Raw genomic sequence first — 114589 nt, 5'->3', positions numbered from 1 at the left:
GTGTTCATGCCCACCGCCGCAATCGAACCGAACAACAGGCACAAAATTCCGCCCATCACCGGCACGGGAATGCTCTGCAACAGCGCGCCGAACTTGCCGACGAACGCCAGGCTGATGGCGAAGATCGCCGCCCAGGTCATGATTTTCGGGTTGTAGTTCTTGGTCAGCATCACCGCGCCCGTGACTTCGGCGTAGGTGGTGTTGGGCGGGCCGCCCAGTAGGCCGGCCGCCGTGGTGGCGATGCCATCGCCGAACAGGGTGCGGTGCAGGCCAGGCTTTTTCAGATAGTCGCGGCCGGTCACGCTACCGACGGCGATCACACCACCGATGTGTTCGATGGCCGGGGCCAGCGCCACGGGGACGATGAACAGGATGGCCTGCCAGTTGAACTCCGGTGCGGTGAATTGCGGCAGCGCAAACCAAGGCGCGGCGGCGATTTTCGCGGTATCGACCACGCCGAAGAAAAACGCCATGGCAAACCCCACCAACACCCCGGAAATGATCGGCACGAGGCGGAAAATGCCCTTGCCGAACACGGCCACGATCAAGGTGGTGAGCAGCGCCGGCATGGAGATCATCATGGCGGTCTGGTAGTGGATCAGCTCCGTGCCGTCACCAGCTTTGCCCATCGCCATGTTGGCGGCGATCGGCGCCATGGCCAGGCCGATGGAAATAATCACCGGGCCGATCACCACCGGCGGCAGCAAGCGGTCGATGAAACCGGTGCCCTTGATCTTCACTGCCAGGCCCAGGAAGGTGTAGACAAAACCCGCCGCCATCACGCCGCCCATGGTCGCCGCGAGGCCGAACTGGCCCTTGGCGAGAATGATCGGGGTGATGAAGGCAAAGCTTGAGGCCAGGAACACCGGCACCTGGCGCCCGGTGACCATTTGGAACAGCAGAGTCCCCAGGCCCGCCGTGAACAGCGCGACGTTGGGGTCGAGGCCGGTAATCAGCGGCATCAACACCAGCGCGCCGAACGCTACGAAAAGCATCTGGGCGCCGGACAGCACCGTGCGCCACAGCGGGTCGTTGAACTCGTCCTGCATGCTCACGCGTCCTTCTGCTTGGTGCCGAAGATTTTGTCGCCGGCATCGCCCAGGCCGGGAATGATGTAGCCGTGCTCATTCAGGCGTTCATCGATGGAGGCGGTGTAGATGGTCACGTCCGGGTGCGCCAGTTCCACGGCGGCGATGCCTTCGGGCGCGGCCACCAGGACCATGGCGCGGATGTCGCGGCAACCGGCCTTTTTCAGCAGGTCGATGGTGGCGACCATGGAACTGCCGGTGGCGAGCATCGGGTCGATAATCATCGCCAGGCGTTCGTCGATTTCCGGTACCAGTTTTTCCAGGTAGGTGTGCGCCTGCAGGGTTTCCTCGTTGCGGGCCACGCCCACGGCGCTGACCTTGGCGCCCGGGATCAGGCTGAGCACGCCTTCGAGCATGCCGATGCCGGCACGCAGGATCGGCACGACGGTAATTTTCTTACCGGCGATTTTTTCCACGGATACGGTGCCGCACCAGCCGTCGATGTCGTAGCTTTCGAGCGGCAGGTCTTTGGTCGCCTCATAGGTCAGCAGCGCACCGACTTCCTGAGCAAGCTCGCGAAAGTTCTTCGTGCTAATGTCTGCGCGGCGCATAAGGCCAAGTTTGTGTCGGATCAGCGGGTGGCGGATCTCACGGATGGGCATGGGGAAAGGCTCCGGCGGCGGGCAAAAAAACCGGCCTAGAATAATCTATCCGAGGGTGATGTCCTATAGACATCCTGTACGTTAGTCCATAAAGGCTTGATCTGGCCTCGTTGCAGGCGTACCTTCCCCCGCTTTTCCGAATCCGCCACCTTCTGGAGAGCGCCATGTCCGCTGATCTCGACCATATCCGTCAAATCAAGCGCGAGGCAGACTGCCTGTACACGCAAGCGCAAGTCGAGGCGGCCATCGCTCGCGTCGGTGCACAAATCAATGAACAACTGGCCGATCGCAACCCGGTGGTGTTCTGCGTGATGAACGGTGGTTTGATCTTTTCCGGCAAGCTGCTGACCCACCTGGACTTCCCCCTCGAAGCCTCCTACCTGCACGCGACCCGCTACCGCAATGAAACCAGCGGCGGCGAGCTGTTCTGGAAATCCAAGCCGGAAGTCTCGTTCATCGACCGCGACGTGCTCATCATCGACGACATCCTCGACGAGGGTCACACCCTGGGCGCGATCATCGACTTCTGCAAACACGCCGGCGCCCGCGCCGTGCACACCGCCGTGCTGATCGACAAAGAGCACGACCGCAAGGCCCGCCCGGACCTGAAAGCCGATTTCGTCGGCCTGCCGTGTATCGATCGCTACATTTTCGGCTATGGCATGGACTACAAAGGCTACTGGCGCAACGCCAACGGGATCTTCGCCGTCAAAGGCATGTAAGCCCTGCCTTCTGTGGGGGCAGGCAACCCTGTATACGCGGGCTCATAGGATGGCGGTGCTCAAAGATCCACATGCTAGAGTGGCCGGCCCCGACCTTGGAGCCTGCCATGAGCTGCTTGACCCGCTGCTGCGCCGCCCTGTTGCTGACCTTGAGCCTGCCCCTGGCCGCCGCGCCGGCCACGCCCCTGCATGGGCAGTTCCTGCCGCCCGATGACCTGACACTGCGCGCCGCCGCCCCCGAACAGCAGCAACTGTTGCAGGTGACCGAGTACGCGGTGGTCGTCGGCAGCCAGCGCCAGTCGAGCCAGCAGCCAATCCCCATCACCTCGCCGCTGATGATCCGCCTCAAGGGCAAGCCGCTGAACAAAGGTGCGGTCATCAGCCAGGTGCTGGTCAATTTCGATGGTGAGAGCAAAAGCCTGAAAAAGCCGCAGTTCGATGCCAAGACCAAGACCCTCACCCTCTCTTACCCTGTGGCGCAGTACCGCGTGGTGATGGACCTGCTGCGCAACGAGACGGTCTATTGCCAGTTCCTCAGCTACGCCAACGGCCACGTCTGGGCCGACCTGCATACCGGGGCGGTGCGCAAGCGCTGAGCGTTGTTCGTTGAGGCCCGGGGGGCGCGGGGGGTAAACTGCCCGCCCCGTGAAATGTCTGCGAGCTGGAGTCGGCAATGCGTAAAGATAAAAAACAGTTGATTGGTGACGAGATTGGTGATGCGCAGATCAAGCTGTTCCTCGATTTTGAGCCAGCCGATGGCACTTCGCCGTCGCTGCACAAACTCATCAAGGCCTACCGCGGCCTGCGCATCGACGACTTCGAGCGCTTTCTGGTGTTCTTCGTCGAGGCCGGCTACGACCTGAGCGGCAAGGATGAGCAGGGCCACGACTTCATCGCCCTGATAAAAGACCAGCGCAATGCCGAGGACTACATCGCCCTCATTGAGAAAGCGCGCGGTTAAAGCGATCACCCACAAAAAAGCCCCTGAACGCTCATTCAGGGGCTTTTTTGTGGCAGCGGAGTTTAAGCGTAGCTTTGGGTTTCGCTGCTGGCTGGGACCAGTTCCAGGCTCAGGTTGTTTTGTGTGTTGATCGTGCGATACAGCTCGGCGTCGGTTTCCAGGACCTTTTCACGGGCCGGGAAGATTTCTGCCAATTTCGCAGCCCACTCACCGTGAGTTTGGCTCGGGAAGCATTTTTCGATCAGTTCCAACATGATCGAAACGGTCACCGACGCGCCTGGCGAGGCACCGAGCAGGGCGGCGAGGGAGCCGTCCTTGGCCGCCACCAGTTCGGTGCCAAATTGCAGCACGCCACCTTTTTTCGGGTCTTTCTTGATGATCTGCACCCGTTGCCCGGCGACTTCCAGGCGCCAGTCTTCGGCCTTGGCCTGAGGGTAGAAGCGGCGCAGCGATTCCAGGCGTTGCTCCATCGACTGCATCACTTCGCTGACCAGGTACTTGGTCAGGTCCATGTTGTCGCGGGCCACCGCCAGCATCGGGCCGATGTTGCCGGCGCGCACCGACAGCGGCAGGTCGAGGAACGAGCCGTGCTTGAGGAACTTGGTGGTGAACCCGGCGTATGGCCCGAACAACAGGGATTTCTTGCCATCGACCACGCGGGTGTCCAGGTGCGGCACGGACATTGGCGGCGAGCCCACGGCGGCTTGGCTGTAGACCTTGGCCTGGTGCTGCTTGACCACTTCTGGGTTGTCGCAACGCAGCCACTGGCCGCTGACCGGGAAGCCGCCAAAACCTTTGCTTTCTTCGATGCCCGAGGCTTGCAGCAGCGGCAGCGCCGCGCCGCCCGCGCCGAGGAACACGAACTTGGCATCGACGTTACGGCTGTTGCCGCTGTTCACGTCCTTGATGCTGACGGTCCAGCCCGTGCCGTTGCGCTTGAGGCCGGTGACACGCTTGCAGTACTTGACCTGGGCATCGGGTGCGCTGGTCAGGTGCTTGAGCAATTGGTTGGTCAGCGCGCCGAAGTTGACGTCGGTGCCATTGAGCACGCGGGTCGCGGCGATGGTTTCGTCCGCTGGGCGGCCGGGCATCATCAGCGGCATCCACTGCGCCATGGTGGCCTTGTCTTCGGTGTATTCCATGTCGGCGAAAGCGTGGTGCTGGCTCAACACGTCGAAGCGTTTCTTGAGGAACGAAACGCCCTTGTCGCCTTGCACGAAGCTTAAGTGCGGCACCGGGCTGATAAAGGACTTCGAGGAGCCGAAGGTGCCTTTTTTGGTCAAGTACGCCCAGAACTGCTTCGACACCTCGAACTGGGTGTTGATGTGCACGGCTTTTTTGATGTCGATGCTGCCATCGGCGGCCTGTGGCGTGTAGTTGAGCTCACACAGCCCGGCGTGGCCGGTGCCGGCGTTGTTCCACGGGTTGGAACTCTCCGCGGCACCGGAATCCATCAGCTCGACGACTTCCAGCTTGATCGCGGGGTCGAGCTCTTTGAGCAGTACGGCGAGGGTGGCGCTCATGATGCCCGCCCCGACCAATACCACATCAACTGCTTCGTTATGCGCCATTTAACGCGTCTCCAAAATCTGCAGCACCAAATTGACGGCATAGCTGCCAGGAGTTACGGGGCGTGTTGAGTTATGCCCCAGGTCACCCATGGCCAGGATCGCCATGTCCGAATCTTCGCAATTTTTCGCAACTTCGACGGACGCTACCAACCGGGCCTAAGGTTCCTATGAACTCATTTCGGCGAGCGGGAGGCAATTCGACTTATGGTCAAGACGTCCGTTTGTGCAACCAAATCCGTAGCGGACAGGCGTCAGGCTCCCGTTCTCGAGGAGCACTCGGTCGTGTGTAGTTGGGCTGTTGTCGACGCTAACAGTGCATTTTCAGACGCAAAACTATTCATTTGCTCGCCACACTCTTGTGAAGTTGTGAAAACCCGTTTTTTTCACGCTCTTTTGAAGACGTGAACCTCAAAAAAGGGCTGCCTGTGCCTGAAAACGGGCGCAAGGGCAGCTCTGGCAGATTCGCGAGAGGTGGTGGTTTGCAGGTTCAACAGCAAGCTCGCCACTTCACTCGATCTGTGTGGGCGGCTCTCTGTGGGCGGTGCGGAGGTGCCAATACGTGGGTATTGACGATGCTGCGAGGCCCGATCAGGAGACGTCCTTATAATCGGGGGGAGATTGTAGCGAAGAAATGTGGCGAGATGGTTGTGTTAAATGACTTTAATTAGCCGTTTGGTCAGGAGGCCAACGCCTGAGTGCGCCATGAATCACAAGTACGCGCGCTGACACGGGCGCTGGCGGGGAGGGGGCCTTGCAACCAGTTAAGGCGGATTTCGCGGATTTCCACCCAATTGTCGCCAGCGGGCGGCAGGCTGCATTGCTTGAAGGCCTGGCAGTGGCCGCGACGGTCAAGGCGGGCGAAGCAACGTTGGGGGCGGCGCGCGTTGAACCAGGACGATAGAAAACCCATGGCGATGTACCGGTTTGAGTGTGTAGGCCTCAGTATCCGGCGCCGCGATGACGCCATCATGAAGCCCAGGTGACAGCGCCGTGACAGGAACCCTGGGCAGCGATGGGCTGTCTGAGATTGGCGTGGGGAGTGCGCAACGCTAGTTACCGACACTGGCCCACCGCTATACTGCCGGCCTGTTAGTGCCTGATTCTGGAGAGAAGCGCATGTTGCAACGCCTGTTGTTCGGTTTGATGACTGTGACCAGTTTGACCTTGGTTGGCTGCGCCCACAGCCCGCAACAATTGAGCCCGCAACCGAAGCTGACGACCCAGCTCGCTGCCGTGGGCCAGGGCCAGCCTGTTGTGGTACGCGTGGTGGATGGCCGCCCGTCGCCCACCCTGGGCACCCGCGGTGGCCTGTACCCCGAGACCAGCGCCATTACCGTGGCCAGCGCCGACATCGTGCCCAAACTGCAAGCCCAGGCCGAAGCCGCCGTGCGCCTGCTGGGCTTCACCCCCAGCGCCAACGCGATGAGCGCCCCGCAATTGACCGTGACCCTCACCGAGCTCAAGTACCAGTCGCCCAAAGAAGGCATGTACGTGACCGAGGCGACCATCGGCGCAACCTTCAAGTCCGACGTGTCCAGCGGCAACCGTCGCTACAGCGGCCGCTACGGCGCATCCCTGGACCAGCGCTTCGGCATGGCGCCGAACCAGGAAACCAACACCAAACTGGTGAGCGACGTGCTCAGCGACGCGCTGACCCGTCTGTTCAAGGACCCGACGGTCGGTCAGATCCTGGCCCAGTAAGCGGGCAACCAAAAGCCCCTGGCACCGTGTGTGGCAGGGGCTTTTTTGTGCGTGTTCAGGCCGCTTCGCTGTAGAAGTCCAGCATGCTCACGCCGGTGAGCAGGTCGGTTTCCGGTAGGTCGGCGTGCTGATGGCCGCCCAGGGCGCAATACACCAGCCAATGGCGGTCCTGCACATTGAACGCCAGGGCGCCCACCAGGGCGGACTGTTCGTCGCTGGGGGAGATCAAATACAGGCGATCCTGGTTTTCGGCGTGCAGCATGACAAGCTCCGTGTCGGTATCGAGGGGCGACAGACTGGCCTGTTTAGATGACGAAACGGTGACGCGGCGATTTAGCCGCCGGTGCGCTTGTTATTTGTCGCAAAGCCCACCTGGGGCGACGGGCTTTGGGTAGAATCCGCGCCGCGATGCCGGTTCGACGGCTCGCCTCGCGTGTATTCCTTGAGGTTCATGATGTCGCTGCAAGTGATCTGGTCTTTGTTCAACGCCCACCCCGCCAAACTCATCAACGTCCTCGCCCTGCTGTTCGCCTGCCCCGGCGGCTGGCTGCTGCATGCGACCCGCCGCCGCGAACAGCGCGCCATGGCCAACCTGCAGGCGCAAAGCCGCAACCGTTCGGTCGATCAGCCGCTGTTGCTGCTGGACGTCGCGACCCTGCGCATGAACCGGTTTTTCTATCGTTTCGGCTTCGCCTGCCTGGCGTTGGCGTTGCTGGTGTCGTGGGTCAGTACCTGGGTTTGAACAACCGCAGTGAGAGCGAGCCTGCTCGCTCTCACTGCGAGGGGCCAGGCAGGTGCTACAGCGCCAGCCCAGCCTTGACGCGGTACTGGTTGCGCACCGGCGTGGCGTATTGCAGCACCAGGTAGGGGCGGTGCTCGGCCGGGCAGGCGTCCAGGCGCGATTGCCATTGCGCCTGGGCCTTGGCCAGTTCATCGGCCGGGAACAGCTCACTGGCGGGCGGCACCTGCAACTGCGGGTCGGCGTCGCTCCACTGCGCGTACGCCAGGTAATGCACCGGGAACAACCGATAGCCGCCGAGAATCTGCCGGTCCATTTCCTGCGCCAGTTGTTTGGTGTCGTCGAACAACTGCGTGATCGGCGCGGCGAAGTTCACGTGGACCCGGCCCTTGTAGCCGGTAATGCCCTTGGCGATGCTCACGTCGTCTTCACCGGGCACCTTGCTATAGGTGCCGGTGGTGGCGCGGATGTACAGCTCACGGGCCTTGGCCTGGTCGCAGGGGTCGTATTCGTAGCTGATCGACACCGGGGTCAGGTTCAGCGAGCGGATGACTTCGCCGAACGGCTCGTCCTTGCGGCTCATGTGGAACATCTTGAGGATCGCCGACTCGGTGCGGTCATCGCCGTCCTTGGCGCGGCCTTCGGCCTGGGCGATCCAGATCGAGGCGCAGTCGTTGCGGATCGAGTGGTTGATATAGGCCGACAGCAACTGGTATGCGGCCATTTTCTCGCGGCGCCCACTGATGGAGCGGTGCACGATAAAGCTCTTGTTCAGGCGCATCAGGTCGCTGACGAAGGGCTTTTGCAGCAGGTTGTCGCCGATGGCGATGCGCGGTGTCGGCAGGCCGGCGTGGTAGATCGCGTAATTGACGAAGGTCGGGTCCATCACGATGTCGCGGTGGTTGGCCAAAAACAGATAGGCGCTGCCGGACTTGAACTGCTCGACGCCGGTGTAGGTCACGCCGTCGGTGGCGCGCTCGATGGTGTGATCGACGTAGAACTCGACTTTGTCCTGCAGGGTCGCCACCGACGTGATGCCGGCGAACTCACGGCGCAGGCGATAGGCGATCAGAGGCTTGAGCAACCAGCCCAAGGCCCCGGCAAAGCGCGGGAAGCGAAAGTGGGTGAGGATATCTAGAAACGCCTGGTCGCCGAGTAGCCGTGCCAGCACCGCTGGGACTTCATGGTCGTCGTAAGGTCGGATGGCATCGAATTCGCCCATCATGCTCTCTTGTTGGAAACGGCTAGGGTAAGTAGGTGTTTGGATCGAAATACGGCAGGGGAGGGTCTGAAAATAGGCTCGCACCGCAATAGCCCTGCAAATAGACCGGCGATTATACGCACAAGTCACCCTGGAGACCGCGATGCTGGAAACTGACCGATATCAATGCCCTTACTGTGGCGAAACCGCCGAAGCGGTGCTGGACCTGTCTGCGGGCGACCAACAGTACATCGAGGATTGCCCAGTGTGCTGCCGCCCCATTGAGTTCAGGCTACAAACCGATGGTCAGGAATGGATGCTCGACGTTCACAGTGAAAACGAGTGAAGGGTGGCTGCGATGCAACGAGTCTACGAACCGGAAAACCTGCTGGAAGGCCAGTTGCTGCAAAACATGCTCGCCAGTGAAGGCATCGAGGCCCACCTCAGTGGTGGCGATTTGCTGGGCGCTGCGGGGGAGTTGCCGATCTTCGGCGTGTTGGGCTTGCTGGTGGACAACGATCAGGCGCAGTACGCACGCGAGCTCATCGCTGCGTACAATGCCGCCCAGCCGCTTGCGGGGGATGGCCCGGAAAGCTTTCCGGCCGTCCTGCTTTGTTAGGTTGGCGCCCGTTTTATCCCGGAGTCTTGTAGCCCCATGTGTGGACGTTATGCCTTGTTTCGCTGGAACCCCGCCTTCGCGGCCCTGCCAGGATTTCCCGCGGATCAGCAGGCGCAGTGGAATATTTCGCCCAACGATTCGGTGCTGATCCTGCGCAGCACCGAGGGCCAGCGCAACCTGGCCCGGGCCCGCTGGGGGCTGACGCCGCCGTGGTTGACCGATATGTCGCGCACCCCGGCCCACGCTCGGGCCGAAACCCTGGCCGAGCAACCGATGTTTCGCCAGGCCTTTGGCCAGCGCCGCTGCCTGCTGCCGGCCAATGGCTTCTATGAATGGCGCGGCACAGCGCGCAAACGCCCTTACTGGCTGACGCCGGGGGAAGGTTCGGCGCTGTTTTTCGCGGCGATCTGGGAGGCGTACCCGGTGCAGGAACAGGTGTGGCTCAGTACCGCAGTGGTTACCCAATCCGCTGCCAGCCAGCGCCGGCCGTTGATTCTCGATGAGGCCGGGCAGCAAGCCTGGCTTGACCCCGAAACCCCGTTGCACCAGTTGCAGGCACTGCTGGCCAGCGAACCGATGGCCCTGCGCGAGCGGGTACTGGCCAACCTGGTGAACGATCCCAAGCTCAATGCGCCGGAATGTTTGACACCTGGCTGACAAAACCCGGTTTTTTGCGGTCTTTTCTTATGGTGATGCGCAGGTGTTTGCAATCCTGCGCGCTACACGTCCGCTGTATCTGGCGCCGCCACGCGGCAGCGCCTAGGATACGCGCCATGTTTTCCTGGAGCAGGTTGATGAATAAGTCATTGGTTTTGTGTGCACTGAGCGCCAGTTTGCTGCTCAGCGGTTGCCAGTCGGTCAACACCACCAGCGGCGGCGCGGTGGGGGTGGAGCGCAAGCAATATATGTTCAGCATGCTGTCCACCGCCGAGGTCAACCAGATGTACGCCCAGTCCTACCAGCAGACGGTGGGCGAGGCGAGCAGCAAAGGTGTGCTGGACAAGACCAGCGCCGATGCCAAGCGTATCCGTGCGATTGCCGACCGCTTGATCGCCCAGGCGCCGGTTTTCCGCCCGGATTCGTCTCAGTGGCAGTGGGAGGTCAACCTGATTAAGAGCGACGAACTCAACGCCAACTGCGGCCCTGGCGGCAAGATCATCTTTTACACCGGGTTGATCGACAGCCTGAAACTGACCGACGACGAGATCGCCGCCGTGATGGGCCATGAAATCGCCCACGCCCTGCGCGAACATGGCCGCGAAGCCATGTCCAAGGCTTATGGCATCGAGATGGCCAAGCAGGGCGCCGGCGCCTTGTTCGGCCTGGGCCAGGACAGCCTGGCGCTGGCCGACACCGTGGCCAACTACGGCATGACGCTGCCCAACAGCCGCAGCAATGAAAACGAAGCGGACCTGATCGGCCTGGAACTGGCGGCCCGCGCCGGCTATAACCCGAACGCGGCGATCACCCTGTGGAACAAGATGAGCAAGGCTTCCGAAGGTTCGCCGCCGGAATTCATGAGCACCCACCCGGCCTCCACCAGCCGGATCGCCTCGCTGCAAGCGGCGATTCCCAAAGTGATGCCGTTGTATCAGCAGGCTAAAAAGTCCTGATTGCACCTTGCCCGCGGTGACGGTTTTTTCAGCCAGCCTCTGCTGTGTCTGAAGCGCCGCCATCGCGAGCAGGTTCGCTCCCACAGGGGAGCGTTCTCGCTACACCCAGCCGCTGCTTTGCATGGCCTTGTACACCGCGACAATCGCCAGGATCAGGAAAGCCGAGGCGGCGAGGCGGCGGATCAGGGTCAGCGGCAGCTTCTCGGCGGCGAAATTGCCCGCCAATACTACCGGCACGTTGGCGATCAACATGCCCACCGTGGTACCGATAATCACCAGCCACAAGTCCGGGTATTGCGCGGCCAGCATCACCGTGGCGATTTGCGTCTTGTCGCCGATTTCGGCGAGGAAGAACGCGATCAACGTGGTCAGGAACGGGCCGAATTTGCGCGCGGTGCTGGCTTCGTCGTCGTCCATTTTGTCTGGCACCAGGGTCCAGGCAGCGGTGGCCGCGAAGCTGGCGGCGAGGATCCAGTGCAGGGTCGAGTCGGAGAAGAAACTGCCCACCCAGGCGCCCACGGCACCGGCGGCGGCGTGGTTGGCCAGGGTCGCGGCGATGATGCCGGCGATGATCGGCCAGGGTTTGCGAAAGCGTGCGGCGAGAATCAGGGCAAGCAGTTGCGTCTTGTCGCCGATTTCGGCCAAGGCAACGATTGCGGTAGGAACGAGCAAGGAGTCCAACATCATCAGGTATTTCCCAAGGGGCGGGTCGACACGGCTATGACACGTACAGCCTTCCCGCCCCGGGTAAGGTGTGCGTGTCATAGGTCTTGTCAAACCCTGCGGTCCGTCTGTGCGGACGCTTGGGTCGCATACGCCATGGTCTGCTGACCAAGTATGTTGACGTATGCCGGACGAGCGTGGCGCTCGTGGGAGACTACTCCCCTAGGACGGAGCGGATTCTGCCTAGGCAAAACCCTTTGGGCAAGCCTTCTTTTTCAGAACGCCATCAGCCGCGTTTGGCCCGGTAGATGCGAAAACCCTGGCCTTCGGCCTTGATCGAGCAGGTGCCCAAATGCTCTTCGATCAACGGTTGGTAGCGCAGGAAACTGTTGGCGACCAAGCGAAGTTCGCCACCGTTTTTCAGATGTTTGGCCGCTTTTCGCAGCAGGTTCTCCGTGGCCTGGTAATCGGTATGCACCCCGACATGGAAGGGCGGGTTGCTCAGGATCGCACTCAAACCCATGGGCGCGGCGTCGATGCCATCGCCCGTCAGCACCTCGGCTTCCAAACCGTTAGCGGCCAGGGTCATGCGGCTGCTGGCGGCGGCGAAGGCATCGACGTCCAGCAGGGTGACGGTGTTGTGCGGGTAGCGCCGCTTGACCGCCGCACCGAGCACGCCGGCCCCGCAACCGAAGTCCAGCAGGTGACCGCTGGGCAGTTTGTCCAGGTGTTCCAGCAGCAGGGCGCTGCCGCGGTCGAGCCGGCCATGGCTGAACACGCCGGGCAGGCTGATGACTTTGAGCGGGCCTTCGGCCAGGGGCAGTTCGTATGTCTGGGCCAGGCTTTCCAGGGGTTTGGCTTGCGGCGCGTTGGCCACGGTGACCTGCCAGAGTTGGCAATGGCGGGCGCTGTCGAGCTTGCGCGGCTTGCCCAAGGGGTTCAGTTGCTTGGCCGCGCCTTCGATGCCGCTGCGTTTTTCCCCCACCAGGAACAGCTCGCGGCCCGCCAGGCGCGAGGCCACGGCATTGAGGATGTAATCGGCGAGGTCCTTGGACTTGGGCAAAAACACCACCGCGGCTTCGAAGCTTTGCTGCGGCGCCTCGACGCCGAAATGGCTGCGCCCGGCGAAGCGGGCCTCGAGGGCGGCTTGATCGCCAGCGTGCCAGCACCAGCCGTGGGCCTGGGGCAATTTGCCCAGCAGGTCATCGGCGGGCAGGCCGGCCAGTAACAGCGAGCCTTGGAAGAGTTCGGCCTGACGAAGCAGTACTTCACTGCGCGGATCCATAATCTGCTCCTTGAAAAGCCGCGCAGTTTATCAACTGACGACCCGCAGCGCTGTACCGCTGAAGTACGCCTGGGCGTTTTCGCTCAATTGGCCGACGATCCGTTGCCGTGCCTCGCGGCTGCCCCAGGCGTTGTGCGGGGTGATTATCAGGCGCGGGATGTCGGCAGCCAGCAGCGGGTTGCCGGCGGTCGGCGGTTCGACACTCAGCACATCGCAGGCCGCGCCGCCCAAGTGGCCGCTGCGCAGGGCATCGGCCAGGGCCTGCTCGTCGATCAGGCCGCCGCGGGCGGTGTTGACGACAAAGGCGCCGGGCTTGAGCAGGGCCAGTTCGCGGGCACCGATGAAATGGCGGGTGTGCTCGTTGAGAGGGCAGTGCAGGGTCAGGGCATCGACTTGCGCCAGCAACTCATCCAGCGGCAAGCGGTCGGCGCGGGCCGGGCGGCCCGGCAGTTGGCCGAGCACCACGCGCATGCCGAAGGCTTCGGCCAGTTTTGCCACGGCGCCGCCCAGTTCGCCGTGGCCGAGCAGGCCGAGGGTTTTGCCGTGCAGTTCGACGATGGGAAAGTCCAGCAGGCAGAACTGGCTGGCCTGTTGCCAGAGGCCCGCGCCCACCGCTCGTTGGTAATCGTTCAGGCGTGTGGCCAGGGCCAGGAGCAGCATCAAGGTGTGCTGGGCCACCGAAGGCGTGCCGTAGCCCTGGCAGTTGCTCACGGTGATGCCGTGGGCGCGGGCCGCGTGCAGGTCCACGTTGTTGGTGCCGGTGGCGGCGACCAGGATCAGCTTCAAGTCGGGGCACGCAGCCATCGTGGCAGCGTCGATCAGGATCTTGTTGCTGATGGCGACGCTGGCGCCCTGCAGGTGTTCGATGACCTGCTCGGGCGGCGTCTGCGCGCACAACTGTAGGTCGCTGAAGTGCGCGCGCAGTGGGCTCAGGTCGAGGTCGCCCCGGTCCAGGGAGGTGTGGTCCAGGAACACGGCGCGGCGATTGTTAGTCATCAACTGTACCTTTTGTGCATGTGGCTGAAGGCGTACTGTGGCGAGCCTAACAGATGAAACAATTCGTTACTGTCCGTTCCCAAGGAGCCTTCATGTACTGGACCGAGTTCTTGACCGTTGCCCTCATCCACCTGCTGGCGGTGGCCAGCCCCGGCCCGGATTTCGCCGTGGTGGTGCGTGAGAGCGTGACCCACGGTCGCCGCGCCGGCACCTGGACCGCATTGGGCGTGGGCATGGCGATTTTCCTGCACGTGGGCTATTCGCTGCTGGGGATCGGCCTGATCGTGTCCCAGTCGATCGTGCTGTTCAACGCCCTGAAATGGTTGGCGGCTGCGTACCTGCTGTACATCGGCTTCAAGGCGCTGCGGGCCAAGCCGGCGCCAGCGGGGGTGGAGAACTTGCACAAGGAAGCGGGCTTGCGCACCGCGCGTGGGGCGTTCACCTCCGGGTTCGTCACCAATGGCCTGAACCCCAAGGCGACGCTGTTTTTCCTCTCGCTGTTCACCGTGGTCATCAACCCCCACACGCCGCTGGCGGTGCAGGCCGGCTACGGGGTTTACCTGGCGGCGGCGACGGCGTTGTGGTTCTGCCTGGTGGCGATGCTGTTCAGCCAGCAGCGGGTGCGCGCCGGGTTTGCCCGCATGGGCCACTGGTTTGACCGCACCATGGGCGCGGTGCTGATTGCCATCGGCGTGAAACTGGCCTTCACCGAGATGCACTGATTGCGCTCAGGCGCTCCAGGGCACTGAGGTACTGGCGCGGGTTTTCCCCCAGCAAGCGGCAGAACATCGCGCTGAACGCACGGCCGCTGCTGTAGCCCAGCGCTTGTGCCACGCGCTGCACGCTGTCCCCGGCCAGCAGCCGGGGCAGGGCTTCCATCAGGCGCAGTTGCTGGCGCCAGGCATTGAAATTCATCCCCACTTGCTGCTGGAACAGGCGCGCCAGGGTTCGTGAACTGGCGCCGACCTGCTGCGCCCAGTCTTCCAGGGTGTTGGGGTGATCCGGGGTTTGCAGCAAGGCCAGGCAGATGGCTTGCAGGCGCCGGTCCTCGGGCATCGGCATGTGCAGGGGCAGGTGCTGCAGGGTGGCGATTTCCTCCAGCATCAGTTGCTGGATCAATGGGTTCTTAGCGTGCTGCGGGCTTTGCGCCGCCCGCAGGATCAACTCACGCAGCAGCGGCGTCACCGCCAGCACGCAGCACTGCTGCAGGTTGGGTGGCGACAGTTGGGCGTCGATAAACAGCGAGCGCACCCACACGTCCCCGGCCATGAAAATCTCATGCTCGACCCGCGGTGCGATCCATACCGCGCGGGTGGGCGGGATTACCCAGGCGCCTTGGCGGGTGACCACGCGCATGATCCCGCGCGCCGCATACAAGAGTTGCGCTTCGCGGTGCTGGTGCAGCGGCTGGTGTGCGCCATCAAGGTAGTCCTGGGGGTGGGCGATGACAGGGCCGTGGGGGAAGTGGCTGGTTAACATGTCTGTTTTGATGATTTTTATGTCCGTAATACGGTTTGCCGCCAAATTAGCATGACGTTTCGACTCCAACAAAAAAGCGTGCAGCGATGAACGAACCTCGAAACGTAATCCGCTACCTCAACGCAGCCCATGTGATCGATCACATGTTCATGTTGATTTTTCCCGCCGCCGTATTGGGCATGACCCAGGTGTTCGGCCTGGACTATGGCGCGATGATCGGCCTGTCCCTGGGCGGCTTCATTGCCTTTGGTGCCTGTTCGCTACCGGCCGGTTGGCTGGGTGACCACTGGAGCCGGCGGCAGATGATGCTGCTGTTTTTCTTCGGCATCGGTGCGTCGTCGATCTTCACCGGGCTCAGCAGCGGGGCGCCCATGCTGGTGGCGGGCCTGACGCTGATGGGCGTGTTCGCGGCGATTTATCACCCGGTGGGCACGGCGATGCTGGTGGGCTATGCGCAAAACCGCGGGCGGGAAATCGGCATCAACGGCATGTGGGGCAACCTGGGTGTGGCGTTTTCGGCGCTGGTGACTGGGCTGTTGGTGGCGAATTTTGGCTGGCGCTCGGCGTTTATCGTACCGGGGGTGATCGCTATCGCGTTGGGCCTGGGCTTTGCCTGGCAGGTGCGTGAGGAACCGAACCCGGTGCGCCCGCACACGCCGCTCAAGGGCGCGGCCGGGCAGCGGATTTCCATGGTCATGGTGTTCACCGTGCTGGCCCTGGCCACCGCCACGGGTGGGGTGGTGTTCAATGCCACCACCATGACCTACCCCAAGCTGTTCCAGGAGCGTTTGCACGATGTCTTCGCCTCGCCGCAAACCTTGGGCGTCGTTGTCAGCCTGGCCTACGCCTTTGGCGCGGTGGCGCAGCTGAGCATCGGCCGGGTGCTGCATCGTTTGAGCCTGAAGTGGCCCTTTGTCCTCCTGACCCTGCTCCAGGCGCCGCTGTTGTTCGCCTTGGGCTATGTCGATGGCTGGGCGGTGATCGTCCTGGGTGGGGCGCTGATGTTCGTGGTGTTCGGCCAGGTCACGGTGAATGACGCGATGGTGGCCAACTTCGTGGCACCGCAGTGGCAGTCGCGGGTGTTCGCGTTGCGTTACTGCCTGTCGTTCGGCGCCAGTGCGACGGCGATTCCGCTGATTTCTTTTGTCGAACCGCGCCATGGCTTTGTAGGGCTTTACCTGATTCTTGCGGCTTTTGCGGCGTTGACCTTCCTGGCCGCGCTGGCATTCCCACGTACGCCGTCTGAAGCGGCTGTGGGGCAAATGGCCTGACGACGGGCGCGGCGTTTTCTGTGGGTGGTGGCTTAAAGCTAGTATTTGACGCTGTGGCAAATCATTCCTTTGGCTGATTTAGCGGGCTGCAAGGGTCTCTAGAGTGCTGGCTTTCAGCCAAGACCGTGCAGTCAGAAAAGGGATTCTTATGTTGCAGACTCGCGTTATCCCGCCCGCAGAAGGCGCCTACCAATATCCGCTGCTGATTAAGCGGCTGCTGATGTCCGGCAGCCGTTACGAGAAGACCCGCGAGATCGTTTACCGCGACCAGGTGCGCTACAGCTACCCGACCCTCCTTGAGCGCGTCGCACGGCTGGCCAACGTGCTCACCGCCGCTGGCGTCAAGGCCGGTGACACCGTGGCCGTGATGGACTGGGACAGCCATCGCTACCTGGAATGTATGTTTGCCATCCCGATGATCGGCGCAGTGATCCACACCATCAACGTGCGCCTGTCACCTGAGCAGATTCTCTACACCATGAACCACGCCGACGATAAGTTGGTGTTGGTCAACCATGAATTCGTGGGCCTCTACCAGGGCATCGCCGGGCAATTGACCACCGTGCAGGCCACCCTGTTGCTCAGTGATGTGGAGCAGAAAACCGCCGACCTGCCGAACCTGGTGGGCGAATACGAGCAATTGCTGGCCGCCGCCAGCCCCCAGTACAACTTCGTCGACTTCGACGAGAACTCGGTGGCGACCACCTTCTACACCACCGGTACCACCGGTAACCCCAAAGGGGTGTATTTCACCCACCGCCAACTGGTGCTGCACACCCTGGGCGTGGCGACGGTCATGGGCAGCGTCGACAGCGTGCGGCTGCTGGGCACCAACGATGTGTACATGCCCATCACCCCGATGTTCCACGTGCACGCTTGGGGCTTGCCGTACGTGGCCACCATGCTGGGCCTCAAGCAGGTCTACCCGGGGCGCTACGACCCTGAATACCTGGTGGAGCTGTGGCGCCGCGAGAAGGTGACCTTCTCCCACTGCGTGCCGACCATCATGCAAATGGTGCTCAACGCCAAGGCGGCCCAGGACATCGACTTTGCCGGTTGGAAGATCGTCATCGGCGGCAGCTCCCTCAACCGCGCGCTGTACGAAGCCTGCAAGGCCAAGAACATCCAGTTGACCGCCGCCTACGGCATGTCCGAGACGGGGCCGCTGGTGTCGTGTGCGCACCTCAATGACGAGTTGATGGCCGGCACCGACGATGAGCGCATCACCTACCGGATCAAGGCCGGGGTGCCGGTGCCGTTGGTGGAAGCGGCAATCATCGACGACGACGGCAACTTCCTGCCCGCGGACGGTGAATCCCAGGGCGAACTGGTGCTGCGCTCGCCGTGGCTGACCGAAGGCTACTTCCGCGAACCGCAAAAAGGTGCGCAGTTGTGGGCCGGCGGCTGGCTGCACACCGGCGACGTGGCGACCCTTGACCACATGGGGGTGATCGACATCCGCGACCGGATCAAAGACGTTATCAAGACCGGCGGCGAGTGGGTGTCGTCCCTGGCCCTGGAAGACCTGGTCAGCCGCCACCCGGCGGTACGCGAAGTAGCAGTGGTGGGCATTCCCGACCCGCAGTGGGGCGAGCGCCCGTTTGCCTTGCTGGTGATCCGCGAAGGGCACGTGATCGGGGCGCGCGAGCTCAAGGAGCACCTCAAGCCGTTCGTTGAACTGGGACACCTGAGCAAGTGGGCGATCCCCAGCCAGATCGCCCTTGTTACCGAAATTCCCAAGACCAGTGTCGGCAAACTCGACAAGAAGCGCATCCGCCTCTACATCACCGAGTGGCAGGCCAACAACGCGACCTTTTTGTCCACGCTTTGAACCAGTTTGCCGTGCCCGCGCGGGCACGGCAGCCCCACCAAGCAAGCGCTTGGCTTGTCAAATCGGATTTTTCAGCCATTCTTCCCCGGTCGGCAGGGGCCGCACCCGGCAAAGGACTGTTCCAGAGTGGTTGGCAACTGCAAATCACACTTTAGAGGGATCAAGCAGTACTACCTGCTGGCTATAGTCCGCTCAAGGATTTTTAAGGACGCAGCAACCGCACACCATTGGGGGCGGCGCAACTCTGATTGACTACGGGACGACCTGGCTCCCGTCACTCAGAGCGTTTTTAAAAGTGCTCACTGCCATAACAATAAAGCACATGGAGTAGCGTCGATGACATCAGCAAACCAGTTCTGGCGCCGGGCGAAATTGCCCCTGGCGGTCAGTCTCGCCTCTACGCTCGCCGGGCCTGCATTCGGCGTCAGTTTCAACATCGGTGAAATCGAAGGTCAGTTCGATTCGTCCCTGTCGGTGGGGGCCAGTTGGTCAACCCAGAGTCCGAACAAGAACCTGATTGGTGTCAACAACGGCGGCCATGGCCTGTCCCAGACCTCCGATGACGGCCACGCCAACTTCAAGAGCGGCGAGACCTTCTCGAAAATCTTCAAAGGCATTCACGACCTTGAACTGAAGTACGGCGACACCGGTGTGTTTGTGCGGGGCAAATACTGGTACGACTTTGAGCTTAAGGACGAAAGCCGTCTGTTCAAGGATATCAGCGACGAAAACCGCAAGGAAGGCGCCAAGTCCTCCGGCGGGCAGATCCTCGACGCCTTCATCTACCACAACTACGCCATTGCCGATCAGCCGGGTTCCGTGCGCTTGGGCAAGCAGGTGGTGAGCTGGGGTGAAAGTACCTTCATCGGCGGCGGCATCAACTCCATCAACCCGATCGATGTGTCCGCATTCCGTCGCCCGGGTGCCGAGGTCAAGGAAGGCCTGATCCCGGTCAACATGTTCTACGTCTCCCAGAGCCTGACCGAGAACCTCTCGGCCGAAGCCTTCTACCAACTCGAATGGGACCAGACCGTCGTCGATAACTGCGGCACCTTCTTCTCCCAGCCCGACATCATCGCCGACGGTTGCGGCGACAACCTGCGGGTGTTGAACAAGCGTTCGCAGATCCCGGCCATCGCCCTGGGGCCATTGGCCCAGTTTGGCGTGGACGTCAACGAAGAAGGCGTGCTGGTGGCCCGTGGCGGCGACCGCGATGCCCGCGACAGCGGCCAGTGGGGCGTGTCGTTCAAGTACAACTACGCACCGCTGGACACCGAGTTCGGTTTCTACGCGATGAACTACCACAGCCGTGCGCCGATCTTCAGCGCCACCGCGGCGCCGCAGTCGATCTACACCCTGGCCCAAGGCCTGCCAGGCCCATTTGCGGCATTGGCGCCATTGTTGGTTGCGGGTAACTCCAAGTACTTCGTCGAGTACCCAGAAGACATCCGCCTCTACGGCTTGAGCTTCTCCACCACCCTGCCTACCGGCACGGCGTGGCAGGGTGAGATCAGCTACCGTCCCAACGCGCCGGTGCAGTTGAATTCCACCGACATCCTGTTCAACGGCGTGCGTCCCTTGGGCGGCCCGCTCGAGCATGCCTCGCTGCTCAACGGCCAGCCTGGCCAGGACCTGCACGGCTACCGCCGCAAGGAAATCACCCAACTGCAAACCACCTTCACCCACTTCTTCGACCAGGTCATGGGCGCCAGCCGTCTGACATTGGTGGGCGAAGTCGGCGTGACCTACGTGGGCGGGCTGGAAAGCACCTCCAAAGTGCGTTACGGGCGTGATCCGGTCTACGGCCCGGGCGAATTGCCCAATGGCACGTGCGAGTACCTCAACGGGCGCACCATCGCCGGTGCAGGCCCAGGCACCGCGAACAACAACGCCACCCGCAACTGCAACGACGACGGCTTCACTACGTCGACCTCCTGGGGTTACCGCGGTCGTGCCATCTGGGAATACAACGACGTGTTCGCCGGTGTGAACCTCAAGCCAAACGTGGCTTGGTCCCATGACGTCAGCGGTTACTCCCCTGGCCCTGGCGGCAACTTCGAGGAAGGCCGCAAGGCTGTTAGCCTCGGCGTGGATGCCGAGTACCAGAACACCTACACCGCGAGCCTGGGTTACACCAACTTCTTTGATGGCAAGTACACCACCGTTGATGACCGCGACTTCGTGGCACTCAGCTTTGGCATGAACTTCTAAGCACTGCATTTTCAGGACGAACGCACTTATGAAAATAACCAAAAGTCTGTTGCATGTCGGTGTACTGGGGCTGACGATGCTGGCCACCAGCGTGATGGCAGCGGTCCCGGCAGCCGAAGCGGACAAGTTGGGCAAAAGCCTGACGCCGATGGGCGCCGAAATGGGCGGCAACGCCGATGGCTCGATTCCAGCCTGGAAGCCCCTGGCCAAGAACGCCGGTGCAGTTGACGGCGGCGGCTTCCTGGCCGACCCGTTCGGCTCCGACAAGCCGCTGTTTACCATCGATGCCAAGAACGTCGAGCAGTACAAAGACAAACTCGCTCCGGGCCAGTACGCGATGATTAAGCGCTACCCGGAAACCTACCGCCTGCCGGTCTACCCGACCCATCGCGGGGCCACAGTGCCGGATGAGATCTTCGCGTCCATCAAGAAGAACGCCACCAACACCAACCTGGTGGCGGGCGGCAACGGCCTGGAAAATTTCGAAAACGCCATTCCATTCCCGATTCCGAAAAGCGGCGTGGAAGTGATCTGGAACCACATCACCCGTTATCGCGGCGGCAGCGTGGCGCGTACCGTGAACCAGGCCACCCCCCAGGCGAACGGTTCCTACAGCCTGGTGCAACTCAAGGAACAGTTCGTGTTCCGTGAAAAAATGAAGGATTTCGATCCGGCCAACCCTGGCAACATCCTGTTCTACTTCAAGCAGGAAGTCGCCGCTCCGGCACGTCTGGCCGGTGGTGTGCTGCTGGTGCACGAGACCCTCGACCAGGTTAAGGAACCGCGTTCGGCGTGGGTCTACAACGCCGGCCAGCGCCGCGTGCGCCGTGCCCCGCAAGTGTCCTATGACGGCCCGGGTACCGCCGCCGACGGCCTGCGTACCTCCGACAACCTGGACATGTTCAACGGTGCACCGGACCGTTACGACTGGAAGCTCGAAGGCAAGAAAGAGATGTACATCGCGGCCAACAGCTACAAGCTGGATTCGCCGAGCCTCAAGTACAGCGACATCGTCAAGGCCGGGCACATCAACCAGGACCTGACCCGTTATGAACTGCGCCGTGTATGGCACGTGGTCGGCACTTTGAAGTCCGGCATGCGCCATATCTACGCCAAGCGTGACTTCTACATCGACGAAGACACCTGGCAAGCAGCCGTCATCGATCACTACGATGGCCGTGGCCAACTGTGGCGTGTGGGTGAAGCCCATGCCGAGAGCTACTACAACGTGCAAGTGCCTTGGTACGCAGTGGAAACCCTGTATGACCTGCAATCGGGTCGCTACATGGCGCTGGGCATGAAAAACGAAGAGAAAAAGGCTTACGACTTCGGTTTCACGGCCACCAAGAACGACTTCACCCCTGCCGCATTGCGTCAGGCCGGTGTTCGCTAGACCCGTGTAAACAGAGGCCGCATCCTCTGCACGCCCCGACTGGTTCGGGGCGTTTTTTATGGGCGCGATAAAAGTCCTGAGCGGCAATATCAGCTTTTGAGCGCTATCAAGAGAATTTGTGTTTCGGGCTTTTTGTATTCATTTGTAGCAAACATCTTCAAACCGACGGTCTTTACCGCTAGTCTGCGGACATCTGCAATGCCGACAACAGCACATTAATAAGAGTTGGCTATGACTGACCTGTCCCGCATACCCGGGCCTTCCAGTGCTGCGGTTCCCGCCATGGAAGGGCGCTTTTACCGACCACCTTTGCCCGACGGCTATGTGCTTCGGCCTCGTTTGTGCGAGCGCCTGAGTGCCGGCTTGAGCGGGCGTTTGCTGTTGGTCAGCGCGCCGGCCGGGTTCGGTAAAAGCTCCCTGGCCGTCGAGTTCTGCCAGAGCCTGGCGCAGAACTGGCGGAGCCTGTGGCTGGGGCTGAGCCCGCGGGACAGCGACCCCGGGCGCTTTCTCGAACGCTTGCTCGATGGCTTGCAGCAGTATTTTCCGCACATGGGGCGCCAGGCCTTGGGCCTGCTGAAAATGCGCCAGCGCCATCAACCCTTCGCTTTTGAAGAATGGCTCGACGGCCTGCTGGATGAACTGAGTGACCACCTCTCGCCCGGCAACCCCCTGTTGCTGGTGCTCGACGACTATCACCTGGCCCAAGGCCCGGTGCTCGACCGCTGCTTGCAGTTTTTCTTCAACCACCTGCCCGAAGGCATGCGAGTGCTGGTGACCAGCCGCCAGCGCCCGGATTGGCATCTGGCGCGGTTGCGCCTCTCGCGCCAGCTCTTGGAACTCAGCGAGCAGGACCTGCGCCTGACCCACGACGAATCCCTGGCCTTGCTTGATCGCCACAGCAGTTCCCTGTGTGGCGAGGCCCTGGAAAGCCTGATCCTGCGCAGTGAAGGCTGGGTGGCCGGTTTGCGTTTCTGGTTGCTGGCCGTTTCCGAGGCCGGTAACGACGGTGCGTTGCCCCAGGCCTTGCACGGTGGCGAGGGGCTGATTCGCGACTATTTACTCGAAGAAGTGATCGATTGCCTGCCCCCGGAAGTGCAGTCCTTCCTTTACGACACGGCGCCCCAGGAGCGTTTTTGCAGCGAGCTGTGCGACGCGATCCGCGAGGCCCACGACAGCGCCGAGATCCTGCGTTACCTGCAAGCGCACCAGGTATTCCTCGTGCCGCTGGACGAGCAGGGGCACTGGTACCGTTATCACCACTTGTTTTCCGATCTGCTGCGCAGCCGCCCCACGGCCAATGCCGTGCTGCCAGCGGCCAGCCTGCACTTGCGCGCTTGCCGTTGGTTCAATGCCCAGGGCTTGCTGGACGAGGCGGTGGAGCAGGCGTTGCGCGCCGGGCACCTGGATGTGGCGGCGAACCTGGTACAAAACTTGTCCGAAGAGCAACTGCTGGCCGAACAGAACGTCGGCATGCTCCTGCGCTGGAAAATGGACTTGCCCGACAGCCTGCTCATCAGCACGCCACGCTTGATCGTGCTCTACAGCTGGGCGCTGGGGCTGGCTTGCCAGCTCGATGCCGCCGAGGAGTTGGCCAGCCACTTGAGCCGTTTCCTGCCCGCACCCTCGGCTACTGCGCAGAAATCCATGCTGGCGCAATGGCTGGCCCTGAGCGGGATCATCGCCCGAGGGCGCGGTAATCGGGAGTTGACTCAGCTCTATTGCACCGAAGCCCTGGAAAGCTTGCCGCAAAAGCGCTATGGGCAGCGGCTGATGTGCCTTTCCACCCTGTCGAACCTGGCGATCACCGACGCCGACCTGTGGCGTGCCCGCCGGTTGAACCGCGAGTCCCTGGAACTGGCCCAGCGCGTAGGAAATCCGCTGTTTGAAGCTTTGGCCCATTACGACCGTGCGCGAGTCCTGCAGGCGCGCGGGGAAATTCTGCGTTCTCTCGATGAAGTGCATGAGGGCTTGCAGCGTTTACAAGGGCTCTCGCCTCAACGCTTGTACGCCGTGCGTGCCCGTTTGACGCTGTACGAAGGTTTTTTGTTGACCCTGCGCCTGCAACCCGAGGCTGGATTGGCAAGGTTGCAGGCTGGGTTGGTCGAAGCACGGGCGTGCCGCGATATCAGCGTGTTGATTGGCCACTGCTCCATCGCCCGCCTCGAAGGCCAACAGGGTGACTTCGCCAAGGCTTTTGCCGAGTTGGCGGAGGCGGAGCGGTTGATGCACATCTGGGATGTACCGCCCATCTACTACCTGGCGATGATTACCCTGGTCAAATGCGAACTGTGGCTGGCCCAGGGCCGTACGGACCTGGCCGAAGCCTGGCTGGCTCGCCTGGGGCAAACCTATAACGGCGTCAACGCTGCGGCGCCGCCCGAGTTCCACCCGCAACTGCCGCTGCATATCGAACTTGAGCAGGCATTGCTCGATGTCATCCTGGGACGTGAGGCGGCAGCGCTGCAACGCCTGGATAAATTGATCGAGCACGGCCAGCAGAGCGGGCGGCAGATGCTGTGCGTGATGGCGTTGAACCAGAAAGTCGCGCTGCTATTGGGGAGTAACCGCGAAGCCCAGGCTAGCGAGGCGCTGATCGAGGCTTTTGAGATGGCGTCCGGCGGGGCCTTGCAACCTTTCCAGTGGCTGATCGCCGAGCATCCAGACTGGCTGCGGGCACAATTGCAATCCTGTGGCCAAGGCCCGCTGTTCCACAGCCTGGCCGAGCGCCTGCCCGCACCCGAGGCGCGCGACCCGGAGCCGAGCTACCAGGCCGAACACCTGAGCACTCGCGAACTGGCGGTGCTGCAACTGATCGCCCAGGGTTGCTCGAACCAGGAAATCAGCGACCAACTGTTCATCTCCCTGCACACGGTGAAAACCCATGCCAGCCACATCAACAGCAAGCTAGGGGTCGAACGCCGCACCCAGGCAGTGGCCCGGGCCAAGGAGTTAGGGGTGCTGGGGTAGCAAACTACTGCTGCAACCGCCCCATCGCGGCAGCGTCGTATTCGCGGATAACCTGCGGGGCAGGATTGAACACGACATGCCCGGCCGGCACGCTTTTGTTGAGGAAGGTGCCGGCGCCTACTACCGCGTTATCACCGAGTTCAAGGTCGTCGGAAATAATGCACGCGTGGGCATGCACCCTGACGCCGTCACCGATAACGAGCCTGATATCGTCCTGTTGCCCCTTGATGCCGATGGTGCAGTTTTGCCAGATCTTGAAGTTCTTCCCGATCTTCGCGTGGGAGGTGATGACAATGCCAGTGGGGTGGGCGATCCACAGGCCTTCACCCACTTCGGCGCCCATCATGATTTCCACATTGAACGTGCGGCTGGTTTTTTCATTGAGCAACTTGGCGCGGCGTCGCCAGAACTTACTGTCGCTTTTATTCATGGCGTAGGCCAGGCGATACCAGAAGATATAGCGATATCTATTGTTTCTGCGGCACTTCTGGATAATTCGCTTCCACTTGAACGGTTTGTCCAGGCTGCCAATGATTTCGATATGCCAATAACGTTTGGCTACCCGGAAAATATCAGCCAGCATGAATTTTTCCTTGGGTTTGTGCAGGGGTAGGGCTGGGTTGTGAAAGAACCAGGCCTATGGGTAACCAGAATACCAGCCAGTAAACACCTGGCCTGTTCATGACGGTGTGATAGTCGAACAGTGCAGTGGTGGTGGCAAATATCAAAAGAGACAAACCCACACCCCCTAGTGGCGTTGACCAATAAGAGCGAATCAGTGAACGTTTGAACGCAAGTATGAGCATGCTCAGTAGCAAGGTTAAACCGATGATTCCGTACTCATAGAAGAACTGCAGGAACAGGTTGTGAGCCTGATTGAAACAATGATTTTGCGCGATGCAGATCTCAAACTTGCGGCCCGCCCCTGCACCGATCAGCCAGAACTCTTTGATACGGTCAAACCACTGCCCCCAAATGATGTCCCTGAGGCTCAGGCCACGGCTGAACAAAACAGGCCACAGCCAGATGGCAAGTAAACCCGCCAGCCCTGCTGCCAGGAGCAGCCATTTTCTAGAGTGCCTGTTGTGATGAAGCAGCGCCGTCGTCAGGATGGCCAGGCCATAACCCAGCCAGACGCCACGAGAAAGGGTGCAATACAGGTAGAGCGATAAGCCACATAGGCAGACAGCGATCAGGGTAGACGTTACTCGGCTGTGCTTACCTGTCATTAATTGATGAAAACCATATACCCCGAAAAAACCGTAATACAGGGCGGCGATGATCGGGTTCTGGAAGTCGGCATACTTTTCATATCCCAGGCTGAATAAACGGTAATTGCCCAGGAAGATGTTTTTTTCTTGTGCGATCGATTGCACCACCAGGCTGGCGATTGCAAGAATGCCAGCAATGAAGAACGATACGTTCAAACACATCGTCAGCCGGTTCTCCCTGGCCAAGATGGCGACAGTTGCCAGGTACAAGAGCACATAGAGGGAGGTCTTGAATTGGGAGAAGGCCGAGTTTTCCGAATGGCTGTTTATGCCTGCAATGACGATTGTAAACAGCAGCATTGAAATAACAGGCAAGTAGGCCGTGCTGAAGATTTTCTTGCGTAGCTGAACGTCGAACAGGCACAGAATCAATGCGGGAATAAAAAGCCCGGCATTGGACAGTGTCGTATGTTTACTGCCATCCGTAATCAGGGGGATTCCGACGATGTGGGTAATGAATCCCAGTGTCAATATCATCAATGCGAAGCGCAGGAAAAAGTTACCTGTAAGAATCATGCAAAATCCATTATCTGGTTAGGTCCATTACTTACTGCCAGTGCAACGCAGCAGGACTTTGATAAGCCGTTATGATGCGAGCGGGCACGCGGCTTTTGCATTCCTTGCAATGACGCCAGGTACGAACATCTGTTTGGCGCGGATGTTTCAATCAATGGGACCGACCATTCCAGCGTGGGCCGGCAGTGTAGCCATGACTTCGCGTTGCATCATTAGTGATTGTCATTGGCTACCGGAGGGTGTCTAGAATGTGCCGCAAATCTTACAGGAGTCCCCATGCACGCAGCAAAGCCCCAACTCATCCGCGAAACCTTTCCTGTCGGCCCGTTGCAGTGCAACTGCACGATCATTGGCGACCCCGTGACCAAGAAAGCGATAGTCGTCGATCCGGGGGGTAATCACGAGTTGATTCTGGCGCGGCTCGATGCACTGGGGCTCAAGGTCGTCAGCATCATTCACACCCATGCCCACCTCGACCACTTCCTGGCCTCTGGCCAGTTGAAGGAGAAGACCGGCGCGACGTTGCACCTACATAAGCAAGACCAGTTCCTCTGGGACAACCTGGAGATGCAGTGTGGGATGTTTGGCGTGCCTTACGTGCCGGTACCGTCGCCGGACCGCTGGTTGGCCGATGACGAAGAATTGGCTTGCGGCTGCGGCGTGGCGTTGCATACGCCGGGACATACGCCCGGTTCCATGAGCTTTTGGTTTTCTGAGGCTAAGCTGTTGATTGCCGGTGACACCCTGTTTCGTCGTGGCGTCGGGCGGACGGACCTGTGGGGCGGTGACCAAGCCACCCTCGTGCGCTCGATCAAGCAGCGCCTATACACCCTGGACGAGGAGGCGACGGTGGTCACCGGGCATGGCCCTGACACTCACCTGGGCGATGAAATGCGTGAAAACCCTTTCGTACGAGCCTGAGTGCTGGGGTGGCGCGGAATTTTTGCCGATTGCCGTGTTCCAACGCCTGCACAGGTCCATGCCAAGGTCCGTTGCACCACAGAATGAAAAAAAGTAGGAGCTTTCCATGTTGACCTCGCGTCGTTTGATTATTGTCGCAACGGCTGTGGCCTTGTTGTCCGGCTGCGCCTCACCCAATCCCTATGATGGTGGCCAGGGGCAGGCCGACGGTTCCACGGGTATGAGCAAGACTGCCAAGTACGGTGGCCTCGGTGCATTGGCCGGTGCCCTGGCGGGCGCGGCAATCGACCACAACAACCGTGGCAAGGGCGCATTGATTGGCGCTGCGGTGGTCGGGGCTTCGGCCGCGGGCTACGGCTACTATGCCGACCAGCAGGAGAAGAAGCTGCGCGCCAGCATGGCCAACACCGGTGTGGAAGTGCAGCGCCAAGGCGATCAAATCAAGCTGATTATGCCGGGCAACATCACGTTCGCGACCGATTCGGCGAACATCGCCCCCAGCTTCTACCAACCTCTGAATAATCTGGCGAACTCGCTCAAGGAATTCAGCCAGAACCAGATCGAGATCGTGGGCTACACCGACAGCACCGGTAGCCGTCAGCACAACATGGACCTGTCCCAGCGCCGGGCGCAGAGCGTGGCGACTTACCTGACATCGCAAGGTGTCAGCGGTGCCAACCTGTCGGCGCGCGGTGCTGGCCCGGATAATCCAATTGCGAGCAATGGCGATGTGAATGGCCGTGCGCAGAACCGACGGGTCGAGGTCAATCTCAAGGCGATCCCAGGCCAGCAGTACCAGCAACCTCAGGGCCAGCAATATCAGCAGTACTAAATAAACGGCTGCTACGAAAAAGCCCGCCCGATCATTGATCGGGCGGGCTTTTTTATGTCGCTTGTGACCTGATTATTTTTTCAGGCCGTAGTGCTCGTCCAGCATCCCCGGTGCGTTGGGGGTTTTCGGGGCGTAGTCCCGTGGTGGTTCCTGGTCCCGTGGCGGCGTCAGGCGCTCGCGCGGTGCCTGGCTCGCGTCGGCGTGCAGGGCAGCCAGCAGGCGTTGGCGGGTCAGTTCGTCCAGGGCCAGGCGGTTGGCGCCCTCGGCGAGGTGGTCTTGCACCTCCTGGTAACTCTGAGTGAGTTTCTTGACCAGGGTCGCGGTGCTGTTGAAGTGGGTCACCACTTCATTCTGATAACTGTCAAAACGTTCCTGGATGTCGTCCAGCTGACGCTGCGTGCGGTTAGGCGCCGCATTGGGCAGCAGGCGAGCGACCAGAAATCCAATAGCGACACCGGCAACCAGGGCAAGAGTCGGCAACAACCAAACTAAGAGCGAGTGTTCCACGAGTCCTTCCTCTATAAACGGCTTTGCTTTACGTTAACGGCTCGAACCTGCGCTGTATACCGCGATTAGCTCGCAATAGATTGGCACAGACAATTTGCTAGACGAGTCGACCCGATTCGAGGTCACGGAGTTCCTTCCTTGCTGATGCGTGAAACCCCCGTAGTGATTGATGGCCCCGTGGGTCGTCTGGAAGCCTTGTACCTGGACAACGAGGCCCCCCGAGGCCTGGCCCTGATTTGCCATCCCAACCCGGTGCAGGGCGGCACCATGCTCAATAAGGTCGTATCGACCTTGCAGCGCACCGCCCGCGACGCCGGTTTGATTACCCTGCGCTTCAACTACCGAGGCGTGGGCGGCAGCGAAGGCAGCCACGACATGGGCAGCGGCGAAGTCGATGACGCCTGGGCCGCCGTCCAGTGGCTGCGGGCCAAGCACCCCGAACTGCCCCTGACTTTGATGGGTTTCTCGTTCGGCGGCTTTGTCGCGGCCAGCCTCGGCGGGCGCCTGGAGGCCACGGGCGAGACGCTCAAGCACTTGTTCATGATCGCTCCCGCAGTCATGCGCCTGGGCCCCAACGACCCGTTGCCGCTCAAGGGTGAGCTGACCCTGATCCAGCCCGACGCCGATGAAGTCGTCGAGCCGCAGTTGGTCTATGACTGGTCCGCCGCCCTGCAGCGCCCCCATTCCCTCGTGAAAGTGGCAGAATGCGGGCACTTTTTTCACGGCAAGTTGACCGATCTCAAGGATCTGATCCTGCCGCGCCTCTCGAATTGATTGCAGCCTGATAAGCGATTACCCATGACCACTCGTACGCGAATCCTCACTGGCATCACCACCACTGGCACGCCGCACCTGGGCAACTACGCTGGGGCCATTCGCCCGGCGATCCTGGCCAGCCGCGACAGCAATGCCGATTCTTTCTATTTCCTCGCCGACTACCATGCCCTCATCAAGTGCGATGACCCGCAGCGTATCCAGCGCTCGCGCCTGGAAATCGCCGCGACTTGGCTGGCCGGTGGCCTGGACGTGGATCGCGTAACCTTCTACCGCCAGTCCGATATCCCGGAAATCCCCGAGCTGACCTGGCTGCTGACCTGCGTGGCGGCCAAAGGCCTGCTCAACCGCGCCCACGCCTACAAGGCCTCTGTGGACAAGAACCTGGAAACCGGTGAAGACCCGGATGCCGGTATCACCATGGGCCTGTACAGCTACCCGGTGCTGATGGCAGCCGACATCCTGATGTTCAATGCCCATAAGGTGCCGGTCGGCCGCGACCAGATCCAACACGTCGAGATGGCGCGCGACATCGGCCAGCGCTTCAATCACCTGTTCGGCCAGGGCAAGGAGTTTTTCGCCATGCCCGAAGCGCTGATCGAAGAAAGCGTCGCCACGTTGCCGGGCTTGGACGGCCGCAAGATGTCCAAGAGCTACGACAACACCATCCCGCTGTTCAGCAGCGCCAAAGAGATGAAGGACGCCATTTCGCGGATCGTCACCGATTCGCGCGCGCCCGGCGAAGCCAAGGACCCGGGCAACTCGCACCTGTTCACCCTCTACCAGGCCTTCTCGACGCCGGCCCAGGCCGAGGAGTTGCGCAGCGAGCTATTGCAAGGCCTGGGTTGGGGCGAGGCAAAAAACCGCCTGTTCCAATTGCTCGATGCCGAGTTGGGCGAGGCCCGCGAGCATTATCACCAGTTGATTGCACGCCCGGCCGACCTCGAAGACATCCTGCAATTGGGTGCGAGCAAGGCGCGGGCCGTCGCTACGCCTTTCCTTGCACAGCTGCGCGAAGCCGTGGGCCTGCGCTCGTTTGTCAACCAAGCGCAGGTCGCCGCCGCGCCGAAAAAGAAAGCTGCGAAAACCGCGCGTTTTGTCAGCTTCCGCGAAGACGATGGCAGCTTCCGTTTTCGACTGCTGGCGGCGGATGGTGAACAACTGCTGCTGTCGCGCACGTTTGCCGATGGCAAGGCTGCCGGTGCCGTGACCAAGCACTTGCAGGGCGATGAAGAACTGGACCTGCGCACCGCCGCCAATACCTTCAGCCTGTGGTTGCAGGGGGAATGCGTGGCCGACGGCCCCGAGTTCGCCGACAGCGCGGCCCGCGACAGCGCTATTGCCGCTCTGCGCGCTGCCCTGGCGCCCCAACAGGACTAATGTGGTGGCGGCCCGACCAAGGGCTGATTGCCATTCTCCAGGGCCGTCGTTACAGTGACGGCCCGTTTTTGTTGCCTTGCTAACGAATTATGACGCCCCTAGAACGATATCAAGCTGATCTGAAACGCCCGGAATTCTTTCATGACGCAGCCCAGGAAACGGCGGTGCGCCATTTGCAGCGCCTGTACGATGACCTGATCGCGGCCTCGCAGAACAAGCCGGGTCTGTTGGGCAAACTGTTTGGCAAGAAGGATCAGGTGCCGGTCAAGGGGTTGTACTTCTGGGGCGGTGTGGGCCGGGGCAAGACTTACTTGGTCGACACTTTCTTTGAAGCCTTGCCGTTCAAGGAAAAATCCCGCACCCACTTTCACCGCTTTATGAAGCGCGTTCACGAAGAAATGAAGACCCTGCCGGGGGAAAAGAATCCGCTGACTATCATCGCCAAGCGTTTCGCTGACGAAGCGCGGGTGATCTGCTTCGATGAATTCTTCGTTTCCGACATCACCGACGCCATGATCCTCGGCACGCTGATGGAAGAATTGTTCAAAAACGGTGTCACTCTGGTGGCGACATCCAACATCGTCCCCGACGGTTTGTACAAAGATGGCCTACAACGTGCGCGCTTCTTGCCGGCTATTGCGCTGATTAAGCAGAACACCGACATCGTCAACGTCGATAGCGGCGTGGACTACCGCTTGCGTCACCTGGAGCAGGCCGAGCTGTTCCACTTCCCGCTGGACGAAGCAGCCCGCGAAAGCCTGCGCAAGAGCTTCCGCGCCCTGACGCCGGAATGCACCCAGGCTGTCGAAAACGATGTGTTGATGATTGAGAATCGCGAAATCCGTGCCCTGCGTACCTGTGACGATGTGGCCTGGTTCGACTTCCGTCAGCTTTGCGACGGGCCGCGTAGCCAGAACGACTACATCGAGTTGGGCAAGATCTTCCATGCCGTGCTGATTAGCGATGTGGAGCAGATGAGCGTCACCACTGACGACATCGCGCGCCGTTTCATCAACATGGTCGATGAGTTCTACGACCGTAACGTGAAGCTGATTATCTCTGCCGAAGTCGAGCTCAAAGATCTCTACACCGGCGGGCGCCTGAACTTCGAGTTCCAGCGCACCCTTAGCCGATTGTTGGAAATGCAGTCTCACGAATTCCTGTCGCGGGCGCACAAGCCGTAGGGCAATTCTGAAAAGTAAGAAGGCCTGCAGCGATGCAGGCCTTTTTTTGTGCCCAAATGCTTGTGGGCGCGAGGTTGATTTAGGCTGCCTGCTGGAACTGCTGGCGGTACTGGTTCGGCGACAGCTCGGTGTGCTGGCGGAACAGCCGTGCGAAGAAGCTTGCGTCGTCGTAGCCGACTTCGTAGCTGATGGTCTTGATGCTCTTGCGGCTGGCCGAGAGCAGGCCCTTGGCGGTCTCGATGCGTAGGCGTTGCAGGTAATGCAGCGGCTTGTCGCCGGTGGCGGTCTGGAAGCGGCGCATGAAGTTGCGAATGCTCATGCCGTGTTCGCGGGCCACATCTTCAAAGCGGAACTTGTCGGCGAAGTGTTCTTCGAGCCAGTGCTGGATCTGCAGGATGATGACGTCCTGGTGCAGCTTCTGCCCGCCGAAACCGATGCGGCCGGGGGAGTAGCTGCGTTGCACTTCGTAGAGGATGTCGCGGGCCACGGCTTGGGCGACGTTGGCGCCGCAGAAGCGTTCGATCAGGTAGATATACAGGTCGCAGGCCGAAGTGGTGCCGCCAGCGCAGTACAGGTTGTCTGCGTCGGTCAGGTGTTTATCTTGATTGAGCTGGACTTGAGGGAAGCGCTCTTCGAAAGCGTTGAAGAAGCGCCAGTAGGTGGTCGCTTCCTTGCCATCGAGCAACCCCGCCTCGGCGAGCCAGAACACTCCCGTGGCCTCGCCGCAGAGCACCGCGCCACGTGCGTGCTGGGCCCGCAGCCATGGAATCACCTGTGGGTAACGTTTGCACAGGGTTTCGAAATCGTCCCAGAAGGCCGGCAGGATAATCACGTCGGTATCGGCCAGGCCGCCGTCCACCGGCAGGATCACATCGCTGAAGCTGCACACCGGTTGGCCGTCAGGGCTGACCAGGCGAGTCTCGAAGGCGGGCGTGAGGCCCTGGCCCAATTGTTTACCGTAACGCAGGCTGGCCAGGTGGAAAAAATCCTTGGCTTGCATGAGGGTGGAGGCGAAAACCCGGTCGATCGCCAGGATGCTGACGCGCCGCAGGGGCGTGGAGAGTTGGATAGACATAATTCAATTTATTCTTATAGGGGAAAGTGGTCACCAGACGGCTGGATCGTCTTATTTTTTGTCGGATGTGTCCAGTGTCCTGTCGCGAGTGGGAGGCTTAGGCTCAAGAGCGCAATTTCTTCCAACAATAATTACAGGTGCCCTGCATGATCCCCAGAACCTTGTTCAGCCCCGAGCACGAGCTCTTTCGTGACAGTGTTCGTACCTTCCTCGAAAAAGAAGCCGTGCCGTTCCACAGCCAATGGGAAAAACAAGGCTACATCGACCGTCAGTTATGGAACAAGGCAGGGGAAGCGGGGATGCTTTGCTCCCATTTACCCGAGGAATATGGCGGGTTGGGTGCGGACTTTCTCTACAGCGCCGTAGTGATCGAAGAGGTGGGGCGCCTAGGGTTGACCGGCATTGGTTTTTCGCTGCACTCGGACATCGTCGCGCCCTATATCCTGCATTACGGCAGCGAAGCCTTGAAGCACAAATACCTGCCCAAACTGGTTTCGGGCGAGATGGTTACGGCCATTGCCATGACCGAGCCGGGGGCAGGTTCCGATCTGCAAGGGGTGAAAACCACGGCCGTGCTGGATGGCGACGAGTACGTGATTAACGGCTCGAAAACCTTCATCACCAATGGCTTTCTCGCCGACCTGGTGATTGTCGTGGCCAAGACTGACCCGAAGGCTGGCGCCAAGGGCACGAGCCTGTTCCTGGTGGAGGCGAACACGCCGGGTTTTGCCAAAGGCAAGCGCCTGGAAAAGGTCGGGATGAAGGCGCAGGACACCTCCGAGTTGTTTTTCCAGGATGTGCGCATCCCCAAGGAAAACCTGCTGGGTCAGGCCGGAATGGGCTTTGCGTATTTGATGCAGGAACTGCCACAGGAGCGACTGACCGTGGCGGTGGGCGGCCTGGCTTCGGCCGAGGCGGCGCTGCAATGGACGCTGGAGTACACCCGCGAGCGCAAGGCATTTGGCAAGGCGATTGCGGAGTTTCAGAACACCCGCTTCAAGCTCGCGGAAATGGCCACTGAAATCCAGATCGGCCGGGTGTTCGTCGACCGCTGCTTGGAGCTGCACCTACAAGGGAAACTGGATGTGCCGACCGCTGCGATGGCCAAGTACTGGGGCACTGACCTGCAATGCAAAGTGCTCGACGAGTGTGTGCAGTTGCATGGCGGTTACGGTTTCATGTGGGAATACCCGGTGGCACGGGCCTGGGCGGATGCCCGGGTGCAACGGATCTATGCCGGGACCAACGAAATCATGAAAGAAATCATCGCGCGCTCCCTGTAAAAGAGTGCCTGCTCCCACGGAGTGTTCCCTGTGGGAGCAGGTCTACGGTTCGATCAAGGGGCCGGGTTCGGCAGTGCCTTGTGGATCGCCTCGATACCCGCCACAACTTCCTGCGACAACACCAGCTCGGCGCTCGCCAGGTTGCTTTGCAGTTGCTCCAGAGTGGTCGCGCCAATGATGTTGCTGGTCACGAACGGCTGTTGGGTGACGAATGCCAGGGCCATTTGTGCCGGGTCCAGGCCATGTTCGCGGGCCAAGGCCACGTAGCGGCTGCACGCGGCTTCCGACTGCGGGTTGAAATACCGGCTGAAACGGCTGTAGAGGCTCAGACGCCCCTTGGGTGGCCGGGCCCCGCCCTCGTACTTGCCGGACAGCATGCCGAACGCCAGCGGCGAGTAGGCGAGCAGCCCGCACTGTTCGCGCAGGGCGATTTCCGCAAGGCCCACTTCAAAGGTGCGGTTGAGCAGGTTGTACGGATTTTGGATCGATACGGCCCGCGGCCAGCCGCGGGTTTCGGCCAGGGCAAGGAATTTCATGGTGCCCCACGGCGTCTCGTTCGACAGGCCGATATGGCGGATCTTACCGGCCTTGACCTGCTCGTCGAGGGCTTCAAGGGTTTCTTCAAGGGGCGTGAAGTCTTCGTCGGCCTTGTGGGTGTAGCCCAGTTGGCCGAAGAAATTGGTGCTGCGTTCCGGCCAGTGCAGTTGGTAGAGGTCGATCCAGTCGGTCTGCAGGCGCTTGAGGCTGGCGTCCAGGGCTTGGACGATATGGGTGCGGTTGTGCTTGAGCTGGCCGTCGCGGATGTAATCGATGCCGTTGCCGGGGCCGCCGATTTTGCTGGCCAGGACCCAGTCCGCCCGGTCGCTACGGGCCTTGAACCAATTGCCGATATAGCGCTCGGTATCGGCGTAGGTTTGTGCCTTGGGCGGCACGGGGTACATCTCGGCGGTATCGATGAAATTGACCCCGGCCTGCTTGGCCATTTCAATTTGGGCGAAGGCTTCAGCCTGAGTGTTTTGCTCGCCCCAGGTCATGGTCCCGAGGCAGAGGGCGCTTACATTCAGTTCGGTTCGGCCCAGCTTGCGATAGTCCATCGGATGCTCCTTCGGCAAAACATTCATAAAAGCAGGTTGAAAATTTTTTCGCAATCTGCATAATTACGCCCCTCTTTCTGCAGTGGAAGTGATGCGCCGCCTGCCGAAGAATCTTGCCGTTGAACGGACGCGCTGACCCGAGCCCCCGATAGCGTCTGTATCCGGCTGCCTTTGACTTGTCAAAGTACGCACTATTCAGTAAGATCCGCCGTCTAATTTACAGGGCGGCCCCTGAGGCTATAAAGAATGAAAACTTTTACTGCTAAACCGGAAACAGTAAAGCGCGACTGGTTTGTCGTCGACGCTGCTGGTCAGACCCTGGGTCGTCTGGCCACCGAGATCGCGAGCCGTCTGCGTGGCAAGCACAAGCCTGAGTACACTCCTCACGTTGACACCGGCGATTACATCGTCGTCATCAACGCCGAGCAAATCCGTGTAACCGGCGCTAAAACCACTGACAAAATGTACTACTCCCACTCCGGTTTCCCGGGCGGCATCAAGTCGATCAACTTTGAAAAGTTGATTGCCAAGGCCCCTGAGCGCGTGATCGAGACTGCGGTCAAAGGCATGCTGCCTAAGAACCCGCTGGGTCGCGACATGTATCGTAAGCTGAAAGTCTATGCGGGCGCTGCTCACCCTCATACTGCTCAGCAGCCCCAAGAACTGAAGTTTTAACGGAATAGTTCATTATGTCGGCGACTCAAAATTACGGCACTGGCCGTCGCAAGACCGCAACCGCACGCGTTTTCCTGCGTCCGGGCACTGGTAACATCTCGATCAACAACCGCACCCTGGACAACTTCTTCGGCCGCGAAACTGCCCGCATGGTAGTTCGTCAGCCGCTGGAATTGACCGAGACCGTTGAAAAGTTCGACATCTACGTCACTGTTATCGGTGGCGGTGTAAGTGGTCAGGCTGGCGCAATCCGCCACGGTATCACTCGCGCTCTGATGCAGTACGACGAAACCCTGCGTGGCGCTTTGCGCAAAGCTGGCTTCGTAACTCGCGATGCTCGTGAAGTTGAACGTAAGAAAGTTGGCCTGCGTAAAGCGCGTAAGCGTCCGCAGTACTCGAAGCGTTAATTCGCTTTTGCGTTCAAAAGCGCCCAGTTTCCTCACGGAGCTGGGCGTTTTTTATGGGCGTTCGTTTTTGGTGTGACAACTTGCCACAGCCGTAAAACCCCTATACTACAAGGCTTCTGGCTATCCATGGGTGGTAATTACCTTGTCAGAATAGGGGCTTTTCATTACCATTCTGCAAAATTTTTATAAGTTCAGATTTTTACTTAGTAGATGCCTGATTTAACAGGCCACAAAGCTGATGGGAGAGGACTGAATGAGCAATGACGGCGTGAATGCAGGCCGGCGTCGCTTCTTGGTAGCAGCCACATCCGTGGTGGGTGCTGCAGGAGCGGTGGGGGCTGCGGTCCCGTTCGTGGGGTCATGGTTTCCCAGTGCCAAGGCGAAAGCCGCAGGTGCACCGGTGAAGGTGAATGTCAGCAAGATTGAGCCAGGCCAGCAGATGGTTGCTGAGTGGCGCGGTCAGCCGGTATTCATTGTCCGCCGGACTGAGGAAATCCTGGGGAATCTGAAGAAGATCGAGGGCCAGCTATCTGACCCTGACTCCAAGAATTCGGTACAACCGACCTACGTCAACCCGGAGTTGCGTTCGATCAAGCCAGAGATTCTGCTGCTGATCGGGATCTGTACGCACTTGGGTTGTGCCCCGACCTTCCGTCCAGAGGTGGCGCCTGCCGACCTGGGCAAGGATTGGGTGGGCGGTTACTTCTGCCCTTGCCACGGTTCTCACTACGATCTGGCTGGCCGCGTCTACAAGTCGCAACCTGCGCCGCTGAATCTGCCTGTGCCACCACATTCCTATGATTCGGACGATGTCATAACCATCGGTATCGATACGGAGAACGCGTGATGAGCAAGTTCATGGATTGGGTTGATGCGCGCTTTCCCGCGACCAAGATGTGGGAAGACCATCTCAGCAAGTATTACGCTCCAAAGAACTTCAACTTCTTCTACTTCTTTGGCTCCCTGGCCCTGCTGGTTCTGGTGAACCAGATCGTTACCGGTGTCTGGCTGACCATGAGCTACACCCCGTCGGCGGAAGAGGCGTTCGCTTCCGTCGAGTACATCATGCGTGACGTCGAGTACGGCTCGATCCTGCGTCTGTTGCACTCCACCGGCGCTTCGGCGTTCTTCATCGTGGTCTACCTGCATATGTTCCGTGGCTTGCTCTACGGTTCGTACCAGAAACCGCGTGAGCTGGTGTGGGTCTTCGGCATGCTGATCTACCTGGCGCTGATGGCGGAAGCCTTCATGGGCTACCTGCTGCCTTGGGGCCAGATGTCCTACTGGGGCGCGCAGGTCATCATCTCGCTGTTCGGTGCGATCCCGGTTATCGGTGACGACCTGACTCAGTGGATCCGTGGTGACTACCTGATTTCCGGCATCACCTTGAACCGCTTCTTTGCGCTGCATGTTGTAGCCCTGCCGATCGTAATCCTCGGTCTGGTAGTGCTGCACATCCTGGCGCTGCATGAAGTCGGCTCGAACAACCCCGATGGCGTGGATATCAAGAAGCACAAGGACGAGAACGGCGTACCGCTCGATGGTATTCCCTTCCATCCGTACTACACCGTGAAAGATATCGTTGGCGTCGTAGTGTTCCTGTTCGTGTTCTGCTCCATCGTGTTCTTCTTCCCGGAAATGGGCGGCTACTTCCTGGAGAAGCCTAACTTCGAGCAGGCGAACCCGTTCAAGACCCCTGAACACATCGCACCGGTCTGGTATTTCACGCCGTTCTACGCAATTTTGCGGGCGGTTCCGGACAAGCTCATGGGCGTTATCGCCATGGGCGGCGCCATCGCTGTGCTGTTCGTCCTGCCTTGGCTTGACCGCAGTCCGGTCAAATCCATGCGCTACAAGGGCTGGATGAGCAAGATCTGGCTCTGGGTGTTCTGCATTTCGTTCGTGATCCTGGGTGTGCTGGGTGTGCTGGCGCCGACTCCGGGTCGTACGTTGCTGTCGCAGGTATGTACCTTCCTGTACTTCGCCTACTTCATTCTGATGCCGTTCTACACCAGGCTTGAGAAGACCAAACCGGTTCCGGAAAGGGTGACTGGCTGATGAAAAAGTTATTCGCTGTACTGATCCTCGCTGCTTTGCCTGTGTTCTCCTTTGCGGCTGAACACGGTGGTCCAGAGCTGGAAAAGATCGATATCGACCTCGCTGATAAAGCGGCACTGCAAGATGGCGCACGTACGTTCGCCAACTACTGCATGGGCTGCCACAGTGCCAAGTTCCAGCGCTATGAGCGTGTAGCTGACGACCTGGGGATTCCTCATGATCTGATGCTTAACAACCTGGTATTCACTGGCGCCAAGATCGGCGACCACATGAAGATCGGCATGCAGCCTGCTGACGCCAAGACCTGGTTCGGTGCGGCACCGCCCGACCTGACCCTGGTGGCCCGCGTTCGCGGTACCGATTGGCTCTACGGTTACCTGAAATCGTTCTACGAAGATCCATCGCGTCCTTTCGGGGCGAACAACAAGGTCTTCCCGAACGTCGGTATGCCTAACGTCCTGGCCGGCCTACAAGGTCGCCAGGTCGTGGGTTGCAAGCAGGTTCAAGTCGTCGAAGACGGTAAGAAGCAATATGATCCGTTGACCGGCACGCCTCTGACTCACGAAGCGTGCGACCAACTGACCATCTTGCCGAAAACCGGCGCGCTGACTGAAGAGCAGTTCGATGAGAAGGTCAAGAACCTGGTGACCTTCCTGGCCTACTCGGCCAACCCGGTCAAGCTGGAGCACCAACGTATCGGTACTTACGTGTTGCTCTACCTGGCTTTCTTCTTCGTATTCGCTTACCTGCTCAAGCGCGAATACTGGAAGGACATTCATTGATAAAGCTGTAAACCATTGCTGTTAATCGCGCGCGCCCAGGGGCGCCTCCGCAAAATTAGGGAAGCCGGCATCGTCCGGCCTCTCTATGGGAGGCGCCCTCTGGGCGCGCGCGTTTTTCCGCTTTCGATAATTTCAACAAGCGAGGAGGACCGCCATGGGCGTGACCAATCGGTTGGCCTGTTACTCCGACCCCGCCGACCACTATTCCCACCGAGTACGCATCGTGCTCGCAGAGAAGGGTGTCAGCGCCGAGATCATCAGTGTGGAGGTGGGGCGTCATCCGCCGAAACTGATCGAAGTGAACCCTTACGGCAGCTTGCCCACCCTGGTCGATCGTGACCTGGCGTTGTGGGAGTCAACCGTGGTGATGGAATATCTGGATGAGCGTTATCCCCATCCACCCTTGCTACCGGTCTATCCGGTGGCGCGTGCTAATAGCCGCCTGCTGATTCACCGCATCCAGCGTGACTGGTGTGGCCTGGTGGATTTGATTCTGGATCCACGCAGCAAAGAAGCGGCGCGTGTGCAGGCCCGCAAGGAATTGCGCGAAAGCCTGACGGGGGTTTCGCCACTGTTCGCGGACAAGCCGTTTTTCCTCAGTGAGGAACAAAGTCTGGTGGACTGCTGCCTCTTGCCGATACTCTGGCGCTTGCCGATTCTTGGTATTGAGTTGCCGCGGCCTGCCAAGCCGCTGCTTGATTATATGGAGCGCCAGTTTGCGCGCGAGGCTTTCCAGGCGAGCCTGTCTGGTGCCGAGCGCGACATGCGCTAAGGCTTAAGGAGCCGCTATGAACTCCAGTCGACCTTATCTGGTCCGTGCGCTCTATGAGTGGATTGTGGATAACGATTGCACCCCGCACATGCTGGTCAATTCCGAGTACCCCTCGGTGCAAGTGCCGCAAGGCTTTGCCAGTGACGGACAGATTGTCCTGAACGTTTCGCCCAGTGCTGTGCGGCATTTGCATATGGATAACGACGCGGTCAGCTTCGAAGGGCGTTTCGGCGGTGTGCCGCACACGCTGTTCGTGCCCGTCGGGGCGATCCTGGGTATCTATGCCCGGGAGAATGGCCAGGGCATGGTTTTTGACCTGGATTCGTCCATGGACGAAGATGACGACGTGGAGCCGGATGATGACGGTCCGCCACCCGATAGCGAACCGCCGCGCCCCAGTGGCCGGCCAAGCTTGAAAGTGGTCAAGTAACAAAAAAGGCGATCCAGAAATGGATCGCCTTTTTTAATGCCGCCAGGTTTGCAGGTGTCAGTCGATGTACTCGAACAGCTTGACGATCTTCTGCACGCCGGAAACGCCTTGCACCAGGTTGGTGGCCTGGGCCGCTTCCTGTTTGGTCAGCAGGCCGAGCAGGTAGACGATGCCGTTCTCGGTCACCACCTTGATGCGCGAGCCGGGAATGTTGGCATCGGCCAGCATCTGGGTTTTGATTTTGGTGGTCAGCCAGGCGTCATTCTGGCGAGCCAGAAGGGAAGAGGGCGCGATCACTTGCAGTTCGTTGTGCACGCGCTTGACTCGCTGAACGCTGCTGGCGGCCTGTTCGGCCTGGGCCTTGAGGTCGGCGCGTGGTGTCTGTCCGGCGAGCAGTACGACGCCGTTGAAGCTGGTGACGACGATGTGGGAGTTCTTATCCAGGTCCGGGTTGGCCTTGGCCACGTTCACACCGACTTTGGTTTCGATCAGCGAGTCGTCGATCTTACTGCCAAAGGTGCGGGTGCCACGGTCGTCTTCGATGGGCTTTTCACGGCTGGCGCTCACCACGGAGGTGCAGCCGCTGATGCTCAGGCATAGGGTCAAGGCCGCGAGGCCAAGTCGATAAGGGGTCATTCTTCACTCCCGAACAATTGGCTGTCGATCAAGTCGCAAAGGCAATGGATCGCCAGCAGGTGGACTTCCTGAATGCGTGCGGTGACGGTGGCCGGTACGCGTATCTCGACATCTTCCGGCAGCAGCAGCGAAGCCATGCCGCCACCATCGCGCCCGGTCAATGCTACGACAATCATGTCGCGATCATGTGCGGCCTGGATCGCCTGAATAATGTTGGCCGAGTTGCCGCTGGTGGAAATCGCCAGGAGTACATCGCCCGGCTGGCCCAGGGCGCGGATCTGCTTGGAAAAAATCTCGTTGTAGCTGTAGTCGTTGGCGATCGAGGTGATCGTTGAGCTGTCGGTGGTCAGCGCAATGGCTGGCAGGCTCGGGCGTTCGCGCTCGAAGCGGTTGAGCAGCTCGGAGGAGAAGTGTTGGGCATCGCCAGCGGAGCCACCGTTGCCGCAAGAAAGCATTTTGCCTTCATTGAGCAGAGTGTTGACCATGACCTGGCTGGCCAGCTCGATGTGCGGTGCAAGGACTTCCATCGCCTGTTGCTTGGTATCGATACTGGCCTGAAAAAGCTGGCGAATTCGCGATTGCATGTCCATCTGTGTGACCTTAAGTAGCGCGGCTTTTCAGCACATGAATGTGCAGCCCGCAAAGCAAAGAGCAAAAGTGTCGAGTGAAGATTGTCGGCTTGGCCTGGGTGCCCGGGTCAGCTGTCAAAGGCGTTTTGCAGCCAGTTCAAGGCTGGTGCCGAGCCGGTGGTGCTGTCTATCGCGACCACGTCGAAGCGGCAGGGGTGATCTGCCCAGCGTGACTCGCTTTGTAAAAAGTACTGCGCGGCGAGGATCAGTTTCTGACGCTTGCGCTCATCGATACTGCCAAGCGCACCACCCCATTGGGTGTTCTTTCTGTAGCGAACTTCGACGAATACTACTGTATCGCCATCAAGCATGACCAGATCAAGCTCACCGCGCTTGCACAGCCAGTTCTGCGCCAGCAGGCGCAGGCCCTGTTGCTGGAGATGCCGGAGCGCGTGGTTCTCGGCATCTCTTCCATCTTGCTGGTGTGAGCGCTCGGGCATCAGCGCGGCGTGTCGGGCAGGCGCTGGACCTGGCCGCTGACAAACTGAGCCCAGGGCAACTGGCGCTGAACCCGCTGCGAAGGGGTCATGGTCAGGCTGCCGGAAGCGCCTTCGATGCGGCTGTCAGGCAGTGCCTTGAGCTGGCCCAGACGTGGTGCCAAACGGTAGGCATCTACGCCCATGGCGTACAGGCGACCCAGGCTACCGCCGGCTTGTGGCCATTGCGCGGCGACTTGGCGACGCAGGGGGTCGTTGGCGTCGAGCAGCCATGGCGTTTCGCAGAAGCGCACGCCATTCATGTCGTTGTATTGGTTTTGATCGCCGCTGGCGCTGAACACATGGGACGTGGCGTACACAGGCACATCGCCAGCGTACTGGAAGTTCAGGGTCGGTTTGATCTGCTGGGCTTGTTGCGGCGTGGCGGCCAGGAAGATGAACTCGATGTCCTGGCGGCGTGCCGGTTGCGCCGCGACTTGCGAGCCAACGGTGCTCTGCAGGCTCTTGGCCCGGCCTTCGCTCTGGCGCAACTGGAACAGGTCGGCGATTTGCTGGGCCAGGGCCACCGGTTGGTCGACACGCACGACGCCGAGCACGGAGCCGCCATTGCCTTCCCAATCCTGGCGGAACGCCTTGAGCACACGGTCGCCCCATTCGCCTTTAGGCACCATCACGGCGGCACGCTGCAAGCCATCAGCACGGGCGCGTTGCGAAACTTCGCGCGCCTCGTCTTCAGCGGCGAGGCCAAACTGGAACAGTTGCGCCGGGCCTTGATCGCCTTCGCTGTAGTTCAGGGCGAGGGTGGTGATAGGCAGTTGCGGGCGAGCGCTGAGCTGCTTGACCAGTGGTTTTTCCAGCGGGCCGATCACCAGTTGCACGCCGTCGGCCTGGGCCTTGCGGTAAAACTCGTCCAGGGAGGTCAGGCGCGAGCTGTCATAGAACTGAACGCTAGGTGGCTTCTGGCCGGCTTGCAGGGCTTGGTAGTGCGCCGCCATGAAACCTTCGCGCAATGCCTTGGCCACGGACGCCAGGGGGCCATCCTGAGGTAACAGCAGGGCGATTTTGTTCAGAGGCTGGCTAGCCAGTTCCTTGAGCTTGACCAGTGGCGTGGGCAGTTGCAGGGCGGCTGGGTGCTTTGGATTCTGGGCGCGCCAGCTATCGATCGCGGCTTGTTGCTGCTCAAGCGTGCCAGCAGTCTTAACCGCCAGGGCCAGGCTGAGCCAGCCGCCCAGATCGTCGGGGCTGGCAGGCTGTAATTGGTCGGTGGGCAACGAGGCGATCAGGGTCCAGATGGCTTCGTGGTTTTTGCCGGCTGCTTCGCCGCTGAGCATGGGTGCAACCGTAATGCGTTCCCGTGCTGCAGCGAGGGTCTGGCCGTCGGCTTCCAATGCGCGAGCATGCACGCTGCCAGTGCGCACCCGCTGCTCGGTGGGCATTTCGCCCAGACGTTGCAGGCTCGGATGGCTCAGGGCGGTGAGGGCGGCCTTGGGTTGGTTGCGAGTCATGGCCAGTTCAGCTGAAAGGGTGCTGGCGAATACCTGTTGGCCGGGTTTGAGTGAGTCCAACGGTACTTGCGCCAGAATCTGCGCCGATTGACCGGCATTGCCCTGGCGATAGGCCAGGTCTGCGGCGCTGAGGCGCAATAGGGCGGCTTTTTCCGGGTTTTTGCTGGTGGCGGCCTGTTCGAGCAGTTGCTCGATGCTGGCATCCGGGGTTCGTGGGAGTTCGCCAAGGCTGGACGAGGGCGAGCTGGCGCAAGCGGCCAATAGGGCGGCAAGGCAGAGGGCAGAGAACAGCCGCAGGCAAGCGATCATGTAAGTGTTCCTGATACTCGATCAAATTAGCGTGGAATTGTACCCAAGCACTGGCCGGGGCGCGATGTTACTGGCGTCAAACTGTCAATTTAGGTCGTGCATGGCTGTTATAGGCACATAAATGACAATCGACCGCATTGCGCGAGCCTTTGCAGGGGCACGTTTTCATCACCTCTACGCGCTACAATGGCGCTTTTGTCGATCAAGAGGTGTGCGCTTTGACTGCTCCAGGTGCTTTGAATTCCGCTGCTGGCTCGCTTTATGTGGTGGCGACGCCCATCGGTAACCTGGACGACATCAGTGCGCGGGCGCTGAAAATCCTCCGTGACGTCGCGCTGATCGCCGCCGAGGACACGCGCCACTCGTTGCGCCTGTTGCAGCATTTCGGTATCCCTACGCCGCTGGCCGCTTGCCATGAGCACAACGAGCGCGACGAGGGCAGCCGGTTCATCACCCGATTGTTGGCAGGGGATGACGTGGCGTTGATCTCCGACGCGGGCACGCCGCTGATTTCCGACCCTGGTTATCACTTGGTGCGCCAGGCGCGCGCAGCAGGCATCAATGTGGTCCCAGTGCCGGGCGCCTGTGCGTTGATCGCGGCGCTGTCTGCCGCGGGGCTGCCTTCGGACCGGTTCATCTTCGAGGGCTTTTTGCCCGCCAAGGCTGTTGGCCGCCGCGCGCGCCTGCAGCTATTAAAGGAAGAGCCACGCACGCTGATCTTCTACGAGGCGCCGCACCGCATTCTCGAATGCCTGCAAGACATGGAACTGGTGTTTGGCGGCGAGCGCCCGGCCTTGCTGGCGCGGGAGCTGACCAAGACCTTCGAGACGCTCAAGGGCTTGCCGCTGGCGCAGTTGCGCGGGTTCGTCGAGGGCGATAGCAACCAGCAGCGCGGTGAGTGTGTGGTGCTGGTGGCAGGCTGGACCGCGCCGCAAAGCGACGAGGCGATCAGCGGCGAAGCCATGCGCATCCTGGACTTGCTGCTCAAGGAAATGCCCTTGAAGCGCGCCGCAGCCCTGGCGGCGGAAATCACCGGTGAGCGCAAGAACATGCTGTATCAGGTGGCGTTGAGCAAACAGCAGGCAGAATAACCGGGCGGTGCGTCAGGCAAAAAGGTGCTTGGCCCTTGTTCTTGGGGCGATGTGCCGTTAACCTGCGCGGCGGAGAGTCGATCGGACAGTCGCTGCCCTCTATGAAAATTAGGGGGGGGAGGAAAGTCCGGGCTCCATAGGGCGGAGTGCCAGGTAATGCCTGGGGGGCGTGAGCCTACGGAAAGTGCCACAGAAAATAACCGCCTAAGCACTTCGGTGCCGGTAAGGGTGAAAAGGTGCGGTAAGAGCGCACCGCACGTCTGGCAACAGTTCGTGGCTAGGTAAACCCCACTCGGAGCAAGACCAAATAGGGTTCCAAGGCGTGGCCCGCGCTGGAACCGGGTAGGTTGCTAAAGGTGTCCAGTGATGGCCACCGTAGACGAATGACTGTTCAAGACAGAACCCGGCTTACAGATCGACTCTCCACCTCTTTCCCTCCCTGCTGGAATCACTGGCAGAAGCGCATTTGTAATACCGAAAAAATCTTACTCTTAATAAATCACTTTAACTTCCGGTCGTAGCTTTTTGAGCTGATGGAAGTTAATGGGTGCAATTCGCCGCCAAATTACTGCTGCCCCTTCTTTTACGCTCCTAAATATCCGTTCTGTAAGACTTTTCCTTTAGTCCGCGCCTTGACGGTGTGGTGGGCGCATTCCTATAGTGTGCGCAAGTGGCGGAAAGTGGCATGAAGTGGGTTTTTTGAGCGCAAAACGCTAATATTTGGAGAAGCGCAGACGTGTTTCGCGGAGCTAACGCTATCAGTCTCGATGCAAAGGGCCGTCTCGCCATGCCGAGCCGGTACCGTGACGAGCTCGTTTCGCGAAGTTCCGGTCAGTTAATCGTCACGATCGACGCCGTTGATCCTTGTTTATGTGTTTACCCGCTCGATGAGTGGGAGCTGATCGAAACCAAACTGCGCGCACTGCCTTCTCTGCGAGAAGAGAACCGCCGCCTGCAACGCTTGCTGATTGGCAATGCCGTGGATCTGGAGCTCGATGGCAGTGGCCGTTTCCTGGTTCCGCCCCGTTTGCGCGAATACGCCAAGCTCGATAAACGCGCCATGCTGGTGGGCCAACTGAACAAGTTCCAGTTATGGGACGAAGATGCCTGGGATGCGGTTTCTGCCGCTGACCTGGCTGCCATTCAACAACCGGGCGCCATGCCTGATGAACTGCGTGATTTGATCCTGTGACTATTGATAGCGGCTTTAACCACATCACCGTACTGCTTGACGAAGCCGTTGAGGCTCTCGCCGTACGTGCTGATGGCTGCTATTTGGATGGCACGTTCGGGCGCGGTGGGCACAGCCGCTTGATCCTCAGCCACCTTGGGCCAGAGGGACGGCTGCTGGGGTTCGACAAGGACCCTCAAGCGATTGCCACAGGGCAAGCGCTAGCGGCCGAAGACGGCCGCTTTGTCATTGTGCAGCGCAGTTTTGCCGAGTTGGGTGCCGAAGTCGCCGAGCGCGGCATGGCCGGCAAAGTCAGCGGCGTGCTGCTGGACCTTGGCGTGTCGTCGCCGCAGCTCGACGACCCGGAGCGCGGCTTCAGCTTCATGAACGATGGCCCCCTCGACATGCGCATGGACCCGTCGCGCGGGGTCAGTGCTGCCGAGTTCGTCAATACCGCACCCGTGGAAGAAATCGCCCGTGTCTTCAAGGAATACGGCGAAGAGCGCTTTTCCGGGCGTATGGCTCGTGCCGTGGCCGAGCGCCGCGATATCACGCCGTTCGAACGCACTGCCGACCTGGCCGAAGTACTGAAAGTCGCCAACCCTGCCTGGGAAAAGGGCAAGAACCCCGCTACCCGCGCGTTTCAGGGCCTGCGCATCCACGTCAACAACGAGTTGGGCGACCTGGAGACCGGCCTGGAAGCCGCATTGGAGTCCCTGGAGGTGGGCGGGCGCCTGGTCGTTATCAGCTTCCACTCCCTGGAAGACCGCATCGTCAAACTGTTCATGCGCAAACTGGTCAAGGGCGAATCGGACAACCTGCCGCGTAACCTGCCTGTACGCTTTGAAGCGTTCGTGCCAAAAATCAAAGTCCATGGCAAGGCGCAGTTCGCGGGTGAAGCCGAACTCAAGGCCAACCCGCGCGCCCGTAGCGCGGTCATGCGCGTCGCGGAGAAGCTGCGGTGAGCAGGCTTTTCGCCAAGCCCCTGCCCGGCGGAAGCTTTTTCATGCTGCTGCTGTTCATTGGCGTGCTCGTCTCGGCGATTGCCGTGTCTTACAGCGCCCACTGGAATCGCCAGTTGCTCAACACCCTGTACGGAGAGTTGAGCGTACGCGACAAAGCTCAGGCCGAATGGGGGCGTTTGATCCTCGAGCAAAGCACTTGGACCGCCCACAGCCGTATTGAAGTGCTGGCCACCGAGCAACTGAAAATGCGCATTCCCGGCGCGGCAGAAGTGCGCATGGTGGCGCCATGATGAAACTCGAGGGCGCGCTCTATCCGTGGCGTTTCCGCGTGGTGCTGGGGTTGCTGGCACTGATGGTGGGCGCGATCGCCTGGCGTATCGTCGACCTGCAAGTGGTCGACCGTGCGTTCCTCAAGGGTCAGGGCGATGCGCGCAGCGTGCGGCACATCCCTATCCCGGCGCACCGCGGGCTGATTACAGACCGCAATGGCGAGCCCCTGGCCGTCAGCACTCCGGTGACCACCCTGTGGGCCAACGCCAAGGAAATGCAGCAGGCCAAGGCCCAGTGGCCGTCCCTCGCGGCGGCGTTGGGGCAGGACCCGAAGGTGTTGTCCGAGCGCCTGCAAGCCCAGGCCAATAAAGAATTCATCTATCTGGTGCGCGGCCTTACCCCCGAGCAGGGCCAGAGCGTGCTCGATCTGAAAGTGCCGGGCGTGTATGGCATCGAAGAGTTCCGCCGCTTTTACCCTGCCGGAGAAGTCACCGCCCATATGGTCGGCTTTACCGACATCGATGATCGCGGGCGCGAAGGCGTGGAGTTGGCCTATGACGAATGGCTGGCCGGTGTCGCCGGCAAGCGCCAAGTCATCAAGGATCGGCGCGGCAGGTTAATCAAGGATGTCCAGGTCACCAAAAACGCCAAGGCCGGTAAGCCCTTGGCGTTGTCGATTGACCTGCGCCTGCAATACCTGGCCAACCGCGAGCTGCGCAACGCCATCGTCGATAACGGCGCCAAGGCCGGTAGCCTGGTGATTATGGACGTCAAGACCGGCGAGATCCTGGCCATGGTCAACCAGCCGACCTACAACCCCAACAACCGTCGCAACCTGCAACCGGCGATGATGCGCAACCGCGCCATGATCGACGTGTTCGAGCCGGGTTCGACCATGAAAGCGATCTCCATGAGCGCGGCCCTGGAAAGTGGGCGCTGGAAGCCCAGCGACAAAGTCGAGGTGTATCCGGGCACGCTGCAACTGGGCAAATACACCATCCGTGACGTGTCCAGGACCGAAGGCCCGGTGCTTGACCTCACAGGCATCCTGATTAACTCCAGTAACGTGGGCATGAGCAAGATTGCCTTCGATATCGGCGGCGAGAGCATTTTCCGCCTGGCACAAAAAATCGGCCTGGGCCAGGACACCGGCCTGGGTTTCCCGGGTGAGCGTGTCGGCAACCTGCCCAACTACCGCGAATGGCGCAAGGCCGAAACGGCCACGCTGTCTTACGGCTACGGCTTGTCGGTGACCGCGATCCAACTGGTTCACGCTTTCTCGGTCCTGGCCAACAACGGTCGTATGGCGCCGCTGACTCTGATTAAGACCGACAAGGCTCCAGACACCGCCCAGGTGATCCCGGAGCACGTCGCCAAGACCATCCAGGGCATGTTGCAGCAAGTGATCGAAGCCCCGCGCGGCGTGTTCCGTGCGCAAGTGCCGGCCTATCACGTGGCGGGCAAGTCCGGTACCGCGCGCAAGACCTCCGTGGGCACCAAGGGTTACGCCGAGAATTCCTACCGTTCGCTGTTCGCCGGTTTCGGCCCCATGAGCGACCCGCGCTACGCCATCGTTGTCGTCATCGACGAACCGAGCAAGGCCGGCTACTTCGGTGGCCTGGTTTCGGCGCCGGTGTTCAGCAAAGTGATGTCCGGCACCCTGCGCCTGATGAACATCACCCCGGATAACCTGCCGGCCACGCAGCAAGCGGCCACGGCACCGGTAGTACCTGTACAAGCCAATGGAGGGCGCGGCTGATGTCTCTTAGCCTAAACAAGATTTTCGCCCATGCCGGCCATGATCTGCTGATTCGTGAACTGACCCTCGACAGTCGCCACGTGCGCGCCGGCGACCTGTTCCTCGCGGTGCCGGGCGGCAAGCTCGACGGCCGTGCCCACATCGCCGATGCCTTGCAACGCGGTGCGGCGGCGGTGGCCTATGAGGTCGAAGGCGCCACCGTGTTGCCGATCACCGATGTCCCGCTGATCCCGGTCAAGGGCTTGGCGGCGCAGCTTTCCGATATCGCCGGGCGTTTCTACGGCGAGCCGAGCCGCCACCTGAACCTGGTGGGCGTCACCGGCACCAACGGCAAAACCAGCGTGACCCAATTGGTGGCCCAGGCCCTGGACCTGTTGGGCCAGCACTGTGGCATCGTCGGCACCCTGGGCACCGGTTTCTACGGCGCGCTGCAAAGCGGCCTGCACACCACGCCCAACCCGATTGCCGTGCAAGCCACCCTGGCGGACCTGAAAAAGGCCGGGGCCAAGGCTGTGGCCATGGAAGTGTCTTCCCACGGGTTGGATCAGGGCCGGGTCAGCGCCCTGGCGTTCGACGTGGCAGTGTTGACCAACCTGTCCCGCGATCACCTCGATTACCACGGCACCATGCAGGCTTATGGCCAAGCCAAGGCCAAGCTGTTCGCCTGGAACGACTTGCGCTGCCGGGTCATCAACCTGGACGACGCATTCGGCCGGCAACTGGCGGCGCAACCGCAGGATTCGCGCCTGATCGGCTACAGCCTGGAAGATTCGAGCGCCTACCTTTATTGCCGCGAAGCCCACTTCGACGATGAAGGCGTGCGCGCCACCCTGGTCACGCCCCAGGGCGAGCACCATTTGCGCAGCACCCTGCTGGGGCGTTTCAACCTGAGCAACGTGCTGGCGGCGATTGGCGCCTTACTCGGCCTGGATTACCCACTGGATGAAATCCTGCGGGTTTTGCCCAAGCTCGAAGGCCCGGTTGGGCGCATGCAACGCCTCGGTGGCGGGGCGCGGCCGCTGGTGGTGGTTGACTACGCCCACACCCCGGACGCCTTGGAAAAAGTATTGATGGCCCTGCGCCCCCACGCCAAGGGCCAGTTGCTGTGCCTGTTCGGCTGTGGCGGTGACCGTGATCGCGGCAAACGGCCGTTGATGGCGGCCACCGTCGAACGTTTGGCCGACGGCGTGCTCGTCACCGACGACAACCCACGCAGCGAAGACCCCGCGCAGATTTTCGCGGACATCCGCGCCGGTTTCAAGGCGGTGGATAACGTCACCTTTGTCGCCGGTCGTGGTGTGGCCATTGCCCAGTTGATCGCCGGTGCCAGCGCCGATGACGTGATTGTTTTGGCCGGCAAAGGTCACGAGGACTATCAGGAAATCAACGGCGAACGCCAGCCCTTCTCCGACCTGGTGGAGGCCCAACGCGCCTTGGCCGCGTGGGAGGTGGCCCATGCTTAAAGCCTTGTTGCTGAGCGAAGTCGCCGCGGTGCTGGGCGGCCGCCTGCTGGGCGCCGATGCACGCTTTGACGGTGTGAGCATCGACAGCCGTGCCATCGCTGCGGGCCAGTTGTTCGTCGCTCTGATCGGGCCGCGTTTCGACGGCCACGATTACCTCAATCAAGTGGCCGCCAAAGGCGCGGTCGCAGCCTTGGTGGAGCGGGAAGTGGCCAACAGCGCGATCCCGCAGTTGCTGGTGGCCAACGCCCGCGTGGCCCTGGGCCAACTGGGTGCCCTGAACCGTGCGGCGTACACCCACCCGGTAGTGGCCATCACCGGCTCCAGCGGCAAGACCACGGTCAAGGAAATGCTCGCCAGCATCCTGCGCACCCGCGGGCCCGTGCACGCGACCCGCGGCAATCTGAATAACGACCTGGGCGTGCCATTGACCCTGCTCGAACTGGCCCCGCAACACACCGCGGCCGTCATCGAACTGGGCGCTTCGCGCCTCGGCGAGATCGCCTACACCGTGGCCATGACCCGGCCCCACGTTGCCGTGCTCAACAATGCCGGCACAGCCCACGTCGGCGAGTTTGGCGGCCCGGAAAAAATCGTCGAGGCCAAAGGCGAGATCATCGAAGGCCTGCAGGCCGACGGTATCGCCGTGCTCAACCGCGACGACAAAGCCTTCGCCATTTGGCAGGCCCGCGCCGGCGCACGCCGGGTGCTGAGTTTTGCCCTGAGCAACAGCGCCGCCGATTTCCATGCCAGCGACATGAGCCTCGATGCTCGTGGCTGCCCGGCGTTCACCCTGCACGCGCCCGATGGCAGCGAGCGGGTGCAACTGAACCTGCTCGGCACCCATAACATCGCCAATGCCTTGGCCGCCGCCGCTGCCGCCCATGCCTTGGGTGTGTCGCTGTTCGGCATCGCCACCGGCCTGGGCGCGGTGCAACCGGTCAAGGGCCGCACGGTCGCGCAACTGGCGCGCAACGGCATGCGTGTGATCGATGACACTTACAACGCCAACCCCACCTCAATGTGCGCCGCCATTGATATACTCGCCGGCTTTTCCGGGCGCACCGTCCTGGTGCTGGGCGATATCGGCGAATTGGGTGACTGGGCGCAGCAGGGCCACCACGACGTGGGCGCCTATGCCGCCGGCAAGGTTTCGACCCTATACGCCGTGGGCCCGCTGATGGCTCACGCGGTACAGGCTTTTGGCCCGCAGGCCCGTCATTTCGCCACCCAGGCTGAGTTGATTGCCGCCCTGGGCGCCGAGCAGGACCCAAATACCACCATTTTGATTAAGGGATCGCGCAGCGCGGCGATGGAAAACATCGTTGCGGCTTTGTGTGGCCCGAGCGGGGAGAAACATTAATGCTGCTGCTGCTAGCGGAGTATCTGCAACAGTTCCACAAAGGCTTCGCGGTCTTCCAGTATCTGACCCTGCGCGGGATTCTCGGGGTACTGACCGCGCTGTCCTTGTCGTTGTGCCTGGGCCCGTGGATGATCCGTACCCTGCAAAACCTGCAAATTGGCCAATCGGTGCGTAACGACGGGCCGCAGTCGCACCTGTCCAAATCCGGTACGCCGACCATGGGCGGCGCATTGATCCTGTCTTCCATCGGCATCAGCACCCTGTTGTGGGCCGATCTGAGCAACCGCTACGTGTGGGTTGTGCTCTTGGTGACACTGTTGTTCGGCGCCATCGGTTGGGTGGATGACTACCGCAAGGTGATCGAGAAGAACTCCAAAGGCCTGCCGAGCCGCTGGAAGTACTTCTGGCAATCGGTGTTCGGCCTGGGCGCTGCGGTCTTCCTTTATATGACTGCGCCAAGCGCGGTGGAAACCACCCTGATCCTGCCGATGCTCAAAGACATCAGCATCCCCCTGGGCGCGGGCTTCGTCGTGCTGACCTACTTCGTGATCGTCGGTTCGAGCAACGCAGTCAACCTGACCGACGGCCTCGATGGCCTGGCGATCATGCCGACCGTGATGGTGGGCGGCGCGCTGGGGATTTTTTGCTACCTGTCGGGCAACGTGAAATTCGCTGAATACCTGTTGATCCCCTACGTGCCGGGCGCCGGCGAGCTGATCGTGTTCTGCGGCGCGCTGATCGGCGCCGGCCTGGGCTTTTTGTGGTTCAACACCTACCCGGCGCAAGTGTTCATGGGTGACGTCGGCGCGCTGGCGCTGGGCGCGGCCCTGGGCACCATCGCGGTGATCGTGCGCCAGGAAATCGTGCTGTTCATCATGGGCGGCGTGTTCGTGATGGAAACCCTGTCGGTGGTGATTCAGGTCGCCTCCTTCAAATTGACCGGCCGCCGGGTGTTTCGCATGGCGCCGATCCACCACCACTTTGAACTCAAGGGCTGGCCCGAGCCGCGTGTGATCGTCCGTTTCTGGATCATCACCGTGATTCTGGTGCTGTTCGGCCTTGCCACCCTGAAACTGAGGTAGAAACGAGTGTCCTTGATCGCTTCTGACCACTTCCGCATCGTTGTCGGCCTCGGCAAGAGCGGCATGTCCCTGGTTCGCTTCCTGGCGAACCGGGGCACGTCGTTTGCCGTGGCCGACACGCGGGAAAATCCACCGGAGCTGGTCACGCTGCGCCGTGACTATCCGCACGTGGAAGTGCGTTGTGGCGAGTTGGATGTGGAATTTCTGTGCCGTGCCGACGAGCTCTACGTGAGCCCCGGCCTGGCCCTGGCCACCCCGGCCCTGCAAGCCGCCGCGGCCCGTGGCGTGAAGTTGTCCGGTGACATCGAGCTGTTTGCGCGCAACGCCAAGGCGCCGATCGTCGCCATCAGCGGTTCCAACGCGAAAAGCACCGTGACCACCCTGGTGGGCGAGATGGCCGCAGCGGCGGGCAAGCGTGTCGCCGTGGGCGGCAACCTCGGCACGCCGGCGCTGGACCTGCTCAGCGACGACGTCGAGTTGTACGTGATGGAGTTGTCGAGTTTCCAACTCGAAACCACCGATCAACTGGGCGCCGAAGTGGCCACCGTGCTCAACATCAGCGAAGACCACATGGACCGCTACAGCGGCCTGCCGGCGTATCACCTGGCCAAGCACCGGATCTTCCGGGGTGCGCGACAAGTGGTGGTCAACCGCCAGGATGCCCTGAGCCGTCCGCTGATGGGTGAGGGCCTGCCGTGCTGGACCTTCGGCTTGAGCCAACCCGATTTCAAGGCTTTTGGCCTGCGCGAAGAAAACGGCGAAAAGTATCTGGCGTTCGAGTTCCAGAACCTGATGCCGGTACGCGAGCTGAAAATCCGCGGCTCCCACAACCAGTCCAATGCCCTCGCGGCCCTGGCGCTGGGCCATGCGGTCGGCCTGCCGTTCGACGCCATGTTGGCGACCCTGCGCACCTTCGCCGGCCTTGAGCATCGCTGCCAGTGGCTGCGCGACCTGGACGGCGTGAGCTACTACAACGACTCCAAAGCCACCAACGTCGGCGCGGCGCTGGCGGCCATCGAAGGCCTGGGCGCGGACATCAGCGGCAAACTGGTGCTGATTGCCGGGGGTGATGGCAAGGGGGCCGAATTCAAGGACCTGCACAACCCGGTGGCGGCCAACTGCCGCGCCGTGGTGCTGATGGGCCGCGACCGCGAACTGATCGCCCAGGCCTTGGGCGATGCGGTGCCGCTGATCCGCGTCGACTCGCTGGATGAGGCCGTGGCCCAGTGCCGCACACTGGCCCAGCCGGGCGATGCGGTGCTGCTGTCGCCGGCCTGCGCCAGTTTTGACATGTTCAAGAACTACGAAGACCGTGGGCAATTGTTCGCCCGCGCCGTGGAGGGCTTGGCATGATCGCGGCCCTGAGCAACATCATCAAACCGTACCCTTCGCCGTTGATTACCGGGCGCGGCATCGACCTCGACTTCCCGATGCTCGCCGGTTGCCTGGCGCTGCTGGGCCTGGGGCTGGTGATGATTACCTCGGCGTCGTCGGAAGTGGCGGCGGTGCAGTCCGGCAACACGCTTTATCACATGATCCGCCACCTGGTATACCTGCTGATCGGCCTGGGGGCTTGCTTGGTCACCATGATGATCCCTATTGCCACCTGGCAACGCCTGGGCTGGCTGATGCTGGTCGGTGCCTTCGGCCTGTTGGTGATGGTGCTGATACCGGGCATCGGCCGTGAAGTGAACGGTTCTATGCGCTGGATCGGCTTCAGTTTCTTCAACGTGCAGCCTTCGGAAATCGCCAAGGTCTTTGTGGTCATCTACCTCGCCGGTTACCTGGTGCGCCGCCAAAAAGAGGTGCGCGAGAGCTGGATGGGTTTCTTCAAGCCGTTCATCGTGCTGCTGCCCATGGCCGGCCTGTTGCTGATGGAACCGGACTTCGGCGCCACCGTGGTGATGATGGGCGCGGCGGCGGCCATGCTGTTCCTCGGCGGCGTCGGCTTGTTCCGTTTTGCCCTGATGGTGGCGCTGGCGGTCGGCGCGGTGTTTGTCCTGGTGCAGGCGCAGCCTTACCGGATGGCCCGTTTGATTACCTTTACCGACCCCTGGGCCGACCAGTTCGGCTCCGGCTACCAGTTGACCCAGGCGTTGATTGCCTTCGGTCGTGGCGAATGGCTGGGCGTGGGCCTGGGCAACAGTGTGCAGAAGCAGTTCTACCTGCCTGAAGCCCATACCGACTTCGTGTTTTCCGTGTTGGCCGAAGAACTGGGCGTCGTGGGCTCGTTGGTGACGCTGGCGTTGTTCACCTTCGTCTGCGTGCGGGCCATGTACATCGGTTTGTGGGCAGAGAAGGCCAAGCAGTTCTTTGCCGCCTACGTGGCCTACGGCTTGGCGTTCCTGTGGATCGGCCAGTTCCTGATTAACATCGGCGTGAACACCGGGCTGCTGCCAACCAAAGGCCTGACTTTGCCTTTCCTCAGTTACGGCGGCAGTTCGTTGGTGATCTGCTGCGCGTGCCTGGGCCTGTTGTTGCGCATCGAGTGGGAGAGCCGTACCCACCTGGGCAGCGAGGAGATGGAGTTCAAAGAGAGCGACTTCGCCGAGGAGCCGACCCATGGGCGCTAACGTGCTGATTATGGCCGGCGGCACCGGCGGCCACGTGTTCCCGGCCCTGGCCTGTGCCCGTGAATTCCAGGCGCGTGGCTACACCGTGCACTGGCTCGGCACCCCGCGCGGGATCGAGAATGAATTGGTGCCCGGCGCCGGCCTGCAGTTGCATCTGATCGACGCCAGTGGCCTGCGGGGTAAGGGCAAGTTGTCGTTGCTCAAGGCGCCGTTCATGTTGCTCAAGTCGATCTGGCAGGCGCGTAAGGTGATCCGCCAGTTGCGTCCGGTGTGCGTGGTCGGTTTTGGTGGCTATGTCACCGGCCCCGGCGGCGTTGCGGCCAAGTTGGCCGGCGTGCCGGTGATCGTCCACGAGCAGAACGCCGTGGCCGGCACCGCCAACCGCTTGCTGGTGCCCTTGGCGGCGCGGGTCTGCGAAGCCTTCCCGGATACCTTCGCCGCCTCGGCCTCGCGCCGTACCACTGGCAACCCGGTGCGCGGCGAACTGTTCCTCAATACCCCGCGCCCGGCCCTGGCCGAGCGCCGCGCGCGCTTGCTGATCCTGGGCGGAAGCCTGGGCGCCGAACCGCTGAACAAACTGCTGCCCGAAGCCCTGGCCCTGGTCGCCGCGCAGCTGCGCCCCGAGGTGTTCCACCAGGCAGGCAAGCATCACGATGAAGTCACCGCCCAGCGCTATCGCGCCGCGGGTGTCGATGCCCAGGTGCAACCCTTCATCAAAGACATGGCCCAAGCCTATGGCTGGGCCGACCTGGTGGTCTGCCGCGCAGGCGCGCTGACCGTCAGTGAACTGGCCGCTGCCGGGCTGCCCTCGATGCTGGTGCCGTTGCCCCATGCCATCGACGATCACCAGACCCGCAACGCCGACTATTTGGCCCGTGAAGGCGCTGCCTTCCTGATGCCGCAGAGAACGACTGGTGCAGCGGACCTTGCCGCTCGCCTGACAGAGGTTTTGATGCAACCAGAACGACTCGACACCATGGCCCAGGCTGCTCGCCGCCTGGCCAAACCCGATGCCACCCGTAACGTGGTCGATACCTGCCTGGAGGTGGTTCATGGTTGAGAATCAAAAAGCCATGCCGCAACCGGAAATGCGCCGTATCCGCCGCATCCACTTCGTCGGTATCGGCGGCGTGGGCATGTGCGGGATCGCCGAAGTGTTGTTGAACCTGGGCTACAACGTCTCCGGTTCCGACCTCAAGGCATCGCCCGTCACTGAACGCCTGGAATCCTTTGGCGCTCAGATCTTCATCGGCCACCGCGCCGAGAACGCCGCGAGCGCCGATGTATTGGTGGTTTCCAGTGCCGTGAACACCTCCAACCCGGAAGTCGCCACCGCCCTGGAACGCCGTATCCCGGTGGTGCCGCGCGCCGAGATGCTGGCCGAGCTGATGCGTTACCGCCACGGCATCGCCGTCGCCGGCACCCACGGCAAAACCACCACCACCAGCCTGATCGCTTCGGTGTTCGCCGCCGGTGGCCTGGACCCGACCTTCGTCATCGGTGGCCGGCTGAATGCAGCAGGCACCAATGCACAACTGGGCACCAGCCGTTACCTGATCGCCGAAGCCGACGAAAGCGACGCCAGTTTCCTGCACTTGCAGCCGCTGGTGGCCGTGGTCACCAACATCGACGCTGACCACATGGCGACCTACGACGGCGACTTCAACAAACTGAAGAAAACCTTCGTCGAGTTCCTGCACAACCTGCCGTTCTACGGGCTGGCGGTGCTGTGCCTGGACGACCCGGTGGTGCGCGAAATTCTGCCGCTGGTCAAGCGCCCGACCGTGACCTACGGCTTCAGCGAAGAAGCGGACGTGCGTGCGATCAATGTTCGCCAGCAAGGCATGCAGACCTTCTTCACCGTTCTGCGCCCCGACCGCGAGCCGCTGGACGTCTCGGTCAACATGCCGGGCAACCACAATGTGCTCAACTCCCTGGCGACCATTTGCATCGCCACCGACGAAGGCGTCAGCGATGAGGCCATCGTCCAGGGCCTGTCGGGCTTCCAGGGTGTGGGCCGACGCTTCCAGGTCTACGGCGAACTGCCGGTCGAAGGCGGCAACGTGATGCTGGTGGACGATTACGGCCACCACCCGACCGAAGTCGCGGCCGTCATCAAAGCGGTGCGCGGCGGTTGGCCGGAGCGGCGCCTGGTGATGGTCTACCAGCCGCACCGCTACAGCCGCACTCGCGATCTGTACGACGATTTCGTGCAGGTGCTGGCCGACGCCAACGTGCTGCTGCTGATGGAGGTCTACCCGGCCGGCGAGGAGCCGATCCCGGGGGCCGACAGCCGCCAGTTGTGCCACAGCATCCGCCAGCGCGGCCAACTCGACCCGATCTACATCGAGCGCGGTGTCGACCTCGCGCCGCTGGTCAAGCCACTGCTGCGCGCCGGCGACATCCTGCTGTGCCAGGGTGCCGGTGATATCGGCGGCCTCGCGCCCAAACTCTTGAATAGCCCGCTGTTCGCGGGGGCCGTTGCTGCCGGCCAGGGGAAATCGAAATGACTGCTGCCTACGCCAACCTGGCCTCCACCCTGGACCCGAAAAGCTTCGGCCGCGTCGCTGTGCTGTTCGGCGGCAAGAGCGCCGAGCGCGAAGTCTCGCTCAAGTCCGGCAATGCGGTACTCAGCGCGCTGCAAAGCGGTGGGGTGGACGCGTTCGGCATCGACGTGGGCGACGATTTCTTGCAACGCCTGCTCAGCGAAAAAATCGACCGTGCCTTCATCATCCTCCACGGCCGTGGCGGTGAAGACGGCAGCATGCAGGGCCTGCTCGAATGCGCCGGCATCCCTTACACCGGCAGCGGCATCCTCGCCTCGGCCTTGGCCATGGACAAATTGCGCACCAAACAGGTGTGGCACAGCCTGGGTATTCCGACGCCGCGCCACACCGTGTTGTGCAGCGAAGAGGACTGTATTTCTGCCATCAAGGAACTGGGCCTGCCTTTGATCGTCAAACCGGCCCATGAAGGTTCAAGTATTGGTATGGCCAAGGTGACCTCCGCCCCCGAGTTGATCGAGGCGTGGAAAGCGGCCAGTACCTACGATTCGCAAGTGTTGGTCGAGCAATGGATCCAGGGTCCGGAGTTCACCATCGCCACCCTGCGTGGCCAGGTTTTGCCGCCCATCGCCCTGGGCACGCCCCACACCTTTTACGACTACGACGCCAAGTACCTGGCTTGCGATACCCAGTACCGGATCCCGTGTGGTCTGGCGCCGCAGAAAGAACAGGAGCTCATGGACCTCACCGCCAAGGCCTGCGATGCGCTGGGCATTGGCGGCTGGGGCCGGGCCGATGTGATGCAAGACGCCGACGGGCAGTTCTGGTTTCTGGAAGTCAACACCGCGCCGGGCATGACCGACCACAGCCTGGTACCGATGGCGGCCCGTGCGGCTGGCCTGGATTTCCAGCAACTGGTGCTGTCGATCCTGGCGGCCAGTGTCGAGGCGAGAGGTTAAACCCATGCAAGGCGCATCCCTACGTCATCAGCAACCCGCACCCGGCCGCAAGCCGGTGCCGCGTGGTGCCAGCCGTATGGTGGCAAAAGAGCCGATGTCGGTGCGCCTGCCCAAAGCCAATTTCGGCTTCCTCAAGGCCTTGTTCTGGCCAGTGCTGCTGGTGGCGCTGGGTTTTGGTACCTATGAAGGCGCGCAGCGCCTGATGCCTTACGCCGACCGGCCGATCACCAAGATTAATGTGCAGGGCGACTTGAGCTACATCAGCCAGCAAGCGGTGCAGCAGCGGATCGCCCCCTATGTGGCGGCGAGCTTCTTCACCATCGACCTGGCCAGCATGCGCGCCGAACTTGAGACCATGCCGTGGATTGCCCACGCCGAAGTGCGCCGCGTGTGGCCGGACCAGGTGGTGATCCGCCTCGAAGAGCAACTGCCCGTGGCCCGTTGGGGCGACGAGGCACTGCTCAACAACCAGGGCGAGGCATTCACGCCGCGTGAGCTGGCCAATTACGAGCACCTGCCGCAGTTGTTCGGCCCGCAGCGCGCCCAGCAGCAGGTGATGCAGCAGTATCAGGTGCTCAGCCAGATGCTGCGCCCGATGGGGTTTTCCATTGCCCGTCTGGAGTTGCGTGAGCGCGGTAGCTGGTTTTTGACCACCGGTGCCGGTAGCGCGGGCCCGGGGATCGAGCTGTTGCTGGGCCGCGGGGCTTTGGTGGAAAAGATGCGCCGCTTTATCGCCATCTACGACAAGACGCTCAAAGAACAGATTACGAACATTGCGCGCATCGATTTGCGCTACGCCAACGGCCTCGCCGTCGGCTGGCGCGAACCTGCGACGCCCGAGGCGGCCCAACCCGCCGTCGCGAAGAATTGAGAAGAGGCAGGACCATGGCAAACGTGCAAAGCGGCAAAATGATCGTCGGTCTGGATATCGGCACCTCCAAGGTGGTGGCGCTGGTGGGCGAGGTCGCGGGCGACGGCACGCTGGAAATCGTCGGCATCGGCACCCATCCTTCCCGCGGCCTGAAGAAGGGCGTGGTGGTGAACATCGAGTCCACCGTGCAGTCGATCCAGCGCGCCATCGAAGAAGCGCAGTTGATGGCGGGCTGCCGCATCCACTCGGCGTTCGTCGGTGTTGCAGGCAATCACATCCGCAGCCTGAACTCCCACGGCATCGTGGCGATCCGCGACCGCGAAGTCAGCTCCGCGGACTTGGAGCGGGTACTGGATGCGGCGCAAGCGGTGGCCATCCCCGCCGACCAGCGCGTGCTGCACACGCTGCCCCAGGACTACGTGATCGACAACCAGGAAGGCGTGCGCGAGCCGCTGGGCATGTCTGGCGTGCGCCTGGAAGCCAAGGTCCACGTAGTCACCTGCGCGGTGAACGCGGCACAGAACATCGAAAAATGCGTGCGCCGTTGTGGCCTGGAAATCGACGACATCATCCTTGAGCAACTGGCCTCGGCCTACTCGGTGTTGACCGACGACGAGAAAGAGCTGGGCGTGTGCCTGGTGGACATCGGCGGCGGCACCACCGACATCGCAATCTTCACCGAGGGCGCGATCCGCCACACGGCGGTGATCCCGATTGCGGGTGACCAGGTGACTAACGACATCGCCATGGCCCTGCGCACCCCGACCCAGTACGCCGAAGAAATCAAGATCCGCTATGCCTGCGCCCTGGCCAAACTGGCCGGCGCCGGCGAAACCATCAAGGTGCCGAGCGTGGGCGACCGTCCACCGCGCGAACTGTCGCGCCAGGCCCTGGCCGAGGTGGTCGAGCCGCGTTACGACGAACTGTTCACCCTGATCCAGGCCGAACTGCGTCGCAGCGGCTACGAAGACCTGATCCCGGCCGGCATCGTACTCACCGGCGGTACTTCGAAAATGGAAGGCGCGGTGGAGCTGGCCGAAGAGATTTTCCACATGCCGGTGCGCCTGGGCGTGCCCCATGGTGTCAAAGGCCTGGATGACGTGGTGCGCAACCCGATTTATTCCACAGGCGTTGGCCTGTTGATGTATGGCCTGCAGAAGCAGTCCGACGGGGTGTCGTTCTCCGGCATCGGCAGCAGCCGCGACAACAACAGCGATGAGGCCAAGGCGCCGTTGCTGGAGCGGTTGCAGGCGTGGGTCAAAGGGAATTTTTAAGCTTCAAGTGGCACGCTACACGCGGCAAAAAGCAGCATGCAGGACGTAGTAAGCAGTAGGCGCAGTAGGCGAAAAAACTAGAGAAATGAAAGGAGAGGGAAAATGTTCGAACTCGTAGACAACATCCCGCAAAGCCCGGTCATCAAGGTTATCGGTGTTGGCGGAGGCGGCGGCAACGCTGTCAATCACATGGTCAAGAGCAACATTGAAGGCGTTGAGTTCATCTGCGCCAACACTGATGCCCAGGCGCTGAAAAGCATCGGCGCGCGGACCATCCTGCAACTGGGCACTGGCGTGACCAAAGGCCTGGGTGCCGGCGCCAATCCTGAAGTCGGCCGTCAGGCCGCTCTGGAAGACCGCGAGCGTATCGCCGAGGTCCTGCAGGGCACCAACATGGTGTTCATCACCACCGGCATGGGCGGCGGTACCGGTACCGGTGCGGCGCCGATCATCGCCGAAGTGGCCAAGGAAATGGGCATCCTCACCGTTGCGGTGGTGACCCGTCCGTTCCCGTTCGAAGGCCGCAAACGCATGCAGATCGCCGATGAAGGCATTCGCCTGCTGTCGGAGAGCGTCGATTCGTTGATTACCATCCCTAACGAAAAGCTGCTCACCATCCTGGGCAAGGACGCCAGCCTGCTGTCGGCGTTCGCCAAGGCTGACGACGTGCTGGCCGGTGCCGTTCGCGGTATCTCCGACATCATCAAGCGCCCGGGCATGATTAACGTCGACTTTGCCGACGTGCGTACCGTGATGAGCGAAATGGGCATGGCAATGATGGGCACTGGCTGCGCCAGCGGTCCGAACCGTGCGCGTGAAGCCACTGAAGCAGCCATCCGCAACCCGTTGCTTGAAGACGTGAACCTGGAAGGCGCGCGCGGCATCCTGGTGAACATCACCGCCGGTCCTGACCTGTCCCTGGGTGAGTACTCCGACGTGGGTAGCATCATCGAGGCGTTCGCTTCCGAGCACGCGATGGTCAAGGTAGGTACCGTGATCGATCCGGACATGCGCGATGAGCTGCATGTCACCGTGGTCGCCACCGGTCTGGGCGCTAAAATCGAGAAGCCTGTGAAGGTCATCGACAACACCGTCCACACCTCCATGGCTGCCCAGGCACCTGTTGCCTCGCGTCAGGAACTGCCGTCGGTGAACTACCGCGACCTGGACCGCCCAACCGTGATGCGCAACCAGGCCCAGGCCAGTGCTGCGACCGCGGCCAAGCTCAATCCGCAGGATGATCTGGATTACCTGGACATCCCGGCGTTTCTGCGTCGTCAGGCCGATTGATGGAATGTATCAGGGGGATGAAGGTGATTGGTGTTCAGCAAAGGCCGGGTCTGCTATTATCGCCAGCCTTTGTTGATACCAGTTCGCAATTTGCGCTGAAGCGGCCCAAGCCATGATTAAACAACGCACCCTGAAGAATATTATCCGTGCCACAGGTGTAGGCCTGCATTCCGGGGAGAAGGTATACCTGACCCTCAAGCCTGCGCCTGTAGACACCGGCATTGTGTTTTGTCGTGCCGACCTGGACCCTGTGGTGCAGATTCCTGCTCGCGCAGAAAACGTTGGCGAAACCACGATGTCGACCACGCTGGTCAACGGTGACGTCAAAGTGGACACGGTGGAGCACTTGCTTTCGGCCATGGCTGGCCTGGGCATCGATAACGCCTACGTCGAGCTCTCCGCGTCCGAAGTCCCGATCATGGATGGTAGCGCTGGACCCTTCGTATTCCTGATTCAATCTGCCGGCCTGGAAGAACAGGACGCAGCCAAGAAGTTCATCCGTATCCTGCGTGAAGTGACAGTGGAAGACGGCGACAAGCGCGCCACTTTCGTCCCTTTCGAGGGTTTCAAAGTGAGCTTCGAGATCGATTTCGATCACCCGGTTTTCCGTGACCGCACCCAAAGTGCAAGCGTGGATTTTTCCAGCACCTCGTTCGTAAAAGAAGTCAGCCGCGCCCGTACCTTTGGTTTCATGAGTGACATCGAGTACCTGCGCAAGCACAACCTCGCACTCGGCGGCAGCGTTGAAAACGCCATCGTGGTGGATTCGGATGGCGTGTTGAACGAAGACGGCCTTCGCTATGAAGACGAATTCGTCAAACACAAGATCCTCGATGCAATCGGTGACCTCTACCTGCTGGGCAACAGCCTGATTGGTGAGTTCAAAGGCTTCAAGTCGGGCCATGCACTGAACAACCAGCTCCTGCGCAAACTCATTGAGCAGAAAGATGCCTGGGAAGTCGTGACCTTCGAAGACGCCAGCACCGCGCCGATCTCTTACATGCGTCCGGTTGCGGCCGTGTAAGCAATACTCTCTTTCTTTAGTTTTTAAAGGCTGCCTTCGGGTGGCCTTTTTTTATGCCCGTGTCATTGGGTTTCAACCGGCCACTTCCACCCGGTTGCGGCCGCTGTACTTGGCCCGGTACAGGGCCTTGTCGGCGCGGTAGAACAAGGTGTCGAGGCTATGCTCGGCCTGGCCGTGCCAGGTGGCGACGCCGACGCTCACGGTGATCGAAGTGTCTTCGCCCGCCATGGGCGCCAGCTGTGCCACTTCGGCGCGCACGTTTTCGGCCAGGCGTTGGGCACCGATGGCGTCGGTTTCCGGCAGCACCACGGCGAACTCCTCGCCGCCGTAACGCGCCGCCAGGTCGCCGGGGCGGCGGATATTGGCCTTGACCACCGCTGCCACCCGGGCCAGCGCCTCGTCGCCCAACTGATGGCCGTGTTGGTCGTTGAGGCGCTTGAAGTGGTCGATGTCCACCATCAGCAGCGACAGCTCACGGCCCGAGCGCTGGGCCCGAGCCCATTCGCGCTCCAGCGCCTGGTCCAGGGTGCGGCGGTTGGCCAGCCCGGTCAGGCTGTCGGTGGCGGCGAGGTGGGCCAGTTCCTGCTCGGCGCTGTGGCGCCGGCGCAGTTCATGGCACAGCAACAGAGTCAGCCACAGCAGGCCCAGGCACAACACCCCGGTGGCGAGGGTGACCACCCATGCCGTGCGCCACCACGCGGCAAACACTTCGTCGGTGGACAAGGCCACGACCACCAGCAGCGGCAGGTTGCCGACCTGGGAAAAGGTGTACAGCCGCTCGCGCCCGTCGATGCTGGAAATGCCGCTGAAACTGCCATTGCCTTCATGCAGGATGCGCACGAAGTTGGGCCGGGCACTGAAGTCGATGCCAATCTGTTCTTCCCCGGCATTCGGCGGCTCCTGGGCCAGCAGCAGGCCGCTGGTGCTCAGCAGGTTGATGGAACTGTCGCGTTCGATGCTCAGGCTGCGGAACAACTGATTGAAGTAGTTCAGGCGCATCGCCGCTTCCGCCACCCCCATGAACTCGCCCTGCTCGGAGCTGATGCGGCGGCTGAAGCTGATGCGCCAGTCGTGGGGCGGCAAGGCGCTCTTGAACGGGCGGCTGATGAACATGCCCAGGTTGGGGTTGTCTTGATGGGCGCTGAAAAAGTCGCGCTGGGCGTAGGTGGTGCTGCGCGGGATCACCGAGGCCGAGTCGGCCACCACCTTGCCCTGGCGATCGAGGAGCATGATCGCGCCCTTGTACGGCGCCGCCGTGGCACGGTCGAATTGCACCAGGTGGCGGACCTGCGGCGAAACCTGTTGCAGGTCGGTGCGCAGGGACGCAGCGATCAGGCCTTTGAGGGACAGGTCATACAGCTCCACATTGCGCAGCACATCGGCGTCGATCAGTTGCACGATATTGGCCGCCGCTCGGGTCGCCGCCACCTCGGCGCTGCCGTGTTCGCGGATCAGCAGGAACGTGACGATGCCGACGATGGCGATCACCGTCAGTGAACTGCCGAGCACCAGAAACCATTCCGAGCGGCTGCGGGGGATCAGGGGCGAAAGTGGGCGAGCAGGCATGTTCAATCCCTGATGACAGTGCGCCCTGTATAAAGGCCGGGCATGAAAAAGGCCAGCGAAACGTGCTGGCCTTTCAGTGGCGCGGATTACATCAGATCAAGGGGGTAATCGACAATCACCCGGTACTCGTGCGTGTCTTGGTCCAGCGAGCCGTAGCCGTTGCCGCCCCGGTGGGTGGCCCATTGCAGGTGCACGGCCAGGTCCTTGGCGGTGCCGCCCTGGACCACGTACTGCACGTCGAAGTCGCGCTCCCAGTGCTTGGCGTGGCGGCCGTCAGCGTTGTACCAAGTGGCGCCGTAGCCGGCGCTTTGCGGGTCGACTTTGCTCAGGTCCAGCTCGCCGCGTGAGTAGCTCACGGCCCCCGTCAGGCCCGGTGCGCCTACGCCGACAAAGTCATAGGCGTACTTGAGTTTCCACGAGCGCTCGTTGGGGCCGTTGAAGTCTGAATACTGCTGCGAGTTATCGAGGAACACGCTGTCGCCCTGGTTGATGTAGTCGAACGGCGTGTTGCCGTTGACCCGCTGATACGCCGCCGTGACGCTGTGGCCGGCCACCCCCAGCACCAAGTGCAGGCTGTAGGTGTTGTTGTCGATGGCGCCCAGCAGCGCCTCGCCGGTGTCCTGGGTGTGGTAGTAGTGCAGGCCCGGGTTGAGGCTGACGGCGTCGCTCAACTGCCAGGTGTAATCCAAGTCGTAGTAGTACTGGTTCCAGATGTCCTTGAGTTCGGCGGCGTAGAGGCTGCTGGTCAGGTTAGGCACCGCGCTCCAGGCCACGCCGGCCCAGTTCAGGTGCTGGCTGTCGCGGTGGTCGGGCAGGGTGCCGTAGGACGTGCCAATGCGGCCGTGGCCGCTCTGGTTGTAGAGCTTGGTGAAACTGGCCTGGCCGCCTTCGATCAGCACGCCGTCGAGGTGGGTGTTGCGCAGGCTGAAACCGCGAAAGGTCTGGGGCAGCATACGGGTCTCGCCGCCGGCGATGACCGGGTTGCTGAGCAGCAGGTCGCCGGCCTTGAGTTCGGTGTCCAGGGCCCGCACTTTCAGGGCGCCGCCGGCGGTAGAGAACGCGCCCGGGGCTTTGCCGTTGCCACTGCCGCTGGGCAGGATGCTGGAGCCGTCGGTGCCACCACCGCCGTCGAGCTTGAGGCCGAGCATGGCGTGGGCGTCCAGGCCGAACCCGACGCGGCCCTGGGTGAAGCCGGATTCAAACACCCACAGCAGGCCCTGGCCCCATTCGATATTGTCGTCGGCGCCCTGCAGGCGATTGCGGTGCATGTAGTAGTTGCGCGCATTGAGCGTGAGGCTTGCGCCGTCGGCGAAGCCTTCGCCCGTTGTGTCGTCAGCCTGGGCCGAGGTGCCCAGTGCGGCGGCCAGGGCCAGCCACAGGGGGCTGAGTTTGAGAGTGAGGCTCACAGGGGTAAAAACTCCTTGGGTAATTATTTTTTTAGGGCCACAGATGACTTGTGGGAGCGGGCCTGCCTGCGATGAGGCCGTGTCAGCCACTGGAGAGGCTGGATACGAGGCGCCCCGGCCCACCTTTTGGCCCACGAAAAAAAGCCGCTAAACAGCAGCGGCTTTGGCTGACAACCGGGCGGGGGAAGAGCCCTGCCTGGCGTCGGGGGAAACAGTCGGGTGGGGCGATCAGCTGTCTTTGTGCGCCGGGTCTTGGGCCGGGGCGGTGGCGCTGTGCTGCGGTTGTTCGGCGTCGCGGGCCTTGGCGGTCAGTTCGGCCCGGGATTTCTCGTAAGCCTCGGCGCGGGCTGCGTTTTTCGCAACAAAGGCGACCGACTCTTCGGCCATCACCAGGGGTGAGAGGAACAACGACGACAGAGCGAACGCGCTGGCAATACCCATTACATTGGACATCTTGAAGACCTTCTTGCAGAGCAAGTGCTATTTGGTGTGAGCAAATTAGCGGTGTTGGCGGCCGGGAAACAGAGCAGATCGCATAAAGGACTGTTGCGTCATCGGCAACAGTGTGGCGGGCAGGGTGCCAGGCTTACGCCGGCAGATAAATACCAAAGGTATTGATACCGCCCTCGCTGCGCACAAACACATCACCGCCGTGCATCAGCGCAATGGCTTTGACGATGGCCAGCCCCAGGCCATGGTTGGCGCCGCTGTTGCGGCGTGAGGCATCGACCCGGTAGAAGCGCTCGAACAAGCGCGGCAGGTGTTCGCCGGCAATGGCCGGGCCGGGGTTGGCCACGGCGAGGGTCACCTGGTGTTCGCCGGCCTCGATGCGCACCTCGATCACCTGCCCGGCGCCGGTGTGCTGCACCGCGTTGTTGAGCAGGTTTATCAGGGCGCGGCGCAAGTGGGCGGTTTCGATTGGCACCTGGGCGTCGCCCTCCACCTGCACCCGCACCTGGGCGTCTTCGAGGATGAAGTCCAGGTAGTCCAGGGTGGTGGCCACCTCGCTGGCCAGGGACGCGGTGGTGAGCTGGGTGGCTTTGCTGCCCTGGTCGGCGCTGGCCAGGAACAGCATGTCGTTGACGATCGAGCGCAGGCGTTCCAGCTCCTCGAGGTTCGATTGCAGCACCTCGAAGTAATGCTCGGCCGAGCGCCCGCGCGTGAGCGCCACTTGGGTCTGGCCGATCAGGTTGGTCAAGGGCGAGCGCAGTTCGTGGGCGACGTCGGCATTGAAGGACTCCAGGCGCGAGTAGGCCTGCTCGACCCGTTCCAGGGTGGCGTTGAAGGCGCTGACGAACTGCTTGAGTTCCGGTGGCAAAGGCGACAGTTGCAAGCGCCCGGACAGGCGTGGCGGCGCCAGGCGTTGGGCTTCGTGGGAGAGTTTTATCAGGGGCTTGAGGCCAATGCGTGCTACCCAGTAGCCCAGGGCCGAGGCCAGCAGCACGCCGACAATCGCCAGGCTAACCAGGGCGACGAGCAAGTGGTGTTGGGTCTGGGAAAAGGTCTCGGTGTCGATGGCGATCAAAAAGCGCAGCGGCGGGCGTTGCTCTTTGGCCGGCAACTGGCTGACCAGCACTTTGAACGGGTAGGCGTGGCCGGGCAGGGTGAGGTCGCGCATGCCCAGCGGGCCGTGGGCGAAGGCGCGCACGCGGGCGTCGGGGGCGCCGTATTCGTAGGCCGGGTCGGCGCTGACGGCCCAGAAGCGGATGCGTTTGTCTTCTTCGCTGAGCAACTTGAGCTTGGCGCTGACCTTGCCCCAGTGCTCGGCGTTGCCGTAGCGGCCCAGGGTGGACTCGAGCACGCTGTAGCGCGCGTCCAGTTCCGCTTCGGGCAACAGGCCCAGGCCCTTGTCCACTTGCAGGTACAACGCGCCGCCAATGAGCAGGAACACCAGCAGCGCCACCAGGGTGAACAGGCCACTGAGGCGCAGGGCGATGGAATCAAACACTGCGGCTCTCCAGCACGTAGCCCATGCCGCGGATGGTGTGCAGTAACTTCTCCTCGAAGGGCCCGTCGAGCTTGGCCCGCAGGCGTTTGATCGCCACCTCCACCACGTTGGCGTCGCTGTCGAAATTGATGTCCCAGACCATCTCGGCAATCGCGGTCTTGGAGAGGATTTCGCCCTGGCGCCGGGCTAGCACGCTGAGCAGGGAAAACTCCTTGGCGGTCAGTTCCAGGCGTTGCCCGGCGCGGGTTGCCTTGCGGCTGAGCAGGTCGATCCACAGGTCGGCGATGCTGATCTGCACCGGTTCGTGGCCGCCGCTGCGCCGCGTCAGGGCTTGCAGGCGCGCCACCAGTTCGAGGAAGGAAAAGGGTTTGCCCAGGTAGTCGTCTGCGCCCTCGCGCAGACCGCGAATGCGGTCTTCGACGCGCTCGCGGGCGGTGAGCATGATGACCGGCGTCTGCTTGCGCGCCCGCAGCGCCCGCAGCACACCAAAGCCGTCGAGGCCGGGGAGCATGACGTCGAGCACGATCACCGCGTAGTCGCTGCCCAGGGCCAGGTGCAGGCCCTCGATGCCGTCGCGGGCGACGTCCACGGTGTAGCCCTGTTCGGTGAGGCCGCGGTGCAGGTAGTCGGCGGTTTTTTCTTCGTCTTCGATAATCAGGACGCGCATGACCCGCCTCAGTCTGTGGTCGCCAGGGCCGCGTTGGGTGCGGGCATAGGCCGATGGAATAGCCGTTCGAGGGCCAAGTATATGACCGGCGTGGTGAACAGCGTCAGCGCCTGGCTCACCAGCAGGCCGCCGACCACCGCAATACCCAGGGGCTGGCGCAGCTCGGCGCCAGGGCCGGCACCGATCATCAGCGGCAAGGCGCCGAGCAGGGCGGCGAGGGTGGTCATCATGATCGGCCGGAACCGCGTCAGGCAGGCCTCATAGATCGCTTCTTGCGGGCTCAGGCCCCGGTTGCGCTGGGCGTCGAGGGCAAAGTCGATCATCAGGATGCCGTTTTTCTTGACGATGCCAATCAACAGCACCAAACCGATGAGGGCCATGATGGAAAAATCCTGGCCCCACAGCCACAGCATCAACAGCGCGCCGAGGCCGGCCGAGGGCAGGGTGGAGATGATCGTCAGCGGGTGTACGAAGCTCTCGTAAAGCACGCCGAGGATGATGTACACCGCCACCAACGCAGCGAGGATCAGCCAGGGTTGGCTGGCCAGGGAACTCTGGAACGCCTGGGCCGCGCCCTGGAAGGTGCCGATCAGGCTGGCGGGCATGCCGATCTCATTTTTCGCCGCATCGAGCATGCGCACCGCATCGCCCAACGCCACGCCGGGGGCGAGGTTGAACGACAGGTTGGCGGCCGGGAACATGCCGTCGTGGGCGATGGACAGCGGCCCGACACGCGGCGCCTGCACCGTGGCCAGGGCCGACAGCGGCACCATCTCGCCGGAAAGGGGCGAGCGCAGGTAGAAGTAGTTCAGGCTTTCGGCCTTGCCCCGTTGTTGCGCGTCCAGTTCCAGGATCACGTTGTACTGGTTGGTTTGGGTTTGGTACTCGTTGACCTGGCGCTGGCCGAAGGCGTCGTACAACGCCTGGTCGACATCGCTGGCGGTAAGGCCGAAACGCGCAGCGGCGATGCGGTCGATGTCGATGTGGGTGATGCTGGCGCCCAGTTGCAGGTCGTTGGACAGGTCGCGAAAGGCCGGGTTGGCCCGCAGTTTTTCGCTCAGGCGTTGGGTCCAGGTGTTCAGCGTCGGCCCGTCGTTGCTCTTGAGCACGTATTGGTACTGGCTGCGGCTGGGGCCGGAGCTGAGGTTGATGTCCTGGCCGGCGCGCATGTACAGCACGATGCCCGGCACCTTGGCCAGTTGCGGGCGGATGCGGTCGATGAACTGGCTGGCGGACACGTCGCGCGCGCCGCGCTCCTTGAGGGCAATCCAGAAGCGTCCGTTGGCGATGGTCTGGTTGCTACCGGTGACCCCCACCGAATGGGAAAACGACTGCACCGCCGGGTCGGCGCCGACGATCTTCGCCAGCTCGCGGTGCTTGGCCACCATGTCCGGGTACGACACATCGGCCGCCGCCTCGCTGGTGCCGAGGACGAAACCGGTGTCCTGCACCGGAAAAAAGCCCTTGGGGATCAGCACATAACCGGCCACTGCCATGGCCAGGGTCAGGCCGAAAATTCCCAACATCAGCCGCTGATGGGCCAGGGCCTGTTGCAGCCAGCGGTCGTAGCCGGCCAGCAGGCGTTCGCCGAACCCCGGCGTGGCGTGGGCGTGGTGTTTGGGCGCGCCCATGAACAGCGCCGCCAACGTCGGCGCCAGGGTCAGGGACACCACCACTGAAATCAGGAGGGTCGCGGTGGCGGTCAGGGCGAATTCCTTGAACAGCCGCCCCACCACGCCGCCCATGAACAGCAGCGGAATAAACGCCGCCACCAGGGAAAAACTGATGGACACCACGGTGAAGCCGATCTCCGCCGAGCCCTTGATCGCCGCCGCGCGCCGGCCCAGGCCCGCCTCCAGGTGACGGTGGATGTTCTCCACCACCACAATCGCATCGTCCACCACAAAGCCCACGGCAATGACGATGGCCACCAGGGTCAGGTTGTTCAGGCTGAACCCCATCACGTACATCAGGGCAAAACTGGCCACCAGCGACACGGCCAGCACGCTGGAGACGATCAGGGTCGCCGACCACTGGCGCAAGAACAGCGCCATCACCGCCACCACCAGCAGCACGGCGATCAGCAGGGTCAGCTCCACTTCATGCAGGGAAGCGCGGATGGTCTTGGTGCGGTCCGACAGCACCGCCACCTCGACCGACGCCGGCAGCATGCTTTGCAGGCGCGGCAGCTCGGCCATGATCCGGTCCACGGTGGCGACAATATTGGCCCCCGGCTGGCGCGAGATCACCAGGTTGACCCCCGGCGTGTCCCCGGACCAGGCCTGTACATAGGCGTTCTCGGCGCCCTCAACCACCCGCGCCACGTCGCGCAGTTGCACCGGCGCGCCGTCCTGGTACGAGACGATCAACTCGCCGTACTCCTGGGGGTGGAACAACTGGTCGTTGGTGGACAGGGTAGAAATGCTCGACGCGCCGTACAGCGCGCCCTTGGCCAGGTTCAGGCTGGCCTGCTGGATCGCCACGCGCACATCGGCCAGGGTCAGGCCGATGGCCGCCAGTTTGTCCGCCGAGGCCTGCACGCGGATCGCCGGGCGTTGCTGGCCGGTGATGTTGATCTGGCCCACGCCGTCGATCTGGCTGATTTGCCGGGCCAGCAGGGTTTCGACGTAATCGCTCAACTCGGTGCCGGGCATCTGGCTGGAATTGATGGTCAGGATCAGCACCGGGCTGTCGGCCGGGTTGACCTTTTTCCAGGTCGGCAGGCTCGGCATGTCGTCGGGCAGTTTGCCGGCGGCGGTGTTGATCGCCGCTTGCACCTCTTGCGCGGCGGTGTCGATGCTCTTTTCCAGGGTGAATTGCAGGGTCAGGTTGGTCGAGCCCAGGGCGCTGGTGGAAGTCATCTGGGTGATGCCGGGGATGGCGCTGAACTGCACTTCCAAAGGCGTGGCCACGGAGGAGGCCATGGTGTCCGGGCTGGCGCCGGGCAACTGGGCGCTGACCTGGATGGTTGGGAATTCCGCCTCGGGCAACGGCGCGATGGGCAGCCGTGGGAAGGCGATCAGGCCCAGCAGTACCAGGGCGAACGTCAGCAGCAGGGTGGCTACTGGGTGGTCGATGCACCAGGCCGACACCGAACCCCGGCCCGTCATGGCGCCACCTGCGCGGCGGCGGTTTCGATCACCGGGGGCGGCTCAGTGAGCACCTCGATTTTCGAGCCGGCCTTGAGCCGTGACTGGCCGTCGCTGACCAGCACATCCCCAGCGTTCACGCCTTGGAGGACGGTCTGCTGGCTGTCTTGGTACAGCACCTGCACCGGCACGGTTTGCACCGCATCCCCCGTTACCCGGTACACAAAGTGCCGCTCCAGGCCACGCTGCACCACGCCGGGCGGCACCACCAGGGCGGCCTTGTCCACGGCGGTCTGGATTTTCAGGGTCACCAACTGCCCCGGCCACAGGCGGTGGCTGTCGTTGGCAAATTGCGCCTTGGCCCGCAGGGTGCCGGTGTTGGCGTTGATTTGGTTGTCGATCAGGCTCAGTTGGCCCACCGCCAAACGCTCGCCACTGAGGTCATCGGTATCGGCGCCGAGAAAGGCGCTGACGGTGGCGCGCTCCTGGGCGTCGATCAGCCGTTGCAGCGTCGGCAACTGCTGCTGGGGCAAGGAAAACTCGACGCCAATGGGGTCGATCTGCGTCACCGAAAACAGCCCCTGGGCGTCGCTCATGCGCAGCAGGTTGCCTTCATCCACCGTGCGAATGCCCACGCGGCCAGTGACCGGCGAGCGGATCTGCGTATAGGAAAGCTGCACCTGCGCCGCATCGATGGCGGCCTGATTGCCCTGGGTGGCGGCCTTGAGCTGGCTGACCAGAGCCAGTTGCTGGTCGTAGGTCTGCTTGGACACGCCATCGTCGACGCTCAGCAGTTTGTAGCGCTTGAGGTTGACCTGGGCCACCTGCAGCTGCGCCTGGCTCTCGCCCAACTGGGCGCGGGCCTGGTCGAGGCTGGCGCGGATGGCGCGGTCGTCCAGGGTCGCCAGCAGGTCGCCGGCCTTGACCCATTGCCCTTCCTTGACCAGCAAACGGGTGAGGGTCCCGTCGATCTGCGGGCGGATCACCACGCTGTGCAGCGACAGCACCGAGCCGATGGCCGTGACGTAACGCGGCACATCGCGCTCCACCACGCTCACCACCCGCACCGGCACCGCACTGGCGGCGGCGCGCTTGGCCGGCGCCGGGCGGTCGAGTAGCCACAAGGCCAGGGCGGCGAGCACCATCAAGGCGATGGCGAGCAACAGGGGTTTCTTCTGGATACGCATGCTTATGGAACGCCAGAGCAAAGGGTCGAGGGGGCAGTGCCGTACTTATAACCGCTGGCGCCGGTCAGCACCGTGACCGCCAACTGACAGAGCTGACAGGTTCGCGCCGATCATCGGTGCAAGGCGCCCGTCCAACAACCCTGGCACGCAGGTATACTGGCGCCTTTCGCGGCCCGCCAGTGGCCCGACCCACTGCCTGCACCGGAGCTTCCATGACTTCCCGCACGTCCCCGCCCGTGGCCACCGCCCCGGACGCCGAACCGGCTGACCTGACCCCCGAGGCCCAGGCCGACGCCGACGGCCAACCGTCCATCCCTGCCTTCAAGTTCCCGTTCAAGCCAGGCGAGTTGGCCGGCGCGAAAAAAGCCGACCAGCCCTGGTACAAGAACGGCGCCAAGAACGGCCACACCAAGACCCCCGGCGCCGCGCCTCCCGGCACCCGCCGCTCGATGGGCAAGCGCTGAGCCCCACGCTCATCCGCCATCACACAGGAGCAGCACTCGGGTTGCTCCGCTACCGTGCGCAGCACAACGCCGAGTCGAAACCTTGGCGTCAAGCAACCGCCAATACCGCCCCTGCCCGACGCAACCCTTGCCACGGCTCACTTTCGCCCAAGCCCTCGTAAATTCACGCCGTTGCGGGCGTCTGCAATACGACTTTAGTGGCGATTTAATTGCACAGAAACTGAGCCAGATCAAAATTTGTGCACTCAGTGCGCTTAGAGTCAGCAGCCCTGCCGACCCCTGACAAAACGAGCGCGCAAGCCATGAAGATCAATTTGCCGGTGACCGGGCGCAATGTGGACTTTGCCCCGGACGCGAACATCCTTTCGACCACCGATCTCAAAGGCGCGATCACCTACGCCAACAAGGACTTCATCGACATCAGCGGCTATGGCCGGGAAGAGTTGCTGGGCTCGCCGCACAACCTGCTGCGCCACCCCGATATGCCGCCCGAGGCGTTCGAGCACCTGTGGGCCACCCTCAAGGGCGGCAACTCGTGGATGGGCATGGTGAAAAACCGCTGCAAAAACGGCGACCACTATTGGGTCAGCGCCTACGTCACCCCGGTGACCCGCAACGGCCAGGCCGTGGAATACCAGTCCATCCGCACCAAGCCCTCAGCCCACCAGATCGAGCGCGCAGAGCGGGCTTACACGCGCATGCGCAACCCGCGTTCCTCCTTGCGCCAGTTGACCCCGGTGTTGGGCCTCAAGACCCAATTGTGGTTGATGCTGGCCGCGCTGATGACCCTGGTGCTGGGCGCCGGCACCTGGCTGGCGGCGTTCTCGCCGTGGCTGGCGTTGCTGGCGTTGGGCGCGGGCCTGGCCCTGGGCGGCGTGGGCATGCACCTGCTGCTGCGGCCCCTGGACCGCATCACCCAGCGCGCCCGCCGCATTGGCGATAACCCGTTGAGCCAGCGCATCTATGCCGGGCGCAGCGATGAACTGGGGCAGATCGAATTCGCCTTCCAGATGCTCGAAGCCCAGGTCGGCGCGGTGGTCGGACGCATCGGCGACGCCTCGCAGCGCCTGGCTGGGCACGCCGCGGAGCTGGTGGAACACCTGCAAAGCAGCCACACCAGCACCCTGGCCCAACAGGCCGAAACCGACCAGGTCGCCGCCGCCATCCACGAAATGGCCGCCAGCGTGGCGCAAGTCGCCGGCCACGCCCAACGCGCCTCCCAGGCCGCCGACCAGGCGGGCAGCGAAACCCTTGAAGGCCATCACCTGGTGGGCGAAAGCCGCAGCGCCGTGCTGTTGCTGGCCACCGAACTGGCCAACGCCACCGAAGTGATCCACCAACTGGAAAGCCACAGCACCGAGATTTCCGGCGTGCTGGAAGTGATCCGCAGCATCGCCGAGCAAACCAACCTGCTGGCCCTCAACGCCGCCATCGAGGCCGCCCGCGCCGGGGAACAGGGCCGCGGCTTCGCCGTGGTCGCCGACGAAGTGCGCGGCCTCGCCCAGCGCACCCAGCAATCGACCAACGAAATCCAACGCATGATTAGCACCTTGCAAACCGGTGCCCGCGATGCCGTGGTAGTGATGCAGCAAAGCAGCCAACACGTGGAAAACAGCGTCGACCAGGCCCAACGCGCGGCGACGGCGTTGGACGGCATCAGCCGCCGGGTCAAACAGATCACCGAAATGAGCGTGCAAATCGCCTCGGCGGTGGAAGAACAAAGCGCGGTCAGCGAAGACATCAACCGCAACATCATCAGCATCCGCAGCGCCTGCGAAGTCACCGTCACCGCCGGCCAGCAAAGCCACGTCAACTCCGGCGACGTGGCAGGCCTGGCCGGGGACCTGCGCATGCTGGCGCAGGAGTTTTGGCATAAGCGCCACTGAGGCGCGCGCTGCCGTTACGCCGCGCGCAGGGAAATAAACGCGTAGTTGAGCGGGGTTTCCCGGGTGACTTGGGCGCCGGTGGCTTGGACTTGCGCGGCGATGTCTTCGCCCGAAACGTGGAATTGCCAGGGCTGGGCGGTGGTCGCGGCGATGTGTTCCGGGGCCATGGCGTTGGCGAAGGCGGCCATGTCGGGCAGGTAGGCGGTGAAACCGTCGCCCTTGAGGGCGGTGGTGTGGATGCCCAGTTGCTGGCAGATGGCTTGTTTGCTGTGGATATCGTCGCGGTCGGCCTGGCGTGAACGTTGGATCAGGGCGGCCAGTTCCGGGTCTTGCAGTTCGCCGCCGAGGATCAGTTGCGGGCCTTGTTCCCAGGCTTCGCTGGGGCAGTCTTTGGCGCTGGGCGCCAGGGCGATGTGCGGGTTGATTTCCATCGGGTAGATACGGCACACCAGCGGGCGGCGCTGGTAAATGCGGCATAGCTTGTCTTCGTCCAGGTTGCGGCACGGGCCGACATTGAACGCGGCGAAGGTGATGGCGACAAAGGCCTCGGTGGCGCCGCTGGGTACCTGGCAGGAGCGGCGCTGGGCGTGTTCGCGTTGTTGCGCCACCAGGCCCAGGCCGGTGCCGAGAAAACCTTCGACCAGAACGATGATGCTGCCACCATCGGCTGCCCATTGGCGGGCTTCGTCCAGGGTCAGGGGGACGTGGTGGTCGGTGCAGCATTTGCCGCAGCCGACGCAGGAAAACTGAGTGTTCATGACTGGCTTGGGTGCCTCTCGGAAAGCAGCGCCGTGACGGGATTATGTCGCCGTCACAGCAGAGCGAGTGGCTCAAGCAAGGAGTACGCCAGTCACTGCGCCTTGCGGATCGAATCCCATTCGGTGACATAGGCTGTCTTACTTTTTTTGTGATAGAGGCACAGTTCGCTGCCTTTGCGCCCCTTCATATGCTTCTGCGGATACTGGCCTTGCAATAGCAACGCGGTATAGCCGACCCGGTCGTCGAACTGCGCGGGTGCGCCGACGGGGCTGGTTTTAATCAGGCCGCTGGCCTTGGTACAGGCACTGAGCACGGCTTTGTCGTGGGCGGCCCAGGCGTTGGGGCTGGCGGCGTGGGCCTGGAAGGTGAACGCCACAAGGGCGAGCAGAGGCAGGGTGCGGATGTTCATGGCGCGGGGCTCCTTGGCAAAAAAACCGAGTATGCCTCAACGGCATTTTGTAGAAAGCGGGCTCGCCCGCGCAGGGGGAAAGCAGACTTTTACGGCCGCTACGCGCCCGCTTGCTACCTACAGCCGTACCGGGGTGGGGCTGGGTACGGGGGCCATGCCGGCCCGTTGGTACAGGCGCCGGGCGGGGTGGTTGTGGCTCAGCACCTGGAGGTCCAGGCAGGCTTCGCGGCGTTGCTGCAAGACCTCGAAGGCGTGCAGCAGCAGGGCGTGCCCCAGGCCTTGGCGGCGGGCGCGGGGGTGCACGGCGAGGTCTTTGAGGTAGGCGCTGGTCCAGCAGTGGGCCACGCCGACTACACCGTGGCCGTCGCAGGCGATAAAACACAGTTGCGGGTCATATTCGGCGTCGGTGGCAAAGCGTGCCTGCCAGATGGTGAGGTCGGGCATCGGCTCGCTGTCGCCCTGGTGGCTGAGGCGCAGCAGTGCGTGTACAGCGCCGGCCAGTTCCGGGCAGTAGGTGCGCAGGTGCACGCCCACCGGCCACTGCGGCGCCGGCAGCGGCCCGCGCAGGTCGCGGCGCAGCAGCAGGGCGGGCAGGCTCAGTAGCCTTGTTGGGCCACGGTTTTCGCGGCGGTAATCAGGCATTGGGTCAGTTCGGGCGAAGAGAACTTGGTCAGCACCGCATTGGCCCCGGCCACCCGGGCCTTTTCGCTGTTCATCGCGCTATCGAGGGAGGTGTGCAGCAGCACATAGAGGTGGGCGAAGTCCGGGGTTTCACGCAGGGTGCGGGTGAAGGCGTAGCCGTCCATTTCCGACATTTCGATGTCGGAGACGATCAGGTTGATCTGCTCGGCCGTGCCTTGCAGTTCCAGCAGGCAGTCGATGGCCTCTTTGGCGCTGCGGGCGGTGTGGCATTGCAGGCCGAGGTTGCGCAAGGTATGCACCGACTGTTGCAGCGCCACCTGGCTGTCGTCCACCACCAGGATGCGCGCGTTGCCCAGCACTTCGGCGTCTTCCATGCTCAGCTCGGTAGGGGCCATTTCGATCTGGGCCGGGGCGATGCTGTGGATAACTTTTTCGATGTCCAGCACCTGCACCAGGTTGCCGTCCACCTGGGTCACCCCGGTGATGTACGAGCGCACGCCGCCGGCGCCATAGGGCGGCGGGCGGATGTCGGTGGTCAGGCAATGCACGATCTTGCTCACGGCCTGTACATGCAGGCCTTGTTTGGAGCGGCTGATGTCGGTGACGATCAGGCAGCCGCCGTCCGGGTCCACCAGGGGCCGCTCGCCGAGGGCGCGGCTGAGGTCGATCACCGACAGCGAAGTGCCGCGCAGGGTGGCGATGCCTTTTACGTGGGGGTGGGATTCGGGCAACTTGGTCAGCGGCGGGCAGGGGATGATTTCGCTGACCTTGAGCAGGTTGATTGCCATCAGCTTGCCACTGCGCAAGGTAAAGAGCAGAAGCGAAAGTGAATCTGCGCGGGCATGAGTGGTGGCCATATGAACCTTCTGTGAAAAGTGGCGTGCATTTTAATGCCGCCAAAAAACTATCGTTGACGGGTTATCGACCCATTGTGGGCAGGCTTTAGCGTAGTAGGGCCAGGTTTGTTTCGGTGGTGGCCATGCTGCCACGCCTACGGCCCTCACTGCGTCGGTTATAAGTTGTCGTAGGCCGATTCCCACCAATCGCGTCCGTTTGGTCTGATTTCGCGCAATAAATTGCCTCGCTAGCATCGCGTTTTGTCCTGCGCGAGTGCGTGCCATGCCGCCATCCTCTACCCCAGAACCCACTGTTCCCGCCGACAACATGCGCGTCGCCCTGGCGTACATCACCGGCGCCCCGGAAAAACTCTTCGACGCCAGTGTCGATACCGCCCTCTGGGTGTGGGAGGCGATCCAGGGGGATTTCAACCAAGACCGCAGCACCGGGCAAATCGCCTTCGACGCGGCGATTTCCATGGTGCCCTTGGTGGACCAGGTCTGCGACATGCGCGACTTGGTCGCCAACTGCCGCGAACTGCAAAAAGACCAAAGCAACACTTGGGCCTGGGTCGGCCTGTGCCTGACCCTGATCGGCCTGTTTCCGGTGCTCGGTTCCCTGGTCAAGGGCGTGCTGAAAATCTTCTTCCTGTTTATCCGCCGCTCCGGTGGCCATGCCGTGGAGCAGGCCGTGGACGAGGCGATGACCTGGGTCATCACCCTGCTGCGTAAAAAGGAAGTGGTGAAGTATTGGCGTGGCATGAAATGGGGCCAGGTGTTCCAGACACTGGCCGACGCCATCAAAAAGGTGCGCAACCAGATAGAGGTCTTGAGGTTGCTGCACGCCTTCGACCGGGGCATTGGCCTGCTCAACACCTTGCTGGGCAAAGTCAAATACGTCCCCGGGGCCGCCGCCAAGGCCGAACAAACCCTGAACATGGTCAAGGCCGTGCGTTTGCAAGCCAATGCCCATATCGGCAAAGCCCTGCAACCGATACGCGACGCCCTCGACATCGTGATCCGCCGGTTGGAGATGGAAGACCTGATGCAGCATCGGGCGATCCTGAACACGGTGAATGTGCACTTTCACGGCGGATTGCCCGAGGCTCGGGCGGTGAAATTGATGCGGGATGCGAAGCCGTTGCCGGGGTGGTTGAGTCGGGGGAAGCCGGGGGAGTTTCGGCCGTTGGAATACTCTAAAGAAATAGAAAAGATCAAAGAGAAAGCTAGGCAAGGCTTTCCCAACCTCGATGATAAGCAGATCAGAACCTTCGCAAAGGGATTGGAGGCAGTTGAACTGGTCGGTCCTCTACGCCTTTACCGCATCATAGGCCCCGGCAGTGTCGCCAGCGCCCAGGACTGGGTCACGGAAGCCGTGTTCAAGCAAATCATGGATTCAGCCAACCCCAAATCTGCCTGGCGCAAGTACCTGGCGGTGTGGCCGGACTGGAACGTCAATGGCCAGTTCGTGGTGTACGAACTCAAGGCCGGGGAAACCCTCAAGGTCTGGAAAGGCCCTGCGGCGTCCCAAGTCAAGGATGGGGAAATGGAACTAGGTGACCGCTATCTGGAAGGCGGCTGGGAGCAAATCAAGTTCGATTCCAAGTTCATCCGTAATAGCGCCGGCGAAAGTACCGCTGAAGCCTTCGACACCCTGACCTACTACCGCGTGGATCGCCAGACCGGTCGCATGGAACCTGCCCCGGACATGAACTACGAGCGTTACAAGAACCTGTCGCCACAAGAACAGGAGTTCTATGAGTGCCTGCGTGAAAAAATCAATCACCCCGCCATCAGCGGCCCCTTTGATACCACCTGGGGCATGACCGACTTTGATACCCAACTTAATAACGTGCGCCTCGGCCTGCCCAACTTACCCGGCCAAGTAACGGAGTTTAAAAAATGAATCCGCTTTATCCGATGACCCCGACTTATCACCTGTCTCTTTGGCAAAAACGCCAAGCGGCAATGCTCTATTACTACTCGTCGCAAAGTTACTTGGACGCGTTGTTGCCGAAAATCGAGGAGCTGATCGTTATGGCTGAGATGCTTCTAGAGCGGCGCTCTATTCTCGACCCCCTGATGGTCAGCGAACGCTGGGGTATACGCGATACTGCAGCCAACTGGAGCACCGGCGGTTTTCCGGCTTTGATTGCCTATCGGCAAAGCACGATGTGGCATATGGCTAAACGCGCCGACCAGTGCTACGGCATCACGGGAACCAATCAATGCGCCCATATGCTGGGCGAACTTTCGATGCAATGGGCCACTGCAGAGCAGGAAAACGAGTTTCGCGAGCGGGCCAACGAGGTATTTTCCTATGGGTTTAAAATAGATGGTGTTGTATGGCGCAACTGGGATGACATCACCTTCTGGTATATCTGGAAAGACTGCAAACAGCACTTCCCTCAATTACCAAAGTTCAAAGTTCATCTGGATATTGAAGGTGAGACGGGAAGAGTACCGATCCGCACGGGTGTGTACCTCCCGCAGGATGATCCTCATGGTGCTTTGCAGTTCGGTTGGACCGGAGGCGGTGAGGGGATGTGGAAGTCTCTTGAAGAGTGCCAAACATTCAACGACATCGGGCTGGACGCCTTGAACGCAGTTGGGCGAGCAGGCCTGTGGGGCGATGATATCGGGTTATTGAACTTTGCTCGGCAAAGTAAATACGCCAGTGTGTTCCCTAACATTGAACATCCGGCCCGCCACGAAATAATGGATAAAGCCTTCACCGAACGCCCCTGCAAGTGGTACTTCGTCGAACTTCTCGAAGGCGAGTTTGAAGACAGCGACCCCGACGCCATGGCCGACGCGCCCGGCAGTGAGCCGCAGCACCCGCCGCGCAAAGCCAGCGGTGAGCCTTGCCCCCACGCCGGTTGGTGGTTCAGCCCCGCCCGTGAAGGTTCGCGGCAGTATTTCCGTGATGGCGCAATTTTTCCCAAACTGGAAGGCGACTACGGCTACACCTTCTGGCTCTGGAGCCCGGACCAGTCCAGGCCAGCACTTTGATCGTTAAATGCAGGCCAGGCGAACCCGCTTGGCCCGAGGCAACATCAGCCCCTAGACCCACCCAAGCCTCATTTAAGCCCCAACCGCTTGGCCATGCGCCCCAGGTTGGCCCGGTCCAGGCCTAGCTCACGGGCGGCGCTGGCCCAGTTGTGTTGGTGGCGGTCCAGGCAGGCGCTGATGAGTTGGCGCTGGTACTGCTCGGTAGCCTGGCGCAGGTCGGCGCCGGGTTCGGCAGGGTGCGGGGTGACGGGGGCGGGGGCGCGGGGGGCGGCTACGCTGGGCAGGTCCAGGTCGGCGGCGCTTAGGCTGAGGATTTTCGGGCGTTCGCGGCCGTTGCCCAGGGCCTTGAGGGCGCTGCGGCCGATCAGGTGTTCCAGTTCGCGCACGTTGCCCGGCCAGGCGTAGGCCAGCAGCGCGGCTTGGGCGTCGCTGGTCAGGCGCAGGCTGCCCAGGCCCATGCGCGAGCGGTTTTGCTCCAGGAAGAAACCGCTGAGCAGCAGCACATCGCGGCCGCGTTCGCGCAGGGCCGGGACCCGCAGCGGGTACACGCTCAGGCGATGGTAGAAGTCGGCGCGGTAGCGGCCATTACGCACTTCGGCGGCCAGGTCGCGGTTGGTCGCGGCGATCAGGCGCACGTCCACCCGGTGTTCCTTGTCTGAACCCAGGCGCTGCAACTGGCCGCTTTGCAGCACCCGCAGCAGCTTGGCCTGCACGCTCAGGGACAACTCGCCCACTTCATCGAGAAACAAGGTGCCGCCATTGGCTAGCTCGAATTTGCCGCGCCGGTCGCTGGTGGCCCCGGTGAAGGCGCCGCGCACGTGGCCGAACAGCTCGCTTTCGACCAGGGTGTCGGGCAGCGCTGCGCAGTTGAGGCTGATAAGCGGTTTGTCGCGCCGTGTCGAGGCCGTGTGCAGGGCCTGGGCCACCAGCTCTTTGCCGACGCCGGTTTCGCCGCTGATAAGCACCGTCAGGTCGCTGCCGCCCACCAGGCTGACTTCTTCGAGTAGGCGTTTGTGGGCCTTGCTTTGGCCGATCATTTCCCGGGGTTGCTGGCCGCTGGCCTGGCGGTAGACCTCGGCGCGCTGGTGTTCGTCCTCGGCGCGCAGGGCCAGGCGTTCGATGCGCTCGGCGGCGCTGACGGTGGCGGCGGCGAGGCTGGCGAAGGCGTGCAGGTCGCTCAGGGGGATGGCGTCGAAGCGCCGCGGGTCGAGGGCGTCCAGGGTCAGCAGGCCCCAGGGGCGTTCGTCGATAAACAGCGGGCAGCCCATGCAGTCGTGTACGTGCAGCGCTTCGTCCAGGCCATGGACGAGGCCGTCGTAAGGGTCGGGCAACGGGCTGTCGCTGGCGAAGCGGGTGGGGCCCGGGCCTTCGAGCAGCGCGGCGAACCGCGGGTGCTCGCTGATCTTGAAGCGCCGCCCCAGGGTGTCCGGGCTCAAGCCGTCCACCGCCAGGGGCACCATCCATTCGCCGTCCAGGCGCAGTAACGCGGCGGCATCGCAGGGCAGCAAGGCGCGCATGGCCTCGAGCAGGCGCCGGTAGCGCTCGCTTTCGGGCAGTTCGCGGGACAGGTCGGCCACCAGGGGCAGCAGGGTGGTGAGCAGGGTAGTTGCGGTCATATTGACTCCGTGTAGTCGCAGTGACTATAAGGCGGGCGTTGTCATAATGACTATCTAATATTTAAGTTATTGATTTTTAATGAATTAAAACATGGCACGAATACTGATAAGCCTAAGGTATTCCTAGAAAACACCGGAGTTACCCATGCTGAGCGTCCAGGATCGTGCCATCGTCAAATCCACCGTGCCCCTGCTTGAAAGCGGCGGCGAGGCGCTGATTACCCATTTCTACCGGATGATGTTGTCCGAGTACCCGCCAGTGCGCGCCCTGTTCAACCAGGCCCACCAAGCCAGTGGCGACCAGCCCCGGGCCCTGGCCAATGGCGTGCTGATGTACGCCAAGCACATCGACCAACTCGACCAACTGGGCGATTTGGTGGGGCGCATCATCAACAAGCACGTGGCGTTGCAGATCCAGCCCGAGCATTACCCCATTGTCGGCACCTGTTTGCTGCGCGCCATTGCGCAAGTGCTGGGGGATGAAGTGGCCACGCCTGCGGTCCTCAACGCCTGGGGCGCGGCCTACAACCAATTGGCGCAGATCCTGATCGGCGCCGAAAGCGCCATCTATACCCGCAAGGCCGAGGAAGTGGGCGGCTGGCGCGGCGGGCGCGAGTTCGTGCTGGCGGCGCGGGTGCAGGAGAGCGTGGAAATCACCTCGTTCTACTTCGCGCCCAAAGACCAGGGCCCCGTCCTTGCCGCCGAGCCGGGCCAGTACATCGGCCTGCAACTGTTTATCGAGGGCGAAGAAACCCGGCGTAACTACTCGCTCTCGGCCCTGAGCGACAACGGCCAATACCGCATCAGCGTCAAGCGCGAAGCGGGCGGGCGCGCTTCCAACTACCTGCACGACTGTTTGCAGGTCGGCGCCAGCCTGATGCTGTTCCCGCCGTCGGGGGAATTCACCCTCAGCGCCAGCGCCAAGCCCTTGGTGCTTATCAGTGGCGGCGTGGGCATCACCCCGACGCTGGCGATGCTCGAAGCGGCCCTGGCCAGTGAGCGGCCGGTGCATTTTATCCACTGCGCGCGCAATGGCTCGGTGCATGCGTTCCGTGGCTGGGTCGATGATTTGGCGGCGCGCCACCCGCAGCTCAAGCGCTTTTATTGCTATGCCGAAGAGGACGGCATCAGCCCGCCGGCGGACCAGATCGGTTTGCTCGATCAGGAACAACTGGGCCTGTGGCTGCCGGCCGACCGCGACCTGGACGCCTACTTCCTCGGGCCCAAGGGCTTTATGGCTGCGATCAAGCGCCACCTCAAGGCGTTGGGCGTGCCGCCGCAGCAGAGCCGTTACGAGTTCTTCGGGCCGGCGGCGGTGTTGGAGTGATTCGCCGCTAGGCCGCTAGCGCAAGCAGGGCTCGCCCCCACAAGCCACCAGGCCTATTCAGGCCTGGTGGCAGCGCGCCCTGCTCGCGATGGCAGCCCTGAAACCGCCACCGCTGGCAAGCCAGGCGCCGACGGGTGGCCTATGTCGCCAGCCGGGCGCCGGCCAGGCTGCCGCTCAGTTCATAGGCGGCGAGTTCGGCCTGGTGGGCGGCGAGGATTTCCGGCAGGGAGCCGCGCAGGTATTCCACCCAGGTCTTGATCTTGGCATCCAGGTACTGGCGCGAGGGGTAGATGGCGTACAGGTTCAGTTCCTGGGAGCGGTAGTTGGGCATCACCCGCACCAACGTGCCGTTGCGCAGCGCTTCGATGGCGGCGTACACCGGCAACACGCCCACGCCCATGCCGCTGATGATCGCGGTTTTCATCGCGTCGGCGGAGTTCACCAAAAACGGTGAGCTGTTGATGGTGACCATCTCCTGGCCTTCGGGGCCGTCGAACAACCACTTTTCCAGCGGGATCACCGGGCTCACCAGGCGCAGGCAGGCGTGGCCGAGCAGGTCGCCGGGTTTTTGCGGGCAGCCGTTGGCTTTCACATAGGCCGGGGAGGCGCAGACGATGCTGTAGGTGATGCCCAGGCGCTGAGACACGAACCCCGAATCCGGCAACTCGCTGGCCAGTACGATGGACACGTCGTAGCCCTCGTCCAGCAGGTCTGGCACGCGGTTGGCCAGGGTCAGGTCGAAGGTCACGTCGGGGTGGGTTTTGCGGTAGCGGGCGATGGCATCGATCACGAAATGCTGGCCGATGCCCGTCATGGTGTGCACCTTCAACTGCCCGGCCGGGCGCGCATGGGCGTCGCTGGCCTCGGCTTCGGCTTCTTCTACATAGGCCAGGATCTGCTCGCAACGCAGCAGGTAGCGCTTACCCGCCTCGGTCAGGGCGATGCGCCGGGTGGTGCGGTTGAGCAGGCGGGTTTGCAGGTGGGCCTCAAGGTTGGAGACCGCGCGCGAGACGTTGGCGGTGGTGGTGTCCAGCTGTGCGGCGGCGGCAGTGAAGCTGCCAGCCTCGGCGACACTGCTGAAGGCGCGCATGTTTTGCAGGGTGTCCATGGAGTGCACTCAAGGGAGATGGCAAATTGTGACATGAAGTTACGGGCGACCGTGACCCCGACCAAGGGATTATCGCGCTAACGGTAATAAAGATTCACAGGAATGCCCGCTTATCGCCGCTGGGGGCGGACCCTAGAATTGCGTCGTTGTAGGAATGATGCACTTTCATCTGTGGGAGCGGGCTTGCCCGTGAGGGCGGCATGGCTGCTGGTGGGCATGTGCCGGCTGTACTCGCCAGAGCCCGCTCCCACAGTGAGTTAGCCGCTCCCGGAATGTTTTGCCTCCCCTCTTTTTTCAGGAATTCGCAGCAGTGCCGCGTCGCATCAGCAGAGAGCTGAAGACTCTCAGTGTTTGGGCTTTAACCTTGGCAATCAGCGGCTGCATCGGAACCGGAGGTATTGGCCCGCAAGGCCAGGCAATGCCTGTCGCTGCCCTGGCTACCGACGCCGCGATCCAGAGCGCGGCGGCGGATGCCCACTGGCCCAGCGCCCAATGGTGGCGGGCCTATGGCGACCCGCAGTTGAACCGCTGGGTCGAGTTGGCCGTGCAGGGCAGCCCCAGCCTGGCCATGGCCGCCGCCCGGGTGCGCCAGGCGCGGGCCATGGCCGGCGTGGCCGAGGCCGCCGAGGCGGTGCAGATCAACGGCACTTCTACCCTCAAGCGCCACAACTGGCCCACCGACCCGTTCTACGGCCCGGGTGATTTGGCCAACTCCACCACCTGGGACAACAATGCCGCCCTCGGCCTGACCTATGCCCTGGACCTCTGGGGCCGCGAGCGCAATGCCACTGAGCAGGCCCTGGACCTGGCGCACATGAGCGCCGCCCAGGCGCGCATGGCCCAGCTCGAATTGCAGAACAACGTGGTGCGCGCCTATATCCAGTTGTCCTTGCACTACGCCCGGCGCGACATCGTCCACGCCACTCTTGAGCAGCAACAGCAGATCCTGGCCCTGGCGCAACGGCGCCTGGACGGCGGCATCGGTACCCATTTCGAGGTCAGCCAGGCCCAGACCCCGCTGCCCGAAACCCACCGCCAACTCGATGCCCTGGACGAAGAAATCGCCCTGAGCCGCAACCAATTGGCTGCCCTTGCAGGCTTTGGCCCGGGGCAGGGCGCCCAATTGCAACGCCCGTCGCTGTCGCTGGGCGCGCCGTTGCCATTGCCCTCGGCCTTGCCCGCGCAACTGCTGGGCCAGCGCCCGGACGTGGTCGCCAGCCGCTGGCAAGTGGCGGCCCAGGCCCGTGGCATCGACGTCGCCCATGCCGGGTTCTACCCCAACGTCGACCTGGTGGCCGGCCTGGGCTTCATGGCCACCGGCGGCGGGGCGCTGGAGTTCATCACCGGCAAAAAACTCAACTACAACGTCGGCCCGGCCATTTCCCTGCCGATCTTCGACGGCGGGCGCCTGCGCGCCCAGTTGGGCGAAGCGTCCGCCGGCTACGACCTGGCCCTGGCGCAGTACAACCAGACCCTGATCGACGCCCTCAAAAGCATCAGCGACCAGTTGATCCGCCGCGAGTCCATGGACAAGCAGCAAGCCTTCGCCGCCGAGTCCGTGGCCTCGGCGCAAAAGACCTACGACATCGCCACCATCGCGTTCGAGCGCGGCCTCACCGACTACCTCAACGTGCTCAACGCCCAGACCCAGTTGTTCGCCCAGCAGCAGGTGCAGCAGCAGGTGCAGGCCGCGCGCCTGAGTGCCCACGCCGAACTGGTGACCGCCCTGGGCGGCGGCCTCGGGGCCGGCGATGACAGCCCGCCCGAAAGTACCACCGTCGCCCACAAAACCCCGGCCGCGTTGGCCGTTTTCGACCACTAAAAGAAGGCCGCAATGACTCCCTTGCCCGCACCGCTGCGCTGGCTGTATGCCTTGGAATGGCGCCGTGGTTTCTTCGACTGGGCACGCAGCGATGGCGTGACCTGGGTGTACATCTTCAAGGTGTTGCTGGCTGCGTTCCTCACCCTGTGGCTGGCGATGCGCCTGGAACTGCCGCAACCGCGCACGGCGATGATTACCGTGTTCATCGTCATGCAGCCGCAAAGCGGCCATGTGTTCGCCAAGAGTTTCTACCGCTTCCTCGGCACCCTCGCCGGCTCGGCGGTGATGGTGGCGCTGATCGCCCTGTTCGCGCAAAACACCGAACTGTTCCTCGGCTCCCTGGCCATCTGGGTCGGTATTTGCTCGGCGGGCGCGGCGCGTTACCGCAACTTTCGCGCCTACGGTTTCGTGCTGGCCGGGTACACGGCGGCGATGGTCGGCCTGCCGGCCCTGGCCCACCCGGACGGCGCCTTCATGGCCGCCGTGTGGCGGGTGCTGGAAATCTCCCTGGGCATTCTCTGCGCCACCCTGGTCAGTGCCGCGATCCTGCCGCAAACCGCCAGCGCCGCCATGCGCAACGCGCTGTACCAGCGCTTTGGCGTGTTCGCGCTGTTCGTCACCGACGGCTTGCGCGGGCGCAGCCAGCGCGAGGCGTTCGAGCGCGGCAACGTGCGTTTTATCGCCGAGGCGGTGGGCCTGGAAGGGCTGCGCAGCGTCACCGTGTTCGAAGACCCGCACATGCGCCGGCGCAACGGCCGTTTGAGCCGCTTGAACAGCGAGTTCATGGGCATCACCACGCGCTTCAACGCCTTGCACCAATTGCTCGAACGCCTGCGCAGCAACGCCGCCGACCATGTGGTGGCGGCGATCAAACCCGGCTTGCAGGACCTGGCCGAGCTGCTCGACGGTTTCTCTGGCCGCGCCCTCACCGATGCCGACGCCGCGCGCCTGGCCGCCGCCCTGGCGGCCTACAAGGAAGGCCTGCCGGCGCGGGTGCGCAGCTTGCGGGCGCAGTTCCAAGAAGGCGCGCCGAGCGAGGCTGAGCAGCTGGATTTCCACACCGCCTACGAATTGCTCTACCGCTTTGTCGATGAGCTGCACAGCTACGCCCAAACCCACGCCTCCCTGGCCGACCACCACCACGCCCGCGAGCAATGGGACGAACCCTACACGCCGCAAACCAATTGGCTGGCGTCTACCGCCTCGGGGCTGCGCGCGGCCTTCATTCTGTTGGTGCTGGGCAGTTACTGGGTGGCCACGGCCTGGCCCAGCGGCGCCACCATGACCCTGATCGCGGCCGCCACCGTCGGCCTGTCCGCCGCCACGCCCAACCCCAAGCGCATGGCGTTCCAGATGGCGTGCGGCACCTTGGTCGGCGCGGTGATCGGTTTTATCGAGATGTTTTTCGTGTTCCCGTTGATCGACGGTTTCGCGTTGCTGTGCGTGATGCTGGCGCCGGTGATCGTGCTGGGCTCGTTCCTGTCCTCGCGCCCGCAGTTCGCCGGGGTGGGCCTGGGCCTGTTGATCTTCTTCAGCACCGGTTCGGTGCCGGACAACCTCACCGTCTACAACCCCTACAGTTTCATCAATGACTACATCGCCATGGTCATGGGCATGCTGGTGTGCGCGGCGGCGGGGGCGATCATCCTGCCGCCCAACAGCCGCTGGCTGTGGCAACGCCTGGAGCAGGATTTGCGCGGCCAAGTGGTGTACGCCATCAGCGGCAAACTCAAGGGGTTGGGGTCGAGTTTCGAGAGCCGCACCCGCGACCTGCTGCACCAGGCCTACGGCTTGGCGGCGGGCCAGCCCAAGGTGCAAAGCGAGCTGCTGCGCTGGATGTTCGTGGTGCTGGAGGTGGGCCACGCCATCATCGAGTTGCGCAAGGAACAGGCGATTTTGCCAGTGCACCCGGCCTACGCGGCGTCGCAGCCGTGGCGCCAGGCGATCCGCGTCATGGGCCGCTCGCTGGTGCGCCTGTTTTTGCAACCGAGCCAGAGCAACCTGGAGCGTGGCTTGATTGCCGTGGACCACGCCATCAGCCGCGTGCAGGCCACCGACGAGCCTTTCGCGCCGCACTTCGACACCTCGGCCCTGCGCCGGGTCAAAAGCTACCTGCACTTTATTCGCACCTCCCTGCTGGACCCGCAATCGCCGCTGGCGGCCTATGCCGTGGCCAAGCCCCAAGGATTTGCCCATGCCTCGTGAAATCGCCTTCCACGGCCTGTACATGCCGACCATGACCCTGATGTTTTTCATCGCGGCAGGCCTGGCCTGGGCCCTGGACCGCTTCCTGTCGGGCCATGACCTGTACCGCTTCTTCTGGCACCCGGCGCTGCTGCGCCTGAGCCTGTTCGTGTGCATTTTCGGCGCCTTGGCGCTCACTGTTTACCGTTGAGAACGACCCGATGAAAAAGCTCTTCAGCCTGCTCGCCACCTTGCTGGTGCTGGCCCTCGCGATGTGGATCGGCCGCACCTTGTGGGTGCACTACATGAACACCCCCTGGACCCGCGACGGGCGGGTGCGCGCCGACATCATCAACGTCGCCGCCGACGTCACCGGCGAAGTGGTGGATGTGCCGGTGCGCGACAACCAATTGGTGAAAAAGGGCGATTTACTGATGCAGATCGACCCCGAGCACTACCGCATCGCCGTCAAGCAGGCCCAGGCCCTGGTGGCCTCGCGCAAGGCCACGTGGGAGATGCGCAAGGTCAATGCCCACCGGCGTGCCGACCTCGATAGCCTGGTGATCTCCCGGGAAAACCGCGACGACGCCAGCAACATCGCCGACGCCGCCCTGGCCGACTACCAGCACGCCCAGGCGCAACTGGATGCCGCCGAACTGAACCTCAAGCGCACCCGCGTGCTGGCAGCGGTGGACGGCTACGTCACCAACCTCAACGTGCACCGGGGCGACTACGCGCGCATCGGCGAGGCGAAAATGGCCGTGGTCGATATGAACTCGTTCTGGGTCTACGGCTTCTTCGAGGAAACCAAGCTGCCGCGGGTAAAAGTCGGCGACCCGGCCGACCTGCAACTGATGAGCGGCGAAGTACTCAAGGGCCACGTGGAAAGCATCTCGCGCGGCATCTACGACCGCGATAACCCTGAAAGCCGCGAACTGATCGCCGACGTCAACCCCACCTTCAACTGGGTGCGCCTGGCCCAACGGGTGCCGGTGCGCATCCACCTCGACGAAGTGCCCGACGGCGTGTTGCTGGCGGCGGGGATCACCTGCACGGTGGTGGTCAACCCGGGCCAGTAGACAAGCCGCCAGTAGGCGCGAGCGCGCCCGCGATGAGGCCGGTGCAACCACAACATTGTTGTCGCCAGTAATGTCGCCATCGCGAGCGGGCTCTTGCCTACAGAGGAACTTTCACCCCACCCCTTCAGCAAAACGTCTCGTGCAAATGCCGCCAGCGCAGGGCGCCGCCGGGCAGTTGTTCGATAACGGCCGTGGCGCGGCGGTCGCTGAGGGGGCCGCTGGCGTCCGATTGCAATTCGCGGTAGCTCAGGGTGACGCCGCCGGGGTGGCGGGCGAGGCCGCGCAGGTCGCTCAGGCTGATGCGCAACCCGGGGCGGGTGCCGCCCAGTTGTTCGAACAGGCCGCGCAGGGCCTCGCAGTCCAAGGCACTGCCATCAGGCGCGACCATCGAAAACTCGGGCGAAAACCGCCCCAGCAACCGCGTCAGCAGCGCCGGTTCGGCGGTGCCGGCGAACCACTGTTCGATGTCGAGCAAGGTGTGGATCACTTCGTTGAAAAAATCGCGATAGTCGGTCATGCAAAGGGCTCGGCGTGAGGGGCGGCCCCGCAGGGTAGGGCGTTGTCCTGGCTAGGGAAACGACGCGATGGCTGCTAGTTTGTCAAAATTATTTTGACAAAGGAGGCGCCCGCCCATGGTCAGCCTGGATCGTTTCGACACCTTCAAAGCCGTGGTCGAGGCCGGCTCGCTCACGGCGGCAGCCCAGTTGCTGGGCCAGACCCGCGCCGTGGTCAGCTTCAACCTCAAGCGCCTGGAGGCGGAGTTGGGGGTGACCCTGGTGACCCGTAACACCCGGCAACTGGCCCTCACCGATGCCGGCGAGCGCTTTTACCTGCGTTGCCTGCGCACCCTGGACGAAGCACGCCTGGCCATCGAAGAGGCACGCAGCGAACACAGCCAGCTCAAGGGCACGCTGCGCATCACCACCACCGTGGAATATGCCCTGGCCAAAGTGGTGCCGGCGCTGGAGCTGTTCCGCCAGCAGCACCCACAGCTGCATATCCACCTGTCCACCTCATCGACCCACGCCGACCTGATTGGCGAGCGCTTCGACCTGGCGATCCGCCTGGGCCGCCTGCTCGACTCCAACCTGCGGGCGGTGCAGCTTGCGACCTTCGACGTGTTCGCCGTCGCCGCCCCGGCGCTGCTGGCCCGCCACGGGGCGGTCACGGGCCTGGCAGCTCTGCAACACCTGCCCACCCTGGGCCATGGCCGCGTGCCGCACCTGAGCGTGACCGACCCCCAAGGCGTGGAGCACGATTACCAGCCCCAGGCCGGCCAGGTCGCAGTGGTGGCCGACAACAGCGCCACCCTGCGCGCCTTTGCCATGGCCGGGCACGGCGTGGCGATATTGCCGCAATGGCTGGTTCAGGCAGACCTGGACGCCGGCCACCTGCAGCACCTGCTGCCCGACCACCGTTTCACCCGCCAGGGCGTCTATGCCCTGTACCCCAACACCCGCCACCTGCCGCTCAAGGTGCGGGCGTTCATTGATTTTCTGAAGCTGCGCGAGGGGGGCGGCTAGCCTTCCGCACCCTTACCTGCGGGGCAGGAGAGTGGGTGTTGAGCAGGCCACCCACAGGTGGGGTGCTTTGCAAAGTCGCTTGCCATCGGTCGGAAAAGTACCGCCCCCTGTCAGATCTGACAGGTTCGCAAATGCCGGAACCGTCGTAGGGTCAAGGGCAATTTCCCCTGCGCAGAGATGGCTCCCATGGCAGATCACAGCGATCGTCTTTTGCTCAACCTGGTCAACGACCCCGCTGCAAAGAAAACTCCACGGGGCAAGGTCAATTTCGTGACCGCCATGCAGCAACTGGGCATTGCGTCGGTGTTCGATATCATCGGCCAACCCAAGCCGCAGTTTGTCGAGCGCCTGGGGGAAATTTGCGATGCCGACGGCGCCTTGGCCTACGAAAACGCACTGTGCTACGCCACCCAGATTGGCCGTTTATACCGTGAGCACCAGGTGTCCAGTGGCAAACCCCAGCATCTGACCCAGCGCACCGGCGTGCGGGCGCTGACGGAGGTGGGGCCCAGTTACCCGAACCTGTTCAAGGAAAACTGGGATGAGTTCTGCAAGGTGGGCGCCATCGCCGCGATCGACTCGCCCGTGGCTTACCTGCGCTCTCTGTTCCACTTCGCCACCCGCACGCTGGAGGGGTCCGGGCAGGGCACTCACCCCAAAATCCTGCTGCGCACGCGGCGCCCCGATATCGAGGCGCTCGTGATCGACCCGCAAAGCACCTTTGTGCCCAGGCCGATGCTGGACCAGGTCAACGAGGTACTCAAAGGTGATATCCAGCGTTACCAGCAGGGCATCCCCGGTATGCCGCTGCCGGTCTATGACCTGCTCGCCAACCGGCGCCATCCGTTTATTTTTCCCTACAACTTCGCTCACCATCAGTGCCGCCTGGGGCTGGCGCAAAACAAGCTGCAACTGGGCGAGTTGAATTACCGGGTCAGTTTTGAATTGCCCGCGACCCAAGGCAGCCGCAATGTCTACGGCACCGTGCAGAACGCCCCCCATGAGGCGCAGCGGTTGTTGTCCGGGCTGAGCCCACAGCAGCAGAAATTGCTGATTGAGCCTTCGTTGTTTACGACGTTTTATCTGTCCAAGGCACAACTGGTTGCAGGGTGGGATGGGCCTTGGAATTGCCATCTCAATGCCCACAAGGCTATGGGCATGGGCTTTGTTTTGCGTCCCGGGCAGAGCGCGATTCAACAGGTCGTGCCGCCTGCCGATGCGCTGGTCAGTGACTACAATGGGGTCAACCTGGCCACGCTGGAATTCACCAAGGCCGGTACAGCGCAAAAACACGTAGCCAACTTCAAATTCGGTACAAGAACCACCGATCCCCGTTACCTCTGGCGTTTCAACTATCTCAATGGGCCTAATGGCTCCACGCTGCTGCCCAATATCACGTGGGACAACAGCGGGCCAGCGTTCCCGGTGTTTGCGGGTTATCGCGCTGCATTTGTGGTGACCACCACCACTGGGACCTTGCAGGCGCCTGCAGGACTGGCAGCCTTGAGCTTTACCCTCGAACTCGATGAAAACATCACGTGGACCAACGAGCAGGTGTTGTTTTTCAGAAACCACTTCGATGTGGTCAGTGCCGGCGGCCAGGTCGAAGGTGGGCTCAATGAACTCAAGACTTTTCTCGACAAAACCGCGACCAATGCCGAGCAGGTCGAGGCGCTGCTGTCCCAGCGCAACTGCTTCCCCAGGCTATCGCCCAACTGCCCCAGTACCAACGTCAAGGCTAATGGGGCGGGGCGGGGCAAACCGTACCCCCATGCGTCCCACTACGGCGCCTGCTACGTCAACGGCCAGGGCTCGGACCGCTATGACAGCGTCACGCCGGCCACCACCGCCTCCATTCAACGCGACCAATTCGACAATTCGATGGGGCTCAAGGAGGTCAAGACCGCCAACGCCACCTACTGGTACCTGACCAAGACCTCGCCCAACCGCTTCGACCGCCTGCAACGCATGATCCGTTTGCAGCGCTGGTTCGACCTTCCCTTCGCCGAACTGGACACACTCATCATCAGCGCCATTCGCAGCGAAGGCGAACACAACCTGACCATGGACCTGAACATCAACACCTTGCGGGTGCTGGGGGTTTATCGCTACTTGAGCGGGCGCTACAGCATCACTGCCGAGCAATTTGCAGCTTTTGTGCATGACCTCACGCCCTACGCCACGGGCGAGCGCGTGCCGCTGTTCGACCAGGTGTTCAACAAGGCGGCGCTGTTCGACGTGCCACTGGTGCTTGACCAGCAGCCCTTCAACCTGGCCGGCACCGACGCCGCCTCGAAAAGAACCGTGTCGCAACTGTGTGCCGGCCTGGGCTTACAGCCCACCCAGACCTCGTTCTTTCGTCTGGCCGGGCAAACCCAGCTCTACGTGGGCCCATTGCGCCGCGACCTGGCCACCGTGTCATCGCTGTATCGCCAGGCCCGGATGGCGCAGTTGTTCGGCCTCACACCCGAAGACAGTTGGGCGCTGGTCGACTTGCTGGGCGGCGAACGCTACCAGCGCTTGCTCAGCAACGGGCGCCTGGCGCAGCAAGGGGAGCGGCCGTTGAGCCCGATGATAATCGAGGCCAAAAATTCTGACGCTACATACGACATCCGCTTGACCTTGGTGGCTGATCCTCTTGAGGCGGGTGATGTGTTACGCCTGCTGCCGGGCTCCGCGTTGCTCGTCAACCAAGGGGTCGATTTTACCCAGGCAGCCCCCACGCGGTTATTTACCCTCGACTGGCCACCGCAGCCGGCGCTGGCGAACGTTTTGCGCAATGTCGACGGCAGCACGCTCAGCCTTGCGCCTATTGCCCCCGGCCAAACCCTGTCGTTGAGCGGTAGGGTAATCACTCGGGAGGCTTGGCAAGCCATCACTGAGGGCGCGGCAACGCTCACCAATTTGCGAGTCAAATGCGGTGCCCAGGGCAATCGAGATATGAAGGTCGAGAACATCTACGAAGGCGAACCCCTGAGTGCCGAGCCCGATATCCTCGACCTCCTGATGCAAATGGACTGGGCCGTGACCTGGCTCAAGGACAGCAAGCAAACGGTGCCACTGGTGCGGCAATTGCTGGGCCTGGACCCGGGCGACTACCTGCCGCCCGAAGGCTTGACCGACCGCGTGGCGAAGCTCGCCGAGGACACCCGCGCGGTGCTGGTGAGCGACGCGCAACTGCTGGCGCTGAACCTGCCCACACATGAAAAAACCACCCAGGCCCGCGGCCCCGGCGACCCCATCAACTGGCGCAGCGTGCTGCTACCACTGCTCGACCCAACGGGCCTGGTCAAAGAACAACCCCTGGAGTTGGCCGACAACACCCAGGCGCAATTGCAGGCCGCCCTGGTGCGGGCCCTCCAACCACTGGCCCTGGACCCCGCCGTCAGGGCTGCCAGCCTGGAGAAACTCGGCACCCTGCTCATGGCCGCCCACGGCCGGCAATTGCGCTTGATCGAAGGCCTGGCCCAGGAGTTGGTCAACCTGCCCATGGACCGTACCCAAGTGGTGGTGCACTGGGCCCAGACTAGCGTCTATCAACTGCTGGCGATGGTGCTGCAAGTGGGTACCAACGCCGAGGGCAGCAGTACGCTGATCGTCCAGTTCAAGGCTGTGTTGCGCCACGCCAAGGCCGCGCTGCACTTACGCCTAAGCACCAGCGCCCTGCGCCTATTCCTGGTACACCCGCAGTGGCTGGGCGCGGCGCAAGGGGGGCCGCTGTCATGGGCCAGCCTCTACCTGCTGGGCCGCTATAGCCAGTGGTTCAACCGCCAGAGCCAGGCAGAAGAAGCCCTGCTGGGCTACTTCATCAGCGCCAACCCGGCCAAGGCCCAACTCAAGAACAAAGCCCTGCGCAGCGCCGTCAACCAGGCCAGCGCCGAGGTGCTGGCCAACCTACTGGGCTGGCGCCAGGAAGACATCGCCCGCCTGTTCCAGGAACTGCCCCTGGGCCGCGCCACCTCCCTGGCCGAAGTGGACTGGGTGCTGCGCTGTCAACAGGCCTGCGCCGCCAGCGGCTTGACCGCCACCGACCTGCTGGCCGCCACCGCGTTGCACGCCGACAGCGCCAGTGTGGCGTGGCAAGCGGCGGGTGAAGCCGCCATAGCCGCCAGCCGCCGCGCCTGACCGCCATCATTTTTGCAAGGAGCAACCATGTCCAAGTCCATCGATGCCCAGCTCAACGAAACCCTGCGCGACGCCCTGGTGGCCTACTACCTCGACGAGGTGGTGCCCAACGCCCAGGAATTCGTCGGCTCCGGGCTCAACGACAAAATCAAGACCGCCAATGACCTCTATGAGTACAAGTTGCTCGATGTCCAGGTCTCCCAGGACGTGGCCACCAGCCCCGTGGCGTCGGCCATCGCCAGCCTGCAGCAGTACATCAACGGTGCGCTGATGGGCATGGAGCCGGGCTACGAAAACCGGGTCATGGAAGAACACCTGATAACCCAGTGGCGCGAGATCAACAGCCAATACCCCATCTGGGCCGCCAACCAGCAATTGCAGTATTACCCCGAGGTGTACATCGACCCCTCGCTGCGCCTGAGCAAATCGACCTATTTCGAGCAACTGGAGAACGACCTCAACCAGAACAAGATCCACATCGACACCGCCCAGGAAGCGGTACTCAGCTACCTGGCCAGTTTTGAAGAAGTGGCCAACCTGACCATCATCAATGGCTACATCAACACCGACGACTTCAAGAACGGGATGTACTACTTCATCGGTAAATCCCGCGCCGAAAGTGTGTATTACTGGCGCTCGGTGGACATGTCCCAACGCACTTATAAAAACCTCACCGGCACCGACCCCAACCGCCCCAAGTTCGACTACCCGCAACCCGGCGCCTGGTCGGATTGGAAAAAAGCCAACTTACCCATCTCGGCCGGCGCCATTGAACGCACGATACGGCCAGTGTTGTTCAATAACCGGCTGTTTGTGTTTTGGATCGAGTGCGTGGATAACAGCCCGGAGGCGACCACCGTCGAACAGAGCTATGTTCCCGGTGCTCCACCGACCCCCCTAGAACCGGGTTCACCGGTCACCACCATCAAGAACAACCCGATGTTGCGCTTGAACATGGTCTACAAAAAATACGACGACACTTGGAGTGTGCCGCAAACCTGTATCGAGGCGTGGAGCGAGGCGCCGCGGTTCAAGACGGAGAATCTTGAAGAGTGGGTTAACTGCATTGCCGTGCAGGACAGTTCGACATCGCCGGAGGCGATGTTCGTAGCGATGTATGCCGGCTATACCCCCGGCCATTCAGATGAAGGGAGAGACGATGAATACGCTTTTCTGAAAACGGCATTTGTTGATAAGAACTTTAATGTGAGCCCCCTTTTTCCATATGTTGGCAAGGTGCCTCAAATGGAAGTGACCCCCGGGGATAAAAAAGCCCATGTGTTGAAGGTCAGTCGTATTTTTGCCCACGCTAATGAGGGGCGCTTTCAATTCAAACTTCCTCCGTTCAGTATCCAGATAAAAAGTATCGAGAACAGTATGCCGCACCCAGGTGTTGACTCTTGGGACTATAAACGGTGGCAGAGCAAAATTGCAGCACCCGTAAAAGATGTGGATATTAGATATAACTCAGCGATGCAGCGCCTTGAATTTGACTCGAAGATAATGGCTCCATTTAGAACGCCCGTTGTGGAAGTTGAAGTTATTTTGGCTGGTGCAGATATAAATATCGGTTGGATAAACCTAAAAGTTGCAACTGGCACTCCAGTTGACTCTTTGGGTCTTTATACTCTTTTGGAGGGTTCTTATATTTATTCTTCCGGGGACGCTTTTAACGAGTCCGCAGGGAAGTATTATTTTGCACTCTGGTTATTTAATCAGGACTCTCATGGTGCCAGTTTTCTTCGAGATACCACCGGCGTACTCTGCACGCTGACTCATATACTGGCCGGTCAGTTTGAATCACTTGCCGGAAAAAAAATAACCAAGAAGGCTCTGGATGCTCTTCGCGAGGGAGTAGGAAGTATAAAGAGGTTTGAATATCAGCGAATTGAGCCCACTGCGGGTCAGATCGTTAACCGGCATGTGCGTAGTGTATCCGTTAGTGATCCTCTTGGTTTTCAACGAGCCATATTCAGGCCGCAGAACCTTAATAGCCTGACGCCTGTGCATCCGGGTTACAGCGCGCTTAATTATACGAGTGTTGTTTTGGAGAGGGAGCCGCCCAATACATATTCGATAAATATACCTATCAGTACGGATACGCTGCTGCCTGATTGGAATGTAAGTTGGCCACAGAACTATAAAAAAATTCCGTTGATACATGGGGTCAAGGTATATACCGTGACCCCCGGCTCGGGAAACGTAGAAGTCGGCCATGCCCTTAAACTAACCCAAGTTGAATTGCACCTGGTTGCTCAAGTCAGGAGCCCGCTTATCGCTCCACGTATCAGCACCCGCGCGAGCCCTATCCATGGTATCGCTGAGTTCATCGATTTTGCCGGCTCCGGTATCCCCCAGAGCGACGATGGCCTCGCCGCACGCCAACCCATCCGCATGAACACCTTGTTTGCACGCGAACTGATCTTTCGGGCCAGTATCGCCCTGGAAAACCTGCTCTCGTGGGAAACCCAAGGCCTGGAAGAACCTCCGCTGCAACCGCCCGCGGCCCGCAACCTCATGGATTTCCACGGTGCCAACGGCAAGTACTTCTGGGAGTTGTTCCTGCACCTGCCCTTTTTGGTCAGCCAGCGCCTGAGCCTGGAGCAGCAGTTCGACGGTGCCGAGCAGTGGCTGGGCTTTATCTTCGACCCCGCGCGCAAGGCAGGTAATGGTCGCCCGGCTTACTGGAACGTACGGCCATTGATGGATGACCCCATGGCCGGGACCGAAATGGACCACGCCACCCGCAAACCCGCCGACCCGGACGGCATCGCCAGCAGCCACCCGGTGCGCTACCGCAAGGCCATTTACCTGCACTACATCAAGAACTTGCTGGACCGCGGCGATGCGGCCTACCGGCAACTGACCCCCGACAGCCTTGGCGAAGCCAAGCTGTGGTACGTGCGCGTGCTCGACCTGCTGGGCCCGCGGCCGGATATCCGCCTGGTGGACCATTGGACGCCCATGACCCTCAAAGCCCTGAGCGATTCCACCAACCCCGGGTTGCGCGCCTATGAGCAGCGCTTGATCGCCCAGGACCAACAGCGCGAGCAAAGCGCCGCGGCCAATGACGGCCACTCGCTGTACAGCTTTGCCGAGCCGCCGCTGTACCTGCGCACCTTCGGCCACGACGCGAGCCTGGCGGACTTGGACAGCGACCACTTGCGCCTGCCGATCAACCAGCACCTGGTGCACACCTGGGACATCGCCGAGTCGCGCCTGGCCAACCTGCGCAACAACCGCACCCTGGACGGCAAGCCCCTGTCGCTGCCGCTGTTTGCCGCGCCCCTCAACCCTCGCGACCTGCTGGCGGCCTACGGCCAGGGCGCGGCCGGTGGCGGCAGTGCCCGGTTGCTGGCCCAGGATGTGCCGCACTACCGCTTCCACGTGATGCACAACCGCGCCGCCAGCGCGGTGGAAACCCTGATCCAGTTCGGCCAAACCCTGTTGTCGCTGATCGAGCGCAAGGAACAGGCGCAACTGCAGGAACTGCAATGCCAGCAAGCCTGGGAGTTCACTCAATTTGCCATCGACCTGCAACGCCAGGCGCACCTTATTGACGAAGAAAGCCACAAAGCGCTGCAGGCGAGCAAGGCGATCGCCCAGGGGCGGCTGAAGTTCTACGCCAAATTGGCGGATGAGGTCGTCAATACCGGAGAGGTCGTAGCCGCCGCTCTGCATCTGATCGGCCGCGTGGCAGAGGGTGTTGGGGCGGCCGCCAAGGCTGTGGGGGGAGGCCTGAAGATTCCGCCGAACGCGGTAGGGGGAGGGGGCGGTGCGGTTGTCGGATTTTCCAACGGACTCATGGCCGGCTCCCATGTAGGTGGCTGGCGCCTGGAAGGTGTACCGGGCATGGTCGAGGCCGTGGCTTATGGTGTTGTAGCCATCAGCCAGGGCAGTGCCGAAGCCATCGACCGCGCCGAACAGTTTCGCCGCCGCCACCAAGAATGGACGCTCGCCCGCGACCAGGCGCAACTCGAAATCGAACACCTCGACGCCCAGATGGAGGTGCTCAAAGCCCAGGCCCAGGCCACCGAGTTGCAGTTGCGCCAGGCCCTGGTGGCCCAGGAGCAAGCGCTGGCCACCTACGCCTTCCTGGGTAAGCGTTTCACCAATGCCCAGCTCTACCAATGGCTCAACGGCCAGTTCGCCACCTTCTATTACCAGGCCTACGACGCGACCTTGGCCCTGTGCCTGGCGGCCGAAGCCTGCTGGCAGTTCGAGTTGGCCGACTACACCAGCCGCTTTATCCAGGCCGGCGCCTGGAACGACAGCTACCGCGGTTTGGGCGCCGGCGAGGCGTTGAAACTGCAACTGCTGAAAATGGAGGCCGCCTACCTGGCCCGCAACGATCGGCACCTGGAAATCACCAAGACAGTGTCCGTGCGCCAACTGCGGGAAAAGGACCCGGCCTCGACCATCAATCAGGACTGGGTCACCGTCACCGCGCGTCTGCTCGACGAAGGTGTGGTGGCCTTTGAACTGACCCAGCCGATGTTCGACAAGGACTATCCCGGCCACTTGCTGCGCCGGATCAAGCGCATCAGCGTATCGCTGCCCGTGACCCTGGGCCCTTACGAAGACATCCGCGCCCTCCTGACCCAAACCTACAGTGGCGTGCGCATGGCCGACGGCAGCCTGCGGGAAAACCTGCGGGCCAGCCAGCAAGTGGCGCTGTCGGGCGGGGTGGACGACGACGGCTTATTCACCTTCGACTTCAATGACGAGCGTTACCTGCCGTTTGAAGGCACCGGGGCTATCTCGCGTTGGGTCCTGCACTTCCCCAACCACGTGCAGCAACTGCCCGCCTTGCAAAGCCTGACCGACATCATCGTGCACCTGCGCTATACCGCGCGGGCGGGGGGGAACTGAGGGTGAGCCGTGACGCAGCGCAGGTTGTCAGCCCACCGTCACTGCCCAAGGGCGGTGGGGCCATCCGCAGTATTGGCGATGGCTTGGGGGTAGTGGGTACGGGAGGGGCGGCCTCGTTTGGGCTGGCGTTGCCGATTTCTCCCGGCCGGGGGTTCGCGCCGTCCTTGTCGCTCGGCTACAGCAGCAGTACCGGTAACAGCCCTTTTGGCCTTGGCTGGAGCAAAACCGTCAAGGCTATTACCCGGCGTACCGCCAAGGGCGTGCCGGCCTACACCGATGGTGACCTGTTCGTCGGCCCGCAAGGGCAAACGTGGATGCCTGAGCGCGATAGCCACACGGGTGCCCTGGTCTCCCGGAGTGTGAGCCACTACAACGGCTTGCCGGTGGGCGATCACCGCGTCGTACGCTACTGGCCGAGGATCGAAGATACCTTCACCTTGGTCGAGCACTGGGCCGACGATACCGACCCGGCCGGTTTCTGGTTACTGCACGACGCCGACGGCAGCTTGCACCTGTATGGCAAAAGCCACGCCTCACGCCGGGCCGACCCTGATGACCGGCAGCATGTGGGCGTCTGGTTGCTCGATGAAAGCCTCAACACCCGAGGCGAGCACATCGTGTACACCTACCTGAGCGACGACCAGGGCCCGGATGAGCATCAGCCGCGTGACTACCGTGCGCAGCGTTACTTGAGCCAGGTGCACTACGGCAACCTGGATGCATGCGATCAGCTTTACGCCTGGCGCGCCGAGGGTTGGCAGGGGGTGCAATGGCTGTTTCACCTGGTGTTCGACTACGGCGAGCGGCCCTATACGCTGACGTCGATACCCGGCTACGAAGCGTCGCAACCCTGGCCCGAGCGTACCGATCCTTACTCCAGTTTCGAGTATGGCTTTGAGTTGACAACGCGGCGCCTGTGCCGGCAAGTCCTGATGTTCCACGATTTCCCCGAGTTGGGCCCCGAACCCGTGTTGGTGCAACGCCTGCTATTGGAATACCGGGAAACGGCATTGGGCTACAACCATCTGTGCGCTGCCCACAGCCAGGCCTTTGGCCCTGACGGTAAGGCGCAGGGCCGCCCGCCGATGGAGTTTGACTACAACCCCTTCGATCTCCAGTGGGGCGCTGAGCGCTTTGAAGCCTTTGAACCCATGCCCGGCGTCAATGACGGACAGCGTTACCAGTTGGTGGACCTGTATGGTGAGGGGCTGCCGGGCATCCTGTACCGTGATGACAAGGCTTGGTACTACCGCGAGCCGCTGCGGGCTACACCGGCGAGCCATGCCGATGAGGTGGCCTACGGCCCCTGGTGCGAACTCCAGCAGTTCCCCAACACCAATAGCTCAAAGCCTGTGTGGCAATTTCTCAGCGACATCACCGGCGACGGTTCGCTCGATTGGGTAATGGCGCAGCCTGGTCTGGCGGGTTTCTTCACCTGCAAGCCCGAGCGCAGTTGGTCGAACTTTACCCCGCTGGAGGCGTTCCCCCAGGAGTTTTTCCACCCGCAGGGGCAGTTGGTCGACCTGATGGGCAATGGCCTGTCGGACTTGGCCATGATCGGCCCGCGCAGTGTGCGCTTGTACGCCAACCGCCGGGAAAAAGGCTTTGCCCCTGGGCAAGAGGTGGCCCGTGAAGTTGACGAGGACGCCTTGCCAATGCCCAGCAACAACGCCTGCGAACTGGTGGCGTTCAGTGATGTGATGGGCAGTGGCCAGCAACACCTGATCCGCCTCCGCCACAACGAACTCAAATGCTGGCCCAACCTGGGCCGCGGGCGTTTCGGCAAAGGCTTTGTGTTCAGCGAGCTGACGTTTGCCTACGAAGAATTTGACGCCTCGCGGGTACTGCTGGCGGATCTGGACGGTTCCGGTGCCGCCGATCTGATTTACCTACAACCTCAGGGTGCGCTGATTTTCATCAACCGTAGCGGCAACGGCTTTCAGAACCAGCCCATTTTCCTGCCATGGCCAGAAGGCGTGTGCTACGACCGCTTTTGTCAGGTCAGTACCGCCGACTTGCAGGGGCTGGGTTGTGCCAGCCTGGTGCTGACGGTTCCCCATATGACGCCCCGGCATTGGCGTTACGACTTTGTCAGGGCCAAGCCCTATTTGCTCTGTGCAACCAACAACAACATGGGGGCGGCGACGACGATCGGTTACCGCAGTTCGGCCCAGGAGTGGCTGGATGAGAAGCACCACCTACTGGCCTGCGGCCGCTCGCCAGTGTGTCGCTTGCCCTTTCCCGTGCCCGTGGTCGGTAACCAGACCCAGCATGACGAAATCACCGGCAATCGACTGACCCAGCGGTTTACTTATCGAGAGGGGTTTTATGACCCGACGGAACGTGAGTGGCGTGGCTTTGGCCTACTGCTGAGCACCGATTGTGAAGCGTTTGCAGGGCCCCATCAGGAGGGCTACAGCGCGCCGGTGTTGCGCAAGACCTGGTTTCATGTCGGGCGTGATTTGCACCAGCACTGCGAGGGCTGCTTTGCGGGTGACCCCAGCGCCCAGCCCTTAGGGCCTCACCTGCTGAGCCGTTATCACGAGCAAGACGGGCTCGATCAAATCACCGAACCCAGCGGCCCGCAGCGCGAGGCCATGCTCGTGGCGCTTGCCGGCCAAGTGCTGCGCGTTGAGACATTCGCCGCCGATGGCGGCGTGGGCGTGCCGTACACCCTGGAACAAAATCGCTACCTGGTGCGCCAGTTGGATCGGCCGGTCGGTGGCCGGTTTGCCCCTTATACCGTGATGCTGACGCTGCCCGTGGAGGCCATCAGCTACCACTACGAGCAACAGGCCAATGACCCGGCTTGTCGCCACAGTGTCGGTTTGCGCTGGGATGCCTTTGGCCAATTGAACCAGGGTATTGTCGTCAGCTATGCCCGCCGCTTGAGCGCTGGGGATAACCCACCCGTGCAACCCGATGAACGCTGGTGCAGTGATGCCCACGATGAGGCGCAACAGGCCTATTACCTGCACGAAACCTTGGCGCAGTTTATCCATCTCACGCAGCTGCAAGGCTGGCACCTGGGCCTGGCGTACTTGCAGCGGGAGAACGCCTGGCGATTGGGTAAAGGCGCAGGGCCGGAAGGCTTGACCCCCCAGGCCATCAGCTACGAGGCTTTTAGCCGCCAGAGCGACGACAACCCCCTGCACCCGCACGCCAAACGGGTGTTGGTTCGCCAATCGGTACAGCGTTATCGCGACCCGACAGACCTTTCGCATTACCTCCCCCTGCCCGATGGCGCCGCCAGTTTCGAGGCCTTGGCCGATTGTCAGGAAATTGCTGAACTCGATAGCACCGCTCTAGCGGCTTATGACCTGTTGCGAAACGAGCAGGGTGAAATGCCCTTCGACCTTGAGGCGAGGCTCTTGGCGAGCGGTTATCACAAGATGCCCTGGGTGTTGGACGGGGGGGCGAACTCCCAAACGCCGCTATGGTCGGTCAAGCGCGGCTTCAACACCTATGCGCCGCTGAGTGGCTTTTACAACGTACTGACCGTGCGCCCGACTCTGAGCCACGGGGTCACCCACCTGGGCTATGACCCTCGTTGGCTGCTCAATACCCGCGTGCAGTTGCCGGACGGTTGCCAGACCCGCGTCGACAGCATCGATTACCGCCTGCTGCTGCCGACGCGAACGGTTGACGCCAATCGCACTGTCCAACAAGCCTGCTACGGAGCGTTCGGCCAAGTGTTTGCCACCAGTCATCAGGGGACAGAGCTGGGCGTGCCCGTTGGCTTTGCGCCGATAGAGGACTATCAGCGCCCACAAGACGACACCCCAACCTACGCCATCCAGGCCCCCGACAACGCCTTGCTCAACGCTGCAACGGCCTACTTTGAGGACCCGTTCAGTTGGATGGGAATCGTGCCCGAGGCAGCCCGTAAAGATGCGGCCTGGCTGGAGGAATGCATTGCCCGGGGCGATGTGTTGCCCAGTGGGCATATCCGTGCCAGCGCTCGCCAGTTGCCGACCCTGGAGCGCTTGACGCAAGCCCGTCAGCGTTTGCTTGCGTTGATTCCAAAGGTGCCCCGCGAACCGATGCACTCGGCCACCTTGCAAGCCGACCGCTACCCCGGCGATCCGCGACGGCAAATTCGGATTGCCCTGACCTGTTGGGACGGTTTTGGCCGGGCCTTGCAAAGCAAGGACAAAGCCGAACCTGGTGATGCCTATCAGGTCAGTGAGGCGGGGGCGTTGGTACTGGACGAGGTAGGCCAGCCCATCACCTGGCACACGGTGGCGCGCTGGCGGGTCAGCGAGCGCGTGGAGTACAACAACAAAGGCGAAGCGGTGCGGCGCTACCGCCCTTATTTCGCCGATCAGCCTCGCTACATTGACGACGCCTGCTTCAGGCAATTCGGTTATTACGACCAGCAGTTCTACGACCCACTTGGCCGTCCGAGCCGTACCGTCATGGCCAAGGAAGGCTACCTGCGGCGTTACACGTACCGGCCTTGGTACAGCCTTTTTGAGGATGAAAACGACACCTGGGAAGAGGTGCTGGCGCAGCAGGGCAAAACCGCTGCCGCCCGCTCGGTTGACAGCCAGACGCCCACCTTGAATGTGATCGACCCTCGTGACCTGGCCGTTCGCACCGTGAGTTACTGGCGCAATGCTGCGGATCAGCCTGCGCAGCTACGGTGCCAACGAAGAGCCTTCGACGATGCTGGCAGAGTAGTTGCTGAATGGGACCCCCGTTTATCAGCCGATGCTGGCGCGCCCGCCAACGTGCTGAACATCTGGGCGCTCAGTGACAAAACCTTGGGTTGGCGCAGTGTCGATGCGGGTTGGCGCGTCAGTTTGTACGCACAAAGTGGGGCGTTGGAGCAGGCCTGGGACGCTCGCGGTCTTCAGCGCCTGACGCAATACGATGGCTTGCTGCGGCCCCTGGCGGTGTTCGAGCAAGGTTGCACGCAACGTTACGAGTACGCGGGTGCCGAGGCACACCTGGCCGGTCGCAACCTGTGCGGGCGACTGATTCGCCACGACGACCCGGCAGGCACATCGCTATGGGAGGGCTATGGCATGGCGGGCCAAGTGCTGGAGCAACGCCGGCACTTTTTGCGTGAACTGGAGCCACCGAACTGGCCACTGCCGTTGCCGCAGCGCGATGCCTTGCTCGAACCTGGCGAAGGGCTGCTAAGCGCGTATCGGTTCAATGCCCTGGGCGAGTTATGGACGCAAACCGATGCGCAGGGTAATCGCCACTACTTCAACCAAACCATTGACGGCCAACTGCGCGATTGCGCGCTACACCTTAACGGCGCGGCGGCCCCCCAGGTGTTGGCCGGTGACATCCACTACACCGCCCAGGGGCAGATCGAGCGGCAAACCTGTGGCAATGGCGTCGCCTGCCAATGGCATTACGACGCCTGGAACGGCCGCCTGATCCGGCTGCGCTCCACAGCGGCCAATGGCGAGCGACTCCAGGACTTGAATTACAGCTACGACCCGGTGGGCAACATGCTGAGTATCGAGGACAAAGCCATGGTGGTTCGCCACTTCGCCAACCAGCGTATTGACCCTATCAATCGCTACACCTACGACAGCCTTTACCAATTGGCCCACGCCACCGGGTGGGAGGCTGGCAGCGCCCGGCGCGGGCCAAAGCATATTGAAGACCCCAACGCCGTCGCCCAGTACCAACAGACCTATCGCTACGATGCTGGCGGCAACCTGGTAGAGCTGATTCATCAAGGGCCACAACACCATGGCCGTAAACTGACCGTGGCCCGCTACAGCAATCGCTGCCTGCCTGACCAAAACGGGCACCCACCCAGCGAAGCGGAAATTGCCGCCCGTTATGACGCCAATGGCAACCTACTGGCCCTGGAGCCGGGCCGGCACCTGAGCTGGGATGGGCGCAACCAGTTGCAGCAGGTCTGCCCCGTGGCACGGGCTAGCGCCCTCAATGATGTCGAGCGCTATATCTACGATGCCGATGGCCTGCGCCGGCGCAAGGTCTACCTGGCGCACACCCAGGCGCGCACGCTCATCAGCGAAACCCGTTATTTACCAGGGCTGCAAATGCGCAGCAGCGAGGAGCAAAGCCTGCACGTCATCACCGCCCAGGCCGGGCTAGTGAGCGTCCAGGTGCTGCACTGGCAATCGGGTGCACCCAAGCACCTGGGCAATGACCAGTACCGCTATCACCTGGCCGACCACCTGGGTTCCTGCACGTTGGAATTGGACAGCGACGCCCAGATCGTCAGCCACGAAACCTATCATCCGTTCGGCACGACGGCGTTTAGCGATCAAAGCGATAGCAGTTATCGAACGCAGCGGTATTCAGGCAAGGAGCGCGATGCGACGGGGCTTTATTACTATGGTTTGCGTTACTACATACCGTGGATGCAGCGTTGGGTTAATCCGGACCCGGCGGGTGCGATCGATGGCCTCAATCTGTACCGGATGGTCAGAAACAATCCCGTCAATCTGGTTGATCCCGATGGCCTGACGCCGGAGGGAGATTTGTTCAGAAAAATGTTCAACTCCAAGGTGTTTATTAAGGCCTTTAGGAAAAATCCCGAACAGGCAATACAAGAAATGGAGCAGGTATTGCACGCCGAAAGCTACCCGCCCGAACTAATTAGTGGCGTTGTAAGACGGCTCAGGGCGCAGATACCAGCGGATGTTTCTGCACTCTCGGCGCAAGCCCAGGCGATGAGCCTGGACTCGGCGCCTCAAAAAACAATAAGTGGGGGGGGCTATGAAAACATGAAGGATTTTTTCGCCATCTACTCCACTAACGCGGGCTCTTCAGCGATTAACTCGGCACTGAGGGCTAACCGGCCCTTATCCGTTTCAGGCAAAAAGGTGGTGTCGGAATTGGCGGCGCGTCATGGCAGCCATCACTTTGAGGGGCGTACAGGCACACAGCGCAAACTGAACTTGATCGCGGTAGCCGACACGCTTGATGTGGCAGATATGAAAAAAGTCGCCAATCAGCTCTACCAACAATCCAACCAGGCCGTCAGCACCTTTTACCGAGGGCAGGATGTCACCTCCGCTGCCCTGGATAGTTTTTCCGATGCGATTGAAGCAGGAAGCATCCTGTACTCCCTCAGCCCGCTTTCCGTCTCCAGGGATAAAACCGTAGCCGAGGGTTTTATGACCGGCACCATTCCCGTGCTGATGGAAATCCGCGGCTTCAGTGCATCTGTCATGACGTCGTCGCTGACAGCCGACGGCGAGCAAGAGCGCATATTTTCACCTCACGCCGATTTTAAAGTGAGCGCTATGGGCACCAGGGCTACGAATTCCGCTCAGTACTTAATCCGACTTGAAGAAGTGCGGGGGCATCGAGGCCCGCGAACGCCGCTGTATTACTGAGGATGGGTGCCTGGCATGCCAGCGTTCGCGGCCTCACGACCGCTGTCGCGAGCAAGCCCTGCTCCTCGGCGCCCCTACAACCGCCCCGCCAACCCAAACCGCTTCATCAGCCCCTTCTCCAGCCACCCCTTGGGTACCAGCGCCGCCAGCAGCGGCAGGGCGCGGCTGCCGTTGCCCAGGCGTAGCAGGCGCGGGGGCGTGGTTTGTTGCACGGCTTTGAGCAGGTCGGCGGCGAAGTCACGGGCTGGGGTGGGTTTGTCCTGGGAGGCCTTGGCGCGGGCGCGGATGCCTTCGCGCAGGGGCCACCAGGGCGAGGTTTCGTTTATCAACTGTTCGGCCTCATGCCCGGCGTTTTTCGCAAAACTCGAGGCGATGGCACCCGGTTGCACCTCCATCACCCGGATGCCGAACGGCGCCAGCTCCATGCGCAGCGCATCGCTCAGGGCATGCACCGCCGCCTTGGACGCGCAATAGGCCCCGGCGAACGGCGTCACCAGCACCCCCGAGACACTGCCGATGTTCACCACCAGCCCCCGGCTCGCCCGCAGCAGTGGGAACAGCGCCGCCGTCACGCCCACCGGGGCGAACACATTGGTCTGGAACTGGCGCTGCAGGGCCTGCACGCCGCCATCGAGCAGCGGCCCCATGGCGCCGTAACCGGCGTTGTTAACCAACACATCCAGGCCACTGCCATGCTGTTCCAGGCGCAGGGCCAGGGCTTGTAGCGCGGCGCTGTCATTGACGTCCAACTGCACTGCGTTGAACCCGGCCGCAACCAGGGCCGCCACATCCTCGACCTGGCGGGCCGTGGCCCAGACTTCATACCCGGCGTTCTTGAACGCCTCGGCCAACGCGCGGCCAATGCCGCTGGAACAACCGGTAATCAACACCACAGGCATAGCGCGCTCCTTGTGCAAGAAAAGGGATCAATCGGAAAAATGGCCCTGCAAGCGCTCGGCCCGAAACTCCAGGGTTTGCGGGCGATAGCCTGGGCGCAGCGGCGGCAATGGCAAACAATCCTGCCAATCGGCGCCGGCCTGCAACTGCCCGGGGCCACGGTAGCGCGGCGCGGCGTACTGATTGTCTGCCAGGTCCACCGTGTCCCCCGGCGCATAGGCGGCGATGCGCCAGCGCAACTCGGTCAGTGGCACGTCGTTGCCATTGTTCAGGGCCAGCAGCAACGGGCGGTCGGCTGGGCACTGCTGGGGCGCGTAGCTGATGCGCAACTCCAGGCGCGCCAGTTGCCGCGCTTCGCGGTTGTCCAGCCATACCACCCAAGTGGCCACCAGGCCCAGGCCCACTGCCGCCGCCAACGACACCGGCACAGCCTTGGCCGGGTAGCGCAATAGCAACACCAGCCAGGTGACGACCAGCAAAACGCCAATGAACATGGCAGGGCACTCCAGATAAACCGAAGGCCATCGTACCGCCACTAGGCTGCACCAGCCCAGCGCAAACTCGGGGCGCAAGCGAGGGGCGGGCCGCCGTCTGTCGCTACTGTCAGTTCTGACAGTAGCCCGCCGGCCCTTCAAGGTGTTTGCTGCGGGAACTTCCCCACGGACGCACCACCATGGCCACTGTGCACCGCGCCACCCCCACCCTCACCGCCCTCGACCCGCGTGGCCTGGTGGTGCGCTCGGTTGCTTATTGCCGCAGCGCCGCCGATGGCCCGGCGGATGTGCGCATCCACCGCACAGAGCATGACCGTGCCGGGTGGGCCGTGGCCCTGTGGGACCCGCGTTTGCTGGCAGACCCCAGCGCGCCGGCTAACCTGGCGACCCTTTACTCGCTGCGGGGCCACGTGCTGGGCACCGAAAGCGTGGACGCCGGGTGGCGGCGCAACCTGTGGGGCGCTGCGCAGCAGTGGATGAACGCTTGGGACGGGCGCGGCACGCTGCGGCGCAACGCCTTCGACCTGCGGTTGCGCCCGCTGGCGGTGTTCGAGCAGGGTGGTTGTACCGAGCGCTACCGCTATGGCGACGGCACGTTCCCCCGTAACCAGCGGGGCCAGTTGATCCGCCACGACGACCCGGCCGGCACAGTGCTGTTTACCGAGTACGGCGTGGCCGGCCAGGCGTTGCAGCACACCCGCCGTTTTCTCCAGGCACTCGATGCGCCGGATTGGCCCGAGGCGCTCGCGCAGCGCGATGCCCTGCTGGAACCCGCCCCAGGTGCAACCAGCCACACCCGCTTCAATGCCGTGGCCGAGGTGGTCGAGCAAACCGACGCCAAGGGCCACCGGCAATTGTTCAGCCACACCCCCAGCGGCCAGTTGCGCCAGGTGCAACTGCAACTGGCCGGGCAGGGCCACCGCCAGACGCTGGTGTCGGCCATCCGCTACGACGCCCAGGGCCGCACCGAGCAGGAAACCGCCGGCAATGGCGTGGTCACCACCCTCACTTACCGCGCCGAGGACGGCCGCTTGATCCGCTTGCATGCGGCGGGGCCTCAAGTGCTGCAAAACCTGCATTACGCCTACGACCCCGTGGGCAATGTGCTGAGCATCGAGGACCAGGCGCAACCGGTGCGCTACCACGCCAACCAACGCATCGACCCGGTCAACCGCTACACCTACGACAGCCTCTATCAACTGACTCAGGCCACCGGGTGGGAGGCCGGCGCGGCCAACAAAGGCCCGCACTTCTCGCCCTTTGCCGACCCGGCGCCCCGCGCCAATTACCGGCAAACCTACGCCTACGATGCCGGCGGCAACCTGCTGGCCCTGGCGCATCAAGGCCCGCAAAGCCACGGCCGTACCCTCACTGCCGCACAACACAGCAACCGCTGTTTACCTGAGCGCAACGGCCAACCGCCGACCGAGGCCGAGATCGCCGCCGCGTTTGATGCCAATGGCAATTTGCTGGCGTTGCACCCCGGGCAAACCCTGGCCTGGGACCGGCGCAACCAGTTGCAGGAAGTGCAACCGGTGCAGCGCGACAGCGCCCCCGACGACAGCGAACGCTACCTCTACGGCGGCGATGGCCTGCGGGTACGCAAGGTGCAATCGAGCCAAACCCACACCCGCACGGTGACACGCGAAGTGCGCTACCTGCCGGGCCTGGAAATCCGCACCCGCCCCAGCGAAACCCTGCACGTCATCGTGGTGCAAGCCGGGCGCAACAGCGTGCGGGTGCTGCACTGGGACACCCCGCCCCCGGTGGCCAACGACCAAATCCGCTACAGCGCCAGCGATCATCTGGGCTCTTGCACCCTGGAGCTGGACAGCGCCGGTGCGGTGATAAGCCACGAGACGTACCACCCCTTCGGCACCACGGCGTGGTTTGCCGGTAGAAGTGAAGTAGAGGCCCGTTATAAAACCGTGCGTTATTCCAATAAAGAACGCGATGCCACGGGGCTGTATTACTACGGCTTTAGGTATTACATACCGTGGTTACAGCGCTGGGTTAATCCGGACCCGGCAGGGGAAGTCGTGGGGGGCAACTGGTATGCCTTTGTCAGCAATGCACCGGTGCGGTTCAGCGATGTTCAGGGATTGCTGCCGGTTGATATCAATGACCTGACCGACGAGCAAGTGCAAGTATTGGGGTTGACGGGGTCGCAAGTAAATTCGGCCCAGTTGATGTATGAGTCTAACTTTCGTGGGCCGATAAAAAATGAGGTTGTTCCGGTCGGCCAAGAAACCTTTACCTCACTGCAGCAGGCTAATTACGCCAATATTATTACCAAGGCATTTTTGCCTTATGGCTCGGATAATCAAAGGTTGGATGTGTGGCGCTCGCCTTTGGACAATGCGAAAGAACTGCAATCTGTACGCAGCGTTACTTCGCAGGCGCTTATGGCCATGGTTCTCGAATATGGCGTAGGTAACTGTCAGGAGCATGCCGATATAGCGTTTAATCTTCTGGCCAGTACTCAAACGATGAAACCGGTTTTCACGGTGAATGCCCAAGGCGTTGACCATATTTTTGCGGTAATCGGCGATCCGAGGACGCTGCCGGCTAAAGAACTGGTGATCGCCGACCCATGGCCAACATTTCCCATGGCCCACACCGCTAACGCAGGCGCTTTCGTTATTGGCGATATTGTGAGGCAGGCCACTGCTGAAGAAGATCCGGCTTATGCGTTGGATGACAGAACATTGTTCAGAAATGCCAGATATGACTTTCCGGATATTGATGTGAACAGCCCCCAGGCTATTGCGCGGCTTGAGAAAATGATTGCTATACCCACCGTGTTTATGCAGTTGTTCTCCCTTAAAGATGACCAGGTGGGTATTGACTACAGCGGGCCGAGTGTAAGGGGCGAATTCAATAAACTTCCTGCGGCCTATGTACATGACCGGATTGGCCACTACACCAGTTACTTGCACGCATCGCATGCGCTTTGCTCCCGCTCTGGAAATGAGTAATGCCCTGACCACAGCAGCCAGCCCTGCCATTGCGCGCTTTTCTGGCGAACACCCACCGACGAGGCACCACCATGGCCACTGTGCACCGCGCCACCCCCACCCTTACCGCCCTCGACCCGCGAGCATTGGCGGTGCGCTCGGTGGCCTATTGCCGCACGGCGGCGAGTGGGCCGGCCGAGGCGCGCATTAGCCGCTCGGCCTACGACGCCGCGGGGCGAGCAGTGGCCCAGTGGGACCCGCGCCTCGGGGCGGATCCCACGGCCCCAGCCAACCTGGCGTCGGTTTATTCCCTTACCGGCACAGTGCTGGGTAGCCGCAGCGTGGACGCAGGGTGGCGAGCCCGCCCCAGGTGCAACCAGCCACACCCGCTTCAATGCCGTGGCCGAGGTGGTCGAGCAAACCGACGCCAAGGGCCACCGGCAATTGTTCAGCCACACCCCCAGCGGCCAGTTGCGCCAGGTGCAACTGCAACTGGCCGGGCAGGGCCACCGCCAGACGCTGGTGTCGGCCATCCGCTACGACGCCCAGGGCCGCACCGAGCAGGAAACCGCCGGCAATGGCGTGGTCACCACCCTCACTTACCGCGCCGAGGACGGCCGCTTGATCCGCTTGCATGCGGCGGGGCCTCAAGTGCTGCAAAACCTGCATTACGCCTACGACCCCGTGGGCAATGTGCTGGAGTTGCACCCCGGGCAAACCCTGGCCTGGGACCGGCGCAACCAGTTGCATGAGGTGCAACCGGTGCAGCGCGACAGCGCCCCCGACGACAGCGAACGCTACCTCTACGGCGGCGATGGCTTGCGGGTGCGCAAGGTGCAATCGAGCCAAACCCACACCCGCACGGTGACACGCGAAGTGCGCTACCTGCCGGGCCTGGAAATCCGCACCCGCCCCAGCGAAACCCTGCACGTCATCGTGGTGCAAGCCGGGCGCAACGCCGTGCGGGTATTGCACTGGGAAACTGAACCGCCAGTGGCCAACGATCAAATCCGCTACAGCGCCAGCGATCATCTGGGCTCTTGCACCCTGGAGCTGGACAGCGCCGGTGCGCTGATAAGCCACGAGACGTACCACCCCTTAGGCACCACGGCGTGGTTTACCGGTAGAAGTGAAGTAGAGGCCCGTTACAAAACCGTGGGTTATTCCAATAAAGAACGCGATGCCACGGGGCTTTATTACTACGCCTGAATTCAACACATAAGTGCAACGCTCACCCCTGTATGCACTTCGTACGGCGTCTTCCAGCCCAAGCGCTTGCGCGGGCGTAGATTGATCCTCGCTACTGTCCGATTGACGGCTTCGACGGTCAG

The 114589-nt window shown here is 62.1% G+C and carries 94 protein-coding genes, 1 other RNA gene, 3 pseudogenes and 1 riboswitch (1 of these 99 cut by a window edge); of the genes and pseudogenes, 62 read left to right on the top strand and 36 right to left on the bottom strand.

The window, feature by feature from the left end:
• Both AC19YT_RS08840 and upp read right to left on the bottom strand, forming a co-directional pair.
• Positions 1-1049, bottom strand: the 5' portion of a protein-coding gene (locus AC19YT_RS08840; RefSeq protein WP_095105986.1) for a uracil-xanthine permease family protein. Its footprint begins 226 nt before the window's first position; the window shows 1049 of its 1275 coding nt (coding positions 1-1049); it begins with the start codon at positions 1047-1049; its stop codon lies beyond the left edge, outside the window.
• A gap of 2 nt (positions 1050-1051) precedes the next feature.
• Complete coding sequence (gene upp / locus AC19YT_RS08835) at positions 1052-1690, bottom strand: uracil phosphoribosyltransferase (RefSeq protein WP_095105987.1); 639 nt, start codon at positions 1688-1690, stop codon at positions 1052-1054.
• Positions 1691-1854: 164 nt separating this feature from the next.
• On the opposite strand from upp, the gene AC19YT_RS08830 reads away from it, so the two are divergent.
• The 3 genes from AC19YT_RS08830 (at position 1855) to AC19YT_RS08820 (ending at position 3373) form a co-directional block, all read left to right on the top strand.
• On the top strand, positions 1855-2412 hold the full coding sequence (locus tag AC19YT_RS08830) for a hypoxanthine-guanine phosphoribosyltransferase (protein ID WP_095105989.1): 558 nt from the start codon (positions 1855-1857) through the stop codon (positions 2410-2412).
• A gap of 107 nt (positions 2413-2519) precedes the next feature.
• The gene (locus tag AC19YT_RS08825; RefSeq protein WP_095105991.1) at positions 2520-3008 is read left to right on the top strand and encodes a hypothetical protein; all 489 of its coding nucleotides are present in this window, start codon (positions 2520-2522) and stop codon (positions 3006-3008) included.
• Positions 3009-3085: 77 nt separating this feature from the next.
• Positions 3086-3373, top strand: coding sequence for a PA4642 family protein (locus tag AC19YT_RS08820; protein WP_095105992.1), 288 nt, complete (start codon positions 3086-3088; stop codon positions 3371-3373).
• Positions 3374-3435: 62 nt separating this feature from the next.
• On the opposite strand, the gene mqo is transcribed toward AC19YT_RS08820, so the two are convergent.
• Entirely contained in the window at positions 3436-4944 is a 1509-nt protein-coding gene (mqo, locus tag AC19YT_RS08815; protein ID WP_500610113.1) for a malate dehydrogenase (quinone), read from the bottom strand.
• Positions 4945-5620: 676 nt separating this feature from the next.
• A complete protein-coding gene (locus AC19YT_RS08810; protein WP_095105999.1) occupies positions 5621-5854 on the bottom strand; it encodes a hypothetical protein in 234 nt (77 codons plus the stop codon).
• Between the two features lie 206 nt (positions 5855-6060).
• Between AC19YT_RS08810 and AC19YT_RS08805 the strand changes: the two genes are divergently transcribed.
• Entirely contained in the window at positions 6061-6645 is a 585-nt protein-coding gene (locus AC19YT_RS08805) for a YajG family lipoprotein (RefSeq protein ID WP_095106003.1), read from the top strand.
• A 55-nt stretch (positions 6646-6700) separates the two neighbouring features.
• Here AC19YT_RS08805 and AC19YT_RS08800 read toward each other — a convergent pair whose 3' ends face one another.
• Positions 6701-6907, bottom strand: a complete 207-nt coding sequence (locus AC19YT_RS08800; RefSeq protein ID WP_095106008.1) for a hypothetical protein — start codon at positions 6905-6907, stop codon at positions 6701-6703.
• Positions 6908-7099: 192 nt separating this feature from the next.
• Here AC19YT_RS08800 and AC19YT_RS08795 point away from each other — a divergent pair, with 192 nt between their 5' ends.
• Entirely contained in the window at positions 7100-7387 is a 288-nt protein-coding gene (locus AC19YT_RS08795) for a hypothetical protein (RefSeq protein WP_176465031.1), read from the top strand.
• 55 nt (positions 7388-7442) lie between these two features.
• On the opposite strand, the gene AC19YT_RS08790 is transcribed toward AC19YT_RS08795, so the two are convergent.
• Positions 7443-8609, bottom strand: coding sequence for a 1-acyl-sn-glycerol-3-phosphate acyltransferase (locus AC19YT_RS08790; protein ID WP_500610112.1), 1167 nt, complete (start codon positions 8607-8609; stop codon positions 7443-7445).
• A 139-nt stretch (positions 8610-8748) separates the two neighbouring features.
• Here AC19YT_RS08790 and AC19YT_RS08785 point away from each other — a divergent pair, with 139 nt between their 5' ends.
• The 4 genes from AC19YT_RS08785 (at position 8749) to AC19YT_RS08770 (ending at position 10817) form a co-directional block, all read left to right on the top strand.
• A complete protein-coding gene (locus AC19YT_RS08785) occupies positions 8749-8931 on the top strand; it encodes a CPXCG motif-containing cysteine-rich protein (RefSeq protein ID WP_095106012.1) in 183 nt (60 codons plus the stop codon).
• A 12-nt stretch (positions 8932-8943) separates the two neighbouring features.
• Positions 8944-9204, top strand: a complete 261-nt coding sequence (locus AC19YT_RS08780) for a putative signal transducing protein (RefSeq protein ID WP_095106013.1) — start codon at positions 8944-8946, stop codon at positions 9202-9204.
• A gap of 36 nt (positions 9205-9240) precedes the next feature.
• Positions 9241-9861 carry an SOS response-associated peptidase gene (locus AC19YT_RS08775; protein WP_095106014.1) on the top strand — a complete coding sequence of 207 codons (621 nt, stop codon included), beginning with the start codon at positions 9241-9243 and terminating at the stop codon, positions 9859-9861.
• Between the two features lie 137 nt (positions 9862-9998).
• Positions 9999-10817 carry a M48 family metallopeptidase gene (locus tag AC19YT_RS08770; RefSeq protein WP_095106015.1) on the top strand — a complete coding sequence of 273 codons (819 nt, stop codon included), beginning with the start codon at positions 9999-10001 and terminating at the stop codon, positions 10815-10817.
• Positions 10818-10916: 99 nt separating this feature from the next.
• Here the strand turns inward: AC19YT_RS08770 and AC19YT_RS08765 are convergent, their stop codons facing one another.
• From AC19YT_RS08765 to AC19YT_RS08755, 3 genes are all read right to left on the bottom strand, one after another.
• A complete protein-coding gene (locus AC19YT_RS08765; RefSeq protein WP_095107001.1) occupies positions 10917-11501 on the bottom strand; it encodes a TMEM165/GDT1 family protein in 585 nt (194 codons plus the stop codon).
• Between the two features lie 91 nt (positions 11502-11592).
• Positions 11593-11716, bottom strand: a riboswitch (yybP-ykoY riboswitch).
• Between the two features lie 50 nt (positions 11717-11766).
• Positions 11767-12765: a methyltransferase gene (locus AC19YT_RS08760; protein ID WP_500599668.1), complete on the bottom strand. Its 999-nt coding sequence runs from the start codon at positions 12763-12765 to the stop codon at positions 11767-11769.
• 30 nt (positions 12766-12795) lie between these two features.
• Positions 12796-13761, bottom strand: coding sequence for a 2-hydroxyacid dehydrogenase (locus AC19YT_RS08755; RefSeq protein WP_500610111.1), 966 nt, complete (start codon positions 13759-13761; stop codon positions 12796-12798).
• 92 nt (positions 13762-13853) lie between these two features.
• On the opposite strand from AC19YT_RS08755, the gene AC19YT_RS08750 reads away from it, so the two are divergent.
• Positions 13854-14483: a LysE family translocator gene (locus AC19YT_RS08750; RefSeq protein ID WP_095106019.1), complete on the top strand. Its 630-nt coding sequence runs from the start codon at positions 13854-13856 to the stop codon at positions 14481-14483.
• Here the strand turns inward: AC19YT_RS08750 and AC19YT_RS08745 are convergent.
• Positions 14467-15240 carry an AraC family transcriptional regulator gene (locus tag AC19YT_RS08745; protein ID WP_500610110.1) on the bottom strand — a complete coding sequence of 258 codons (774 nt, stop codon included), beginning with the start codon at positions 15238-15240 and terminating at the stop codon, positions 14467-14469. The two genes, AC19YT_RS08750 and AC19YT_RS08745, sit on opposite strands and share 17 nt — an antisense overlap.
• Before the next feature lie 86 nt (positions 15241-15326).
• Between AC19YT_RS08745 and AC19YT_RS08740 the strand changes: the two genes are divergently transcribed.
• From AC19YT_RS08740 to AC19YT_RS08720, 5 genes are all read left to right on the top strand, one after another.
• Positions 15327-16511, top strand: a complete 1185-nt coding sequence (locus AC19YT_RS08740) for an MFS transporter (RefSeq protein ID WP_500610109.1) — start codon at positions 15327-15329, stop codon at positions 16509-16511.
• 148 nt (positions 16512-16659) lie between these two features.
• Positions 16660-18342 carry a fatty acid--CoA ligase gene (locus AC19YT_RS08735; protein WP_500599661.1) on the top strand — a complete coding sequence of 561 codons (1683 nt, stop codon included), beginning with the start codon at positions 16660-16662 and terminating at the stop codon, positions 18340-18342.
• A 336-nt stretch (positions 18343-18678) separates the two neighbouring features.
• On the top strand, positions 18679-20553 hold the full coding sequence (locus tag AC19YT_RS08730) for a DUF1302 domain-containing protein (RefSeq protein ID WP_095106025.1): 1875 nt from the start codon (positions 18679-18681) through the stop codon (positions 20551-20553).
• Positions 20554-20581: 28 nt separating this feature from the next.
• Entirely contained in the window at positions 20582-21946 is a 1365-nt protein-coding gene (locus tag AC19YT_RS08725) for a DUF1329 domain-containing protein (RefSeq protein ID WP_095106026.1), read from the top strand.
• 231 nt (positions 21947-22177) lie between these two features.
• Complete coding sequence (locus AC19YT_RS08720; RefSeq protein WP_095106033.1) at positions 22178-24913, top strand: winged helix-turn-helix domain-containing protein; 2736 nt, start codon at positions 22178-22180, stop codon at positions 24911-24913.
• Between the two features lie 4 nt (positions 24914-24917).
• Here the strand turns inward: AC19YT_RS08720 and AC19YT_RS08715 are convergent, their stop codons facing one another.
• Both AC19YT_RS08715 and AC19YT_RS08710 read right to left on the bottom strand, forming a co-directional pair.
• Positions 24918-25496 (bottom strand): serine acetyltransferase, encoded by a 579-nt coding sequence (locus tag AC19YT_RS08715; RefSeq protein WP_500610108.1) that lies wholly within the window; start codon positions 25494-25496, stop codon positions 24918-24920.
• The gene (locus AC19YT_RS08710; protein WP_500610107.1) at positions 25486-26700 is read right to left on the bottom strand and encodes an O-antigen ligase family protein; all 1215 of its coding nucleotides are present in this window, start codon (positions 26698-26700) and stop codon (positions 25486-25488) included. The genes AC19YT_RS08715 and AC19YT_RS08710 overlap by 11 nt, the downstream gene beginning before the upstream one ends.
• A 276-nt stretch (positions 26701-26976) precedes the next feature.
• On the opposite strand from AC19YT_RS08710, the gene AC19YT_RS08705 reads away from it, so the two are divergent.
• Positions 26977-27621 (top strand): MBL fold metallo-hydrolase, encoded by a 645-nt coding sequence (locus AC19YT_RS08705; protein ID WP_095106036.1) that lies wholly within the window; start codon positions 26977-26979, stop codon positions 27619-27621.
• 106 nt (positions 27622-27727) lie between these two features.
• The gene (locus tag AC19YT_RS08700; RefSeq protein WP_095106037.1) at positions 27728-28453 is read left to right on the top strand and encodes a YiaD family glycine zipper/OmpA-like lipoprotein; all 726 of its coding nucleotides are present in this window, start codon (positions 27728-27730) and stop codon (positions 28451-28453) included.
• Positions 28454-28525: 72 nt separating this feature from the next.
• Here AC19YT_RS08700 and AC19YT_RS08695 read toward each other — a convergent pair whose 3' ends face one another.
• Positions 28526-28960, bottom strand: coding sequence for a Z-ring associated ZapG family protein (locus AC19YT_RS08695; protein ID WP_095106039.1), 435 nt, complete (start codon positions 28958-28960; stop codon positions 28526-28528).
• Between the two features lie 144 nt (positions 28961-29104).
• Between AC19YT_RS08695 and AC19YT_RS08690 the strand changes: the two genes are divergently transcribed.
• From AC19YT_RS08690 to zapE, 3 genes are all read left to right on the top strand, one after another.
• Positions 29105-29734, top strand: a complete 630-nt coding sequence (locus AC19YT_RS08690; protein WP_095107005.1) for an alpha/beta hydrolase — start codon at positions 29105-29107, stop codon at positions 29732-29734.
• A 24-nt stretch (positions 29735-29758) separates the two neighbouring features.
• Positions 29759-31114 carry a tryptophan--tRNA ligase gene (locus AC19YT_RS08685; RefSeq protein WP_500610106.1) on the top strand — a complete coding sequence of 452 codons (1356 nt, stop codon included), beginning with the start codon at positions 29759-29761 and terminating at the stop codon, positions 31112-31114.
• A gap of 89 nt (positions 31115-31203) precedes the next feature.
• Complete coding sequence (gene zapE / locus AC19YT_RS08680; RefSeq protein WP_095106042.1) at positions 31204-32298, top strand: cell division protein ZapE; 1095 nt, start codon at positions 31204-31206, stop codon at positions 32296-32298.
• A gap of 79 nt (positions 32299-32377) precedes the next feature.
• On the opposite strand, the gene AC19YT_RS08675 is transcribed toward zapE, so the two are convergent.
• Positions 32378-33274: a GlxA family transcriptional regulator gene (locus tag AC19YT_RS08675; protein WP_176465032.1), complete on the bottom strand. Its 897-nt coding sequence runs from the start codon at positions 33272-33274 to the stop codon at positions 32378-32380.
• A 236-nt stretch (positions 33275-33510) separates the two neighbouring features.
• Here AC19YT_RS08675 and AC19YT_RS08670 point away from each other — a divergent pair, with 236 nt between their 5' ends.
• Complete coding sequence (locus AC19YT_RS08670; RefSeq protein WP_176465022.1) at positions 33511-34656, top strand: acyl-CoA dehydrogenase family protein; 1146 nt, start codon at positions 33511-33513, stop codon at positions 34654-34656.
• A 53-nt stretch (positions 34657-34709) separates the two neighbouring features.
• Here the strand turns inward: AC19YT_RS08670 and AC19YT_RS08665 are convergent, their stop codons facing one another.
• Positions 34710-35750 carry an NADP(H)-dependent aldo-keto reductase gene (locus AC19YT_RS08665; protein WP_500610105.1) on the bottom strand — a complete coding sequence of 347 codons (1041 nt, stop codon included), beginning with the start codon at positions 35748-35750 and terminating at the stop codon, positions 34710-34712.
• Between the two features lie 246 nt (positions 35751-35996).
• Here AC19YT_RS08665 and rplM point away from each other — a divergent pair, with 246 nt between their 5' ends.
• The 7 genes from rplM to AC19YT_RS08630 all read left to right on the top strand — a co-directional run bounded on the left by rplM (position 35997) and on the right by AC19YT_RS08630 (position 40874).
• Positions 35997-36425: a 50S ribosomal protein L13 gene (gene rplM / locus AC19YT_RS08660; RefSeq protein ID WP_007917032.1), complete on the top strand. Its 429-nt coding sequence runs from the start codon at positions 35997-35999 to the stop codon at positions 36423-36425.
• A 14-nt stretch (positions 36426-36439) separates the two neighbouring features.
• On the top strand, positions 36440-36832 hold the full coding sequence (gene rpsI / locus AC19YT_RS08655; RefSeq protein ID WP_003171743.1) for a 30S ribosomal protein S9: 393 nt from the start codon (positions 36440-36442) through the stop codon (positions 36830-36832).
• 253 nt (positions 36833-37085) lie between these two features.
• Complete coding sequence (gene petA / locus AC19YT_RS08650; RefSeq protein ID WP_095106048.1) at positions 37086-37679, top strand: ubiquinol-cytochrome c reductase iron-sulfur subunit; 594 nt, start codon at positions 37086-37088, stop codon at positions 37677-37679.
• On the top strand, positions 37679-38890 hold the full coding sequence (locus tag AC19YT_RS08645) for a cytochrome b (RefSeq protein WP_095106050.1): 1212 nt from the start codon (positions 37679-37681) through the stop codon (positions 38888-38890). Before petA ends, AC19YT_RS08645 begins: the two co-directional genes overlap by 1 nt.
• A complete protein-coding gene (locus tag AC19YT_RS08640) occupies positions 38890-39672 on the top strand; it encodes a cytochrome c1 (protein WP_500599645.1) in 783 nt (260 codons plus the stop codon). The genes AC19YT_RS08645 and AC19YT_RS08640 overlap by 1 nt, the downstream gene beginning before the upstream one ends.
• Before the next feature lie 154 nt (positions 39673-39826).
• Positions 39827-40444, top strand: a complete 618-nt coding sequence (locus AC19YT_RS08635) for a glutathione S-transferase N-terminal domain-containing protein (RefSeq protein ID WP_095106052.1) — start codon at positions 39827-39829, stop codon at positions 40442-40444.
• 16 nt (positions 40445-40460) lie between these two features.
• Positions 40461-40874 (top strand): ClpXP protease specificity-enhancing factor, encoded by a 414-nt coding sequence (locus tag AC19YT_RS08630; RefSeq protein WP_500599643.1) that lies wholly within the window; start codon positions 40461-40463, stop codon positions 40872-40874.
• A 57-nt stretch (positions 40875-40931) separates the two neighbouring features.
• Here the strand turns inward: AC19YT_RS08630 and AC19YT_RS08625 are convergent, their stop codons facing one another.
• The 4 genes from AC19YT_RS08625 to AC19YT_RS08610 all read right to left on the bottom strand — a co-directional run bounded on the left by AC19YT_RS08625 (position 40932) and on the right by AC19YT_RS08610 (position 44390).
• Positions 40932-41510 (bottom strand): BON domain-containing protein, encoded by a 579-nt coding sequence (locus tag AC19YT_RS08625; RefSeq protein WP_095106055.1) that lies wholly within the window; start codon positions 41508-41510, stop codon positions 40932-40934.
• Complete coding sequence (locus tag AC19YT_RS08620) at positions 41507-42100, bottom strand: phosphoheptose isomerase (RefSeq protein ID WP_095106057.1); 594 nt, start codon at positions 42098-42100, stop codon at positions 41507-41509. Before AC19YT_RS08620 ends, AC19YT_RS08625 begins: the two co-directional genes overlap by 4 nt.
• A gap of 107 nt (positions 42101-42207) precedes the next feature.
• Positions 42208-42579 carry a YraN family protein gene (locus AC19YT_RS08615; RefSeq protein WP_095106059.1) on the bottom strand — a complete coding sequence of 124 codons (372 nt, stop codon included), beginning with the start codon at positions 42577-42579 and terminating at the stop codon, positions 42208-42210.
• Positions 42579-44390, bottom strand: coding sequence for a penicillin-binding protein activator (locus AC19YT_RS08610; protein WP_500599639.1), 1812 nt, complete (start codon positions 44388-44390; stop codon positions 42579-42581). The genes AC19YT_RS08615 and AC19YT_RS08610 overlap by 1 nt, the downstream gene beginning before the upstream one ends.
• 236 nt (positions 44391-44626) lie before the next feature.
• Between AC19YT_RS08610 and rsmI the strand changes: the two genes are divergently transcribed.
• The 18 genes from rsmI (at position 44627) to lpxC (ending at position 64046) form a co-directional block, all read left to right on the top strand.
• Positions 44627-45481 carry a 16S rRNA (cytidine(1402)-2'-O)-methyltransferase gene (gene rsmI / locus AC19YT_RS08605; protein WP_500610122.1) on the top strand — a complete coding sequence of 285 codons (855 nt, stop codon included), beginning with the start codon at positions 44627-44629 and terminating at the stop codon, positions 45479-45481.
• A gap of 73 nt (positions 45482-45554) precedes the next feature.
• Positions 45555-45908: RNase P RNA component class A (rnpB, locus tag AC19YT_RS08600), an RNA gene on the top strand.
• A gap of 309 nt (positions 45909-46217) precedes the next feature.
• On the top strand, positions 46218-46673 hold the full coding sequence (gene mraZ / locus AC19YT_RS08595; protein WP_019693566.1) for a division/cell wall cluster transcriptional repressor MraZ: 456 nt from the start codon (positions 46218-46220) through the stop codon (positions 46671-46673).
• The gene (gene rsmH, locus AC19YT_RS08590; RefSeq protein ID WP_371856204.1) at positions 46670-47617 is read left to right on the top strand and encodes a 16S rRNA (cytosine(1402)-N(4))-methyltransferase RsmH; all 948 of its coding nucleotides are present in this window, start codon (positions 46670-46672) and stop codon (positions 47615-47617) included. Before mraZ ends, rsmH begins: the two co-directional genes overlap by 4 nt.
• Positions 47614-47907: a cell division protein FtsL gene (gene ftsL, locus AC19YT_RS08585; RefSeq protein WP_095106063.1), complete on the top strand. Its 294-nt coding sequence runs from the start codon at positions 47614-47616 to the stop codon at positions 47905-47907. The genes rsmH and ftsL overlap by 4 nt, the downstream gene beginning before the upstream one ends.
• Positions 47907-49646, top strand: a complete 1740-nt coding sequence (locus tag AC19YT_RS08580) for a peptidoglycan D,D-transpeptidase FtsI family protein (RefSeq protein ID WP_176465034.1) — start codon at positions 47907-47909, stop codon at positions 49644-49646. The genes ftsL and AC19YT_RS08580 overlap by 1 nt, the downstream gene beginning before the upstream one ends.
• Complete coding sequence (locus AC19YT_RS08575) at positions 49646-51109, top strand: UDP-N-acetylmuramoyl-L-alanyl-D-glutamate--2,6-diaminopimelate ligase (RefSeq protein WP_500610104.1); 1464 nt, start codon at positions 49646-49648, stop codon at positions 51107-51109. Before AC19YT_RS08580 ends, AC19YT_RS08575 begins: the two co-directional genes overlap by 1 nt.
• Positions 51102-52469 (top strand): UDP-N-acetylmuramoyl-tripeptide--D-alanyl-D-alanine ligase, encoded by a 1368-nt coding sequence (locus AC19YT_RS08570; RefSeq protein ID WP_095106070.1) that lies wholly within the window; start codon positions 51102-51104, stop codon positions 52467-52469. Before AC19YT_RS08575 ends, AC19YT_RS08570 begins: the two co-directional genes overlap by 8 nt.
• Positions 52469-53551, top strand: coding sequence for a phospho-N-acetylmuramoyl-pentapeptide-transferase (gene mraY / locus AC19YT_RS08565; RefSeq protein ID WP_095106072.1), 1083 nt, complete (start codon positions 52469-52471; stop codon positions 53549-53551). Before AC19YT_RS08570 ends, mraY begins: the two co-directional genes overlap by 1 nt.
• Positions 53552-53557: 6 nt before the next feature.
• Positions 53558-54904 carry a UDP-N-acetylmuramoyl-L-alanine--D-glutamate ligase gene (murD, locus tag AC19YT_RS08560; protein WP_095106074.1) on the top strand — a complete coding sequence of 449 codons (1347 nt, stop codon included), beginning with the start codon at positions 53558-53560 and terminating at the stop codon, positions 54902-54904.
• Entirely contained in the window at positions 54901-56124 is a 1224-nt protein-coding gene (gene ftsW / locus AC19YT_RS08555) for a putative lipid II flippase FtsW (protein WP_095106076.1), read from the top strand. The genes murD and ftsW overlap by 4 nt, the downstream gene beginning before the upstream one ends.
• On the top strand, positions 56114-57184 hold the full coding sequence (gene murG / locus AC19YT_RS08550; RefSeq protein ID WP_095106078.1) for an undecaprenyldiphospho-muramoylpentapeptide beta-N-acetylglucosaminyltransferase: 1071 nt from the start codon (positions 56114-56116) through the stop codon (positions 57182-57184). The genes ftsW and murG overlap by 11 nt, the downstream gene beginning before the upstream one ends.
• Positions 57177-58634 (top strand): UDP-N-acetylmuramate--L-alanine ligase, encoded by a 1458-nt coding sequence (gene murC / locus AC19YT_RS08545; RefSeq protein ID WP_095106080.1) that lies wholly within the window; start codon positions 57177-57179, stop codon positions 58632-58634. Before murG ends, murC begins: the two co-directional genes overlap by 8 nt.
• Positions 58631-59587 carry a D-alanine--D-alanine ligase gene (locus AC19YT_RS08540; protein ID WP_095106082.1) on the top strand — a complete coding sequence of 319 codons (957 nt, stop codon included), beginning with the start codon at positions 58631-58633 and terminating at the stop codon, positions 59585-59587. The genes murC and AC19YT_RS08540 overlap by 4 nt, the downstream gene beginning before the upstream one ends.
• A gap of 4 nt (positions 59588-59591) precedes the next feature.
• The gene (locus AC19YT_RS08535) at positions 59592-60458 is read left to right on the top strand and encodes a cell division protein FtsQ/DivIB (RefSeq protein ID WP_095106084.1); all 867 of its coding nucleotides are present in this window, start codon (positions 59592-59594) and stop codon (positions 60456-60458) included.
• Positions 60459-60472: 14 nt separating this feature from the next.
• Positions 60473-61732 carry a cell division protein FtsA gene (gene ftsA, locus AC19YT_RS08530; RefSeq protein WP_095106086.1) on the top strand — a complete coding sequence of 420 codons (1260 nt, stop codon included), beginning with the start codon at positions 60473-60475 and terminating at the stop codon, positions 61730-61732.
• Between the two features lie 102 nt (positions 61733-61834).
• Positions 61835-63022 (top strand): cell division protein FtsZ, encoded by a 1188-nt coding sequence (ftsZ, locus tag AC19YT_RS08525; RefSeq protein ID WP_095106090.1) that lies wholly within the window; start codon positions 61835-61837, stop codon positions 63020-63022.
• A 112-nt stretch (positions 63023-63134) separates the two neighbouring features.
• Positions 63135-64046, top strand: coding sequence for a UDP-3-O-acyl-N-acetylglucosamine deacetylase (gene lpxC, locus AC19YT_RS08520; RefSeq protein ID WP_095106092.1), 912 nt, complete (start codon positions 63135-63137; stop codon positions 64044-64046).
• A gap of 72 nt (positions 64047-64118) precedes the next feature.
• On the opposite strand, the gene AC19YT_RS08515 is transcribed toward lpxC, so the two are convergent.
• The 7 genes from AC19YT_RS08515 to AC19YT_RS08485 all read right to left on the bottom strand — a co-directional run bounded on the left by AC19YT_RS08515 (position 64119) and on the right by AC19YT_RS08485 (position 73909).
• Positions 64119-65612: a sensor domain-containing diguanylate cyclase gene (locus AC19YT_RS08515; RefSeq protein WP_095106094.1), complete on the bottom strand. Its 1494-nt coding sequence runs from the start codon at positions 65610-65612 to the stop codon at positions 64119-64121.
• Positions 65613-65698: 86 nt separating this feature from the next.
• Positions 65699-67018 (bottom strand): OprD family porin, encoded by a 1320-nt coding sequence (locus tag AC19YT_RS08510; protein WP_500610103.1) that lies wholly within the window; start codon positions 67016-67018, stop codon positions 65699-65701.
• A 228-nt stretch (positions 67019-67246) separates the two neighbouring features.
• Positions 67247-67471 (bottom strand): hypothetical protein, encoded by a 225-nt coding sequence (locus tag AC19YT_RS08505; RefSeq protein WP_095106096.1) that lies wholly within the window; start codon positions 67469-67471, stop codon positions 67247-67249.
• Positions 67472-67604: 133 nt separating this feature from the next.
• Positions 67605-68966 (bottom strand): heavy metal sensor histidine kinase, encoded by a 1362-nt coding sequence (locus AC19YT_RS08500; protein WP_500599625.1) that lies wholly within the window; start codon positions 68964-68966, stop codon positions 67605-67607.
• Positions 68959-69633, bottom strand: coding sequence for a heavy metal response regulator transcription factor (locus AC19YT_RS08495; protein ID WP_095106099.1), 675 nt, complete (start codon positions 69631-69633; stop codon positions 68959-68961). Before AC19YT_RS08495 ends, AC19YT_RS08500 begins: the two co-directional genes overlap by 8 nt.
• Positions 69634-69641: 8 nt before the next feature.
• Positions 69642-72743, bottom strand: a complete 3102-nt coding sequence (locus AC19YT_RS08490; RefSeq protein WP_500599624.1) for a multidrug efflux RND transporter permease subunit — start codon at positions 72741-72743, stop codon at positions 69642-69644.
• Positions 72740-73909: an efflux RND transporter periplasmic adaptor subunit gene (locus tag AC19YT_RS08485; RefSeq protein ID WP_500610102.1), complete on the bottom strand. Its 1170-nt coding sequence runs from the start codon at positions 73907-73909 to the stop codon at positions 72740-72742. The genes AC19YT_RS08490 and AC19YT_RS08485 overlap by 4 nt, the downstream gene beginning before the upstream one ends.
• 212 nt (positions 73910-74121) lie before the next feature.
• On the opposite strand from AC19YT_RS08485, the gene AC19YT_RS08480 reads away from it, so the two are divergent.
• From AC19YT_RS08480 to AC19YT_RS08470, 3 genes and pseudogenes are all read left to right on the top strand, one after another.
• Positions 74122-74373 (top strand): hypothetical protein, encoded by a 252-nt coding sequence (locus tag AC19YT_RS08480; RefSeq protein WP_095106102.1) that lies wholly within the window; start codon positions 74122-74124, stop codon positions 74371-74373.
• 302 nt (positions 74374-74675) lie between these two features.
• Positions 74676-74957: pseudogene (locus AC19YT_RS08475) on the top strand (PAS domain-containing protein); the annotation flags it as partial.
• A gap of 198 nt (positions 74958-75155) precedes the next feature.
• The gene (locus AC19YT_RS08470) at positions 75156-76259 is read left to right on the top strand and encodes a methyl-accepting chemotaxis protein (protein ID WP_500610121.1); all 1104 of its coding nucleotides are present in this window, start codon (positions 75156-75158) and stop codon (positions 76257-76259) included.
• A 14-nt stretch (positions 76260-76273) separates the two neighbouring features.
• On the opposite strand, the gene AC19YT_RS08465 is transcribed toward AC19YT_RS08470, so the two are convergent.
• From AC19YT_RS08465 to AC19YT_RS08450, 4 genes are all read right to left on the bottom strand, one after another.
• Positions 76274-77017 carry a YkgJ family cysteine cluster protein gene (locus AC19YT_RS08465; protein ID WP_500599620.1) on the bottom strand — a complete coding sequence of 248 codons (744 nt, stop codon included), beginning with the start codon at positions 77015-77017 and terminating at the stop codon, positions 76274-76276.
• A gap of 92 nt (positions 77018-77109) precedes the next feature.
• Positions 77110-77427, bottom strand: coding sequence for a hypothetical protein (locus AC19YT_RS08460; protein WP_500610101.1), 318 nt, complete (start codon positions 77425-77427; stop codon positions 77110-77112).
• A gap of 117 nt (positions 77428-77544) precedes the next feature.
• Positions 77545-78069 carry a GNAT family N-acetyltransferase gene (locus AC19YT_RS08455; RefSeq protein WP_500610100.1) on the bottom strand — a complete coding sequence of 175 codons (525 nt, stop codon included), beginning with the start codon at positions 78067-78069 and terminating at the stop codon, positions 77545-77547.
• Complete coding sequence (locus AC19YT_RS08450; protein WP_095106109.1) at positions 78024-78926, bottom strand: chemotaxis protein CheV; 903 nt, start codon at positions 78924-78926, stop codon at positions 78024-78026. Before AC19YT_RS08450 ends, AC19YT_RS08455 begins: the two co-directional genes overlap by 46 nt.
• Positions 78927-79188: 262 nt before the next feature.
• Between AC19YT_RS08450 and AC19YT_RS08445 the strand changes: the two genes are divergently transcribed.
• A complete protein-coding gene (locus AC19YT_RS08445; protein ID WP_500610099.1) occupies positions 79189-80811 on the top strand; it encodes a hypothetical protein in 1623 nt (540 codons plus the stop codon).
• On the top strand, positions 80808-81917 hold the full coding sequence (locus AC19YT_RS08440) for a hypothetical protein (RefSeq protein WP_500610098.1): 1110 nt from the start codon (positions 80808-80810) through the stop codon (positions 81915-81917). The genes AC19YT_RS08445 and AC19YT_RS08440 overlap by 4 nt, the downstream gene beginning before the upstream one ends.
• A 68-nt stretch (positions 81918-81985) precedes the next feature.
• Here AC19YT_RS08440 and norR read toward each other — a convergent pair whose 3' ends face one another.
• Complete coding sequence (gene norR, locus AC19YT_RS08435) at positions 81986-83533, bottom strand: nitric oxide reductase transcriptional regulator NorR (RefSeq protein WP_500610097.1); 1548 nt, start codon at positions 83531-83533, stop codon at positions 81986-81988.
• 145 nt (positions 83534-83678) lie between these two features.
• Here norR and hmpA point away from each other — a divergent pair, with 145 nt between their 5' ends.
• Complete coding sequence (gene hmpA, locus AC19YT_RS08430) at positions 83679-84860, top strand: NO-inducible flavohemoprotein (protein ID WP_500610096.1); 1182 nt, start codon at positions 83679-83681, stop codon at positions 84858-84860.
• A 139-nt stretch (positions 84861-84999) separates the two neighbouring features.
• Here the strand turns inward: hmpA and AC19YT_RS08425 are convergent, their stop codons facing one another.
• Complete coding sequence (locus tag AC19YT_RS08425; RefSeq protein WP_095106119.1) at positions 85000-85968, bottom strand: LysR family transcriptional regulator; 969 nt, start codon at positions 85966-85968, stop codon at positions 85000-85002.
• 310 nt (positions 85969-86278) lie between these two features.
• On the opposite strand from AC19YT_RS08425, the gene AC19YT_RS08420 reads away from it, so the two are divergent.
• From AC19YT_RS08420 to AC19YT_RS08405, 4 genes are read left to right on the top strand one after another with little or no spacing between them, the layout of a single operon-like run.
• Positions 86279-87790: an efflux transporter outer membrane subunit gene (locus tag AC19YT_RS08420; protein ID WP_500600294.1), complete on the top strand. Its 1512-nt coding sequence runs from the start codon at positions 86279-86281 to the stop codon at positions 87788-87790.
• 12 nt (positions 87791-87802) lie between these two features.
• Positions 87803-89995 (top strand): FUSC family protein, encoded by a 2193-nt coding sequence (locus AC19YT_RS08415; RefSeq protein ID WP_500600295.1) that lies wholly within the window; start codon positions 87803-87805, stop codon positions 89993-89995.
• Complete coding sequence (locus AC19YT_RS08410; protein ID WP_095106125.1) at positions 89985-90185, top strand: DUF1656 domain-containing protein; 201 nt, start codon at positions 89985-89987, stop codon at positions 90183-90185. The genes AC19YT_RS08415 and AC19YT_RS08410 overlap by 11 nt, the downstream gene beginning before the upstream one ends.
• Positions 90186-90195: 10 nt before the next feature.
• Positions 90196-91053 carry an efflux RND transporter periplasmic adaptor subunit gene (locus AC19YT_RS08405; RefSeq protein ID WP_095106127.1) on the top strand — a complete coding sequence of 286 codons (858 nt, stop codon included), beginning with the start codon at positions 90196-90198 and terminating at the stop codon, positions 91051-91053.
• Between the two features lie 124 nt (positions 91054-91177).
• Here the strand turns inward: AC19YT_RS08405 and AC19YT_RS08400 are convergent, their stop codons facing one another.
• Complete coding sequence (locus AC19YT_RS08400) at positions 91178-91570, bottom strand: DUF4440 domain-containing protein (RefSeq protein WP_500610095.1); 393 nt, start codon at positions 91568-91570, stop codon at positions 91178-91180.
• Positions 91571-91685: 115 nt separating this feature from the next.
• Between AC19YT_RS08400 and AC19YT_RS08395 the strand changes: the two genes are divergently transcribed.
• From AC19YT_RS08395 to AC19YT_RS08380, 4 genes are all read left to right on the top strand, one after another.
• Positions 91686-92576, top strand: coding sequence for a LysR family transcriptional regulator (locus AC19YT_RS08395; protein ID WP_500610094.1), 891 nt, complete (start codon positions 91686-91688; stop codon positions 92574-92576).
• A 186-nt stretch (positions 92577-92762) separates the two neighbouring features.
• Positions 92763-96701, top strand: a complete 3939-nt coding sequence (locus tag AC19YT_RS08390; protein WP_500610093.1) for a Tc toxin subunit A — start codon at positions 92763-92765, stop codon at positions 96699-96701.
• Between the two features lie 27 nt (positions 96702-96728).
• Complete coding sequence (locus AC19YT_RS08385) at positions 96729-101573, top strand: Tc toxin subunit A-related protein (RefSeq protein WP_500610092.1); 4845 nt, start codon at positions 96729-96731, stop codon at positions 101571-101573.
• A gap of 2 nt (positions 101574-101575) precedes the next feature.
• The gene (locus AC19YT_RS08380) at positions 101576-108910 is read left to right on the top strand and encodes a SpvB/TcaC N-terminal domain-containing protein (RefSeq protein ID WP_500610091.1); all 7335 of its coding nucleotides are present in this window, start codon (positions 101576-101578) and stop codon (positions 108908-108910) included.
• Positions 108911-108984: 74 nt separating this feature from the next.
• Here the strand turns inward: AC19YT_RS08380 and AC19YT_RS08375 are convergent, their stop codons facing one another.
• Both AC19YT_RS08375 and AC19YT_RS08370 read right to left on the bottom strand, forming a co-directional pair.
• Positions 108985-109809 carry an SDR family oxidoreductase gene (locus tag AC19YT_RS08375; RefSeq protein WP_500610090.1) on the bottom strand — a complete coding sequence of 275 codons (825 nt, stop codon included), beginning with the start codon at positions 109807-109809 and terminating at the stop codon, positions 108985-108987.
• Between the two features lie 27 nt (positions 109810-109836).
• Positions 109837-110301 carry a multidrug transporter gene (locus AC19YT_RS08370; RefSeq protein WP_095106139.1) on the bottom strand — a complete coding sequence of 155 codons (465 nt, stop codon included), beginning with the start codon at positions 110299-110301 and terminating at the stop codon, positions 109837-109839.
• Positions 110302-110480: 179 nt separating this feature from the next.
• Here AC19YT_RS08370 and AC19YT_RS08365 point away from each other — a divergent pair, with 179 nt between their 5' ends.
• Together AC19YT_RS08365 and AC19YT_RS08360 are read left to right on the top strand one after the other, a co-directional pair.
• Positions 110481-113279 (top strand): RHS repeat domain-containing protein, encoded by a 2799-nt coding sequence (locus AC19YT_RS08365; RefSeq protein ID WP_500610089.1) that lies wholly within the window; start codon positions 110481-110483, stop codon positions 113277-113279.
• Positions 113280-113741: 462 nt separating this feature from the next.
• Positions 113742-114461, top strand: a pseudogene (locus tag AC19YT_RS08360) (RHS repeat-associated core domain-containing protein); the annotation flags it as partial.
• Between the two features lie 8 nt (positions 114462-114469).
• Here AC19YT_RS08360 and AC19YT_RS08355 read toward each other — a convergent pair.
• A pseudogene (locus AC19YT_RS08355) lies at positions 114470-114589 on the bottom strand (IS30 family transposase); the annotation flags it as partial.

This window comes from Pseudomonas sp. MF08875 (genome assembly GCF_059862525.1).
The sequence above is the reverse complement of the archived record's forward strand: the minus strand, read 5'-3'. Positions and strand labels throughout refer to the sequence as shown.

Excerpts from the sequence above, each read along its gene's own strand:
- upp (WP_095105987.1), bottom strand. The coding sequence starts at position 1,690 with ATGCCCATCCGTGAGATCCGCCACCCGCTGATCCGACACAAACTTGGC.
- AC19YT_RS08830 (WP_095105989.1), top strand. The coding sequence starts at position 1,855 with ATGTCCGCTGATCTCGACCATATCCGTCAAATCAAGCGCGAGGCAGAC.
- AC19YT_RS08825 (WP_095105991.1), top strand. The coding sequence starts at position 2,520 with ATGAGCTGCTTGACCCGCTGCTGCGCCGCCCTGTTGCTGACCTTGAGC.
- AC19YT_RS08820 (WP_095105992.1), top strand. The coding sequence starts at position 3,086 with ATGCGTAAAGATAAAAAACAGTTGATTGGTGACGAGATTGGTGATGCG.
- mqo (WP_500610113.1), bottom strand. The coding sequence starts at position 4,944 with ATGGCGCATAACGAAGCAGTTGATGTGGTATTGGTCGGGGCGGGCATC.
- AC19YT_RS08810 (WP_095105999.1), bottom strand. The coding sequence starts at position 5,854 with ATGGGTTTTCTATCGTCCTGGTTCAACGCGCGCCGCCCCCAACGTTGC.
- AC19YT_RS08805 (WP_095106003.1), top strand. The coding sequence starts at position 6,061 with ATGTTGCAACGCCTGTTGTTCGGTTTGATGACTGTGACCAGTTTGACC.
- AC19YT_RS08800 (WP_095106008.1), bottom strand. The coding sequence starts at position 6,907 with ATGCTGCACGCCGAAAACCAGGATCGCCTGTATTTGATCTCCCCCAGC.
- AC19YT_RS08795 (WP_176465031.1), top strand. The coding sequence starts at position 7,100 with ATGTCGCTGCAAGTGATCTGGTCTTTGTTCAACGCCCACCCCGCCAAA.
- AC19YT_RS08790 (WP_500610112.1), bottom strand. The coding sequence starts at position 8,609 with ATGATGGGCGAATTCGATGCCATCCGACCTTACGACGACCATGAAGTC.
- AC19YT_RS08785 (WP_095106012.1), top strand. The coding sequence starts at position 8,749 with ATGCTGGAAACTGACCGATATCAATGCCCTTACTGTGGCGAAACCGCC.
- AC19YT_RS08780 (WP_095106013.1), top strand. The coding sequence starts at position 8,944 with ATGCAACGAGTCTACGAACCGGAAAACCTGCTGGAAGGCCAGTTGCTG.
- AC19YT_RS08775 (WP_095106014.1), top strand. The coding sequence starts at position 9,241 with ATGTGTGGACGTTATGCCTTGTTTCGCTGGAACCCCGCCTTCGCGGCC.
- AC19YT_RS08770 (WP_095106015.1), top strand. The coding sequence starts at position 9,999 with ATGAATAAGTCATTGGTTTTGTGTGCACTGAGCGCCAGTTTGCTGCTC.
- AC19YT_RS08765 (WP_095107001.1), bottom strand. The coding sequence starts at position 11,501 with ATGTTGGACTCCTTGCTCGTTCCTACCGCAATCGTTGCCTTGGCCGAA.
- AC19YT_RS08760 (WP_500599668.1), bottom strand. The coding sequence starts at position 12,765 with ATGGATCCGCGCAGTGAAGTACTGCTTCGTCAGGCCGAACTCTTCCAA.
- AC19YT_RS08755 (WP_500610111.1), bottom strand. The coding sequence starts at position 13,761 with ATGACTAACAATCGCCGCGCCGTGTTCCTGGACCACACCTCCCTGGAC.
- AC19YT_RS08750 (WP_095106019.1), top strand. The coding sequence starts at position 13,854 with ATGTACTGGACCGAGTTCTTGACCGTTGCCCTCATCCACCTGCTGGCG.
- AC19YT_RS08745 (WP_500610110.1), bottom strand. The coding sequence starts at position 15,240 with ATGTTAACCAGCCACTTCCCCCACGGCCCTGTCATCGCCCACCCCCAG.
- AC19YT_RS08740 (WP_500610109.1), top strand. The coding sequence starts at position 15,327 with ATGAACGAACCTCGAAACGTAATCCGCTACCTCAACGCAGCCCATGTG.
- AC19YT_RS08735 (WP_500599661.1), top strand. The coding sequence starts at position 16,660 with ATGTTGCAGACTCGCGTTATCCCGCCCGCAGAAGGCGCCTACCAATAT.
- AC19YT_RS08730 (WP_095106025.1), top strand. The coding sequence starts at position 18,679 with ATGACATCAGCAAACCAGTTCTGGCGCCGGGCGAAATTGCCCCTGGCG.
- AC19YT_RS08725 (WP_095106026.1), top strand. The coding sequence starts at position 20,582 with ATGAAAATAACCAAAAGTCTGTTGCATGTCGGTGTACTGGGGCTGACG.
- AC19YT_RS08720 (WP_095106033.1), top strand. The coding sequence starts at position 22,178 with ATGACTGACCTGTCCCGCATACCCGGGCCTTCCAGTGCTGCGGTTCCC.
- AC19YT_RS08715 (WP_500610108.1), bottom strand. The coding sequence starts at position 25,496 with ATGCTGGCTGATATTTTCCGGGTAGCCAAACGTTATTGGCATATCGAA.
- AC19YT_RS08710 (WP_500610107.1), bottom strand. The coding sequence starts at position 26,700 with ATGATTCTTACAGGTAACTTTTTCCTGCGCTTCGCATTGATGATATTG.
- AC19YT_RS08705 (WP_095106036.1), top strand. The coding sequence starts at position 26,977 with ATGCACGCAGCAAAGCCCCAACTCATCCGCGAAACCTTTCCTGTCGGC.
- AC19YT_RS08700 (WP_095106037.1), top strand. The coding sequence starts at position 27,728 with ATGTTGACCTCGCGTCGTTTGATTATTGTCGCAACGGCTGTGGCCTTG.
- AC19YT_RS08690 (WP_095107005.1), top strand. The coding sequence starts at position 29,105 with ATGCGTGAAACCCCCGTAGTGATTGATGGCCCCGTGGGTCGTCTGGAA.
- AC19YT_RS08685 (WP_500610106.1), top strand. The coding sequence starts at position 29,759 with ATGACCACTCGTACGCGAATCCTCACTGGCATCACCACCACTGGCACG.
- zapE (WP_095106042.1), top strand. The coding sequence starts at position 31,204 with ATGACGCCCCTAGAACGATATCAAGCTGATCTGAAACGCCCGGAATTC.
- AC19YT_RS08665 (WP_500610105.1), bottom strand. The coding sequence starts at position 35,750 with ATGGACTATCGCAAGCTGGGCCGAACCGAACTGAATGTAAGCGCCCTC.
- rplM (WP_007917032.1), top strand. The coding sequence starts at position 35,997 with ATGAAAACTTTTACTGCTAAACCGGAAACAGTAAAGCGCGACTGGTTT.
- rpsI (WP_003171743.1), top strand. The coding sequence starts at position 36,440 with ATGTCGGCGACTCAAAATTACGGCACTGGCCGTCGCAAGACCGCAACC.
- petA (WP_095106048.1), top strand. The coding sequence starts at position 37,086 with ATGAGCAATGACGGCGTGAATGCAGGCCGGCGTCGCTTCTTGGTAGCA.
- AC19YT_RS08645 (WP_095106050.1), top strand. The coding sequence starts at position 37,679 with ATGAGCAAGTTCATGGATTGGGTTGATGCGCGCTTTCCCGCGACCAAG.
- AC19YT_RS08640 (WP_500599645.1), top strand. The coding sequence starts at position 38,890 with ATGAAAAAGTTATTCGCTGTACTGATCCTCGCTGCTTTGCCTGTGTTC.
- AC19YT_RS08635 (WP_095106052.1), top strand. The coding sequence starts at position 39,827 with ATGGGCGTGACCAATCGGTTGGCCTGTTACTCCGACCCCGCCGACCAC.
- AC19YT_RS08630 (WP_500599643.1), top strand. The coding sequence starts at position 40,461 with ATGAACTCCAGTCGACCTTATCTGGTCCGTGCGCTCTATGAGTGGATT.
- AC19YT_RS08625 (WP_095106055.1), bottom strand. The coding sequence starts at position 41,510 with ATGACCCCTTATCGACTTGGCCTCGCGGCCTTGACCCTATGCCTGAGC.
- AC19YT_RS08620 (WP_095106057.1), bottom strand. The coding sequence starts at position 42,100 with ATGGACATGCAATCGCGAATTCGCCAGCTTTTTCAGGCCAGTATCGAT.
- AC19YT_RS08615 (WP_095106059.1), bottom strand. The coding sequence starts at position 42,579 with ATGCCCGAGCGCTCACACCAGCAAGATGGAAGAGATGCCGAGAACCAC.
- AC19YT_RS08610 (WP_500599639.1), bottom strand. The coding sequence starts at position 44,390 with ATGATCGCTTGCCTGCGGCTGTTCTCTGCCCTCTGCCTTGCCGCCCTA.
- AC19YT_RS08580 (WP_176465034.1), top strand. The coding sequence starts at position 47,907 with ATGAAACTCGAGGGCGCGCTCTATCCGTGGCGTTTCCGCGTGGTGCTG.
- AC19YT_RS08575 (WP_500610104.1), top strand. The coding sequence starts at position 49,646 with ATGTCTCTTAGCCTAAACAAGATTTTCGCCCATGCCGGCCATGATCTG.
- AC19YT_RS08570 (WP_095106070.1), top strand. The coding sequence starts at position 51,102 with ATGCTTAAAGCCTTGTTGCTGAGCGAAGTCGCCGCGGTGCTGGGCGGC.
- mraY (WP_095106072.1), top strand. The coding sequence starts at position 52,469 with ATGCTGCTGCTGCTAGCGGAGTATCTGCAACAGTTCCACAAAGGCTTC.
- ftsW (WP_095106076.1), top strand. The coding sequence starts at position 54,901 with ATGATCGCGGCCCTGAGCAACATCATCAAACCGTACCCTTCGCCGTTG.
- murG (WP_095106078.1), top strand. The coding sequence starts at position 56,114 with ATGGGCGCTAACGTGCTGATTATGGCCGGCGGCACCGGCGGCCACGTG.
- murC (WP_095106080.1), top strand. The coding sequence starts at position 57,177 with ATGGTTGAGAATCAAAAAGCCATGCCGCAACCGGAAATGCGCCGTATC.
- AC19YT_RS08540 (WP_095106082.1), top strand. The coding sequence starts at position 58,631 with ATGACTGCTGCCTACGCCAACCTGGCCTCCACCCTGGACCCGAAAAGC.
- AC19YT_RS08535 (WP_095106084.1), top strand. The coding sequence starts at position 59,592 with ATGCAAGGCGCATCCCTACGTCATCAGCAACCCGCACCCGGCCGCAAG.
- ftsA (WP_095106086.1), top strand. The coding sequence starts at position 60,473 with ATGGCAAACGTGCAAAGCGGCAAAATGATCGTCGGTCTGGATATCGGC.
- ftsZ (WP_095106090.1), top strand. The coding sequence starts at position 61,835 with ATGTTCGAACTCGTAGACAACATCCCGCAAAGCCCGGTCATCAAGGTT.
- lpxC (WP_095106092.1), top strand. The coding sequence starts at position 63,135 with ATGATTAAACAACGCACCCTGAAGAATATTATCCGTGCCACAGGTGTA.
- AC19YT_RS08515 (WP_095106094.1), bottom strand. The coding sequence starts at position 65,612 with ATGCCTGCTCGCCCACTTTCGCCCCTGATCCCCCGCAGCCGCTCGGAA.
- AC19YT_RS08505 (WP_095106096.1), bottom strand. The coding sequence starts at position 67,471 with ATGTCCAATGTAATGGGTATTGCCAGCGCGTTCGCTCTGTCGTCGTTG.
- AC19YT_RS08495 (WP_095106099.1), bottom strand. The coding sequence starts at position 69,633 with ATGCGCGTCCTGATTATCGAAGACGAAGAAAAAACCGCCGACTACCTG.
- AC19YT_RS08490 (WP_500599624.1), bottom strand. The coding sequence starts at position 72,743 with ATGACGGGCCGGGGTTCGGTGTCGGCCTGGTGCATCGACCACCCAGTA.
- AC19YT_RS08485 (WP_500610102.1), bottom strand. The coding sequence starts at position 73,909 with ATGCGTATCCAGAAGAAACCCCTGTTGCTCGCCATCGCCTTGATGGTG.
- AC19YT_RS08480 (WP_095106102.1), top strand. The coding sequence starts at position 74,122 with ATGACTTCCCGCACGTCCCCGCCCGTGGCCACCGCCCCGGACGCCGAA.
- AC19YT_RS08470 (WP_500610121.1), top strand. The coding sequence starts at position 75,156 with ATGACCCTGGTGCTGGGCGCCGGCACCTGGCTGGCGGCGTTCTCGCCG.
- AC19YT_RS08465 (WP_500599620.1), bottom strand. The coding sequence starts at position 77,017 with ATGAACACTCAGTTTTCCTGCGTCGGCTGCGGCAAATGCTGCACCGAC.
- AC19YT_RS08460 (WP_500610101.1), bottom strand. The coding sequence starts at position 77,427 with ATGAACATCCGCACCCTGCCTCTGCTCGCCCTTGTGGCGTTCACCTTC.
- AC19YT_RS08455 (WP_500610100.1), bottom strand. The coding sequence starts at position 78,069 with ATGCCTGATTACCGCCGCGAAAACCGTGGCCCAACAAGGCTACTGAGC.
- AC19YT_RS08450 (WP_095106109.1), bottom strand. The coding sequence starts at position 78,926 with ATGGCCACCACTCATGCCCGCGCAGATTCACTTTCGCTTCTGCTCTTT.
- AC19YT_RS08445 (WP_500610099.1), top strand. The coding sequence starts at position 79,189 with ATGCCGCCATCCTCTACCCCAGAACCCACTGTTCCCGCCGACAACATG.
- AC19YT_RS08440 (WP_500610098.1), top strand. The coding sequence starts at position 80,808 with ATGAATCCGCTTTATCCGATGACCCCGACTTATCACCTGTCTCTTTGG.
- norR (WP_500610097.1), bottom strand. The coding sequence starts at position 83,533 with ATGACCGCAACTACCCTGCTCACCACCCTGCTGCCCCTGGTGGCCGAC.
- hmpA (WP_500610096.1), top strand. The coding sequence starts at position 83,679 with ATGCTGAGCGTCCAGGATCGTGCCATCGTCAAATCCACCGTGCCCCTG.
- AC19YT_RS08425 (WP_095106119.1), bottom strand. The coding sequence starts at position 85,968 with ATGGACACCCTGCAAAACATGCGCGCCTTCAGCAGTGTCGCCGAGGCT.
- AC19YT_RS08415 (WP_500600295.1), top strand. The coding sequence starts at position 87,803 with ATGACTCCCTTGCCCGCACCGCTGCGCTGGCTGTATGCCTTGGAATGG.
- AC19YT_RS08410 (WP_095106125.1), top strand. The coding sequence starts at position 89,985 with ATGCCTCGTGAAATCGCCTTCCACGGCCTGTACATGCCGACCATGACC.
- AC19YT_RS08405 (WP_095106127.1), top strand. The coding sequence starts at position 90,196 with ATGAAAAAGCTCTTCAGCCTGCTCGCCACCTTGCTGGTGCTGGCCCTC.
- AC19YT_RS08400 (WP_500610095.1), bottom strand. The coding sequence starts at position 91,570 with ATGACCGACTATCGCGATTTTTTCAACGAAGTGATCCACACCTTGCTC.
- AC19YT_RS08395 (WP_500610094.1), top strand. The coding sequence starts at position 91,686 with ATGGTCAGCCTGGATCGTTTCGACACCTTCAAAGCCGTGGTCGAGGCC.
- AC19YT_RS08390 (WP_500610093.1), top strand. The coding sequence starts at position 92,763 with ATGGCAGATCACAGCGATCGTCTTTTGCTCAACCTGGTCAACGACCCC.
- AC19YT_RS08385 (WP_500610092.1), top strand. The coding sequence starts at position 96,729 with ATGTCCAAGTCCATCGATGCCCAGCTCAACGAAACCCTGCGCGACGCC.
- AC19YT_RS08375 (WP_500610090.1), bottom strand. The coding sequence starts at position 109,809 with ATGCCTGTGGTGTTGATTACCGGTTGTTCCAGCGGCATTGGCCGCGCG.
- AC19YT_RS08370 (WP_095106139.1), bottom strand. The coding sequence starts at position 110,301 with ATGTTCATTGGCGTTTTGCTGGTCGTCACCTGGCTGGTGTTGCTATTG.
- AC19YT_RS08365 (WP_500610089.1), top strand. The coding sequence starts at position 110,481 with ATGGCCACTGTGCACCGCGCCACCCCCACCCTCACCGCCCTCGACCCG.